This is a genomic window from Polaribacter sp. (assembly GCF_051251875.1).
In the GTDB taxonomy this organism is placed as follows: domain Bacteria; phylum Bacteroidota; class Bacteroidia; order Flavobacteriales; family Flavobacteriaceae; genus Polaribacter.
Map to the genome: position 1 here is coordinate 1 of NZ_JBPOGL010000016.1, position 85,251 is coordinate 85,251.

Genomic DNA, 85,251 nt, shown 5'->3' on the forward strand with positions numbered 1-85,251 from the left:
ACATGTACAAAATGTTCTTTGTTTGATCCTTCTTCAGTGATAAATCCAAATCCTTTAGATTCATTGAAAAATTTTACGGTACCTTTATTCATTATAAAAAATTATTGTGTTGTTAATTTAATTACTAACAACATTTTATTGAGTTGCAAATGTAATGCCATTAATTGATTAATAGCCTAAAATACTTTTTATTTTCAAAATCATTTCAAATAGGGTTCAATTTAGACTTATAGCAACTTCTTTCTTTAAAAGAATCCAAAATATTTAAAAAAAAAGTTTCCTACAAAGCAAGATTTCCCTGTTGGTTATAGTAAAAAAGAGTTCACTAGTTTTCTAAATTTTAACCATAAAAAAAGCCTATCAAATTTGATAGGCTTTTAGATAAAAAATTAACTAGTAATAGATATATATTATAATACTCTTACGTTTACTGCGTTTAATCCTTTTCTTCCATCTTGTAAGTCAAATTCAACTTCATCGTTTTCACGAATTTCGTCAATTAATCCTGACACATGTACAAAATGTTCTTTGTTTGTTCCTTCTTCAGTGATAAATCCAAATCCTTTAGATTCATTGAAAAATTTTACGGTACCTTTATTCATTATAAAAAAATTATGTGTTGCTAATTTAAGTACTAACAACGTTTTATTGAATTACAAAGATAATGCCAATAATATTTAAACACAAAAATAATGTATCTTTTTTTTAAAATATTTTAAAGATTCTTTACAAAGGTTTTCATCAACATAAATTCTTCTATAATATCAATTAAAACCTCTTTTGCTGGTTTTATTTGATGAATTAAACCTGCAATTTGACCTATTTCTAGTTCACCGTTTTCTAAATCTCCTTCAAACATTCCTTTTTTTGCTCTTGCTCTTCCTAATAATTCCTTTAATTGTTCTATTGATGGATTTTGTTGATATAATTCTTGTACTTCATGATAAAATTTATTTTTCACCAAACGCACAGGCGCCAATTCTTTTAATGTTACTTGTGTATCACCATCTTTTACGTCTACAATAATTTGTTTAAATTTTTGATGTGCAGAAGACTCTTCTGTTGCCGCAAACCTACTCCCTATTTGCACAGCATCTGCTCCTAAAACCATTGCCGCCATCATTCCTTTTCCAGAACCAATTCCTCCAGCCGCAATAACAGGAATTTTAACCTGCTCTTTTACCATGGGGATTAAGGTAAAAGTGGTGGTTTCTTCACGCCCATTATGTCCGCCAGCTTCAAAACCTTCGCAAACAATGGCATCTACACCAGCAGCTTCTGCTTTTAAAGCAAATTTTACAGAACTTACCACATGCACAACTTTAATTCCTTTTTCTTTTAAAAAAGCGGTCCAAGTTTTAGGGTTTCCTGCGGAGGTAAAAACAATTTTCACGCCTTCTTCCACAATAATATCCATAATTTTTTCAATATCAGGATACAACATGGGTACGTTTACACCGAAAGGTTTATCGGTTGCTTTTTTACATTTTAGAATGTGTTCTCGTAAAACTTCAGGATACATAGAACCTGCGCCAATTAAACCTAATCCACCTGCATTTGAAACTGCTGAAGCCAACCTCCAACCAGAAACCCAAATCATGCCACCTTGAATAACTGGGTATTGAATATTAAAAAGTTGCGTAATTTTATTTGCCATTATTTTTTTGATTTTCTGTAAACTATTAGAACGGTAAATGATGTAATTGAAGTATTATTTTTATTTCAACAAAAAAACAAAATACTGTTTTTCTTCTACATAAATAAATGAAATTTGTAAGATAATTTTTAAGTGAAACCGCAGATTTTTACTTACAAATATGACAACTGTTTTATGTAAGATTATCTATATGTTTTAAGCACTAAAGTTAGTAAATAATATACAGATAAAAAGGCAGGGATAACTTTAGTTAGTAGACCAAAACAAAGGAATTAATTTTGCACAGTGTTTGTGCCTGATTTTTTATGCAAGTATTTCATGCACTTGTTTTTCTAAATCTATTATTCCTTCGAATTTTTTAAATTTCAAATCTTTTCCGATTGATTTTAATTCTGTTATTAATTCAAGAATAAGCTCCATTGGTTCAGATTCAAAACCAAACATATTTCGATCAAATTCTGTTCCTATTAAAAGTCCATCATTTTCCATTCCAACGCACCAATTTTCAATAAAATCTGATAATAAAATTTCAGATATTTTATAATTATGCCAATCTTTTTCAATACAAGATTTTGCTAAAGATTTTTCAGCCCAAAAGCAAATAATTCCAATTGGTTGTCCATTGTCATTTTCATATTTAACGGAACTTGAGGTTGCAAATCCTTTGTGATTTTTAAGTCCGTAAACAGTTTCAGTGTTGCAAACAGATTTTATGAACCTTTTATGCCTTTTTTCAATTATTAAGGAATCTTGTATCATTTAGCTTTCAGTTTGTGGTAATTAGCCTTATTCCATTTTCCATTCTTTTCAATATTCAGGTTTTTGTTTTCGTTAATTTTTCTGATTATTAGAATTGCTAAATTTAAAGATGAAATTAAAAATGGAATACTTGTCCAAAAAGCAGTTTCATAAACAGAATTATAACTCCAATTTCCAGATGTTAGAAAATAAACTGAAATCAACAAAAGTACAATTCCAACAATTTCACATATAAGTTTATACAATTCTAATTTTATAAATAAACTGGATAGTAACAATATTTTTCCAATTAAGGAAATAAGGCCAATTGACATAATTTTATCATTAAATTTTCCACTTAATGTAAATCCATAATCGTCCATTAAATTTGGAATACTCGAAATATCTATAATCCCCATTATTCCAATTCCATGGCCAACTCCAAGAATTATAAATGAATGCAAAATTATTGTGAGTAATATTGAATTTCGTTTAACTTTTTTCAAGATATTTATTTTTCAACATGCTATTTTTCGCTTGATGCCACCCCAAAAATACACCCTTATTTTTTTATCAACTTTAACGTTTTGTATTGATTATCTTTTGACACTTTTAACATATAAATACCATTTTCTAAAAAAGAAACATTTATTGTTTTAAAAGTTGCATTCGATTGTTTTAAAACCTTTTTTCCTAAAACATCATAAATTTCAAGTGTAAAATCTTGTAAACTACCATTTTTAAACATTATATTAATAAACTGTTCTGTTGGGTTTGGATACACTGAAAGGTTTTTAAACAAGTTATCATTTACAGAACCTGTACTTGCAACATACAAATTAAGTGCAGTTTCAAAATTTGGAATTCCATAACCGTATTGATCCGTAGGACTTGAAAATTGATTTGCAGATTGGTAAATTGAACTTTTTAAATTATCATTTAAATTTTGTGCATCTGTAGATTCTGGTCTTAGTGCAAATCCTTCATTACCATTTAAGCAAGCAATTAAACCTGTCATAATTGGAGAAGAAAATGAAGTTCCACTTCCTGCCGTTGAAACTTCTCCTGATTCATAATCTATAAAGGAAGGTCTTTCTCCTTGTGCTACAATTTCTGGTTTTATTCTTCCATCAGAAGTTGGTCCAAACGAACTAAAACTAGCAATTTCTCCTGAAGCATTTACCGCCCCAATAGTAATTACAGAAGCTGCATCTGCTGGCGCTCCAATGTATTTCCATTCTTTGTCTCCATCATTTCCTGCGGAATTTACCACAAGCATTCCCTTAGAAGTGGCAAGTTCTGCGCCTCTAGAAATAAAGGTAGTTTTACCATCCATATCTTCATAGGTATGATTGTGATTTGCATTATCAAATGTTGTATATCCTAAAGAAGTATTAATAACATCAACTCCTAAACTATCTGCTCTTTCTGCCGCTTCTACCCAAAGAGTTTCTTCTAAAACCGTTTCTGTTTCTGTTATTTCTGAAATAAATAAATAAAAACTGGCATCTGGCGCTGTGCCTACAAATTCATTTTCTAAATAACCAGCAATAAAAGACAACACATGTGTTCCGTGGCTACTTCTTGTATAAATATCTGTATTTCTATCAGCAAAATTATAGCCACCTAAAATTTGATTGTTATCTCTAACTCTTTGAAAAGCAGCAAGTGTATTTACATTCGGAAAACCTGCATCTATAACTGCTATTAATTGTCCGTGTCCTGTTAATCCTTGTTCATGTAAAAAATCTCCTTTTAACATTTTAATTTGATTGTCTGCTTCGCCATAATCAAATGCTGTTTGGGCTTGTAAAAACTTGTTGTAATGATTAGGTGTTAAGGGTTTACCCAATGATTTAGCGCCTGTATTTAAAGATTTATTCGCAAATTCAATAGATGCAATAAAAGAATAGGTTGTTACTAAATTATTGATATCACTTACTTCTCCCTGAACATGAATGGCATTTAACCATTTAGATTTGGCTAAAACCGTTATGTTTTCGGTATTTTTTAATTGAGTGTAATAATTTTCATCAATAGGAACATCTACAGCGTCTAAAGAAACATTTAATTTAGTCCTTCTATCTAACGCACGTTGAGAAAGCATGGTTAAAGGATTGGCCAAAAAGGTATCTTTATTAGGTTTATCTTTTAAATAAACCCAAGCATCTTCTTGAGCTTGAAGCTGTAAAAAAGTGGTCAAAAACAAAAAAAGTAGTAATTTCTTCATATTTCGAAATTACCACTTTTTTATCATTTTATTTATTTTTATTATGAAATTACGCCAGATCCTAACAATTCTTCATCTTGATACCAAGCCACAAACTGACCTTCTTGGATTGCAGATTGTTTCTTTTCAAATTCTACATACAAACCAGTTGCTACTTTATATAAGGTTGCTCTATCTAAAGCTTGTCTATATCTAATTCTTGCATCTACTTGCATAGATTCTCCGGGTTTTAAGGCTAAATCTTCACGAATCCAATGAATTTCTTCATTAGAAACAAACAACACGTTTCTGTATAAACCTGGATGAGTTTTACCTTCACCAGTATAAATTACATTTTCTACAACATCAGTTTCTATAACATACAATGCTTCTTTTGTGCCACCAACATTTAATCCTTTTCGTTGTCCTTTTGTAAAATAATGTGCTCCCTGATGTTTGCCAACTATTTTTCCGTCTTCTTTTTTGTACGTAAACTTTGTTGAATAATATTTTAATTCAGCTTCTTTGTTTTCAAATTCTGGAGCTTGTTGAACATATTGCTCAAAACTTGAAGGTATGGTTACAATGGCACCATTTTTTGGCTGTAATTTTTGTTGTAAAAATTCTGGTAAACGAACCTTACCTATAAAACACAACCCTTGACTATCTTTCTTTTCTGCAGTTATTAAATCTGCTTCTTTGGCAATTTCTCTAACTTCTGGTTTTGTTAATTCGCCAATAGGAAATAATGCTTTTGTTAATTGTTCTTGAGAAAGTTGACATAAAAAATAAGACTGATCTTTATTAATATCCTTACCTGCTAATAATTTATACACAGGCTTACCGTTAATAATTTCTTCATCTTTTCTGCAATAATGACCAGTTGCAACATAATCTGCACCTAATTTTAAGGCAATGTCCATAAAAACATCAAACTTAATTTCTCTATTACAAAGTACATCAGGATTTGGTGTTCTTCCTTTTGCATATTCATCAAACATATAATCTACAATACGTTCTTTGTATTGTTCGCTTAAATCTACCACTTGAAAAGGAATGCCTAATTTTTCTGCAACAATCATTGCATCATTACTGTCTTCTAACCACGGACACTCATTAGAAATGGTCACAGAATCATCATGCCAATTTTTCATAAAAAGCCCAATAACCTCGTATCCTTGCTCTTTTAATAAATGGGCTGTAACACTAGAATCTACACCACCAGAAAGCCCAACAACTACTCTTTTCATTCTTTAATTTTGAGGGTGCAAAGGTAGGAATTACTATGATTGTGACACAGCCTTTCTCATAGAAAAAAGTTGACACAACTATCAATGATATCTATGAACATGTATAAAGAATTTTGATAAAAATATGGAAAGTTTCGAGAATAACTAATAATTTCTATGAATTACCACCAACCACTATTCTCCTTTCTTTTTTGTATAGGTAGCTTTCTTCTGTTTTTCTTTTTCAGACGCTATTTCTCCATCTAAATAATACTCCCACTGCCCTTCTCTTTTACCGTCTCTATAAGTACCAGTTTCTTTTAATGCACCATTCAATTCAAAATATTTAGCAACACCATTTGGTTTGCCGTTTCTATATTCAATTTCTTCTATTAAAACTTTTTTACTTGAATATTTTTTAGAAACTCCGTGTAATAAACCATTTTTATAGGTAGACAATTCCGCAACTGCACCATCAGGATAATAATTGGTTAGCAAACCATCTAATTTACCATTTATATAGTTTTCTTTAGACAAAACTTTACCATGCGGAAAATAATACAACCAACTTCCTGTGCGTTTTTTATGTATTAAAACACCTTTACTTTTCAAAATTCCTTTTACCGTAAAAAATTCAACAAAAACGGAGTCGCTATTGGGAGAAAATCTTTTTAAAATTACAGGATTTTCAGAACTGGTAATATCATAAAATTTAAAAACGCCAACCTCTTTTCCATTTTTAAATTGCCCCACATATCGTATTCTTTTATTGGGGTGGTATTTTTTCCAAACACCTGTTCTTTTTTTATTACTATCAAATTGATTGAATTTCTGAGCATTTACTTCTTCGCTTAGAAAAAAACCAGCCAAAAAAGCAAAAACAAAAAACAGTCTTTTTATATTTATCATTTATAAAGAATTTTAAAGTAAATATACATTAATCGTACCAAAATGAACCATCTTTTTTTAACAGAACAGCTCAATTTAATGGAAAATCCTAAAAGGGAAAACAGACAAAGGGTTGCAAATATTGTGTTAGAAAATCAAATTTTATTTAAAGAATTGGTTCGTATTACTTTTGATGTTGATCATAAGATTTCTATAAAAGCTGCTTGGATTTTAGAATGGATTTGCACACATCATCATTTGCATTATATTTTACCGCATTTAGATGAATTTTCAACAAAAATTTCTACTGTAAAGTTTGATAGTGCCATAAGACCTTGTGCCAAAATTTGTGAACATCTTGCAACTGCGTATGGGGCAAAAAATAAAAATGAAGTGCAACAAAAATTAACTGCAAAACATATTAATGTTATTGTAGAAACAGGTTTTGATTGGTTAATTACGCCACAAAAAATTGCGGTAAGAGCGTATACAATGACCACTTTGTATTTCTTTGGATTAACAATAGATTGGATTCACCCAGAATTAAAACATTTAATTGAAACCAAAATTATTCATGAAAGCAAAGGTTGTAAAGCTCGTGGAAAATTCATTTTAAGTTTGATAGAAAAACATCAAAAATCAGCTTTATAAATCTGCTAAATTCACTATTTTTGCAGTTAACAACAGAACTAAAAAATGGAATTAACTCAATTAAATGCCATCTCTCCTATTGATGGACGTTACAGAAGTAAAATATCAAAATTAGCAGACTATTTTTCAGAAGAAGCTTTAATAAAATATAGAGTTCGTGTAGAAATTGAATATTTTATTGCTTTGTGCGAAATTCCTTTGCCACAATTAGCAGACTTTAACAATGATTTATTTGACGATTTACGTAAAATTTATATTGATTTTACAGCGGAAGATGCTCAAAAAATTAAAGATATTGAAAGCATTACAAATCATGATGTAAAAGCTGTTGAATATTTTATCAAAGAAAAGTTTGACCTTTTAGGCTTACAAAAACATAAAGAGTTTATTCATTTTGGGTTAACCTCTCAAGACATTAACAATACGGCAATTCCGCTTTCTATAAAAGAAGCAATGAATGATGTTTATGTACCACATTATTTTGAATTATTAGAGCGTTTACAAGAATTGGTTATTGAATGGAAAGACATTTCTATGTTGGCAAGAACACACGGTCAGCCGGCATCTCCAACAAGATTAGGAAAAGAAATTGAGGTTTTTGTTGTTCGTTTAAAAGAACAATTTAATTTATTAAATGACATACCAAGTGCTGCAAAATTTGGTGGAGCAACTGGTAATTTTAATGCTCATAAAGTGGCATACCCAACCGTAGATTGGAAAGAATTTGGAACTAAATTTGTACAAGAAAAATTAGGTTTATACCACTCTTTTCCGACAACACAAATAGAACATTACGATCATTTAGCAGCGTTGTTTGATACTTTAAAACGTATAAACACCATTGTTTTAGATTTAGATAGAGATTTCTGGACCTACGTTTCTACAGATTATTTTAAACAAAAAATTAAAGCTGGTGAAGTTGGTTCTTCTGCAATGCCTCACAAAGTAAATCCTATTGATTTTGAAAATTCTGAAGGAAATTTAGGTTTGGCAAATGCTATTTTTGAACATCTTTCAGCGAAATTACCTGTTTCTAGATTACAAAGAGATTTAACAGATAGTACTGTTTTAAGAAATGTTGGTGTGCCTTTTGGACATACAATTATTGCGTTTACTTCTACCTTAAAAGGATTGAATAAATTATTGTTGAACAAACAAAAATTTGAGGATGATTTAGAAAATAATTGGGCTGTTGTTGCAGAAGCTATTCAAACTATTTTAAGACGTGAAGCATACCCTAATCCTTATGAAGCATTAAAAGGACTAACAAGAACAAATGCTAAAATAAATCAGAAATCTATTGCAGATTTTATTGATACTTTAGAGATTTCTACAGAAATTAAAGAAGAATTAAAAGCTATTACACCTGCTAATTATACCGGAATATAAATGGAGAATAAAGAAAAAAGACTAAAGAAAAAAGAGGTTTCCATAAATAAACTAATGAATAATAAGAAAATGATCTTCTTGTTTCTTGGTTCTTTTTTCTTGCTTCTAAATTCATGCAAATCAGAATTTGAAGATAATTCAGACATTTTTAAGACCGGTGTTTTTGAAATTCCTGCTGGTAAAAGTTTCGATAAAGAAATTATTATAAGAAAAGACAGTATTCAAATTAGTAAACACGGAAATCACATAGATACTTTGTCTATAAAATGGAAAAACAATTTCTTTTACACACTAAAATATATCAATCCTAAAACAGATCTTCAAAAAGACCCAATGTATGTTCAAATAAATAAAATACATAAAGATTCTTATGATTTTACTGTAAAAATTGGTTTTTCTAAATTTTCGCAAAAAGGGACCATTTATAAAGTAAAATAATATGGAAATTTTTTTACATGCAGATGCTTGGGTTGCACTAATAACACTTACTTTTTTAGAAATTGTTTTAGGAATAGACAACATTATTTTTATATCAATATCTGCCAATAAATTACCAGAAAATCAAATTAGAAAAGCCACTCTTTTAGGGTTGGCTTTAGCAATGATTACTAGAATTATCTTGCTTTTTAGTGTCTCTTATTTAATTGCTTTTAAAGAACCTTTTATAGAAATAAATGCCGGTTGGATTAAAACCGGAATCACAGGTCAAAGTCTAATTTTGTTTCTAGGAGGTCTTTTTTTACTTTATAAAAGCACCAAAGAAATCCGAGAAAAAGTAGAACATACAAACGAAGAACAAGTAATAAAATCTCCCAAAGTAATATCACTTTCTAACGTTATTATTCAAATTATACTTATTGATATTGTTTTTTCTTTTGATAGTATATTAACAGCCATTGGTATGACCAATGGTATAAATGGCGCTTTACTAATTATGGTTATTGCCGTAATTGTTTCTATCATAATTATGATGATTTTTTCGAATCCCATTAGTAATTTTGTAAACAATAATCCGACAATACAAATGTTGGCATTGTCTTTTTTAATTTTAATAGGTTTTATGCTAATTACAGAAAGTGCTCATTTATCTCATACAGAAATATTTAACCAATCTGTTGGCGCAATACCTAAAGGATATTTGTACTTTGCAATTGCATTTTCTTTAGGTGTAGAAATGCTAAATTTAAGAATAAGAAAAAAATAATTTCGTGCATAAAAAACTATTGAGCATATTTTTTCTTTTCCTATTGATGATACCAACATCAATAGAAATTTTGCATGATTTACAAAATCATGAACACGCTGTTTGTACTTCTATTGGTGAACACCATATACACAATCAGCATGTAGATTGTGCCGAATTTCACAAGCATTTAACCATATTTTCAATGGATTTTACATCTAATTTTGATGTAATTCCGACACATTATTATACTTCAATTTTTACAGACAAACCTCAACGAATTAAAGAGGTTTATCAATCTATAAAATCTCCCAGAGGACCTCCTTTTTTTACTGTTTAAATTTTATTTGTACTAGAGAAATAACAAAATGAGAAATTCTATATTTTAAAATATAAGAATTGCTCTATTTATTTCGCTATGCAATATTTAGAGCTATTTGTTTTTAAGCAAACAGGTCTACACACACCAATTATTACAGTAAAAATAAAACTTCATGAAAACATTAATTACCATGTTACTTTTAGTAACAGCCTTTTCTGTGAACGCTCAAAATAGCCTTTCAGGAAACATTACCGATACACAAAATAATCCGTTAGCAACCGTTCAAATTTATGCGCTAGAATTGCACAAAGGAACCACAACAAAAGAAGACGGAAATTATATAATGAAAAACATTCCGAAAGGAAAAATAAAAATAACTTTTAGCTATTTAGGTTTTAAAACAGTTTCTAAGATTATTGAATTTAACTCAGAAAACATAGTGTTAAATATTCAATTAGAAGAAACCCCCTTTACAATGGATGAAGTAATAATTTCTGCTCCTTTTAATAAATTACAATCAGAAAATGTAATGAAAATAGAAAGGTTAACTGCAAAGTCTATTCAAAAAACTGGGGCAACAACGCTATCAGAAGGAATTACAAATATTGCTGGAGTTTCTCAAATATCTACCGGTGCTTCCATTGGAAAACCTGTAATAAGAGGTTTAAGCGGCAATAGAGTTTTAGTATATACACAAGGTATTCGACTAGAAAACCAACAATTTGGAGGTGAACATGGTTTAGGTATTAATGATGCCGGAATTAGCAGTGTAGAAGTAATTAAAGGCCCCGCTTCTCTACTTTACGGTTCTGATGCTTTGGGTGGCGTATTGTACCTAAATCCAGAAAATTTTGCATCAGAAAATTCTAAAGAACTTAATTTTAGTCATCGTTATTTTGGCAATACATTAGGTACCAATACTTCTCTTGGCGCAAAATTATCTTCAGAAAACTGGAAATTTTTAGCAAGAGGAACCTATGCCAATCATTCAGATTATAAAATACCTACGGATGAAAGAGTAACAAATACTCGTTTTAATGAAAAGGATTTTAAAACCGGAATAGCATATTCTAAAAATAATTTTACTTCAGAATTTCGTTATAATTTTAACAGATCCAATTTAGGTTTACCAGAAGAAGGAATTGCAGAACAATCTACCAGTAAAACTCTTTTAGAACCTTATCAACTAATAGACAATCATATTTTAAGCTCTCACAACCATTTCTTTTTGGGAGATTCTAAATTAGATTTAGATTTGGGTTATACTTTTAATGATAGACAAGAATTTGAAGAACATCATGATGAACATGAAGAGGATGATGCTCATGAAGAGGAAGAAGAAGAACATGACGAAGAAGCTGCTTTAAGAATGAAGTTAAAAACATTTAGTTATAATGCAAAGTATCATTTCCCTAAAATAGGAAATGTAGAAATACTATCTGGCGTGCAAGGCTTACATCAAACAAATACAAATTTTGGTGAAGAAATTTTAATTCCGAATGCTACAATAAACGATTTTGGAGTTTTTACAACAGCAAATTACTCTTGGCATAAAAACACTATTCAAGCAGGAATTCGTTATGATAACAGGAACATAACCACCGAAAAACACGAAGTTGCTCATGAGGATGAAATACATGTTTTTGAAGCTATTGATAAGTCCTTTAACAGTTTTACGACTTCTTTAGGTTTTAAAACAGAATTATCAGACAATTTTACGGTAAGAATAAATGCCGCTTCTGGTTTTAGAGCACCCAACTTAGCAGAATTATCTTCTAACGGTGTACATCATGGAACCAATAGATTTGAACAAGGTAATAGTAATTTGGTGAATGAGAAAAATATTCAATTAGATCTTTCTTTAGAATATAAAACAGAACATTTTGAGTTGTTTGCAAACGGTTTTTACAATCATTTAAATGATTACATTTTTATTGCTCCTACTGGTGAAATTGAAGATGAAACACCTGTTTATAGTTACCTACAAGAAGATGCCAAACTTTATGGTGGAGAAATGGGTTTTCATTTGCACCCACATCCTATAGATTGGTTGCATTTAGAAAGTAGTTTTGAAACCGTTATAGGAGAACAAGATAACGGAGATTATTTACCCTTAATACCAGCAAACTCATGGAAAAATACACTAAGAGGTGAATTTAATATACGCAAATGGTTGCAACAAGGTTATGCATCGGCAACTTTAAAAAGTACATTTTCTCAAAATAACATTGGCTTGTTTGAAACTTATTCACCTAGTTACAATCTAATTAACTTAGGCTTTGGAGGAGACATTACAACTAATGGCATTCAGTTTTCTACAAGCTTATCTATAAATAATCTATTAAACACAAAATATATAGATCATTTATCAAGATTAAAATCTGATCAAATTTTAAATCAAGGTAGAAATATTGTATTAGGAATTAATTTTAATATTTAAAGTCATACTATAAAAAGGGTTACAAATTGTGACCCTTTTTTATTGCACATATTTTGTTTTCTTTATGCCACTTAAAACAATAAAAGCAGCCAAAAAGAAAACAGCTAATGCCAATACACTAGACTGTATAGATATTATGGAGTTTAAAACACCAAAAGTTATCATACCTACTACTAGTGCTATTTTCTCTGTTACATCAAAAAAACTAAAATAAGAAGCATGGTCTTCTGTTTCTGGTAATAATTTAGAGTATGTAGATCTTGCTAAAGATTGCACTGCGCCCATAACCAAACCTATTAAAGAACCCAATATATAAAAATACATTTCTATATTAGGCGTATCTTTTGTTAAGTTAAAACCAATAAAACAAACAACACACCAAATGGCAATTGTAATTTTTAATGTTTTTATATTTCCAATTTTATTAGACAATCTAGAAAATAAAAATGCTCCAAAAATAGCTACAAACTGCACTATTAAAATGGTGGCTATTAAATTTAAAGTTTCTAAACCTAAAATAGTACCAAAAATACCTGCCATTAATATAATAGTCTGTACACCAACACTTAATAAAAAAAAAGAAATCAAGAATAATTTTAATTCTTGAATTTGAAAAAGTTCTTTTGCTACTTTCTTAATTTCCTTTATTCCTTTTATAAAATAATTATCTTTTGGCAAATTAGTTTTCTCAGAATTAGGCAATTTTGCATAGGTAATTTGCGCAAAACCCAACCACCACAAACCTACTAAAACAAATGACAATTGAGAGCCAAATTGCTTATCAAAAAAACCAAAAACTTTAGTTTCTATTAATACTAAGCATAAAAGCAATAACAAAATAGAACCAGAATACCCTAACATAAATCCCCTTGCACTTACATTATCTTGCTGTTCCGGATGCGCTACTTCTGGTAAATAAGAATTATAAAAAACGATACTTCCCCAAAAACCAATACTTGCTAAAATTGTAAAAACAATTCCTACCCAAAGCGTTTCTTTTCCTGTAAAAAAAAACAAACACATTACGGATAAAGAGCCTAAAAGACAAAATCCTTTAAGAAATTTCTTTTTATTACCGGCATAATCTGCAATACCAGAAAGCATAGGAGAAATAAAAGCAACAATTAAAAAAGAAAAAGCCAGCGCATAATTATAAAGTGTAGTTGGTGTCCATAAGGTTCCTAGAAAAGTAATTTTACCATCTGCATTTGCAAAACCTTCAGAAGCAGTTAAACCTGCATAATAAATAGGAAAAACAGCCGTACTTATTACTAATGAATAAACTGAATTTGCCCAATCGTAAAAAGCCCAAGCATTAATTAATTTTTTATCTCCAATTTTTAACATCGCATATTTTTTTTTATAAAAAAAACCGTTCAAATCAAAATTTGAACGGTCACAAGATAGGAAATCTATTTGTTTTCTTATTTCTTATTTCTATGTTTTATCTGGCATTATATTGAGCCGCATATTTTTTTGCTGTAGGTAAATAATTTCTTAAATCTTGAATTCTAGATTCGTTAGAAGGGTGTGTACTTAAAATTTCTGGCTGAGAACTTCCTCCAGAATTAGCACTCATTCTTACCCAAACTTCAGCAGCTTCTGTACCATCATAACCTGCCATAATCATAAAAACCAAACCTAATCTGTCTGCTTCTTGTTCATGTACTCTACTAAATTTTAACATTCCCAAACCAGAACCTACGCCAAAAGCTGTATTCCACATTTGTTGAGATTCTGCACTTTTATTTGCTGTTCCTAAAGCAACAAGCAAACCACCAATTTGTTGACCATAAGAATTTGTCATTCTTTCTTGACCATGTTTTGCAAAAGCATGCGCTACCTCATGCCCCATTACTGCCGCCACACCATTTACATTTGCACAAATAGGCATAATACCTGTATAAAATACCACTTTTCCTCCTGGCATACACCACGCATTTACAGTTTCATCTTCTACTAAATTAAATTCCCATTGATAAGAATCTGCTTCAGAAATCATATTATTAGCTCTCATAAAACGATCTACAGCTGCAGAAATGTTTTTACCAACACTTTTTATTTGGTTGGTCATTGCCACATTACTAGAAACTCTATTTTCTGCTAAAAAACCTTTGTATTGAGCAAAACTAGCTGGCAATACCTCTGCATCACTAACTAAATTTATTCTTTTTCTACCAGTAATTGGTACCGTAGTACATTCACTATATAAAAAAACCACTAAAATTAATATAACTACTTTCTTCATTTTATATCTATTTATTACTATTTTAAGACCCTAAATTTGTTATTTAGTCACAAGTTTGCTTATTATTATTTTTTCTAAAATTACACAAACTATTTGTATCAAAAAAATATTTTTTAGCAATGCAGCTATTTTCCAAAAGCCGCTTTTAACCACCATCATTATCAATCATCAAAGCAGTTTAAATTATAATGATATTTTTAGTATTTTATTTTAATAAATTACCCTTAACATTTTACACGATATTGTACTTTAAAGTTGATAAAAGGGGAAAACTATGAGTAGAATATCTCACTCAAAAAACCAATATAATTATAGAAAATAATCCAGGTTAAATGTAGTATCATTACAAATATTGAGCATCTTTTTCTTGTTGATTTAACAGGAAATGTATCAGTATTAAAAAAACCATCTGGAAAAGCATGAACATTGCAATTCATTTATCTGCCATTGTAAGTTATACATTACATATACGTCAAAAATAATAGAATGCTACACTTTTAATTCTAAAAGAGAATTATATTAATAATAAGATAGTAGTTTTTTAATTACAAAATACATGAAAAAAATAGCAAGCCTCATCATTTTAATTATTTTTATAAGTTGTGCTAGTAAAGCCCAAAATTCTTCAAAAGAAGAAAACAATTATAAAATTGTTAAAACGGCAAGTGAATGGAAAAAAATCTTATCACCTCTGCAATATAATGTATTAAGAGAAGCTGGTACAGAAAGGGCTTTTACCAGTCCGCTAAATAAAAATTACAAAAAAGGAGTCTATGTTTGTGCTGCCTGTAAAACTGAATTGTACCAATCTACCTATAAATACGATTCTGGTTCTGGTTGGCCTTCTTTTGACAGAGCCATTAAAAGCAATGTTGAACTAGATATAGATTATAAAATTGGCTATGCAAGAACAGAATTAAAATGCAATACTTGTGGCGGTCATTTAGGGCATGCTTTTGATGATGGTCCGGAAGAAACAACAGGAGAACGTCATTGTATAAACGGCGCGGCTTTAGAATTTATTCCTACAAAATAAACAAAATACACTTTTTTTGATTCATGTTTCAAATTGAAATACTATTGCTTTCATAGCTTTTAGTTGCAAAAACTATAAGGCAACTTTTTAATAATGTAAAAAATTACCTTTAAAAAAATCTAAGTAACGGTTTTATTGCAAAAACAGGCACACTTTCTTCAAAGTATTTCTAAAAAAACACCTTATCCTTTGTTTTCAAGATTTATCAGAATAACTTTCTCTTTTAAATACATTACACTTCACTTTACCAACTTTTCATAAAAAAGGTGCTTTTCCCCACTGCTAATCAGTGTATTTATGCTGTACTAAAGTTTTATTTTAATACATCTTTGTTGTATCAAACATAGTTAATTTCCTTTTCTAAAAAACCAGTGATATTTAAAAAGGCCATTTATACAGTTTTTATTACCAACTATACATAATATCAATTATTTATTTAAAATATTAATTAATTTCAATGCTTTAACAACTAAAAAAATCAACCTATTATGAAAAAAACAATAACATTTTTAGCAATTATGATGATGTACTTTACTGGGTATGCTAACAATATCCGTGTTTCGAACATTTCTTTAGAAAATTTAAATGAAGCTGGCGGCTGGGTACATGTAGAATTTGATTTAGCCTGGGACAATTCTTGGCGTATAAGTGCTGGTCCTTCCAATTGGGATGCTGCATGGGTTTTTGTAAAATATCGTACGAACGGAGATAATTGGCAACATGCAACAGTGTATCAAACAAATTCGGTTGCTGCAACCGGAAGCACTCTTGAAGTGTCTAGTGATAATAAAGGTGCTTTTATTTACAGAGATGCAGATGGAGATGGAAATGTAAACTTTACCAATGTACAGTTACATTGGGACTATGGTTCTACAAACACCAGTGATGTTTTAGACGTACAAGTATATGCAATTGAAATGGTGCATGTACCCGAAGGTGCTTTTTATCTTGGGGGTACTAGTGGTACTGAAAAAAATAAATTTCATGGTGGTGGCTCCACATCTATATCTTATAACGTTACTAGTGAAAACGCTATTTCTATTGCTAATACAGTAAGTAATTTATATTACACTTCAGATACTGCGTCTGCTGGAGACCATAGTGGTTCTTTAGCAGCTAACTACCCTAAAGGGTTTGGCGCTTTTTATTGTATGAAATATGAAACATCTGAAGCACAATGGTTGGCTTTTTTCAATTCGTTAACAGAGCAGCAAAAAGGGTATCATGATATTACAGATGCAGACCACAAAAATAGCGATACTACTGTATTTAGAAATACCATTGCTTGGACAGGTGGTACTGCGGATGCTACTACAACTTCACCAGATAGAGCTATTGCTTATTTACACGCGAGTGACATAAATGCTTATATGGATTGGGCTGCCATGCGTCCGATGACAGAACTAGAGTATGAAAAAGCTGCTAGAGGTCCAGGAACACCTAAAGCAGGAGAATTTGCTTGGGGAAATGCTAATATCAACAATATCGATTATACCATTTCAAACTCTGGATTTTCTACTGAAACGGTTAGCAACATGGCAATAAGTACCGGAAATGCTCTGTACTTTGATACCAGTAACCTTTTTGGTGGCCCTGGTAGATGTGGCATTTTTGCATCTAGTGCTTCAAATAAAACTAGAGAAGAAACTGGCGGTAGTTATTATGGAATTATGGAATTATCTGGTAATGTATATGAAACGTGTGTAACTGTGGGTACCTCTACAGGTAGGGCTTATTCAGGGCTTCATGGTAATGGCATTATTAGTACAATAACTGGAAATGGAACCACTTCTAGTTGGCCAAATAATACTACTGGAGATGGTTACTGTTACCGTGGGGGTGCTTTTGTAAATGCAGCTGATTTTCTAAGAATATCCGATAGATTTGATGGTGCTACCATATTATCAGATGGAAGTTCTAGAATAGGGTTTAGAGCCGTAAGAACAGCACCTTAAAATGATGAGGATGAAAAAAAAGATATTCATAGGACTGTTTTTGTTGTTTCTCATCCAAATAACACATGCCCAACAATTTAATGGCGGCAATGGAGATGGTCATGATATAGAAGACGTCATAAATACTACTTTAGTAAACACTAATTTAATGGTGTTGTTTAGAGGTGGTAATGGAGACGGACATGATGTTCATAACTACTTTAACACAACACTGTCAAGTTTAAATCTTACAGTATTGTATAAAGGTGGCAATGGAGATGGACATGATATAGAAAACATCTTAAATACAACCCTGTTAAATACTAATATAATGGTATTGTTTAAAGGTGGTAACGGAGATGGACATGATATTGCAAGTCTTACCAACACAAATTTAGGAAATTTAGATTTCTCTGTGTTATTTAAAGGAGGCAATGGAGATGGTCATGACATAGAAAGTATTTTAAATACAACCCTGTTAAATACTAATATTATGGTATTGTATAAAGGTGGTAATGGAGATGGTCATGATATTGCAAGTCTTACCAACACAAACTTGGGGAATTACGATTTCTCTGTGCTGTTTAAAGGCAGCAATGGAGATGGTCATGACATAGAAAGTATTTTAAATACAACTCTTTTAAATACTAATTTAATGGTATTATTTAAAGGTGGTAACGGAGACGGACATGATATTGCAAGTCTTACAAACACAAATTTAGGGAATTACGATTTCTCTGTATTGTTTAAAGGTAGTAATGGAGATGGACATGACTTAGAAAGTATTTTAAATACAACCCTTTTAAATACCAATTTAATGGTATTATTTAAAGGTGGTAATGGAGACGGGCATGACTTAGAAACTCTTTTGAATACAAGATTACAGGATATTCTTGTGGTTTTTAATTGGACCGGATCAACAAGCACAAATTGGGCAACTTCAAGTAATTGGAGTACTTCTGCAGTGCCAATTGCTACAAATGATGTTATTATTCCTAATGTTACTAACCAACCTACTATAGAGTCAGGAACTACCGCTTTTGTTAATAATTTAACAGTAGATGCGGCTTCTTCTCTACAAATACAAGGTGGCGGTGCTTTAACCGTAATGGGAGATTTAACACAAAACGGAGTATTTGGTATAGAATCTGATGCAACATCAAATGGATCTTTTATTTTAGAAGGTTTTCAATTAGGAACAGAAAAAGTCGTTTATGATAGATATGTTTCTACCTCTTCAACTGGTGATGAAGGTTGGTATTTAATTTCCGCTCCTGTTGATGGTAAAAATATAGATGATTTTTATGATGAAGTAGCTACAAATGGTACTAAAAGAGGTATTGGTAGATATAAAAATACAAATCCTTTAAATACAAGATGGTCTTATTATACCACTGACATTTTAAACCCTGGTTCTTTTGTGCCAGGTGAGGGTTATGCTATTAAAAAAACAACAGCTGGTACCTTTAGTTTTGATGGTTATGTAAATCCGTATTCAATTCCATTTTCAGTTTATGATACCGGAGACCAATATAATGCCATTGGTAATCCTTATACTTCCTATTTTAATAGTGGTACTTTTTTAGACAATGTTAGTGTAGGGCTATTAACAGAAAATACCATTTTCTTATGGGATTCATCTGGAAACGGAGGAGCAGGAGAATATATCTCTAAAAACCAAATAACAGATTATCTAGTGGCGCCAGGACAAGGTTTTTTTGTAAAAGTTGCCGCAAGCGGAACAGTTGAACTTGCAAAAAGTTTTCAAACCCATGGTGGTGGAGATACTTTTTTAAGAGATGCAAACAAACCTAAAATTTCCTTATTAATGAAGGATGGAACGCACCAAAAATATACAGAAATCTATTATATTGATGGTAAAACAACAGGTTTTGATAATGGTTTTGATAGTTCTATGTTTGATGGGGTTGAAACAGATTTTGCCGTATTTACTCAATTAGTGACTAATAATCAGGGTAAAAACTTAGCCATACAATCGTTGCCAAAAAACAACTATGAAACCATGGTAATTCCGGTGGGGGTTAAAGCTGTTTCTGGAAAAGAAATTAACTTTTCTACAGACCTTTTAGACTTCCCATCCTACTTAAAAGTATTTTTGGAAGATAGAAACACCAATACGTTTACACGAATTGATGAAGAAAATAGTTTTTACAAAATTACCTTATCAGAAACTTTAAACGGTATAGGAAGGTTTTATCTTCATGTAACAGAAAGTGCATTAAACACGGAAACAAATGAAGATGCTTTGAATATAAGTGTCTATACTCCTGATAATGCTACGTTAAAAATAACTGGTTTGCCTCAAGGAGATACAGGTTTAAAATTATACAATCTTCTTGGTAAGCAACTTATGAATATCTCTTTTAAAACTACAGGTGTAGAAACTATTGCTCTACCCTATTTAGCCAAAGGAGTTTACCTTGTAACGCTTACAACTGATAAAGGAAAAATGACCAAAAAAATATTTTTAGATTAAATAAAATATCACTTTAAAGAATATATAAACCACTATAGACTAAAATACTATAGTGGTTTATGTGTTTCTATACTGAACACAACCATACAATTGCATGTCAATATTTTTATCAACATAAATAAAAAAAGATTTTAGTTTTCATATTTCTCTAAAACACTAAATGTTAGATTTGACGACCAATGATACACTCTTTCTATCCATCTATACAAATCTTAAAGAAAATATTAGAAAAAATATATAAATTGAAGTTTGATAAATTAATTTTAGAAAAAAGTAAACCCATATAAAAATTGAGTACCAAGAAATAAATTACTACTACTTTTATTGATAAAGAATACCATTAAGTTACTACTTTCTGGTATTCTTTTTTTTAAAAAAATGATTAAAATAAGTTTAAAATTAAACATCTAAATAGAAACTTTAGTCTAAATTATTATTTTCAATTAAAAAAAATATTTCACCTAAACCACTTTTTACTAACACATTACAGTCTTCAATTATAAAACTATACACTTTATTATTGAAAAATTATTTTATCTAACATTGTCCTTAAATTTAATGTTAAAAAAATAAAAATTATAAATTTTTATGATAAATTTGTACCTGCATAAAATTTATGTGACTTTAACCTAAATAATGTGTCTAAAATTTATAATAAATAGTTAATATACCCTTATTTTAAATTGAAGTATTCTTTTATCATATTGTTATTTTTAAATTGTTTTATTGCGTTTGCACAGCAAGCTGCGATAAAAAAACCTACGCTGTTAAAATCTACATTAACTTCTGTAGGTTCCGCTACGGTTTATACCAATAACAACAAATACAGTGTACTACAAAGTGTTGGCCAGTCTGGCATTATAGGCAAAAAGGAATTAAAATCTATAACTGTACAACAAGGTTTTTTAACTAATGTTATTTATTTTAAAATTAACAACACCATAGAGGACTCTTTTAAAGAAACCTTAGACTTTGTAATATCTCCAAACCCGTTTATAGATCATATAAAAATTGACTTTTCTAAACGGACAATACATGATGTTTACATTAAAATTTATGATATAAATGGTAAAATTCATTCTTATGAAAAATACCAACCAACGGATAAAATTATAATTCCAATGACCAAATATAGTATTGGAAATTACCTAATACAGATTAGAAGTGGAGAAATTATATCAACAAAAAACATATTGAAAACAGAATAAAGGAATGTTTAACATAAGAGCCACATATAGTTTTTTATTATTTCTGATAATGCTAGTTTCTGCAGTAAACGCACAACAAGTATATGTAGAAACAGGCTTAGGCTCTGCTTTTTTTGAAGACTATGTTAATAACAAAGGAGCAAATACTTTAGACGAAAGTTATACACAACCAAATACTCCTTTTTTTGAAGCAGGTTTTAAATTTGATCTTTATAAAAAAAGAATAAAATTAGATGTTGGCACAGGTTATAACACCTATAAAATAAACACTGCTTTTTCATCAGGAAATATAAAAATTCCTACTTCGTATGACTTGTCATACGTTGCATTAAAATTAGGAATAAACCTGTCTCTTATTAAATGGAAAAAACTACAATTACAAGTACATTCTCATATATCTCATGACTGGTTAACAGCAGGTACTAATAGGTATAATAATGTAGTTTTTGACCTTTACAAAGAAAGAACCTTAGATAGAACTTTGCTACGCTTTCACAGAGGGTTAAGTATAGAATATAGCATTTCTAAAAGAATTTCTACCTATTTAAATTACAATATAGGCAATAGCTTGCAAGAAAAAAATGAAGATAGCCAAGATGGAGAAAGCTATTCTTTTAAAACAAAATCTTTATCCGTTGGATTGCTTTTTAATATTTCAAAAAAATATAAAGCAAAAAAAAGATTCCATAGAAAAAGAAAAATTAAAAAATAATTATGAGGTTTATACATAAAATACTGCTCTTTTTATTTTTATCAACAAGTACAATAGTACTTGGGCAAACGCCTGGATTTAATTATCAAGCGTTAATTTTAAATACGGAAGAAATTCAGATTCCTGGTACAGACATATCTGAAAACAAAGTTCCTTTAGGTTTAGAAGACATTACGTTGCGTTTTACCATAACAAATGAAGCAGGTATAGAATATATAGAAGAGCATACAATTACCACAGATGAAAACGGAATGGTGTCTGTAATTGTAGGAGAAGGAACACCAATTACCTATACTTTTGGTGATATTATTTGGGATGGAAAATTAAAATACTTAAATGTAGAACTCAATATTCTTAGTAATAATGAAGGCTTCGTTTTCTTAGATACTCAAAAAATATTATACATTCCTCATCCAGCAAGTGGTGGAAATGGCAAAGTAAGAATTGTTACATCTTTAGGAAGTTTAACACCGCCTTATGTAATAGGTGATTTAGTTTGGCTCACAGATTACGGACCAAACGGAAACCCAACTTTAATGATTTGGGATGGTACAAATTGGGTACCCGTAAATGATGATTATGACCCAACCAATGAATTAGGCCTTATAGTTGTTGCAGACAATGCTGTTAGAGATTCTCAATTTACAAACCCTAATATAGGAGATCAAGTTTGGAATCAAGCTTGCGGTTGTATAGAAGTATACGATGGTAACAATTGGGTTTCTATTACTAGTGAAGCCTTAAACGGACTTCATAAAGATGGTAATACCATAAAACTAGGAGGTAATTTAATTGAACCAACAGAAATCGTAACAAGTGCTACAAATACTTTGGCTATAAAAAACCTTGAAGAAAGTAATGCTTCTGATGATAAAATAGTAGTGGTAGAAAAAAACACCGGTATTTTAAGAACAAAAACGTTAACCTCTTCTCAACAAAAACAGATTGTTATTATTGCTACGGATGGTCAAATAGAATTCTCAACACCTTTAACAATTACCAATACAGATAGAATAGATGTGTATAGAAATGGTGTTCGTATAGAGTTTACAGCAATTAATAACACAACCATAAGATTAGAACCTGAAGCACAATGCTACCAAGACGATAAAATTAGAATAGTACAATTATATTAAAATTAAAAAACCCTAACCTTAAAACGATATGAAAAAAAATTAAACAATAATGAATTAAAATAGTAAAATTAAAAACAATTAATAAATTTAAAAATGAAAACAATGAAAACAAATTATTTAAAACTAGGCGTATTATGCCTTATGATGATGGTAGGTGCAGCCGTAAATGCGCAGCAAGATACAGGAGATGTTACAAAAAAAGCAGCTACTACTTTAGGAGAGGTGGAGGTTGATGGAACTGCAGGTTCTGTTAGAGTTATTGATAACAAAGGTACAATAAAGTACTTACAAGTAAAAAATGGATTAACTCAAGTAACAAATACTGCTACTACTGGTGCTGGTATTACAACTACCTGGCAATTAGGAGGTACATTAACAGATGATACATATATTGATGCATCAGGTAAATTATTTGCTTTAGACGGTATTGCTTTTACAGCTGTTACTGCTTCAACAAATGCAGTTGATAAGGAAATTGCTAAAGGGAATGCTACACCAGGAACTGGTTGGACATTATTAGTAAGAAATGAAGCAACAGGTGCTACAGAAAAATTATTATTTAGTGATTTAGTAAAAGGAGGTGTACACAATGCAATGGCAACTACAGCTACAGATTATGTTTTTAGTGGCGATTCAACTGTACCTAATGATATTACTAAAATTTGGGTATACAGAAACGGAGCGAAATTATTAAATGGTGTAGATTATACTATTGGGGGTACTGTTGGTGCTGTTGATGTTACTGTAAAAAATGCAAGTGGAGCAGATCCTGAAGACTATGCATTTATAACAGGAGATAGATTAGAAATTCAATGGGTTCAATAATTTACTAAAGTAAATTATAGTTTTCACTATATATTTTATAAAGAGTTGGTTTATAAACAACCAACTCTTTTATCCAAATTAGGAATAAAAACGTCCAACTTTTATTTACAGCAACAATTTAATAGCAAATGTTTTCGAAAGAAATCCTAAAATTTTTATTATTTACTTTTAGTGCAATTTTTGTACAAATATCTTATGCCCAAGAAATTAGAGTCATAGATAATAAAGGAACCCTAAAAACTGCAATTAACAATAGTGTAACGTCTTCGGCTATTGCGCCAACAACACCACTTGAAGGAGATATATGGTACGATACAAGCACCTCACCCACCTTAATTAAAGTTTATAATGATGGTAATTGGGTTAACCTATCTCATACAGGTACAACAGGTTCTGTCTTTTTTGCAGATACAAACGGTAGTCCTACAGAAAATAACTCTCAGTTATTTTACGATAAAGCAAATACAAGACTTTTTGTTGGTCCTAGATCTACAAATGACATTAATAACGAATTAAATGTTGGTGGCTCTACAAGAACAAGTGGCTTAAATAACTCTAACGGTACAGCAGGTACACCTTCTTACAGATTTACTAGTGATAAAAACACAGGTATGTTTAGCCCTACATCTTCGCCTGCATCGGCAGGAGATTTATTAGCATTTACCACCGGTGGCACCGAGGCATTAAGAATAGATGACACTCAACAAGTAAATATTTATAAAAATTTAAGTGTAGTTGGAAGTTATATAGATAGTGGCGGAGATTCCGGAATAGCAGGACAAGTATTATCTTCAACCGCAACAGGAACAAAATGGGATGCTGTGAACACATTACAAGATGCAGATGGAGACACTTCTATAAATGTAGAAAAAAATACGGATGAAGATATAATTCGTTTTAATACAAATGGCACAGAAAGAATACAAATTAATAACAACGGTAATGTAAGCATTGGTAATACTTCACCCAATTCAGAAGCTATTTTAGACTTAACAAATACTCAAAAAATGGCACTGCTTTTATCAACAGAAACAACACCTACAGAAATAGCAACACCTACAGACGGTATGTTACTATACGCTTCTAATAACAAAAACGCCTATTTACGAGGCGATGATGCTTGGAAACCTATTGCATTTAATTCCGTTACAAATGAACTTATTTTTGATGGTGATGACGATGGAATTGCCACAAACGATAATTACAGATATGTATCACTGGTTGTAAATAACAAATGGAAAGTGATTAGATACGACAAAACAGACGTAAATGTAGAAGACATTGCAACCATTGATAATAATCCAGGTCAAACAACACAACCACTTACATTAGCAGACTGTACTGCGCTTATATTTTAAGTATTTAAAATGAGAACTATAATCAAAATATTAATTTCAGTAATAGTAGTTTTTTTTAGTGTATTTACCAATGCACAATTTAATGCAGGTGGTACATTTACAGGAACAGCAACAGACTTATCTAGTATATCTAATGTTACAGCTAACACCACAATTTCTTTAACAGGAGATGCTATTGTAAACTATCATAACCAGGCAAATGGCGCATTAACAATAAATGGAGATTTAACCTTTAATTCAGATTTTGAAAAAATTTTAGGAGGTAACGGAACATCGCTACCATTTGTTACTGTAAACGGAAACCTAACAATTACAGGAAGTGGAGAGGCTATAACCAATACAAAAGAAGGTTCAAATTTTGGCACAGACGTTACACTTGCAGTAGCAAATTCTGCATCTTTTACAGCTAGCAGTTGCATAATACCAACAGCTAGTGGTATTGATTTGAATAATAACGGAACTGGTAGAATAGAACTAAACAAAACTATTTTCAAAAAAATAACTACCGATCCAACACAAATTGTTAGGTTCGATTTTATTGATACTCCTGATACTTATATTGATGTTGTTCTTGATGGTATTGGTGGGTTAATTACAGGACTTGGAAATTTCGTAGGTTTAGAATTTAAAAACGGAGGATCTATTGATAGTAATCACAATTTAGAAAGCGCTGGACAATCCATTTATGGAATAGGAAATAAAAATGCAGATCTTAGCAACTTACAATTTGCTGGTAACATTGGCTCTTATTCTTTAAAGCTACGTAACAATAACACCATGACAATTAATGGTTTTGATTTGCCTTTAGACCAAATAGGAATAACAGGAAGATTGGGTTTAGGTAATCCAAATCAAGGCGCAGTATTTTTTGAGCGTGATGTATCATTTAAAATTAAAGATGCAAATGGTAATGTAGAAAGTGCAATTATTCAGATAACAGATAATCGTGGTACAGGAGATACTTTTACAACTCCAGTTACGTATAATTTTACAACAATTGCAGATGGTACATCAAATACTGAAACGATACTACTCGGTTTATCAAACGGATTAAATGCTAATAATCAAGCACAGTACGAAAATTTTGAAAGTTATGGAGATGACGACGATATGGATGTAAAAATGACAGCAAACATAATTAGTTACAAACATTTAATTTCTTCTACAACTGTTGATATGGTAGGTTTAGACGAACTAATTTTTACACCGGCACCTTTAGGAGAAGATTCCTCTATAACCGAAGTAGATAAAACAATAGTAGATGCATATACTACACAAGAAACTACTGCTAAAGCGTATGACCATTTAAAAGCTATTTTAGTGAACAATTACTCAGGTGAAACAGCAACAACAGTAACAAGAAATAACAATATTTTAAATGCAAGAAACTTAAACGTTGTTATAGATGGTTCTGGCACTGGAGCGCCTACAGTTTCAGCTACAACCATTACACTAAATGCACCCGTTTTTACGGGTAATATTATAACTACAGGAACCGTTTCATCAATTAATGGAGCTACAATTTATGGTGGTTATATAGACAATGTTGGTACACATAAATTTGTAGATCTAAAATGGAATCAAATTAGCACAAATGATGTTTCTATTGTTAATAAAGATGATCAGTCTGTAATTTCTGGGCCAACTACTTCTGCTAACTCTTTTCAAGGTCATTTTCTAGTGCCAGACCCTGCACCAACAAATGGAATAGAAATACAAATTGATGCGCTATCTAACGGTCCTAATCTTTACAAAGCTGCAATAAACGATGAAGATTTAGATTTTGTGAGATTAGATATTGATTTAATAGATTTAGGCACAGAGTTTAATCAATTAGAAATGTTGAATATTTTAGAAAGGTTATTGGCTAAAGTAGAAGGCATAAATAATTCTATGAATAACACAACTACGCCTACTATTACCATAAATGAAACCATAACAAATACCGCAGATGATGGTACATTACAAAACCAGGAAACCATTTTAATGGTTTTAAAAAGGTTATTAAATAAAGTAACTGCTACCAGAGAAGCATTAAAAGATGAATAAAAAAAGTACCAATAAATTTTCTTCCTTTTTAATTAGTTTCTGAATTCGATGTTTTTTTTGTAAATTTCTGCATACATTTTCCTACTTATGAAAAAAGAAGCAATTGCAGAATTATTAGAAGAAAAACACCAACAATTATTTAGCTGGTTAACAAATCAATCTGATGATATTTGGGAACTTGGTCCTGATGGTAAATGGACAACCGGTCAACAAATACAACATTTAGTAAACAGTTTACAAATGCTAAATAATGCCTTAAGTTACCCTCGGTTTTTTTTGAAATATAAATTTGGTACTTGCAATAGAGAAACCAGAAATTATGAAACAATTGTAAAAAAGTATCAAGAAAAACTGATTGAGAACAAAGACAAGGTCAGTGAATTTAATCAAAAATTATATAAACCAACCATCAAAGAAAAAGCACGTTTGTTAACAAAATTGCAAATTCAAAGTAAAAAACTACAATACAAAACTTTAAAAGTTAGCGATATTAACTTAGATACCTTGGTAATTCCTCATCCTTTAATGGGTAAAATGACCATTAGAGAAATAATTATGTGGACTGCACACCACACAGAACATCATACAAAAATCTTAAAAAACAACTATTCCGAAGAAACATTTTGTTAACCTTTTTATAGAAATAAACGTCAATATATACTTCATTCTTAATAGAAAACTGTGAATTTTAATTTGATATTATTACTCTAAATAAACTAAAATTGCTGTTTTTTCATTCTACATTTTCCTTACATTGATATTAAATCAATGAATAAACATCTTTAACTACATATTTTCTAATTCTGAATCAATAAAAAACTATTCTAATTCTTATCTTTGTGTTTCCAAAAAAAAGAACACACAATTATGTTTAGTAATTTAAGCGATAAATTAGACAAAGCCCTACATACTTTAAAAGGTCATGGTAAAATTACAGAAGTTAACGTTGCAGAAACTTTAAAAGAAGTTAGAAGAGCGTTACTAGATGCCGATGTTAACTTTAAAATAGCCAAAGAGTTCACCAAAAAAGTACAAACCAAAGCCATTGGTCAAGACGTATTAACTACGTTAAACCCAGGGCAATTAATGGTAAAGTTAGTTAAAGATGAACTAACTGAATTAATGGGAGGCGAAACTGTAGGTGTAAATTTAGGTGGTTCGCCAACGGTAATTTTAATGTCTGGTTTGCAAGGTTCTGGTAAAACTACTTTTTCAGGAAAACTAGCAAACTTCTTAAAAAATAAAAAATCTAAACAGGTTTTATTAGTTGGTTGTGATGTATATAGACCTGCTGCAATTAATCAATTACAAGTAGTTGGTGAGCAAATTGGTGTTGAAGTTTATGCAGAAGTTGGTAACAATAATCCTGTAGAAATTTCGCAAAATGCCATAAAACATGCAAAAGCAACTGGTAAAAATGTAGTTATCATAGATACCGCTGGTCGTTTGGCTGTAGATGAAGAAATGATGACGGAAATTTCTAACATTCATAAAACTGTAAATCCGCAAGAAACATTGTTTGTGGTAGATTCTATGACGGGGCAAGATGCAGTAAATACCGCAAAAGCTTTTAATGAAATTTTAAATTTTGATGGTGTTGTACTTACTAAATTAGATGGAGATACACGTGGTGGAGCAGCATTATCTATAAAATCTGTAGTTGATAAACCCATAAAATTTATTGGAACTGGAGAAAAAATGGACGCTATAGATATCTTTCACCCAGATAGAATGGCAGACAGAATTTTGGGAATGGGAGATGTTATCTCTTTAGTAGAAAGAGCCCAAGACCAATATGATGAAGAAGAAGCTAGAAAATTACAAAAGAAAATTGCTAAAAATCAGTTTGGTTTTGATGATTTTTTAACTCAAATTCAGCAAATAAAAAAGATGGGAAGCATGAAAGATTTAATGGGCATGATTCCTGGCGCTGGTAAAGCCATGAAAGATGTTGACATTGATGATGATGCTTTTAAAGGCATTGAAGCTATTATACATTCTATGACTCCTTTAGAAAGAACGACACCAACTAGCATAAATGCTAGTAGAAAAAAGAGAATTGCTAAAGGTTCTGGAACTTCTATACAAGAAGTAAATCAACTTATGAAACAATTTAATCAAATGAGTAAAATGATGAAAATGATGCAAGGTGGCGGTGGTAAAAAAATGATGCAAATGATGCAAGGAATGAAGTAATTAGTATTTTTAAATTGATAATAAGAGTTACCAAAAAAAATATTAAATTTCAAATAATAAATAGTATTTCAAAAGCATTTTATATCTCACTTAGAGTTAAAATGCTTTTTTATTTTTCATATTGATAATGATACGTACATTTTTAGAATCTTTTTTAGCTTCTGAAAAAAAGAAAAATCTCTTTTTTGTATTTCTTGGTGTAGTTATTTTACTAGTTTCTAAAAATTATGGCATGTTTGATGATGACATTCTTTTTGGAACTAGAATGGGTAATCAATTGTACGATAATTCCATATTTAATTGGACAATGCCAGATAGTTTTGATCCTGGTCACCCTCCTTTTTTAGGATTTGTTTTGGCTGTTTTTTGGAAACTATTCGGACATTATTTATGGGTTTCTCATTTGGCAATGTTGCCATTTACAATTGGTTTTTTCTACCAATTACACAAATTTATAGGTTATTTTATAAAAGACAAGGTATTACAATTTCTAGCATTTCTATTAATTATTATAGACCCAACACTATCTACTTGTTTCGTTTTAGTGAATATGGAAATTATTTCACTATTTTTCTTTTTTTTAGTTATTAATGCACTATTTTTTAATAAAACTTCACTAAAATTTATTGGCTTATTCTTTTTAAGTATTGTCTCGTATAGAAGTATGATGCTTTTTGCGGGTATTTTTTTGTTTGATATTCTCAATAGATTTTTATTTAAAAAGGAAAAATTGAAAAGCATTATTACATTCAAATTTTTGTTTTTTTATGCTGTTACAAGTTTACCTGCTTTTCTGTTTGTAGGTTGGCGTTTGTTCACAAAAGGATGGCTGCAAACGCACCCAGAATCTCCTTGGACCAGTTTATGGCATTTTGCAGATTTTAATTATTTTATCAGAAATTTAATAGTTTTAGTGTGGAGATACTTAGATTTTGGTAGAATTTTTATCATGCTATTTATTGTTATAAGCTTTTTTGTTTTCGGAAAAAAAATAGTACAATCTAAAAAGAATAAACAACTAATTTTATTATCAATAAGTGCAGTAATTTTTATTATACTAACTATTATAAGTGTTACTAATTCCGTTGGCATTAGATATTTTATAGTTTCGTATATTTGTTTTAATTTATTTGCATTTTTAATTTTAAACGAGTTTTACACATCAAAAAAAGTAATATACACATTGCTTTTTATAGGGTTAGTTTCTGGAAATCTTTGGATATATCCTAAAACTTTATCTCAAGGTTGGCGGGCTACTTTAGGACATGTACCCTATCACTCTTTACGCTTAAAAGCAATTGATTATCTGAATTCTGAAAAAATTAATGTAGAAAATGTAGGTAGTTTTTTTCCAAATTATACTACTTTAGACCTCATTGATTTTAGCGGAGATCAAAGATCTTTTGCAGAATTTAATGGAAAGAACAATTATGTTTTTTACGCCTCTGTGTATAATTTAACAGATGAAGAACTAAATATCTTAGAAAATAAGTATACTATATTAAAACAATTCAATAATTTTAACATTACAATTATTATCTATATCATAAAGAAAACATGATTTTATTAGACGGAAAAAAAACATCTGCAGACATTAAAGAAGAAATAGCTTCGCAAGTTCAAGAATTAAAAGAAAAAGGTATAAAAACACCACATTTGGCCGCTATTATAGTAGGTAATGACGGTGCAAGTATTACCTATGTAAATGCAAAAGTGAAAGCGTGTGAGCGTGTTGGTTTTGAATCTACTTTATTACGACTGCCAGAAACCATAACGGAAAAAGAATTGCTTAATGAGATTGCCATATTAAATATTGATAATGATATAGATGGTTTTATTGTTCAATTACCTTTGCCAAAGCATATTGATGAGCAAAAAGTATTAATGGCTGTAGATCCTGATAAAGATGTAGATGGTTTTCATCCAACCAATGTTGGTAAAATGGCATTAAACTTACCCACTTTTATTTCTGCAACTCCTTTCGGAATTTTAGAATTATTAGAGAGATATAATGTAGAAACTTCTGGGAAACACGTTGTTGTTTTAGGTAGAAGTCATATTGTTGGTAGCCCAATGAGTATTTTATTATCACAAAAAAGAAAGGTGGGAAATGCTACAGTAACTATGTGTCATAGTAGAACTAAAAACCTTAAAGAACTTACTTTACAAGCAGATATTATAGTGGCTGCTATTGGTATTCCTGAATTTTTAAAAGCAGATATGGTAAAAGACAATGTTACCGTTATTGATGTGGGAATTACTAGATTGGCAGACCCTTCTAGAAAAAATGGATTTAGATTGGTGGGTGATGTTGCTTTTAATGAAGTTTCACAAAAAGCAGCTTTTATAACACCAGTTCCTGGTGGCGTTGGTCCTATGACAATTGCCATGTTATTAAAAAACACTTTATTGGCTTGCGAAAGAAAAAAATAACTGAATGAATCGTAAAAAAGGGATTACTTATTTCACCGAATATTTTCAAATATTTATTGGAATTTTACTTACCAGTTTGGGCTTAAAAGCTTTTTTATTGCCAAATGGGTTTTTAGATGGTGGCGTTACAGGAATTGCTCTTTTAGTAAGAACTCAAGTAGACATTAACATGTCTTACTTGTTATTGATTTTTAGCATTCCTTTTTTGATTCTAGGTTATTTTACGGTTTCTAAAACAATTGTAGTAAAATCTATTATAAGTATTCTTGGTGTTGCTTTATTTATTCATTTTGAAAACTTTCAAACCATTACAAATGACAAATTATTAATCTCCATTTTTGGAGGACTTTTGGTTGGATCTGGTATAGGAATTGCAATTAGAAATGGTTCTGTTTTAGATGGTTCAGAAATTTTGGGTATCTATTTAAATGATAAATTTGGACTCAGTATTGGAAAAATTGTAATGATATTTAATATCATTCTATTCAGCATCACAGCATTTGTAGTTTCTGTAGAAGTGGCTTTATATTCTATTCTTACATACATTGTTGCTGCAAAAGTTACGGATACTGTCATTGAAGGTTTTGAAGATTTTATTGGAGTTACCGTTGTTTCTAAAAAATTTAATTTAGTCAAAATTGCCATTCTAGAAGAACTTGGTACAGGTTTAACAGTATATAAAGGTGCTTCTGGTTTTGGTAGTAAAGGAAAATCTGAAGATTTTGATATTATCCATACTATTATTAATAGAATAGATATAAAAAAAATGTACAGAATAATACATGAGATAGATCCAGATGCTTTTATTGTTGAATTTGATGTAAACAGTGTAAAAGGTGGGGTTTTAAGACATTATATTGATAAAAAGAAAAATAAGAAACTCGAAAAATTTAAAGCCGATATTATAAAAAAGAAAGCTAATTCTACTGAATAGACTTTTCTTGAACAACATCACCAAATTCTTTCTTAAATATTCTTACAATCACTAAAAACAGACTTACTAAAAGGGTTCAAAAATAGAACCAATAAATGTAATCAGCGGATAAATATGGTCTATTTTTTTTCGAGACTAATAAACGAATTATATTTTCTGTAATCCTTTTAGAAACCTCAGACACATCAATTCTTAACGTTAAAACGGAACCAGCACTATTTTCTTTAACGCTCATTTAACTTTTAAAAGCCACTACAACTTGTTCTAAGTTTGCTACAACTTCATCTATATTATTACCTAGCATTAGTAAAATTCCCGTAACAGGTTAAACTATATCTAATGTTAATCGAAAAGAATTCCTCTAGTCTCTTACCAAAGGTGGCCTTTCAAGTTATCTTTCCCGCGAACGCGGAAATCTAAAATACCTATTTTTTGTTTTTTGATACGAAAGTCAAAATGAAACTAACAAAATAACCCTAATGACTCAACCTTAAGGATCGTTGGTTTTATAAAAATATATTTTTAGGAGATGTCTATTCTACAAGTCTTTTTCCTTTTTCTGTAAAAAACTAATTATAAAAAAAGAAGGTCAATCAAGAAGAAACACCTTCAAAACAAACCTTCTTTTTGCCAATATAATCGGTATCTATATTGATGAACAGGCATAGTCCTGAATAAAAAAAGAGGAGAAGTCTTAAACGGAAAGGGGTGTTTTCCTGAACTTTTTTATTCGTAATCTAGTTAATTTTGACCAACCAAAACAAACAACATGATTTCTTTAACTAAAAACATACGATCCATATCAGGCTTCCTTAAACAAAATTTTAGGATTACTAATTTACCGTATGTTTTTATTGATTATCATAACCTTGGAATGTCATATATAAGAATGATACTTGGCTTTTCTGCCATTCTAATTTCATTTTACATCAATTATACAATCTCTATAGAGTTTGCGTTACCTGCAGCTTTTATTGCGGGTATTTTATCTGCATTACTCATGTACTTTGATAAAAACATTAGATTCTTTTTACATAATGGAAGCTTAAAAAGCTACTTTTTTGGAAACAAACAGCATTCTGAAAACCAAGAATTGACTTTTTTTAACAAAACAATAATATGTTTTGAGTTTTTACTAAAATATTGCACAATTAACTTTCTGTATTATTTATTTGTTTTAAGTGGTCTTTGGTGCTGTTTTACGCTAAATAATATTGAGTTTTCACAATCATCTACGCTTAATAGTTTTAGTTCCATTTATACTTCGGCATTTTTTGCAGGAATTGTATCCACACTTTTTTCGGGTTCTTTTCTTACCTTAATTACTTTTTTACAAAAAACATTGTTAAAGGGCTGTGTTTGTGCTGCTCAAGTTAAACACATAGACATAGTAACATCGATATGCGTTTTAATTGTGATCACTTTTTCAATTATTCTTAATATGTTAAACGTGTTGGGGTATCCATTTATAAAACATGTCATTAATTTTTTGTGTGTTTTATCACCTTTAATTCTTATTCTTTATTTGCTATTTAGCAAACATATTCATACAACCACTAACAATACTAAATCTTAAAAAAATGATTATCATGGAAACATTAGCTATCTCAAACTACGAATTACAGACAGAAAGAAAGAGTATTTTTTCTATTGTTAAACAAAAATTATCATTTAAAAATTATCAGTCAGAAAAACTGCATGATTTGAATTTTATACTTTCCAAATCAACAGAAACAAACAAAGGTGAATATGATTCCTTATTTTTCGAACAGTTCAGAAATATTAAAACACCTGTTTATCAATGGAATGGAAATGGACAAAATGTACTTTGTGTACAAGGAATGACTAAAACTCCTTCCGTTTGGTTTAAAACCGCAAGAGATCTACAACAAAAAGGAAACAATGTATTTGTTATAGAAGCTCCTCAAGGTATAAAAAATGGTCAAGCTATTTTTAATCCTCAATTATACGCATCTTATATTGCTCATTTTGTAGAAAAAAACAATATTGAACTTATTATTACTGAAAAAGAAGGTAGTTATTGCACTGGTTTAGGATTAACACAAGATAGAAATACTGCGGAATCGGTTAAAAAAATTATTCTAGTATCTCCGGTTAAAAATTATTTAAAGTTGATGAAGAAATACTATTCGCACAATGCTTCTTCTCTTAAAATAAAAAAAATACTACAGAAAAATATGCTTAAGAATATATCAAATTCTTGCTGTAATACGTATACTTTAAATAACTTTAAAGCAACATTAAATACGGTTCAATTTACTGAGTTTAAGTCTAAAAAGAGTTTCAATTTAATGAGCATATAAAGGCTCAAGATAAACTCTGGCGCGAATCTAAAATGTATTTATTTAGGACTAGATTTAGAGAAATACTAATTAACCTTCTTCTCTATGAACTAAATTCATTGCAAAAGCAGGCAAACAAATTGCCATATATTCACAAGGTTCTGTGAAAGGATTTGAATATTGAACTCTGGTGTTTTTTTCTATTTTAATAGATTCTCCGGCTGATAAAACAATCGTTTCTCCATCAATAATAAATTGTTTTTTTCCTTTGATGATATAGGTATACTCATCAAATTCTGGAGTTTGAAAAGGCTCTGACCAACCAGAAGGTGCAACCATGTGTGCAATACTTATTGCTGAGTTTTTATCTGTTGCATTGCCAAAATGTTCTTCAATTAATTTACCATCTGTAGTAGGAACTACAAAAGGATTTTTTTGAATGGTATATTTTTTTTTCATAAAGATTGGTTTTGCGTAAGCGATTGAAGCGGCATCCTTTTTATGTAGATTTTTATCTGCATAAAAAGATACAGCGGAAAGCGCGACCACGCTTTTTTGCGTGGTTACGCCCAAAAAATTATCTTAATTAAACCAAACGATAAAGCTTTTTATCTTGGCCAAATCTGGTATTTGCTCTTTGGTAACTTTTTTTGAACTATATCCTTTTAAACCTAATTCTTCGTTATCTATAGTAATTGTGGTGTTTAAATCGTCTAAAAATAAGGTTGCTGAAGAAAAAGTACGTTCTATTCTGTTGATATTAAAATTGGCATTTATTTCTGAAAAGTTAGAAGTTAGGTTGATGCCCGATTTTGTTTTAAAACGTGGATCGAAAATTTGAATACTTTTTATGGTAGACGTAGAATCTAACTGTTCTTTTGGCATAATGGTTAACAAATGCTTCCCTCCTTTTTCAAAAATTACATATTCATCATCATCTTGAAAATATTTATCTCCTAAGGCGCCTTCGCTTAAATTTTTAACGATAGAATCATTTTTAAAAATTTCACTTAATTCTTTAACTGTAGTTTTTGTGGTTAATTTACCTACCTGTCCTTTTTCTATTTTAAATTTATTATTGTCTCCACAACCTACTAAAAGGCAAGAAAATAGCACAATTGCTACTGTTAAAATGTTGTTTTTGTTCATTGTAAATTGGTTTACGTTTGTATAATTAACGTTCTTTATTTTAATTTGTTATTTTATTACTTTTTTTAAAATACCAAAAAAGGCTCTTATAAAAGTGGCGCTTGTAAGTACTTTTACAATAGGGTTTTGCGCAGTACTTCTTCTAGAAACAGTTCTATTACTTCTTTGTTCTCTTGCTTTTTCTTTTTCTTCTGCTGCTTCTTTTATGGCATTTTCTTCGGCTAAATTAATTTTATCAATCTTCTTATTTAGCAATTCATAAGCGCTTTCTCTATCTAATTCTTGATTGTATTTATGTATTAATCTAGAATTACCTATTACTTGTTTTAACTCTTTATCTGTTAAAATATCCATTCTACTCATGGGTGCTCTTAACATGGTTCTTGCCAAGGGAGTTGGAATTCCTTTTTCATTTAATACGGATACAAAGGCTTCTCCGATACCTAATTGAGTTAGTATTTCTTTGGTATCATAATATTTAGAATCTGGGTAGTTTTCTGCCGCTAACTTAATTGCTTTTCTATCTTTTGCAGTAAAAGCGCGTAAGGCATGTTGCACTTTTAAACCTAATTGTGCTAAAATATCTTCTGGCACATCTTTTGGATTTTGTGTTACAAAATACAAGCCAATTCCTTTAGAACGAATCAATTTTACAATACTTTCTATTTGACTTAATAAGGCTTTTGTAGCTTCTTCAAACACCAAATGTGCTTCATCTATAAAGATAATTAATTCTGGTCTGCCGCTATCTCCTTGTTCTGGAAATGTTTCATACACCTCTGCTAATAATTGCAACATAAAGGTTGAAAACAACTTTGGTTTGTCTTGTATATCCGTTAAACGCAATACGGAAATAATTCCACGTCCGTTTTCATCTACTCTTGTTAAATCTTCTACGTCAAAAGATTTTTCACCAAAAAACAAATCGCCACCTTGTTGTTCTATTTCTACAATTTTACGCAAAATGGCACCTGTAGAAGATGATGAAATTCGCCCATATTCTGCTTGAATTTCTTCTTTACCCTCTTGGGTTACAAATTGTAGTACTTTTTTAAAGTCTTTAATATCTAACAACGGAAATTTATTATCATCACAATATTTAAAAATGATGGCAACAATGCCGCTTTGTGTTTCTGATAAATCTAAAATTCTTGATAATAATACAGGTCCAAATTCTGATATTGTAGCCCGCATTTTTGTACCATCTTGTTCAGAAATTGTTAAAATCTCTATTGGAAACTTTTTAGCTTCAAACGGAAAACCAATTTTTGCATGACGTTCCTCTATTTTAGGATGATCAGCTCCTGGTTGTGCTAAACCAGACAAATCTCCTTTAATGTCCATTAACAACACAGGAATTCCTTTTTCTGATAAATTTTCAGCTAAAATTTGCAGCGTTTTGGTTTTTCCTGTACCTGTTGCACCAGCAATTAAACCGTGCCTGTTTAAGGTTTTAAGTGGAATTTTTACAATGGCATCTGTTATGGTTTCTTCTCCTAACATTGCCGCACCTAATGCTATAAAATCTCCTTTTGTTTGGTACCCTTTGTTGATGTATTCAAAAAATTCTTCTTGCTCGCTCATTTTCCTAAATTTCGATAAAAATAATCAAAGTTTCATGGATTTGAAATTATTTGAAGATTTTGTTTGGCTTTGTTTGAATTTGATTAGAAAATTTTAACTAATCTATATCTATTCTTAAAGAAAATAGGGGTAATAAAATGACGCTAACAAATTTTAACTATGGAAACTCTACTTATAAAAATATTAGATTTTATTTTTTTTGAAGTACAGCTAATTTATGTTCTAATTCTGCTATTAATTGATTTGTAACAGGTGCGTTTACATTCTTTAATTCTTCAATAATTTTTTTTATTTCTTCAGGAGAATCTTCATTAACAGCTTCTGGTACAAAGCTTTCCTCTGGTGCTAAAGAAAAAAACAACTTGTCTGACCAGTTATTTCTTTCTAAATCAATCACCAAATGAAAACGATCTATAGCGCCTGCGTTTTTTACAGAATGCACATAATTTACGTTGGTATACCAACATTCTCCAGGTAACATTTTTAACAGCTTATTGTCTAAAATAAATTGAACGTCTTTATTTGTAATTATAGGAATATGGATTCTAAAATGATCATTCTCATACCCTAATTCAAAATCTCTATGCGGTTTTATTTCTGCCCCAACACCTAATCTTAAAAGGCGCGCACTAACTATTGGGGATTTAAAAGAATCAATAACTTCTTTAAAATAAGGGCATTCTTTTAAAATAGCCGTCTCTTTTAGTAAGGGTTTTCTTGTGGAAAGCGCCAAAATATTTGATGCATCGCCATTATGTGCATACAACGCAATAGCTTTCCAATCTCCATTATAGCCTGTTGTATTAAAATGTGAAATCCAATTTTTATCAAGAATTAAGGATAAATCTTTTACCAATTTCTCTTGGTGAAACTGAAAAGGAAGTTTTAAATATGAAGTTTTCTTTTGCATTAAAAAAATAAGTTATTTTAAAATTCCTTTCAATAAAATTATGTTTAAGGTTGAAAAAAACCTGTGATAAGAGCCTCATTAAAAAAGCAACATTTAGGCTTCTTTTAATTTAGTAATGATGTTGTTTACCTTTTTTGTTTCAAACTTTTGAATACACTTCAGAAAAAATTGAACCATTTTAGTTTTGGGTGTTTTAATATGTTCGCCAATTTTAAGTACAACTTGATCTAATTTATGTATTGCGTTTTCATTTTGGTTATCTCCTAATGACCAAAGTAGGTTTGCAGCATTCCAAGATTGCTTACGAGCCATACGCATGCTAAAGTCTATTATCTTTTCATCATTATTATTGCCTATCAAATCTAGCAAGAACAGCAAAGGTGAAACCCTACTAAGACGATCTTGTAATTCATTGGTAATCTGAAAAAGAATATCATTCACTTTATTAAAATCATTTTCAATATCAATAATTTTACTACCAGACATAGTTGTTGCCGTGGCTACAGCAAGATCTAGGTTTATGTGAGCATTCATTCCCAACATAATATGCTGTATAATGGTTAAAGATTCAGTAACATTCTCAAAGGCCAAAGTCCAAGAAGCACTTAGCTTTTGGTTATTTTTATACGCTTTGTATGCATCTAAATATAAATTAGCAAATTCCACATCTAAGGTTTCTAAACGTTCATTATCCTCAAAATTACCCAACGCTATTTCAGAAGCAATTTCAGCAGTTGTACGTCTATAAATATATGCAAACAAGCCCATTCTGCTATTATTAGCAATACTTTCACTAATAATAATATCTAGCTCTTTTAAAACGTTTTCTATGGTTGTTGCACGTGGCATGGTTTTATTTTTTTACAAAGTTACAGGTAAAATCACGTTAAATTTAAGATCAAAACAGATTCATAAACAGCAACTTACAGTGGTAATGAACGAAGATATCTTTTTTTGAGTTAAGAAACAAACAAATTTTTTACACCATATTTTTAACTTATATAACTACAATACAACCAAATGGGAAGCATAAAAAAGGTTTAAAAAACCAAAAAACTTCTATAAAGTCATAAAAAAAGGTTTTACCTTTTCTAAAGCTAAAACCTCATTCTTTTTTATTCTATTTTAAAAGCCTCTCCTTTTTATTTTTGAAAATACAGCGGAATCAATCCTTTTAATTTTTCTAAGGTTTCATCCACAGATACATCGCTCATACCACCAGAAGCATTTGCATGACCTCCTCCGTTAAAATGCTCTTTTGCCAATACATTTACAGGATTTTCTGCACCTTTAGAACGGAAAGAAATTTTCATAATTCCATCTCTTTCTGTAAATACAATAGCAGCTTTCATGCCTTTTATAGATAAAACTAGGTTTGCTAAACTATCTGTATCTCCTTTTTTATAATGATATTTTGCCAATTCTTCTTTAGACAACGAAATAATGGCAACATTATAATCGTATAAAATTTCTAATTTTTCGCTCATTGCGTATCCTTGTAAACGCAAACGAGTTTCTGTATTCGTATCATTTAATTTTTCGTGAATTAAATGGTGCTCTACTCCTGCCGCTAAAATTTTAGCCAACACCTCATGTGTTCTTGGTTTTACAGAATTGAATCTAAAACTACCTGTATCTGTTAAAATCCCTAAATACAAAGGCGTTCCTATTTTTTCATCTAACAAGTCTATATGACCAGATTGCTCTATGAAATCTACAATTAATTGTGATGTTGATGAAGCTGTTGTTTCTGAAACCGTAATTGTAGAAAATTCTTCAGGATTTAAATGATGATCTATCATTATTTTCTTACAAGTTGTTTCTTCTAATAAAACTTGTATTTCTGGTCCTACTCTATTGGTTGCGTTGTAATCTAAACAGAAAATTAAATCTGCTTTTTGCATTTGTGCAGTAACTTCTGCTGGGTTTTCTTCCATTAAAATAATGGATGAAGTATCTAACCAATCTAAAAAGCCTGGTGCTTTGTCTGGGTGACAAACAACTGCTTTTTTACCTAATTTTTCTATAAAATAAAGCAATCCTAAAGAAGAACCAATGGAATCTCCGTCTGCAGATTTATGTGCTGTAATAACTATGTTTGAAGCAGCTTTAATTTCTGCCTCAATTTGTTTGTAAATATTCATGAATTGTAATTTGTATAATTACTGATATTTGTAATTATTTTAGAGCCCGCGAAGTTAGGTTTATTCTTTAAGTAAGACGGGAAGAAATAAAAGTTTTATTACCAGGTAATTCTATGAAGATTTAATTGAAATCTATTTTTATAAAACTTAGCTACTAAGTTTGTGCAAGGTCTGTGGTAGGTAAAATTACTATAATTTAATTTTTTTTTCACTTTAAAATATTGATATATAAATGTTTTAAAAAAAAATATTCTTTCATTTATTCAATCTTTTTTCATTAATTTGCAATCAAGAAATTGGTTAACCAATTTTATAGTTTAAAAATAACAGTGTATCATTTAGTGCTATTTTTACAAAACATAATGAGAAATAATACCTTAAAAAAACAATATTTTTTACACATATTATTTATAATATGCGTATCCATTTCAAACATTTTTGCTCAAAAACCAGCAGATTTAATGGAAAACTGTAAACAATGGAAAATTACGTATCCTACAGGAAATGAAGAAAAATCTTTATGTGATGAGCCTAATAATGAATACTTTTATCTGAATAATTCTGGTGATGCTATTGTATTTTACGCACCTATTAGAGATGACAATGGAACAACAACTAATTCTAGTTATATAAGATCTGAATTAAGAGAAAGAGTTGCCGATGGTAGTGCTGATATTTATTGGACCACAGAAGGCTCACATTTGTTGTATGTTAAACAAGCTATAACACATTTGCCTATTAATAAATCTCATTTAGTGGCAACTCAAATTCATGGTAACAAAGATAATCATTGCCATTATCTTTTATTAAATAAGATGCAGCAATTCCATTATTATAGGCTGTTTTTAAATTTCCATCTTCAGAATAATAACAATAATGTTTGCCATCAATCACTTTAAAAATTACTTCATGTATGGAACCTAAGGTGTAATCTGTTTTAATAGTGATATCGTCTCTTAATTTTCCACCATTAAAAGATAAAAATAGGTGAGAATCTTCTAACCTTAGCACCATAGAATCATCAATGCCATTATGTGCTGGATTTGAATTATGATGAAACTTACTTTAAAGTTGGAAACTATACACAAAGTAATCCTGATGAAGAAGGAAGTGATACTAATGATCCTGAAAATTATGGAGAAGTTTTAGTCTATGATTTTTCTGTGAAACATGATGAAGTAAGCGTAAGTGGTGTTACTTTATCACCTGCTACATTAGATCTTACTTTAGGTGAATCTTACCAATTATCTGAAAATATAAGTCCATCTAATGCAAGTAATTTTAATGTAACTTTTAGCAGTTCAGATGAATCTATTGCAACAATTAGTGCAACAGGTTTAGTAATAGGAGTTTCTAAAGGAACTGCAATAATAACAGTTACTACTGTTGATGGTTCTTTTACAGATACTAGTATTATACATGTTTATGAAAACGCAAGTGGCACTAATTTAGCTTTCAATAAAACAATAACAGGAACAGGCACGCATGATGCAGATAATGTGGTTGCTAATCTTGTAGATGGTTCTACATCTACTAGATGGTCTGTTTCTGGGTTTCCACAATCTGCGATTATTGATTTAGGGCAAATGTATTCGGTAGGCAGAACAGAATTGATTTGCTATAATGATAGAGCATATCAATTTAAAATTTCTATTTCTGATACAGAAAACGGAACTTATACAGATATTGTAGATAGATCTAATAATACTTCACCAGGAACAGCATTAAACCCAATAACAAATGAATTTCCAGGAATTATTGGGCGTTTTATAAAAATTACAGTTTCTGGAGCAGATAATTACACTGGTTCTTGGATTAGCTTAAATGAGATAAGAGTTTATGAAGCATCAACCTTAAGTATTGATTCTATTCATTCAGAAAAAGAGATAAGTATTTGGCCAAATCCTGCCATAGATTCTATTAACTTCAATAATATTGAAAGTTTTCAAACGGTATCAATTTATGATCTAATTGGTAAATTAATTTACAATACCTCTGTTGATAGTAAATCTTTAGACATATCTAGCTTAAATCCTGGAATGTATATTTTACACTTATCAAATTCAAAAACCATCATTCAAAAAAGGTTTATTAAAAAATAAACTAATTTCTTGTTTTTTGAAGATTTTTCTGCTGTTTATGGTTAATTGTTCGGTTAAGGAACTAATTTAGTAAACTTTCATAATCGATAGAAAATTCCTTCTGAATTTTATACAAATTACTCTAACTTAGTACGAATATTCTTTGTTTTAAAGACTAGTAATGTTACTTATAATAAGTATACTTTTTTGTAAAAATTTCATTATTTACCATAGGTTTACCGTCTTTTGTTACTTCATTTCCGTCTTTATCATAATACCAATTATTGGTTAATTCTAACGTAAATTTATCATCCGATTTTTTAATTCTAAATATATTTTCTTCAGTTCTTAGTCCTTTTTCATTATATGATAGTATTACCTTTTCTGTGCCATTATATCCGATAATAATTTCTTCTTTCATTTTACTGTTTGTATGGTATTTATAATTGTGTTCCCAATTACCATAATCAGATTTAATTATTTTTCTTGATAAATTTCCAGTATCATTATTTTCTAATTTAATCTCTTTTTTCAATTTTTTTTCACCAGAATTATCTGTTTGATAAATAGATTCCATAAATTCCTGATCACTAATTGCTTTAAATTCATGAAATTCAGCTTTTTTTAATTCACCATTTGTATTGAATTGTTTTTCTTCAGTTAATCGATTGTTTGTATCATATAAAAACTCCGTTTTACTATCTCCATATTCTATAGAATGGTTAATAATTTTTATTTTATTACCCTTTTTATCAAAGAACTCTGTCATTCCTATTGAATTATCATTTTTATTGAAATATTCAATTTTTTCTATTTTTTTAGTCTCTTGATTTCCTTCTGCTGTTTGATTTTTACAAGAAATAGCGACTATAAAAAATATTAGTACCAAAAAGCTTGTGGAATTGTTTTTTAAGATTATCATATTATATATTTTTTATGATATTATGAATTTATAGGCTTTCAATTTTACTCTTTATGATAAAGAGAAACTGAAGTTGTGTAATTATATTTATCTTCTGGTTTAGCTTTGTCTGTATTAATATTTTTATCAATTTTAAATCTGATATAAATATCATCATAAGAGGCATAAGTAATTATTCGTGAACCAAATGCTTTGTCTAAAGTATTGTTATCTTCAATAAATATAAAAGGTTTATCAATCTCTTTTTTACAGTTGTCCCATTTAAAATAAATAGCTGCTAATGCAGAATTTGCATCTTTTAGACTGGTACCATTATACATTGCCATTTTAATTGACTTATTTTTAATGCTTATTTCTGTTCTATTAAAAGTTGTAATGTTCGTGTCCCATATTTCTGTTAGGCCTCTTTCTAACAAGTCTTTTTTTAAATATCTAAAATCGGATTTAGAGTTTTCATATAAGAAATCAAAGAGTTCGCATCCATCATATTCTTTGTAATTGGTAATTTTAATTGAACAAGTGTAAATGTCACTAACTACTCCATTAACTATTTCAGAGTCAATTTCCATTGAGGTAATAATTTCAAAATCTTGATTTTCAGAATTAAAAGTTATTGACGTTTCAGTATCACGAGGTTCCATAGTAATTACATAACCATTTTCCTTTACACAATTTATAAACTCTAAATTTTTATCTGTAAGCATTTTATTTGCTAAGTCTAAATCTGATCCCTTATAAACCAGAAAATATATTAAATTGGATTCGATGGTTGTTTTTTTTGAGAATGATGGATTTAGTAGGCTTGACCATTCTTTATCAAAAGAATTTTCGCTGTTTTTCTCATCTCTAATATGGGTGAAATTATATTTTGCATCTTTTAATATTGCATCAATCATTTCGCAATCTGTTCCATTTTTATCGATTTTAAACGGACTAAACGACTTGTAATCTTCTCTTATTAATTGAATATTTATTACTTTTCCTTGATTATAATTATAATGCAAATAATAATTTGGAAACGCTTCTGGGCTAAATTTTATTTCATAAGTATTTTCATATTTTTTACTTTTTTTTACATGACTAAACTTACTTTTTAAAGTAGCTGGTGTATCTGTAAAGCTCAAACCAAATGGCAGTTTATGAGTAAATTTTTTATATTCTTTATCGTTATTATAAAAAGTTATAGTCCTTAGCATTTCATATTCATTATGAGGAAAACTTAATACTAATCCTTTACTATACCAAGCATTAATATCACCAGACATTTGAGAAAACAAAGCGTTCATGTTCTCTTTTGGTGTATCAGGCTTACCAAATTTTTCATGAATTAATTGTATTTCTTTACTATCTTCTGTTTTTCCTAAAGCATTTAACCAAAGAGCATCTTGTGCAAATGATAATGTTGTTTTTAATAGTAAAACAATAATTAATAAATTAATAGATCCCTTTTTCATTTTAAAAAAAATTAGTTGAAATAATTACCTAGAATAGACACCTGTTGCAGAATATACAACTGCTGGTCCACCACTCATTCCCATTGGTGGAACAATTACGGGTGTAGATACTCCATTTATTGTTAATGCTACTGTTTTTGCTTCTGCTTCTAAGGAATCATCATGAAATGGTAAATTAGGCGATTGCCTGTTTACTCTAGTAAGTTCACCAAAATCTGAAAGTTTTAAATGCACATTAAAACCTTTAATTTCAACTGTTACTTCAGCAAAATTTGGCATATCTGTATTTACATTTATTTTACCAATAATAGTTGGTGCTTGCTCAAATGGAGTGCCTGCAAAAACATTTTTAGCAAAATAATTGCCAACTTTTTCACTGGTAGAAATAAATCCCATAACCTTTGGTGATCCATCTTCATTTGGCAACAACAACATACCTGATGGCGCAGAGCCAACTGGTGTATGAACCATTCTTGCTAAATGAACTATTACATTTGGCATTTCCATTTTTTCGTTTGATAAGGCTACTAAATCTACTCCACCTTCCCAACTCATCCAATTTTGTACTTTCATAATATTTAATTTTATAGGTTAGATTAATTATTTAATATTTTATTTATTACTTTTTGTTTGTCACCTTTATCTATGTTGATAAACGAAACTGACACTTCAAATAGTTCTTCAAATTTATTTGTATTTTTATTATGCGAATATGAACCTCCCAAATTGAATTTTATCAATAAATTATCTGTTTTTGTGGTTAAATAGAAAATTCTTTTTTTACTTGTATGGTCTTTATTATTTAAATCTTCTACTTCCTTTATAAACTGAAACTCTTTACCACTATTAAATCTACAGGCATACCAATTATTATATAATTGTACTATTGCTGTATTTGCCTTTTTTAAATCAAGACCTCTGTAAGATTCTAATTGGAATTTCCCATACTTTGTTTCTATAGTATAATCACTAAAAACAGCTGGTATAGCAAAATTTGCATCCCATTCTTGGCCTAAACTATTGTTGTTCCTTTTTTTACTGGTAAGGTTTAAATAATTGTTTTGATAATTATTGTATATTTTATTATAACAGCCACAAAGAGAATTATCTTCTGTTTTTGTTTTTGTTTTTACTTTTTTCAGTGTTCTTTTTTTAAGTAGTTTATTTTTATCTGAGTCACTTAGCTTGGTAAAACTTATTTGAGTAATTTTATTTTCTTTATAAAACACTTTAAATATTAGATTTGGATATTTTTTTTGGCTAACAAAAATTGAATAAGTCTTTCCAACTTGAATACTGTTCTTATATTTTGCTTTTAAATCTCTAGGTGAATCTGTAAATTTAAAACCCATTGGCAAATATGTTTTACATTCTTGATAGTATTCGTTTTTAGGGAAAAAATCGACTGTTTTTAACGTTTTTTTGTTGTTTTTATTAAAACCTAATCTAAGACCTTCACTCCTATAAGGTTTAATAATTAATTTGAAATATCCTTGGGTAAATTTATCAATGTCATTTAGTTCATTTGGTGTTCCTAAATTTTTAGTTAGCAATTTTACTTCTTCACTATCCATAGGTTTACCAATAACAGTTAACCAGTTTAGAATTTTATTGCTATTATTATTAGTTTGTTTATGTTGCTTTGTTAGCTTTTCATTTTGCCCCTTTCTTTCTTTTTTAGAAACAATAACATCCCGTGAAAAAGATTGAAAAGACATTGACACAAATACAATTAGAAATACAATAATATTTTTCATTTTTTGAATGTTTCGTTTTTTAAAATTCTTTTATGACCATGTTTATCCATTTTACAACCACAGTTTTTACAAGTATTTCCTCCCCATAAAATTTCTTGCCAACCTTTTGGCTTTCTTATTTTAGGTTGCTCTAAACCGCATTCGGGACAATTGACTTTGTTTAAATTTGTATCGAAAAATTTTTTAAAATTCACTTTTCTGTTTTTTATCAATTACCAATTCGTAATAAATTACTTACTTTCTTTAAAGTTGACGATTTATATTCTGCTGTTTTAAAATAAACATCATTAAAATAGAATACTTTTTTTTCATTATTTCTTGATTTTAATTCTGCTACAACATTCACTGGTTTTCCAAATAATAAATCTGGTTCCATTAATTCACCATTTTTATAGAGATCTACAGTAAATGAATTATCATAAACTGTATTATTTACACTTGCAATTTCTTTAGCAATTAATTTTGAATTTCTACCATAAACACTATAGGTTACACTGTTAATTAAAGGATCAGACATTACATCTGAAGTAAAAATTGAAAGCTGAAAGTGTTTTCTTCCTTTTGGGCCTTTTTCTCTACTTAATGTAGATTTTAAATAAAACTCAGGAACCTTGTTAATTATAATATTCTTTTTTGGTTTTATAAAAGTTACATTGCTTATAGTAAGCGCTTCATGACAAGTAAGTCTGTGTAAATCATAAGAAATATAGCCGTATCCTTTGTCTGCCCATTCTTCTCCCCAAGAATTTTTAAATATAAATCCCTTGTCATTATAACCCACAATATTTACAGCATGTCCGCCATAATTTGTTTTTACATCTTTAAACTTATTAGGAACTTTCTGAGTTTTTATAGCATTAATTATATCTCCTTTATAAATTACTTTAGCATCATTATAAGACAATTCCTTACCATCAATAATTACATTAATCACGGAGTTTAAACTTATAGGAGAATTAGTATTACAAGCACCTTTTACCCAAGTAGGTACATGAATATTTGAATAGACTACTGCCACAGATTTAACACCACTATCTAATAAGCTTTTAATAGTTTCAGGATTAGAGGCTTGGTTATAGCCAAAGTAGCGAAACTGACTTGTATTGGTAAGACTATATTTTGCATAATATTTTAAAAGATATAATGATACTTTACCCAAATGTGCACCTCTAATAACTTTTGTAAATTCTGTATCATCATCGTTCCATTTATTTTTATTAGGATTATATGGTAATTGTTTTTCATGCATAAAACCATATTGATTTAATGATGGAATATAATTTTTTAAAAAATCGCCTTCACTAAAAGTTTTGTCTGGTTGAGAATGTTTTAAAGCACCATAAATGTATTGCTCACTAATATCTGCAGGAACACCAGGTAATATTTCTAGAATAGAAGCAACACTAAATGCTGTACAAGTTCCTCTATATCCTTGGTTTTTTACGGATGTTTGAAATTGCCTGTAATCTATTCTCTTAGTTGAGTTTTCTACACTTTTTTCAACTGTTGCAAGTGCAGATGTTGTTGCAGGTAATGTTAAAGAATCACTTTTAACTATTTTTTTTTCACTTTTACAAGAAAAAATAGTCAGTAGTGATAATAAAAAAGGTATTAAAAGGCTCTTTTTTTTCATAATTAATTGATTATTAACAGTAATATACAAATTTTATTTAATTTTTAATTTCTTACAATACGTAATTTAGCGTAGTTTTTATATTTTTTGTCTTTCTACTTAATCTTATAAATTTGCAAATTCATTAGAAATAATTGTAAACAAGAAAAGGCATCCAACGGACACCTTTTGCTTATAAAGTAAATAAAAACACAGTTTTTTTTTGTACAAGTCTGTAGCTTAACTAGAACCTATTTGTTTTAAATAATATTTTTTTTTAACACTTTTTCAATGTTTTTTTTTGCATTCGTAATTAGTAAAATGAATATTAATTTTTATGAAACAAACTAAATTATACTTCAAACTGCTTTAGTCAATCCAATTTTTAAAATCCTTTACACGTTCTCTACTCACAATAATTTCTGTTTCCTTATAAGATTCTAAAATCAATTTTAAACGAGAATTAGAATAGGCAATAATGTCTTTTATTGCATTTATATGCACAATAAATGTACGGTTCACTCTAAAAAAATGTTCTGGATTTAATTGTTCTTGCCAAGTTTCTAAAGAATTATCTAGCAAGTAATTTCTGTTTTCTTTTGTATGAATATACGTAGCTTTATTCTCGCTATAAAAACACTCAACCTCATCAATATTTATAATTTTAATGTGCTGACCCACTTTAATTGTCAAACGTTTTTTAAATTTTCTATCTACCGGATTTACCAATAATTTTCTGATATCGTCTAAATTTACTTGCACATCTGATTGCTTTGGCTGATGTTCTTTAAACTTATCTACAGCAACTTTTAACTCGTCTTCATCTAAAGGTTTTAGTAAATAATCAATACTATTTAGTTTGAAAGCTTTTAACGCATATTCATCATACGCAGTTGTAAAAATAATAGCAGATTTTACTTCAATTTCTTCAAAAATTTCAAAAGACAATCCGTCTGAAAGCTGAATATCTAAAAATATTAAATCTGGATGTTCGTTATTTTGTAACCAATTTAAAGACTCTTCTACAGAATGCAACATTTGCTGTACTTCTATATCTAATGTTGCTAACATTCTATGTAATCTTCTTGCTGCTGGTTTTTCATCTTCTATTATTAATACGTTCATTTGTGGTTGGTTGTGGTTGATGGTTGTTGGTTGTGGTTGATGGTTGTTGGTTTGTGGTTTTCAACTTTAAAGCATTCTTCATTTGCTAGTCTTCTTTCTCCATAAATTCTTTAATTTTCTTTTCTTCCCAATCATTGCCAAAACCAAAAGATTTAAATCCGAAAACGCCCAACCAATGAAAAAACATTCCTATTCCCCAAAAAAGCCATGTAGAATAGACGCCAAAATTAGAAAAAGTATCTACAATATTGTACCCCGCTTTTGTTAAGCCAAAGATAATAATTCCACTGATAAAAATATTTATCAACACGTACACTATTAAATGAACATAAAACCCTTTAATAGCTTTTACACGCTTTTTAGCTCTTATGTATTTGTCTTCTTGTATAAAATTTTGTTGCATCCTATTATTTTTTATCGTTCATAAATTCTTTAATTTTCTTTTCTTCCCAATTAGTTCCTAATCCTAATAAATTAAAACCAAAAACAGATAACCAGTGAAAGAAAAGCCCTATTCCCCAACCACATAGAGAAAACCAAAACCAATGAAAATGAGGTTCAAATTTTAAGTTTACAAAAATGATTATAGGAATTACAAAACAGTAAACACATAAATGTGTATAAAATCCTTTAATTTTTTTTACTCTTTTTTGAGCTTTATAGTAACGTTGTTCTTCTGTAAAATTAGACTCCATTTTATATTCTTTTATTTTGTTCGTCCATGTATTTCTGAATCTTTTTTTGCTCCCAGTCTTTATTCATAAACAAGCTTAATCCAAAGGTATTTAAAGCCTGAAAAGCAATTCCTATTCCCCAAAAAAACCAAATTTTATAATTATGATAATTAGAAACAGCTTCTGTAAACGTATCGCCATCATTCATATTTCCTACAATAAAAATGGCTGATAAAAAGACATTTACTACAATATAGATGGCTAAGTGTTTGTAAAATTTACTTATTTTTTCTACCTTTTTCTTTGCTAAAATATATTTTTGTTCTTGTGTAAATTCGTGTTTCATTATCTTCTATTTTTATGTTGATTCTCTTCTTCCATCAGTTCTTTAATTTTTCTTTCTTCCCAATTAGTTCCTAAGAAAATATTGTAATTATTTACTTCTAAAAAATGGAATGTCAATCCCATTCCCCAACCAAAAATTGGAAACCAAAACCAGTGAAATCCTGGAGAAAATCTTAAATTGATAAAAATTAAAAAAGGAATTACAATGCAATAAGCTGCTAAATTCTGATAAAATTCTTTCAATTTTTCTACTCTTTCTACTGCTTTTACATATTTGCTATTTTCTAAATCATCTGTGTACATAATGTTATTCATTTTATATAAGAGAGGTAAACTCACCTTAAAAGTTTTATTATTATTTTCTATTTTCACTCCTTTTTGAGTGATTAAGCCATATCTATCAACAATATTTTGCAATCCTACTTTGGTGCTTTTCCCTATGGCTTCTTTAGGATTTACATTGTTTTCTATAATTAAATAATTGTCTTCTTCATAAATTGATATTGTTAAAGGCTTTGAAGTAGAAACCACATTGTGTTTTACGGCATTCTCTAACAAAAGTTGCAAAGAAAGTGGCACAATTTTTAATTCTTGATCACTTGCCACATCCGGAATATTAAATTTAACAGCATCTTCAAAACGCATTTCTAACAATTGCATATAGGTTTTTGCAAAATTTAATTCTTCAACAATGGGTACTAAATCTTTATTTCTTTGCTCTAAAACATACCTATAAACTTTAGACAATTTTGTGGTAAATTTTTCTGCCTGCGCAGGATTTTCTCCAATTAAACTGGTTAACACATTTAAACTATTAAATAAAAAATGTGGATCTAATTGATTTTTTAATGACTCAAATTTTGCCGTTTCTGTTTTTGCTACAATTTCTTGTTTGGTAGTTTCTTGTGTCATGGCAGATTTCCAATTCACCATAAAACCTTTGGCATGAAAAAAAGCAGCCACTCCAAGAGAAAAAATAATAGCAAATAAATGCACCCAAACTAAATATCCTTGAAAGAAATTTTCAATTTTATAGCCAAAAAGCAGTATATATTGAATGTAATGAATAATTAAAACGGCAATAACGGTATATAAAAATGTAGCTATAATTCCGCCCCAAACTCTTTGGTTGGTTTCTGTAACCCAATCCCATTTTGTGTTTAAGTATTCATTTATAATTCCGTTTCCAAGTCCTAAAATAAAAGAATACATACCCGAAATTAAAAAGGTTAAACCCATCCCTTTTAAATTAAATTGTTGATTAATGATGATAAAAACAATTCCTATAATCACAGTCAGTTTTGTACAAACAATAAAATCGTTTTTTATTTTAGTAAATAAATTTGAGTTTAATGATTTCATTTTCGAGAATTAAATATAGATTATAAACTTACTAAAATTTTATTTCTAAAGACACATGTTTATCCATAACAATAAATTTTGCATCCTCAAATTTTGGTGGGCCAAAAGACATGTTATTATTAGATGCGCCATAATCTTCTAAAGGCATTCCATTAGGTCTAAAATCCATTTTATTATTATCATTTTTATCATGATAACAGATAATAGCATATTCACCGGCTGCTACATTTTCAAAAGAAACACTACTTTTTCCGTCTACAATTTTAGATGTTGCACCCTGTATAGGTTTCATTCTAAATGTAGATTTGTCATACAAAGCAAACCCTACTTTACCCGCATCTGATGTAATATTTACTACAGTTGCTGTGACTGTTTTGTTTTGAGATGTAACGGTATTTGAAATAAATAATACTGTTGCTGTTACAAGTGCTGCTATAAGTTTCATAGTTTTAAAATTTAAAGGTTGTTGGTTAATGATGGTACAAAGATGCAAGAGCATCCTCGATTTTTAAATTAAAGAATACCGAGTTGTATTTTTTTTAGGATGAATTGTAATTTTGAAGGTGTTTGCATCATAAAACCTTCTAATTTTCTAAGAATTCAAAGAAAATGAAGGGTATAAATGTTGATAAATAATAAAATATCATGCTTTTTAATATTGAAATCTTAACGAAAATAAAGAATTTGTTAATTTTTAATAAAAGTTAGTAAAAACTGTTGTTATTGTATCATTAAAAAACAAAAAATACATACTTTTACGGTCATGAATACTTCAAAAAATAAAACATATATGGTAGTACCCAGTTTGCGCTTTCGCAGGTTGATTCGCTAATTCTTTAGTTTAGCCTATTTTATTAATTACTATATTTTATTTTTTACCCATGTATTTCAATTCTAACTTCAACGACAATCAAAACTTTATTACTTTTATCAGTAATAAAAGTTGTGTGCGCCGTCCAAATCTGCGTCGCCCGTAAGGGTGCGTTTATAATTATGGAGTTAGGTGTGTCCAATTCCGCTTTTAGCAAAAAAACTTTTCAACATAAAAATTTAAACAGTAATTCAATGGAGGTTGTAATTGCCAATGAAACGCATAGTGTTTATGCAGAAATTATTTGCAAAACCATTGCAGAATCAGCCCAAATTAGAGGAACAGGTATCGCAAAACGTACACCTGAATATATTGCCACCAAAATGGCAAACGGTAATGCCGTTATTGCTTTGGATGGTGATAAATTTGCCGGATTTTGCTATATAGAAAAATGGGGACATGGAAAATTTGTTGCCAATTCTGGTTTAATTGTTCACCCAGATTATAGAGGTATTGGGTTGGCTAAAAAAATTAAACACAAAGTGTTTAAACATTCAATAACTAAATTTCCTGATGCTAAAGTTTTTAGTATTACTACAGGATTTGCAGTGATGAAAATGAATACAGATTTAGGCTATAAACCTGTGCCTTTTTCTGAACTTACAGACGACCCTACTTTTTGGGATGGCTGCCAAACTTGTAAAAACTATGATGTTTTAACAAGAACAGAAAGAAAAATGTGCTTATGTACAGGTATGTTGTTTGACCCTAACAAGAATAAAACAGCTCCTAAAGAAGTTAAAGAAAATATTTTTAAAAGATTAAAAAACATTAAACAGAACTTGTTTCTAAAAAAAGACAAAAAATGAAAAAATTAGTTATTGCATATAGTGGTGGTTTAGATACTTCTTATTGTGCTGTTAGTTTATCAAAAGAATATGATGTGCATGCCGTAAGTGTTAATACTGGCGGATTTACAACTGAAGAAATTAAACATATTGAGAGTAACGCCTATAAAATGGGAGTTTCTACCTATAAAAATATTGATGCAATTGCTACTTTTTACAACAAAGTAGTAAAGTATTTAATTTTTGGTAACGTTTTAAAAAACGCTACATATCCTTTATCTGTAAGTGCAGAAAGAATTATTCAGGCAATTGAAATTGTTGAATATGCAAAGAGTATTGGTGCAGAATATATTGCACACGGAAGTACAGGTGCAGGAAACGACCAAGTACGTTTTGATATGATTTTTCAAACTTTGGCGCCTAATATTAAAATTATTACACCAATTAGAGACCAAAAATTAACAAGACAAGAAGAAATAGATTATTTAAAATCTGAAGGTATAGATATGCCTTGGGAAAAATCTAAATATTCTGTAAACAAAGGACTTTGGGGAACGAGTGTTGGTGGTGTAGAAACTTTAAAATCTGAATTACCTTTACCTAGTGAAGCCTATCCTTCTCAATTAGAAAAAGAAGGTGAAGAAAAAGTTACCTTGACTTTTAAACATGGTGAATTTGTTGCTTTAAATGGTGAAGAAAATGCACCGGAAATAAATATTGAAAAATTAAATGACATTGCTTCTGCCTTTGCAATTGGTAGAGACATTCATGTTGGAGATACTATTGTTGGTACAAAAGGTAGAGTTGGTTTTGAAGCTGCAGCTGCTTTAATTACCGTAAAAGCACATCATTTGTTAGAAAAACACAACTTAACAAAATGGCAATTACAACACAAAGAATATTTGTCTAGTTTCTACGGAATGCATTTACACGAAGGTCAATATTTAGATCCTGTTATGAGAGATATTGAAGCATTTTTACAAAGTTCTCAAAAAATGGTTTCTGGTAATGTGGTGGTTTCTTTAAAACCATATCATTTTTCTTTAGACGGAATTATTTCTGATCACGATTTAATGTCTAGCGCATTTAGTACCTATGGTGAAGAAAATAAAGCTTGGACTGCTGATGACGCAAAAGGATTTATTAAAATCTTAGGAAATCAGAATAAAATATACAGACAAGTAAATAATAAATAAGTTTAACTGTTAAATTGTTTAATTGTGTAACTGTACAATTAAACAATTTAACGATTACACAATAAAACAATGAGTTTAGAAGTAGGAATTATAGGAGGTGCAGGTTACACAGCAGGTGAGTTAATAAGATTATTGTTAAATCATCCAAAGACAAATATCAATTTTGTATACAGTACTTCTAACGCTGGTAACAAATTATATAAAGTGCATCAAGATTTAATTGGTGATACAGAAATTAGTTTTACTAGTGAAATAAATGCAGCTGTTGATGTTTTATTTTTATGTTTAGGACATGGAAACTCTACTGCTTTTTTACAAAAAAATAGCTTTTCTGAAAACACAAAAATTATTGATTTAAGCAACGATTTTAGGTTACTAGCAGATAAGAATTTTGAAGGAAAAGATTTTGTGTATGGTTTGCCAGAATTAGACAAAGAAATTATTAAAACAGCAAAATATATTGCAAATCCTGGTTGTTTTGCAACGGCTATTCAATTAGCTATTTTGCCTTTGGCAGCAAATGGTTTATTAAAAGATGATGTGCATATTAATGCAGTTACTGGTGCAACTGGCGCAGGAACTTCTTTATCTGCAACCACACATTTTACATGGAGAGATAATAATTTTTCGCATTATAAAGCCTTTAATCATCAGCATTTAGGAGAATACCACCAAACTGTAAATCAGTTACAACCTAGTTTTAATTCTGAAATTAATTTTATGCCAAATAGAGGCGATTTTTCTAGAGGAATTTTTGCAACTACCTACACAAAGTTTGATGGTACTTTAGAGGAAGCGAAAGAAATGTATAAAGCCTATTATAAAGATGCCGCTTTTACTTTTGTTTCTGATGAAAGCATTTTTATGAAACAAGTAGTAAACACTAACAAATGTTTGGTACAATTAGAAAAACACGGTAATAAATTATTAATTACAAGTACTATTGATAATTTATTAAAAGGAGCCTCTGGACAAGCTATTCAGAATCTTAATTTAATGCATGGTTTTGAAGAAACGTTAGGTTTAAACATCAAAGCGAATTATTTTTAATCGCAGGGCGATAGCCAAGAATTTATTTCACCAAGGATTGTGGCGTAATTTAGAATAGTAAGAAATAGGTTGTTAATTAATTACTAGCCCGCGTTAGCGATTGAAACGGCATCCTTTTTTTAGAGGAACGAAAAAAAAAGATATAGTGTAAAGCGCGACCTTTAGGGAACGCCCAAAAAAATATTTATGAAAGTAGCAATAATTGGAGCAGGAAGTTTAGGACAATCTATCGCCAAAGGATTATTAAAAAATAAGGTGGTAAGTTCTTTGTATTTAACAAAAAGAAATACTAATTCCATTAAAGATTTTAATGATTTTAGCGAGGTAATTTTAACTTCCGATAACGAGGAAGCTATTATAAATTCTGATATTTTAATTTTTGCAGTACAACCAAGACATTTAGAGAATATTTTAACAAACGTAAAACCATTGTTAAAAGAAAATCATGTTTTAATTTCTGTAATTACAGGATTTTCTATTGCAAAAATTGAGGCTATTGTTGGGGTTGATAGATATATAATTAGGTCTATGCCAAATACTGCAGCGTCTGTTGGGCAATCTATGACCTGTCTTTCTCCTAACACAAAAGGCAAAGAAAAAGTGGAATTGGCAAAAACTATTTTTAATAGTTTAGGACTTTCTATGGAAATTCCGGAAGAACAATTACAAGCCGCAACGGTTATTTGTGCAAGCGGAATTGCTTTTTGGATGCGTTTAATTAGAGCAACTACGCAAGGTGCTATTCAACTAGGTTTTGAAGCCGACGTAGCTCATGAATTAGCCATGCAAACTTGTTTTGGCGCAGCTACTTTACTAAAAGAATCTGGCAGACATCCAGAAGCAGAAATAGACAGAGTAACAACACCTGGAGGTTGTACCATAGAGGGTTTAAACGAAATGGAACATCAAGGATTAAGCTCTTCTTTAATTCAAGGTATTAACGCGTCCTTTGATAAAATTAACCAAATTAAAAACTAACAACACAAGGGGTTTTAACCCCTTGCAAAAATAAAAAAATCATGCCATTATTTAACGTTTATCCACTGTACAATGTTACACCTGTAAAAGCTAAAGGAGTTTATGTTTATGATGAAAATAAAACTGAATATTTAGATTTATATGGTGGTCATGCTGTGATTTCTATTGGTCACGCTCATCCTAAATATGTAGAAGCTATTACCAAGCAAGTTTCTAAATTAGGTTTTTATTCTAATGCTATTCAGAACCCTTTACAGGTTCAATTGGCAGATAAATTAGAAGCAATTTCTGATTGTAAAGGTTATGAACTATTTTTATGTAATTCTGGTGCCGAAGCAAATGAAAATGCACTAAAATTAGCTTCTTTTAAAACTAATAAATCTAGAGTTATTGCTTTTAAAAATGGTTTCCATGGTAGAACTTCTGCCGCAGTTGCTGCAACTGATAATAAAAACATAATTGCACCAATTAACGCGCAACAAAAAGTTACTATTTTAGATTTAAATGATATTGATAGCGTAAAAACTGAACTTGAAAAAGGAGATGTTTGTGCCGTTATTGTAGAATTTATTCAAGGAGTTGGTGGTTTAGACCAAGCTACAGCAGCCTTTTTTGAACAAGTTGATGTTCTTTGTAAAGCAAACAACACATTTTTTATTGCTGATGAAGTGCAGTCTGGTTATGGTAGATCTGGTAAATTCTTTGCTTTTCAGCATTACAATGTAACTCCGGATGTAATTTCTATTGCAAAAGGAATGGGAAATGGTTTCCCTATTGGCGGAATTTTAATTCACCCAGCTATTGAAGCAAAATTTGGAATGCTAGGAACCACTTTTGGAGGAAATCATTTGGCGTGTGCTGCAGGTTTGTCTGTTTTAAATGTTATTGAAGAAGAAAATTTAATTGACAATGTAAATGAAATGTCTTGCTATTTTATGAAAATTGCAAAGACAATTCCGCAAATAAAAAATATAAAAGGAAGAGGACTAATGCTTGGTTTAGAATTTGATTTTGAAGTGGGAGATTTACGCAAGAAATTAATTTATGACTATCAAATATTTACGGGTGGTGCAATGAATAAAAATTTGTTGCGAATTTTACCTCCTTTAACCTTAAAAAAAGAACATATCAATCAGTTTTTTGAAGCTTTGGTTGATGCTTTAGGAGAATAAAAATTAAACACAAAGAACATATAAAGTTTTCGCAAAGAGCGCAAAGTTTTTTTGAGAACTAATGCTGAAAACTGCAACTGAATACTGTAAACTTAAACTATGAATACGTTATTATCTATAGAAACTAGAAATGCTGTTTTATTAACAATGGCAGAACTTTTAAATGAAGAAAGAGAAGCAATTATAACTATCAACAAAAAAGATTTAGAAGCCTATAAAGGCGATGACATTTCTATGTTTGATCGTTTAAAAGCAGATGATACCAAAGTAAATGAAATGATTGCTGCTGCCAAACATTTGGCTTCTCAAGAAGACCCAGTTGGCGTAGAACGTTTTAGTTTTAAGCATGATAACGGAATGCAAGTGTATAATAAAACGGCTTCTTTTGGTACCATTCTTATTATTTATGAATCGAGACCAGATGTAACTGTAGAAGCTGCAGGAATTGCTTTTAAATCTGGAAATAAAATCCTTTTAAAAGGTGGAAAAGAGTCATTAAATTCCAATTTAAAAATTGTTGAATTGTGGCACAAAGCTTTAAAAAAGCACAATGCTTCTACAGATTGGGTAGAATATTTACAATTTAATAGAACAGAAACACAGGCTTTTTTAGAAAAACCAACTCAAAAAGTAGATTTAATTGTACCAAGAGGTGGCGAGCGTTTAATTGCTTTTGTTAAAAAACATGCCACTTGTCCTGTTATTATTAGTGGTCGTGGTAACAACTTTGTGTATGTAAATAATAACGCAGATTTAGATATTGCTGTTGATGTAATTATCAACGGAAAATCTAAAATATCTGCTTGTAATGCCGTTGATAAAGTATTAATTGATGAAAATCTTCCTGAAAAAGAGGCTTTCATTAATACATTAATTTCTGAATTAAATGCTGCAAAAATTCAAGTTTTAGGTGATGAAACGGTTGCTAAAAATCATAATTTAGAGCAGATATCATCAAACGAAGTTTGGTATGAAGAGTTTTTAGATTATAAAATTGTAATTGGTGAAATAGCTTCAAATTCTGAGGCCATTGCCATGATTAACAAATATGGAGGCGGACACTCAGCAGCAATTATTACTAAAGAAATTGAAGTTGCTAAAGTATTTATGGAAAACGTAGATACTGCGGTTGTGTATCATAATGCTTCTACTCGTTTTACAGATGGCGGTCAATTAGGTTTGGGTGGCGAATTGGCAATTAGTACAGACAAATTGCACCAACGTGGGCCAATTGGTTTACAACATTTGGTAACCAATAAATGGTATGTTCATGGTAGTGGACAAACTAGAGCTTAGTTTTTGGTTGTTAGAATAATTGAAATTTATCAACTTTAAAAATAAAAATTCTTATTTCAAAATTATTAATTCGTAATTAAATTAGATGCAAAAAAAGAAACGCATTTTACTAAAAATAGGTTCTAATACGCTTACCAAAGAAACCGATAATATTTCGAGAGGAAAAATTGAAGATCTTGCAAATCAGATTGCAAAATTACAAGATACTTGCGAGTTTATTATCGTAAGTTCTGGCGCCATTGCTGTTGCCAAACAGTTTGTGAAGCTAGAAAGTAAGCACGAAGAAGTTTTTGTAAAACAAGCTTTGGCTTCCATTGGTCAGCCACATTTAATAAGAATTTATCAAGAAATTTTTAGAGAATATGGTTTATTGAGTTCTCAATGCCTACTCTCCTATTCAGATTTTAAAAGACAACAAAGTAAAACCAATATTGTAAACACAATAAATGTGTTGGTAAACAATAATTACATTCCAATTATTAACGAAAATGATACGGTTGCAACCGATGAAATTCAGTTTGGCGATAATGATAAATTAGCAGCTTTAACAGCAACTTTATTAGGCGTAGATTTGTTAATTATTGCAACCAATACAAACGGAATTTACACCAAAGAATCTTTCAAAAATAATACACCAGAAACTATTTTAGAAGTTACTAATTTTGATGCCTTACTAAAAGAAGTGGTTAGCACAAAATCTACACACGGTAGTGGCGGAATGGCTTCTAAAATTGAAGCTGCGGCTTTAACTAAAAAAGCAAATATAGAAACATGGATTGTAAATGGATTGGAAGATGATTTTATAGTAAATGCTATGAATAATAAAGTACCTTTTACAAAAATTAATTAAAAAAGTGTAACTGTTTAAATGTGTAATTGTTTAATCGTCTTGGTACTTTTAAACGATTAAACCATTAAACGATTAAACCATTAAAGAATGAAAAACTACACATCCATAAACGACATTGACAACATCAATACTTGGATTGAAGAAGCAAAAGCGATCAAAGCAACCCCTTTAAAACATATCGAATTAGGAAAAAACAAAACCGTAGGATTGTTATTTTTTAACTCGAGTCTTCGTACACGTTTAAGTACACAAAAAGCTGCTTTAAATTTAGGGATGAACCCAATTGTAATGAATGTTTCTGGAGATGCTTGGGGAATTGAATTTGGTGATGGCACTGTTATGAACGGCAACACTGCAGAGCATATTAAAGAAGCTGCTGCTGTAGTTTCTCAATATTGCAATGTTATTGCTGTTAGAGCTTTTCCTAGTTTAACAGACAAGCAAAAAGACGAATCTGAAGAAGTGTTAGCGTCGTTTGTAAAATTTGCTTCTGTACCAATTATAAGTATGGAAAGTGCAACAGGGCATCCTTTACAAGGTTTAACAGATGCTATTACAATTTCTGAAAACACTACCAAAAAGAAACCAAAAGTAGTTTTAAGCTGGGCTCCACATATTAAAGCTTTGCCTCATGCTGTTAGTAATAGTTTTGTACAAGCGATGCAAAAAATGGATGTTGAGTTTGTAATTGCAAATCCTGAAGGTTATAATTTAAACCCAGCAATTACAAAAGATACGCCTATATATCACAACCAAGAAGAAGCTTTTAAAGACGCAGATTTTGTGTACACAAAAAACTGGAGTTCTTATGAAAATTATGGTGAAATTCTAAAAACCGATTTAGATTGGATGATTACCAAAGATAAAATTGGTGATGCAAAATTTATGCATTGCTTACCTGTTAGAAGAAATGTTGTGGTAGAAGATGCTATTTTAGATTCTGACAGCTCTTTAGTTATTGAACAAGCAAATAACAGAACGTATGCAGCGCAATTGGTTTTAAAGAAAATTTTAGAAAACAACTAACGTTATTGCGAGGCACGAAGCAATCTGCCTATTAAGAAAGAGATTGCTTCGTACCTCGCAATGACTGATTTACGAAAAATGGAAAAACTATCAATCATAAAAATTGGAGGAAACATAATTGAAGATGAAACCTCGTTAAACGCATTCTTACAATTATTCTCTATTTTAGAAGGAAAAAAAATCCTTGTTCACGGAGGCGGAAAACGTGCTACACATATTGCATCTAAATTAGGCATTGAATCTAAAATGGTTAATGGAAGACGCATTACCGATGCTGAAACTTTAGAAGTAATTACCATGGTATATGGTGGTTTGGTAAACAAAAATGTGGTTGCTAAATTACAATCTTTAAACACCAATGCAATTGGTTTAACAGGTGCAGATATCAACAGCATACAATCAGAAAAAAGACCTGTTAAGGAAGTAGATTTTGGTTTTGTGGGTGATGTAAAAAAAATAAACTCAAATGGAATTGACAAACTAATTCAAGCAGATTTTACTCCTGTATTTTGCGCAATTACACACGATGGAAACGGACAATTACTAAACACAAATGCCGATACCATTACAAGTACAATTGCAGTAGGAATGAGTAAAATATATGAAACATCCATCTATTATTGTTTTGAATTGAAGGGCGTTTTAAAAGATTTTAATGATAAAAATTCTGTGGTAAAAGTGCTCAATTCTAAAACATATCAAGAATTATTAAATGATCATATTATTGTTGATGGCATGATTCCTAAATTAGACAATTGTTTTGATGCTTTAAATAACGGAGTTTCAAAAGTACATATTGGAAATACTGCTATGTTGACAAAAGAAAACGATAATTATACGACAATAACCTTATAAATATGACGTTACAAAATTTAACAGAAAACGCAATTTCTCTTTTAAAAAATCTGATTGAGACACAATCATTTTCTACGGAAGAAGAAAATACAGCAACATTGATTGAAGGTTGGTTTATAAAAAATGAAATTCCTTTTAAAAGAACAAAAAACAATATTTGGGCAACCAACAAATATTTTGATGACAGTAAACCAACCTTATTATTAAACTCTCATCACGATACTGTTCATCCAAACTCTGCATATACCAATGATCCTTTAAAAGCCATTGTAGAAGACGGCAAATTATACGGTTTAGGCTCTAATGATGCCGGTGGGTGTTTGGTTTCTTTAATAGCAACTTTTACCAATTTTTACGCGCAAGAAAACTTAAAATATAATTTGGTTATTGTGGCTTCTGCGGAAGAAGAAAACTCTGGTCCTAACGGATTAAATAGCATGTTAAAGATCATTCCACATATAGATGTGGCTATTGTTGGTGAACCTACTTTAATGAATTTAGCCGTTGCAGAAAAAGGATTGGTTGTTTTTGATGCTGTTGTAGAAGGAACTCCGAGTCATGCAGCACATCCAAATAATAACAATGCTATCTATAATACCATTGAAGTTTTACAGTGGTTTAAAGATTTTAAGTTCGAAAAACCTTCTGTTGCTTTAGGTGATGTAAAAATGACCGTTACTCAAATTTCTGCCGGTTCTCAGCACAATGTTGTGCCCGCGCATGTAGATTTGGTCGTTGATGTTCGTGTAAACGATGCCTATTCTAATAAAGAAATTGCAGCTATTTTGCAAGAAAAATCGCCTTGTACAACAATTACTCCAAGAAGCTTGCGCTTAAACTCTTCTTCTATTTCTACAAATCATGATTTAGTAAAAGCAGGAATTGCAATGGGACGAGAAACATACGGTTCTCCAACATTATCGGACCAATCTGTATTAACCTGTCAGTCATTAAAGTTAGGGCCTGGAGACAGTACCCGTTCTCATTCTGCAAATGAATTTATATATTTGGCTGAAATTGAAGAAGGAATAGAGATTTACGTTGAATTGTTAAAGCGTGTAATTGTTTAATCGTTGAACTGTTTAAAAGACAGAACGCAGGCAATTACACAAAATAACTCAATAATTACACAATTAAACAATTAAACAACATTCATATGAAACTTTGGGATAAAGGATTTTCAATAGATCAACAAATAGAAAGGTTTACAGTAGGTAACGACAGAGAAATTGACATGCATATTGCAAAATATGATGTACAAGCTTCTTTAGCACACGCAATAATGTTAGCATCTATTGGTATTATAACTGCGGATGAATTAAAAGATCTTAAAAGAGGATTAGAAGAATTAGCTTCTGACATAGAAAACGGCACCTTTGTAATAGATTCTTCTTTTGAAGATGTACATTCTAAAATTGAATGGGAATTAACCAATAAGCTAGGCGAAGTTGGTAAGAAAATTCATACTGCTCGTTCTAGAAACGACCAAGTTTTAGTGGCGCTTCAGTTGTATTACAAAGAAAATTTGGCAATTATCAATAACAAAACAAAAACACTTTTTGATACACTTTTAGGTTTAGCAGAAACACACAAAGAAAGTTTATTACCTGGCTATACGCATTTACAAGTTGCCATGCCATCGTCTTTTGGGTTGTGGTTTTCTGCCTATGCAGAATTGTTAATTGATGATGTATATATGTTAAATGCAGTTTCTAGAGTTGTAGATCAAAATCCTTTAGGCTCTGCTGCAGGTTACGGAAGCTCCTTCCCTATTGATAGAGAATTAACCACCAAAGAATTAGAATTTGCAACCATGAAATACAACGTTGTGGCTGCGCAATTAAGTAGAGGAAAAAGTGAACGTTCTATTGCTTCCGCCTTAGGCGGATTGTGTAATACCATGTCTCGTTTTGCTATGGATGTTTGCCTGTATATGAGTCAGAATTTTGGGTTTATCACGTTTCCAGACGAATTAACAACAGGAAGTAGCATTATGCCACACAAGAAAAACCCTGATGTTTTTGAATTGATTCGTGGTAAGTGTAATAAAATTCAGGCTTTGCATACAGAAATGGTGATGATTACCAACAATTTACCAACGGGTTATCATAGAGATTTTCAGTTACTAAAAGAGAATATAATTGCTGCTTTTGAAGATGTAAAAGATATTTTAGACATCTTTAATTATTCTATTCAGCAAGTAATTGTAAAAGATATTGATTTGAATGATGAAAAATATCAATATTTATTTACGGTTGATAGCATTAACAATTTAGTAGTTGAAGGCATGTCTTTTAGAGAAGCCTATCAAAAAATTGGTGGCCAAGTACAAGCAGGAACTTACAAACCAGATTTAGGAAAACAACATACACATGTTGGTAGTATTCATAATTTATCTTTGGATAAAATTGCAGAAAAATATCCGAAGTCTTAATTTTTATCATCAATATATACTATTAAAAATCCTTGTTTACAATTTGTAAACAAGGATTTTTAATTTTTGAATACTTAAAATTTATCGCTTAAAAATAAAAATTAACACCTTTATATAAATGACTAAATGAGGTTAGGTACGGAAACTGAAACAGTATTTTCAGACATTATATTGCTATAACTTTCTTTCATCTCCTCAATTTAATCTTTAAAAAATGGCTATTTATATTTAAGTTTACCTGTCTAACTTTTGTTTTATCTTGTCTAGAAGGCTAATTATCAAAATATTATTCTATATTTAGCAATTAATCAAAAAATAAAATAATTCATGTTTTGGTTTTATCCAGATTTAGAGCGCTTAGAAAATCAAATTCAAGAATTAGAATATGATCCAAAATTAGTTTTTTATGGTAGTTCTACATTTACTTCATGGACTCAATTAACAACTACTTTTAGAGAGCACAATCCTGTAAACTTAGGTTTTGGAGGTTCTACTTTGGCTGCTTGCACATGGTTTTTTGACCGTATTTTCGAAAACATAAAAGAAATAGACGCTATTGTAATTTATGCTGGTGATAACGATTTGGGTGAAGGAAGACATCCGGAAGAAGTACTGCTTTTTTTAGAAAATTTATTATTAAAAATTAAAACAAAATACGGAAACGTACAATGTACTTGTGTTTCTATAAAACCAAGTATTGCTAGAAAGCATTTATTAAAAAGTATTCATTTTACAAATAGTCGTATTAAAAAATTAATGGATACAGATGATAATTTTCATTTTGTAAATATTTATGATGCTTTGTTAGATAAAAATGGAAAACCAAATGGTATTTATTTTGAAGAAGATGGACTTCATTTTAATGCAATCGGGTATAATTTGTTAACACAAGCACTTCAAACACAACCTAAAATTTTTCCTATAAGAATTCTTGAGAGAATACAATAAAAGCTGTACCTTAATAGCAAAAATTGTTTTTTCATGAAAAGAGAATATCATAAATGGTATAGTCCAAATCTTGAAAAAGAAATGGAACTGCTTGTATTTGGTCACACAGGTACAAAAGTTTTGTTTTTTCCTCCAAGAATGGGACGCTTCTTTGATTATGAAAACTGGAACGTAATTGAAGCTCTTAAACAGAAAATAACAAATGGCGAATTACAAATATTTTGTGTTGATAGTGTAGATATAGAATCTTTTTACAATAATTTAAAAGATCCAAATTATCGTATTTATAGACACATTCAATATGAAAAATATGTACTCGAAGAAGTACTTCCACTTGCCAATTTAATAAACCATAACAAAAATGTTGTTTCTGCAGGTTGCAGTTTAGGTGCATATCATGCCGTAAATATTGCCATGAGACATCCAACTATATTTTATAAAGTTGTTGGCATGAGCGGGCGCTACGACTTAACTAAATCTAAAGGTAGCTTTAAAGATTTGTTAAGCGGTTTTCATAATGATTTTGTTTATTTTAATATGCCAAATCAATATTTAAAAAATTTAAAAGACTCCTTTTTAATAGCACAATTGCGTAAAATAAAAATTATATTGGCTATAGGAAAACAAGACCAGTTTTTAGATAGTAATTACAAACTCTCTAATATTTTACACGAAAAAGGAATTCCACATGAACTATTTGAATGGAATGAAGAAGCTCATAAAGCGTGTTTTTGGAGAGACATGGTGCAAATTTATTTTTAAAATAAGACCTATTTAATACTAAAGATTACAAAATAATGACAAGAATAGAACATGTAAATATTACGGTACCTAACATAAACAAAGCAGTAAGTTTTATTAAAATAGTTGCTCCAGACTTTCTGGTTAGAAAAGATGAAATATCTTCAGACGGAATTCGATGGGTACATATTGGTAATGATAATTATTATATAGCTTTACAAGCAACTCATCAAGATTCAAAACCAAAAGATAAAAATCAAACATATATAAATTTTGGTATAAATCATATTGCTTTCATAGTTTCTGATTTAGAAACAATTACACGTAAATTATTAGAAGCTGGTTACAAACAAGGTAAAGAAACTCCCACTGAAAAATACAGAAAAAGAGCTTATTATTATGATGCTGCTGGTTTTGAATGGGAACTAGTTGAGTATTTATCCGAAAAACCTAGTGAAAAATTTTTATATGAATAAAGTCTTCTTAAAAAGAAGAAGATTTAAAAGTATCAAAAACAAATACTTGTTTACCAATTTTAAATAAAAAACTAAAAACATGAATTTAGTAGTTTTAGATGGATATACATTAAACCCTGGAGATCTTAATTGGCAAGGAATAGAACAGTTTGGTTCCTTAAAAATATACGATAGAATTGGTTTAGATGAAGAAACAATTATTAAAGCTATAGGCAAAGCAACAATTGTTTTTACAAATAAAACACCTTTATCTAAAAGTATTCTTCAGAAAGTACCAGATGTTAAATATATTGGCGTTTTAGCCACTGGCTATAATGTAGTTGATGTAAATTTTGCTAAAGAATTGGGCATAACTGTTACAAATATTCCTGCATATAGCACCAAGGCGGTCGCTCAATTTACAATGGGTTTATTGCTAGAAATGTGTCATAATATTGGAAAACATAATGTAGCTGTACATAATGGTGAATGGATACAAAGTGCTGATTTTAATTTTATCAAATCTCCTTTAATTGAGTTGGTAGGAAAAACAATTGGAATTATTGGTTTTGGTAACATAGGACAAGCAACTGCAAAACTAGCAGAAGCTTTTGGATTGCATATTTTGGTGCATAGTAGAACTAAATATCCTGAGCTTGAAACAGATAATTGCCGTTATGTTTCATTAGATGTTTTGTTTGAAAAATCAGATATTATCAGCTTACATTGTCCGCTTACCGAAAGTACAAATGGTATTATCAATAAAAATAATATTGCAAAGATGAAGGATGGTGTTTTAATTATAAACACTTCTAGAGGTGGTTTAGTTGTTGAAGAAGATCTTAGAGATGCGCTTTATTCTGGTAAAATAGCAAGTGCCGCTGTAGACGTAATTTCTAACGAACCAATGTTAGAAAATAATCCATTATTAAATGCTAAAAATTGCATTATTACACCTCATATTGCTTGGGCTCCTATAGAAGCACGTAACCGATTAATGCAAACTGCTGTGCAAAATTTAAAAGCTTTTATAAACGGAAATCCCGTACATGTAGTAAATGCTTAACAGGAGTGTTATTTTTACTTTTTCTTAAATTTTTCAATCAACAATACATTACCAAAAATCATCGTAAAAGCATACCCCACATCTTCAATAGGAATTGTTAACAAACGGATTCCTAAGTTTTCTGCATTGTTATACCAAACTACTGGTTCATCTATTCCTGTTCCTGTTAAAACGCCGTTTACTATAAAAAACGGAATCAAAATAATAAGGAACGAAATATAAAATCGTTGTAAATCTTTAATTCCGAAGAAAAACCCCATCAGCAACACAAAAAGTAGAAAACAATAATTTACAAAAGTGTATGCTTTGTCTGTATTCATGATAATTACCGGAACTAAAATCAGCATAAAAAAGACTGTAATCAACTTTGTTATCTTTTTTGAAATCAGCAAATTAGGTTTAAAATATTCTAGAGAATAATGAATAAATACACTTGCATACGGAATGCAGATAAAGAACATCCACTCATCAATTGGCATTCCAAAAAGCAATAAATTTAAGTGATAATCTGCATTAAAACCCCAAACTCCATTGGCGGTAAAAATAGCATCCCAAATTAAAAAAACAATGGAAACCAGTATTAAAGATAGAAAAACGGCTTTCCAATGTTTAATAAAACGCATTTTTTTCTCAAAGGAATACAAAAGCGGAATACTAATAGAACCCAGATTTAAAAGCAGGTATAAAAACACTATAATTTTGGTTTTTTAAAATATTTAAAAGGAACAAATAACATTCCAAAACACTCTCCTTCTTCTTTCCCTAAATGTTTATGATGAATTTTATGGGCTTTTCTTAATCCTTTTAAATATCGATTATTAGTATGTTTAAACCACTTAAAACGTTGGTGGATTAAAACATCGTGCACTAAGAAATAAGCAATTCCGTAAAATAAAATTCCCAATCCTATAAAAAATAAATACGTGTATTCTGTATAGGTTCCGAAATAAAAAAGCAAAATACTAGGTGTTGCAAAAACCACAAAGAAAGCGTCATTTTTTTCAAAAACACCTTTATATTTTGGTTGATGATGATCTTCATGAAGATACCAACCAAAACCATGCATCACAAATTTGTGCGTACACCAAGTTACGCCCTCCATCAATATAAAAACGCCCAATGTTATCAGTGCAAAAATCATTAAATAATGTTTAATTTATACTTTACATAACTCCTAGCCAATAAATTAATTTTCATCGGATTTGAAATTCTAATTCTGGCATTCATAATTTTTTCTGAAGGCACTCGCTTTAATTTTTTTAACAACCTTCTATAGTATCTATACGCCATATACACACCAAATTTTGCTTCAACAGGCAATTTAAGAATTCCATTTTTATAAGCAAAATCAAAATCTGCTTCTATTTCATCAATTATAAGTTGTTTTGTAGTGGCATTTAACTCTCCCAAATCTACATTCGGAAAATAAGAACGATTCAACACTTCATAATCATCTTTTAAATCACGTAAAAAATTTACCTTTTGAAAAGCAGATCCTAAACTCATGGCAGCATCTTTTAATTCTTCAAACTTTTTATCATCACCATCTACAAAAACTTTTAAGCACATTAAACCAACAACATCCGCAGAACCATAAATATATTCGTCATAAGCTTCTTTTGTTGCGTATTCCGTTTTGTATAAATCGGCTTTCATACTTTTTAAAAAAGCTTGTACCATTTCATCGGGAATTTGATATCTATGTACCGTTTGTTGAAAGGAATTTAAAATAGGGTTTAAACTAATTTTATGTTCTTTTGAAAGATAATAATCTCTTTCAAAATGCTCCATTAAAAGTTCTTTATTATACTCATGAAAGGTATCTACAATTTCATCAGCAAAACGAACAAAACCATAAATATTATAAATATCTGTTCTAATTTTTGGTGATAACATATTTACCGCCAAAGAAAAAGAAGTACTGTATTTTTTAGTAACCAACTTACTACAATCATTAGAAACACTGTCAAATAATTCTTTCATATTATTGTTGATTTTTTAAAATTAATGCTGTTGCTATTTTTCCTGATATTAAAGCTGGCGGAACTCCTGGCCCAGGAACCGTTAATTGACCTGTAAAATACAGATTTTTTACTTTACTACTTTTTATTTTTGGTCTTAAAAATGCCGTTTGCAAAAGTGTATTTGCCATTCCGTATGCATTTCCTTTATAAGAATTGTATTCACTTTTAAAATCATTGACACAAAATGATTTTTTAAACAACACATGTTTTTTTACTTCTTGATTGGTTAATTTCTCAAACCGATCTAAAATTTTATGGAAATATTCTTCCCTTAACTCCTCTGTATCTTTAATTCCGGGCGCTAAAGGAATCAAGAAAAAACCAGCTTCTTTGCCTTTGGGTGCAGATGTTTTATCTGTTATAGATGTAAAATTTGCATAAAACAACGGATCTGTTGGCCATTGTGGCGTATCATAAATCTCTTTTGCATGCGCATCAAAATCTGTATCAAAAAACAAAGTATGATGACTTACATTTTCTATTTTTTTATCAAACCCAACATAAAATAATAAAGATGATGGTGCAAAGGTTTTTTTGTTCCAATATTTTTCTGAATATTGTTTTACGGTATCTTCTAACAACGTTTCTGTATGATGATAATCTGCACCACTTAAAACCAAATTGGTTTTAATTTCTTTTCCATTCACCAATAAACCGGTTACATTTTTAGAAGCATCCGTGATAATTTTTTCAACATTGGCGTTGGTTTTAAATTGCACACCTAAACTTTCTGCTAAAGTTACCATTCCTTCAATTACGGTATACATTCCGCCTCTTGGATGCCAAGTTCCCAAACCAAAATCTGCATAATTCATAAAATTATAAAAAGCAGGAGTATTATTGGGTTTTGCTCCTAAAAACAAAACAGGAAATTCTAATATTTTAATTAATTTAATACTTTTTATGTTCTTTCTAACTTGTGTTCTTATGGTTGAAAAAAACTGAGAAACCCTAGAGATTGTTGTTGTATTTACCAATTCTAAAGGAGAAACTCCTGGTTGATACACCAAGTCTTTGATGGCAGTTTCATAATTAGATTTTGCAGAATCTAAAAAGGTTTTTAAATGTTTTGCACTTCCTTTTTCTTCACTTTCAAAAAGTGCATAAATTTCTTTTAATTTACTAGAAATCTTAAAGGAAGAATTTTCTCCAAAGTATACTTCGTACCCAGGATTTAATTTATCTAAAATATAATAATCAGATGGTTTTTTATCAAAATCGGCAAAAAAACGTTCAAAAACATCAGGCATCCAATACCAAGAAGGCCCCATATCAAAAGTAAAACCATCTTTTTTGTATTGCCTTGCTCTTCCGCCTAACGAATCATTTTTCTCTAAAACAGTAACCTTGTAACCAGCTTTAGCCATGTAACAAGAAGCAGCTAAAGCAGAAAAACCAGCACCAATAATGTGTATACTCTTCTTCATTTTAAAATTTGTTTAACAAATATACTAAAAAATTAAACAAAAATTATCGCTTGAATAAAATTATAATTCTATTAACATATCTAAAACAGAATTATACACGTCAATTTCTGATTCAAAATTAAGATGTTTCACCAATTGTGTTTTTGTTCCGAGCGCAATAAATTGATGATTTGTTCCTTTTAGAATACCATCAACTTCCTGAAAATAATCTACTACTTTCTCGTCATAAGGTTTTACCGTCATAGCGGTTACAAAACATATTTCTTTTTTATTTTTAAAGAAATAATCTAAATTACTTAAGGGTAAACTTTGTCCTAAATAAATGGTTCGGTTTCCTCTTAAAACCAATTCATAATTTAAATATAACAATCCTAATTCATGAATTTCATTTTCTGGCAAATACAATACATAATTTTTTTTTGTATTTGAAATATTGTATTGCAACTTTTCTGTATTGGTAAGAATTTTTTGAGCAATTAAATTAGAAATAAAGTGCTCATGAGCTGGCAACAAGGTTTCAGTTTGCCACAACAAACCAATCTGAGTTAAAAACGGAATAAAAACCTCTTTAAATATTTCTCTAAATGTCTTTTTTTGTAAAAGCTTGTTATAAGTTGTGTTAAACAATAATTTATCAAACTGAAACATGGCAATTTTAAAAGAATTAACCGCATCTTCATGCAAAGAACTTGTAGATGTAAGTTCTCTTGATTTCAAAATAATTTCGTCTTCAGACATCTTCGCAATCTTAGAAATCTTAAAATTATTATTGTTTAACAACACAATGTTCAATAATTTTCGCAAGTTTTCATTAGAATAATAGCGAATATTAGTTTCTGTTCTTTTTGGTACTAATAAATTATATCTCTTCTCCCAAATACGAATTGTATGAGCTTTAATGCCAGAAATATTTTCAAGGTCCTTAATGGTAAAATCTTGTTTAATATTGTTCAATCTATTTTGTTTTGAGTTGAACAAATTTAAAGAAAAAACAAAGAATAAAATATATTTTATCAAAAATGTAACAATTTATACTTTTGTGATACTAATAGATAACTAACCAATTTACAAGTGCAGAAAGATTTAGAGAAGAATTTTTTATTGGACTTTGAACAAAATCAGAACATAGCGCATAAAATTTGTAGGGTTTATACTACAAACCAAAGTGCTCATAATGATTTATTTCAAGAGATAACCATACAACTTTGGAAAAACTATCCGAAGTTTAGAGGCGATTCTAAGTTTAGTACATGGATGTATAGAGTGGCTTTAAACACCGCTATTTCTCTATATAGAAAGTCCACAAGAACTATAAAAACGCAAGATATAAGTGATTTTGCCTATAAAATTAAAGCTACTGATTATGATGATACGGAAGAAATACAGTTAAAGGCATTGTACAAAGCAATTCATGAATTAAATGACATTGATAAAGCGTTAATATTTTTATTCCTAGAAGACAAACCCTACAAAGAAATCTCGGAAACATTAGGTATTTCTAACGTAAATGCAAGAGTGAAAATGAATAGAGCAAAAGAAAAATTAAAAAATATCTTAAACCCATAATAACATGGATTTATTAGAAAAATATAAAAAAACTTGGGAAAATCAACCTGAAGATACTCATAAAGTAACTTCTGTTGAAATTTATAAAATGACTCAGTTAAGGTCTTCATCTATTGTTAAATGGATATTTATAATTGGTATTTTAGAATTTGTTGTCTTAAACTCTATGTACTTTTTCTTAGATATGGAAGATGCGTATGCTGAATATGAAAAAATAGGATTAATTAATTTTGTGTACTACTCGCAAATTTTAGCATATCTAATTTTGTTCTACTTTTTAGTGATGTTTTATAAAAATTATAAAAGTATTTCTACCATTGATTCTACCAAAAAATTGATGAAAAAAATTCTGAAAACTAGAAAAACAGTCAGAAACTATGTGCTTTTTAATCTTGGTTACATTGCACTATTGATGATTATTGTAATGGTAGCAGAAATAAACTTTAAAATTGAAGACTTAAATACAAAACAAATATTCTTAATTATTTTACTTACACTGGTTGTAACTTTGGTTATTTTAGGTGTTTTATGGTTATTTTATCAATTGCTTTACGGAATTTTATTAAAAAAATTGAATAGAAATTACAAAGAATTGGCTAAATTAGACGAGACTAATTAATTTTACAATGAAAAAATATGTCCTTCTTACATTTTTAAGTTTTTCTCTTTCTGTTGTTGCACAACAAAAAAGTGATTTCTGGGAACACGTTCGTATTGGTGGTGGTGTAAGTGCTAGTTTTGGTTCACAAACTACGTTGGGTATTTCACCAAGTGCCATTTATGATTTTAACAACGGTTTTTCTTTAGGAGCAGGTCTGTCTTATCAATACAGTAAATATGATACCTTTACTTCAAATGTATATGGAGCAAGCATTATAGGTTTGTATCAAATACCTGTTGTTAATCTTCAACTTTCAACGGAATTAGAACAACTTTATTTGAATCAAAAAGATGGTGTAAATTCGTACAGCTCCAATTTTCCGGCATTGCATTTAGGGGTAGCGTACAACCAAGGTAGATTTGCTTTTGGTTTTAGATATGATGTTTTATATGATAAAAACAAAAGTATTTACGGCTCTGCTTTTTCACCAATTGTTCGTTTTTATTTTTAGAAATTTTTTAGTTCTTTTAAAAGAACTTCGTGCATTTCATTGGTATAATCTAAATGAGTTACAATTCTAATTTTTCCATCGCCCATTGGCGTTAATAAGATGTTTTTTTCTTCCATTTTTTTTATAAAATTGGCGTCACCTATTTTTTTATCAACATAAAAAATTACAATATTAGTTTCTATAGATTCTACTTTTGTAACATAAGATACTGTTTCTAATACTTGCCCAATTTCTTTGGCTTTTTTATGATCATCGGCTAATCTTGTAACATGATTGTCTAAAGCATAAATTCCGGCTGCTGCTAAAAAACCAACTTGCCTCATGGCGCCACCAAACAACTTTCTAATTCGTAAAGCTTTTGCAATATGTACTTTAGAACCTAATAAAATTGAACCAATGGGCGCACCCAATCCTTTAGACAAACAGATAGAAATAGTATCAAAAAGTTTTCCATATTGTTGTGGAGTTTCATTTTTAGCCACCAAAGCATTAAACAAACGTGCGCCATCTAAATGAAAAGCTAAGTTATTTTCTTTTGATATTTTCTGCAATTTTTCTAATTCAGAAAAATCCCAACAAGCGCCTCCTCCTTTATTCGTGGTATTTTCTATACAAACCAATCTAGAAAATGGAACATGAATATCAGAACGACCGGCAATTGCTTCTTCTAATTGCACTGCTGTGAACATTCCTCTATTTCCATCAATTAATTTGCATGTTACTCCAGAATTAAATGCTGCTCCACCACCTTCATAATTATACACGTGTGCATATTTATCGCAAATTAATTTATCTCCAGGTTGTGTATGCAATTTTATTGCTGTTTGATTTGCCATGGTTCCCGAAGGAAAAAATAAAGCATCTTCCATACCAAATAGTTTTGCTGCTTTTTCTTGCAACTCAATGGTAGTTGGGTCCATTTTAAAAACATCATCACCTACTTTGGCACTCATCATTTCAGCCAACATTTCTTTTGTTGGTTTGGTAACTGTATCGGAAATTAAATCTATGATCATTCTTTAAGTATTTTTTATAAAAGCCAAAGACTAAAATAGTATTATTTTTAAAATATTTATTGCCAAAACTTAATAAGTTAACACTAAATTTGATTTTAGACATATTATAATTTATCCAATGAAAAATCTTACCTATTATTGACTATTTTGTTAGTATCTTAAATAATCAAAAAAATTACTAATTAATAGTAATGCTACGTCAACAACGGAATTTTTGGTACTTCTCTAGTAATTTATCAATTCACTTTTGATGCCAACTATAAATTTCTTATAGAAGTTGAAGGAAGTACTTCAACAGGAGTCCCTATATATACTCAACTGAAATTATTGTTGATTCAGTTTATTTCTAAATATTAAAATAACTATCAACTTATAAAACAAAGAATCTTAAAAATTCCTTTATTTTTGTTCAACTTATGATTACACAAGACCAACTTAAAGATATTGACACTAGAATAGAAAAGCTAAAAAATTATTTAGAAATAGATAAAAAGCTCATAGAAATTGCCAACGAAGAAGAAAAAACGGCAAATCCAGATTTTTGGAACAACCCAAAAGAAGCAGAACTTTTAATGAAAGAATTGCGTTTTAAGAAAAAATGGGTAGAAGATTACAAAAAAGCCATTACATTAAATGAAGATGTAAATGTTTTATATGAGTTTTATAAAGAAGGTGAAGTTGAAGAAACAGAAATTGAAGAACAGTTCGAAAAAGTAAGCACTTTTTTAGAAGACATTGAGTTTAAAAATATGTTGTCTGAAGAAGGAGATTCGCTATCCGCAGTAATACAAATTACAGCCGGCGCAGGCGGAACAGAAAGTTGCGATTGGGCAGAAATGCTTTTTAGAATGTATAGCATGTGGTCAGAAAAACAAGGGTTTAAACTAAAAACACTTAATTATCAAGCTGGAGATTCTGCTGGAATAAAAACAATTACCGTAGAAATTGATGGAGACTACGCATTTGGTTGGTTAAAAGGAGAAAATGGTGTGCATCGTTTGGTGCGTATTTCACCTTTTGATTCTAACGCAAAACGCCATACAAGTTTTGCTTCTGTGTACGTGTATCCTGTTGCCGATGATTCTATTGAAATTGATATAAACCCAGCAGATATAGAAATTGTAACCGCAAGATCTAGTGGTGCTGGCGGACAAAATGTGAATAAAGTAGAAACAAAAGTACAGCTAACACACAAACCATCCGGAATTCAAATTCAGTGTTCAAACTCTCGTTCTCAACATGATAATAGAGCAACAGCCTTACAAATGTTAAAGTCGCAATTGTATGAAATTGAATTGCAAAAACAACAAGCAGCAAGAAATGATATTGAAGCCAATAAAATGAAAAACGAATGGGGAAGCCAGATTAGAAACTATGTTATGCATCCTTATAAATTAGTAAAAGATGTTAGAACAGCCCATGAAACTGGTAATGTAGATGCTGTTATGGACGGAAATATCAACTCGTTTTTAAAAGCATATTTAATGCTAAATGGACAGAAAAGCAGTTAACTGTGTTTAGTGTACAGTGTGCAATTATCAGTTATCAGTGTACAGTTATCAATTATCAGTTATCAATTATCAATTATCAGTTATCAGTTATCAGTTGTTGGTTGTTGGTTGTTGGTTGTTGGTTAATATAAAAATTTAGCATCTTTAAATCCTAAAAAAATTCAAATTTTAAACCTTAAAAAAATGATAAAAATATACCACAACAACAGATGCAGTAAATCTCGCTGCGGATTAGAAATTTTAGAAAACTCAGGAAAAGAATTTCAGATTGTAAAATATTTAGAAGACATTCCTACTGAAAAAGAATTGGCAGAAATCATCAATTTATTAGGCATCTCTCCTATTCAATTGGTTAGAAAAACAGAAAAAATTTGGAAGGAAGAATTTAAAGGAAAAGAACTTTCAGATTCAGAAATTATAAAAGCCATGGTAAACAATCCAAAGTTAATAGAACGTCCAATAGTTATTAATGGTAAAAAAGCAGTAATAGGAAGACCGCCAGAAGCTATTTTAGACATTATTTAATTTTTAAATTAGAACAAATCTAGCGCACTATTTTAATTTAAAAATACTATAATTTTTATTTTTTAACACTTTAAATTTCCTTGTAAAATTTGAGTCAAAATGTGCATATTTCTTAAAGACTTTTAACGTTTCTTTAACCTCTTCTGTTTAAACTTAACATCAACTTTGCTGTCTTATTTGAAGAACTATTCAAAATCAGCCATGAAAAAAACTACGTTATTACTACTCTGCCTTTTAACTTCAACTTTTCTATTAGCCCAAAAACCTATAAAAGAAGGGATTACTATTTCAGGAAAAGTTGTTGATGAAATTTCCAATCAACCTTTAGAATATGCAACTATTGTTCTAAAAAACACAAAGACACAAAAAATTACAGGCGGTATTACAGATGAAAAAGGATTTTTTAACATTGTAACTCCAAAAGGCTTGTATGAAATTAACGTTGAGTTTATTTCTTTTAAAACTATAAAACTTGCCGAACAAGAAATTTTAAGTAATAAAAGTTTAGGTACCATAAAATTAGCCGAAGACTCTAGTAGTTTAGATGAAGTTGTGGTAATTGCAGAAAAATCTACCGTTGAAATTCGTTTAGACAAAAAAATATATAATGTTGGTAAAGACATGACAGTAAAAGGCGGTACAGCTTCAGATGTTTTAGACAACGTGCCCTCTGTAGATGTAGATGCCGAAGGAACTGTAAGTTTACGTGGAAGCGAAAATGTACGTATTTTAATAGACGGAAAACCATCTGCTTTGGTAGGTTTAAGTGGCACAGATGCCTTAAGACAATTACCTTCTGACGCTATAGAAAGAGTTGAAGTAATTACCTCTCCTTCTGCCAGATATGATTCTGAAGGAACCGCAGGAATCTTAAATATTATTTTAAGAAAAGGAAAAGCTACCGGCTTTAACGGCTCTGTAAATGCCACCGTGGGAGACCCAAAAAACTATCAAGGAGCAGTAAATTTAAACTTACGAACAAAAAAAATAAATCTATTTACAAATTTTGGTTATAATGATAGTAGTGGACCCGGAATTTACAATTCTGATATTATCTATTTATCAAACGGAAGTATAGATAGCACAAGAATAGAAAACAGAGATTATCTTAGAAGTAGAAAAGGCTTCAACGGAAATATTGGGTTAGAATATTATATAAATAAAAAAAGCTCAATAACCGGTAGTGTATTCTTAAGAGATTCTAACGGACAAGATGTTGCAACCAACAACATCAGTTCTTTTGATGCTTTAGAAAATAATTTATACAATTTTAACCGTATTCAAGATGAAAGTGAAGATGATACAACCATACAGTACTCTTTAAATTACGTTAATAACATCAATGATAAAGGACACAAATTAACCTTAGACTACCAATATAGTAAAGGTGAAGAAAATGAATCAGCAATTATTACAGACACAAATCCAGAAACCAACACAACAGATGAAGTTTCTATAGACAACTTATTAGCAGCAGATTACGTATTACCAATAGGAGAAAATTCTCAATTCGAAGCCGGATATCGTGGTAGTTTTCAAGACTTAACATCAGATTATCTAGTACTTGCACCAAATTTAGATCCAAGATACAATCCTTCTAATAATTTAGAATTTATACAAAACGTAAATGCTTTTTACACACAATATGGAAGTAAAATTAACAAATTCTCATACTTAATTGGTTTGCGTGCAGAACTTACTAATATTGATATTAAACTGGTAAACACCAATGAAAATTACAGCAAAAATTATACGGATTTTTTTCCTACTGTAAATCTTGGCTATGAAATGACAGAAGACCAAAGCTTTACTTTAGGCTATAGCAGAAGATTAAGAAGACCACGTTCTAGATATTTAAATCCGTTTGAAAGCAGAACAAGTGAAACCATTATCTCAAAAGGAAACGTAGATTTAAACCCAACATACACCAATTCTTTCGATTTAGGATACTTAAACAGATGGGGAAAACTAACCTTAAACTCATCGCTATATTACCAACATTCCATAAACAATATAGAAAGAGTAAACCGTCAAGATGTTAGAATTGTAAATGGCAAAGAAACCAATATTTTAATAAGGCAACCTATAAATTTAGCCTCAGAAGATAGAACTGGTTTTGAATTTACCGCCAATTACAATGCCAGTAGAAAAGTTCGTTTTTCTACCAGTTTTAACTTTTTTCAATTCCAAACAGACGGAGAATATACCTACAGTACAACAGACCCTAATACAAATGTCATTACAAATATTACCCAAAATTTTGATACAAAAAGCACCACGTGGTTTACCCGTTTCGATGCAAAAATTACACTTCCTTGGGACATTCAGTCGCAAACTAGATTATTCTATTATGGTCCAAAAAGTGAGGCACAATCAGATGTAGAAGGCATTTTATCTACAAATTTAGCCTTTAGTAAAGATATTTTAAAAGACAAAGCAACCGTAGTCTTAAACGTAAGCGATCTTTTTAATTCAAGAAAATATCAAATTAAAAGTTATGCCCCAAGTAGAGAAAACCCCACAAATATAACAGACCAAACCTTTCAAAGAAGAGTACGCCAAATCTCCTTAAACTTCACCTACAGATTTAATCAAAATAAAAATCAAGCAGAAAAAAGATCCAAAGAAAACGGCAACGATGATGGTGGCGGAGATGAATTTTAATTTGGGCGTTTAAACGGGCTTTCCGCACTCGCTTTTTTTGAGATGCTGATAAAAATCAGCATCTCAAAAAAGAGCTCAAACAAATGCTTCAATCCCTAACGCGCTCACTCAAACCCACAAAAAAAACTCGTAACGCCATAATGCGTTACGAGTTTTATTCTATATAAGTTAACTAAAGTAAAAAATTAGTAATTACTTTCCTTCAGCAGCTTTTCTTGCTTCTTTCTTTAATTTCATGTTTTCCCAAATAGTTCCACCAATCCAATAAGGAACCACAAATGTTAATAAGAATATTAACAACCAAAAACCAGTTGTAAAAATAAACATGAATAAAACCAATCCTGAAAACTCTGAAAAATCTAACATTTGTATATTATAAAAATTATTACAGCAAAAATAATACTTATTTTGAAAAAAGCCCTATCAAAAAAATATTTTTTTTAGTTATCTAAAAATGACAATTATCAACATTATGTAAACATAGTTTTTTGTAATTTAGCTTCATCAAAAATTTACATCATAATTATGAAATATAGAATTGAAAAAGACACCATGGGGAACGTAAATGTACCCGCCGATAAATATTGGGGTGCACAAACAGAACGTTCAAGAAACAACTTTAAAATTGGTGATGCAGCTTCTATGCCACTAGAAATTATCTATGGTTTTGCATATTTAAAAAAAGCAGCTGCGTTTACAAACACAGAATTGGGCGTTTTGGCAACCGAAAAAAGAGATTTAATTGCCCAAGTTTGTGATGAAATCTTAGCAGGTAAATTAGACAATCAATTTCCTTTAGTAATTTGGCAAACAGGTTCTGGTACACAATCTAACATGAATGTGAATGAAGTAATTGCCAACAGAGCACATGAAATTGCAGGAAAAGTAATTGGTGAAGGAGATAAAACCATTCAACCAAATGATGATGTAAACAAATCACAATCATCAAATGATACTTTTCCAACAGGCATGCACATTGCAGCTTACAAGAAAATTATAGAAACTACCATTCCTGGAATAGAGCAATTAAGAGACACTTTAAAAGCAAAATCAGAAGCTTTTGCAGACGTTGTAAAAATAGGACGTACACATTTAATGGATGCCACTCCCCTAACTTTAGGACAAGAATTTTCTGGGTATGTAGCACAATTAAATTTCGGAATTAAAGCATTAAAAAACACATTAGAGCATTTATCTCAACTTGCCTTAGGAGGAACTGCTGTTGGTACAGGTTTAAATACACCAGCAGGATATGATGTTTTAGTTGCCAAATACATTGCCAAATTTACAGGATTGCCTTTTATTACGGCAGAAAATAAATTTGAAGCCTTAGCCGCTCATGATTCTTTAGTTGAAACTCATGGCGCTTTAAAACAAATAGCAGTTTCTTTAAATAAAATTGCAAATGATATTAGAATGATGGCTTCAGGACCAAGATCTGGAATTGGAGAAATTATTATTCCTGCAAACGAACCAGGTTCTTCAATTATGCCAGGAAAAGTAAATCCAACACAATGTGAAGCTATGACAATGGTTGCAGCACAAGTAATGGGTAATGATGTTGCAGTAACAATGGGCGGTGCTCAAGGGCACTATGAATTAAACGTATTTAAACCAGTAATGGCCGCCAATGTTTTACACTCTGCGCAATTAATTGGAGATGTTTGTAAATCTTTTGACGAAAATTGTGCGGCAGGAATTGAACCAAATCACGATAGAATTACAGAATTAGTAAACAATTCTTTAATGTTGGTAACTGCTTTAAATACCAAAATAGGATATTATAAAGCGGCAGAAATTGCAAATACTGCACACGCAAACGGAACTACTTTAAAAGAAGAAGCCGTACGTTTGGGCTATGTTACTCCAGAACAATATGACGAATGGGTAAAACCAGAAGAAATGATTGGAGCATTGAAATAAAAATCATTATTTTTATAACTTATTAAAAGCTGCATAATTCTTGCAGCTTTTTTTGGCTAAAAGAAATAAATCATAATAACAGAAAATGAAGACGACAAACCACGAAGAATTTATGAGTGAAGCTGTAAAAGCAGCTTTAAAGGGTATGAATAATAATGAAGGTGGGCCTTTTGGTTGTATTGTTGTAAAAGACGGAGAAATAATTGGACGCGGAAATAACAAAGTAACCTCTACAAATGATCCAACTGCACATGCAGAAGTTACCGCAATTAGAGATGCTTGTAAAAATATTGGTTCTTTTCAATTAGATGGTTGTATTATTTATACTTCTTGTGAACCTTGTCCAATGTGTTTAGGTGCTATTTACTGGGCAAGACCAGACAAAGTTTTTTACGGAAGTAATCAACAAGATGCAGCAAACATTGGTTTTGATGACGAATTTATTTATAAAGAAATTCCTTTACCCTATGAGAAAAGAAGTATTCCTTTTGAACAAATAGGAAGAGAAATTGCCTTAGAACCTTTTCAAAAATGGTCTGAGAAATTAGATAAAACTGAATATTAAATTGATAATAAAAAATAACCGAAGTTTTAGCTTCGGTTATTTTTATTATAAATATCTTTCTTTAACAATATTTAAATGATGTTTTTGATGACCAGAAAACAAATAACCTAAAGCCCTAACAGACATTTTATTACCAGAAGCAACTCCAACTCTTAACAAAGCCTCTTTAGAAAAGCTCTTATAAAGAAAAATCGTCCCTTTTCTTACTATTTGCATCTCATCTAATACATCGTTAAAAACTCTAGAATTTGTCTTTGAGTTTTCTACAAAAATATCCTGATCAAACCCCGGCAAAGCAGTTGTATCATTTCTTGCAAAACACAATGCTCTATAACAAAACACACGTTCTGTATCTATCACATGCTGTATTAATTCTTTCAGAGACCATTTTCCGTCGGCATAAGAGAAGTTTTGTTTATCAACAGACAAACCTCTTAATACAACATCAAACTCTTTTTGAGATTCTTCTAAATTTTCTATAATTGATTTTCCTTCATTAGTAACAAGTTTAAGGTATTGTTTAAAGTAAGGAGCATATTCCGTTTCTAAAATCATTACAATAGATTTATGTATGTTTGTTGTTGCTAATTTAATCATTTTTTAATGACACTTTTATTTATCAACATAAAAGACATTTTACCAGTTAAAGACAAATTTACACGTATAAATTATGGTTTTCCTGAGGAAGAAATTCAAAATAACCCTGGCAGAATTTTAAATTTAGCCATAAAAAACAACCTACTTTCTGTAGATTATTTAGAAAAACAAAAAGATAATGGGTTGGCAATTTTAAAAAAATCGGACAAAATGCCAGTATTGTTTTACTCCGATTCATTTTTATTGAATACAAACAATACGCTTGCTAAAAAAATAATCGATGTAAATTTACCAATTGCACAGGCAACAGATTACATTCTGGATGCTACATTTTCCGAAAACAAAAATTTTGTATTTTCAACAGCCAGCATCAAAATAAAAACAACAGCGGAAGAAGCAACAAACACATCAACAACAAATGACGCTTTTTCTACGGATTTAAAAAAATGAAGTTGACAGCATCGCAAAAGGAAAATTAATCAACTTTTTTATCACAAAAGAAATCAATTTTTATAGATTTACATCTTATAGTTTTGGCTCAAATTTAAAGAGCTCAGCACCCCTTAAAAATACTAAAATTTAATGTTTTTCAAAACAATTTCATATCTCAAATTTATCTTTAATTCTACAAATCAACATGGTGTTCACTCTCCATTTGTATATAGTTTTGTTACCAAGGGATTGTATTCCAAAAATAAAAACAACAAGAATGTTTTTAAAAATCTTGAACTTAATTTTATTAGTAAAAAAGAACAAAAAGTACTTTTAAAGATTGTAAACTATTTTCATTTACATAAAATAACACACAACACCAATAGCTCAAGTTTTAATTTAAATAAAATACACAATAATCTGATTATAAGTGAAATAAAACACAAATACGTAGATGATTTTAAGTACTTAGATTTTAATGATATTTTGATAATTCACGGAATTTATCAGAACAAAAAATCTAACTTTAAGTGGTTAGAAATGATCAAAAAAAAGGAAGCAACTGTTACCATTGACTTGTTTTATTTTGGTCTTATTTTCTTTAGAACAGAACAAGCAAAAGAACATTTTATAATAAGGTCATAAAATCTAATTGTTAAATTTTGTTAATGATGAAGGTTGCAATTTTTAATCGTTGTAACTTTGATAATTAAATTTTAAACATAGAACTCTTTCGAATGAAAATATATACAAAAACTGGTGATGCTGGTACAACAGCATTGTTTGGCGGCAAAAGAGTAAAAAAACACAATATCCGTATAGAAAGCTACGGAACGGTAGATGAATTAAACGCATATATTGGCTTAATTAAAGACCAAGAAATAAGTATTTCTATCAAAGAAACGTTGCTAAAAATTCAAAATGAATTGTTCACTTTAGGCGCAATGTTAGCAACTCCACCAGAAAAGGAAACTTTAAAAAATGGAAAAGAGCGCTTAAACATTCCTAAAATTAATGTGGATTCTATTCTTTTTTTAGAAGAAAAAATAGACGAAATGGATGCAGAACTTCCTCAAATGACTCATTTTATTTTACCCGGAGGACATCAAACCGTGTCATTTTGTCACATTGCTAGATGCGTCTGTAGAAGAGCTGAAAGGCTTTCTGTAGAGTTAAGTGAAGTCGAAAATGTACATCATGACATTTTAAAATATTTAAACCGACTTTCTGACTTTCTTTTCGTGTTGGCACGGAAGTTGTCTAAAGACTTAGAAACAAAGGAAATCCAATGGATTCCCGAAAAAAATTAAAACGTTCTTTTTTTATTGATAAAATTTCTTAAAAAAGACTTGCATAATTGGGTAAAAAAATTATTTTTGCACAAAATTAAATATTAAGAAATGTATTGGACATTAGAATTAGCATCTTATTTAGCAGATGCGCCTTGGCCAGCAACCAAAGACGAATTA

86 protein-coding genes and 1 pseudogene are annotated in these 85,251 nt (G+C 30.0%); 51 read left to right on the forward strand and 36 right to left on the reverse strand.

Annotated features, from left to right (window positions below):
• From ACSHW5_RS08655 to ACSHW5_RS08690, 8 genes are all read right to left on the reverse strand, one after another.
• On the reverse strand, window positions 1-92 hold a 92-nt coding region (locus ACSHW5_RS08655; RefSeq protein WP_435675807.1), incomplete at its 3' end, for a cold-shock protein.
• Window positions 93-410: 318 nt separating this feature from the next.
• On the reverse strand, window positions 411-602 hold the full coding sequence (locus ACSHW5_RS08660; RefSeq protein WP_065318359.1) for a cold-shock protein: 192 nt from the start codon (window positions 600-602) through the stop codon (window positions 411-413).
• Window positions 603-715: 113 nt separating this feature from the next.
• Window positions 716-1,657 (reverse strand): NAD(P)H-dependent flavin oxidoreductase, encoded by a 942-nt coding sequence (locus ACSHW5_RS08665; RefSeq protein WP_435675723.1) that lies wholly within the window; start codon window positions 1,655-1,657, stop codon window positions 716-718.
• Window positions 1,658-1,960: 303 nt separating this feature from the next.
• Complete coding sequence (locus ACSHW5_RS08670) at window positions 1,961-2,416, reverse strand: DUF2750 domain-containing protein (RefSeq protein WP_435675724.1); 456 nt, start codon at window positions 2,414-2,416, stop codon at window positions 1,961-1,963.
• The gene (locus tag ACSHW5_RS08675; RefSeq protein ID WP_435675725.1) at window positions 2,413-2,901 is read right to left on the reverse strand and encodes a hypothetical protein; all 489 of its coding nucleotides are present in this window, start codon (window positions 2,899-2,901) and stop codon (window positions 2,413-2,415) included. Before ACSHW5_RS08675 ends, ACSHW5_RS08670 begins: the two co-directional genes overlap by 4 nt.
• Before the next feature lie 56 nt (window positions 2,902-2,957).
• Entirely contained in the window at window positions 2,958-4,625 is a 1,668-nt protein-coding gene (locus ACSHW5_RS08680; RefSeq protein ID WP_435675726.1) for a S8 family serine peptidase, read from the reverse strand.
• Between the two features lie 41 nt (window positions 4,626-4,666).
• Entirely contained in the window at window positions 4,667-5,854 is a 1,188-nt protein-coding gene (gene mnmA / locus ACSHW5_RS08685) for a tRNA 2-thiouridine(34) synthase MnmA (protein WP_435675727.1), read from the reverse strand.
• A gap of 174 nt (window positions 5,855-6,028) precedes the next feature.
• Window positions 6,029-6,742, reverse strand: a complete 714-nt coding sequence (locus ACSHW5_RS08690; protein ID WP_435675728.1) for a toxin-antitoxin system YwqK family antitoxin — start codon at window positions 6,740-6,742, stop codon at window positions 6,029-6,031.
• 78 nt (window positions 6,743-6,820) lie between these two features.
• On the opposite strand from ACSHW5_RS08690, the gene ACSHW5_RS08695 reads away from it, so the two are divergent.
• From ACSHW5_RS08695 to ACSHW5_RS08720, 6 genes are all read left to right on the forward strand, one after another.
• On the forward strand, window positions 6,821-7,372 hold the full coding sequence (locus ACSHW5_RS08695) for an adenylosuccinate lyase (protein WP_435675729.1): 552 nt from the start codon (window positions 6,821-6,823) through the stop codon (window positions 7,370-7,372).
• Between the two features lie 45 nt (window positions 7,373-7,417).
• Window positions 7,418-8,761, forward strand: coding sequence for an adenylosuccinate lyase (purB, locus tag ACSHW5_RS08700; RefSeq protein WP_435675730.1), 1,344 nt, complete (start codon window positions 7,418-7,420; stop codon window positions 8,759-8,761).
• Window positions 8,762-9,199, forward strand: coding sequence for a hypothetical protein (locus tag ACSHW5_RS08705; RefSeq protein WP_435675731.1), 438 nt, complete (start codon window positions 8,762-8,764; stop codon window positions 9,197-9,199).
• Between the two features lies 1 nt (window position 9,200).
• Window positions 9,201-9,965, forward strand: coding sequence for a TerC family protein (locus tag ACSHW5_RS08710; protein WP_435675732.1), 765 nt, complete (start codon window positions 9,201-9,203; stop codon window positions 9,963-9,965).
• A 46-nt stretch (window positions 9,966-10,011) separates the two neighbouring features.
• Window positions 10,012-10,284 (forward strand): hypothetical protein, encoded by a 273-nt coding sequence (locus ACSHW5_RS08715; RefSeq protein WP_435675733.1) that lies wholly within the window; start codon window positions 10,012-10,014, stop codon window positions 10,282-10,284.
• 154 nt (window positions 10,285-10,438) lie between these two features.
• On the forward strand, window positions 10,439-12,706 hold the full coding sequence (locus ACSHW5_RS08720; protein ID WP_435675734.1) for a TonB-dependent receptor: 2,268 nt from the start codon (window positions 10,439-10,441) through the stop codon (window positions 12,704-12,706).
• A gap of 39 nt (window positions 12,707-12,745) precedes the next feature.
• On the opposite strand, the gene ACSHW5_RS08725 is transcribed toward ACSHW5_RS08720, so the two are convergent.
• Both ACSHW5_RS08725 and ACSHW5_RS08730 read right to left on the reverse strand, forming a co-directional pair.
• On the reverse strand, window positions 12,746-14,053 hold the full coding sequence (locus ACSHW5_RS08725) for an MFS transporter (RefSeq protein ID WP_435675735.1): 1,308 nt from the start codon (window positions 14,051-14,053) through the stop codon (window positions 12,746-12,748).
• Between the two features lie 97 nt (window positions 14,054-14,150).
• The gene (locus tag ACSHW5_RS08730) at window positions 14,151-14,954 is read right to left on the reverse strand and encodes a M48 family metallopeptidase (protein ID WP_435675736.1); all 804 of its coding nucleotides are present in this window, start codon (window positions 14,952-14,954) and stop codon (window positions 14,151-14,153) included.
• 556 nt (window positions 14,955-15,510) lie between these two features.
• On the opposite strand from ACSHW5_RS08730, the gene msrB reads away from it, so the two are divergent.
• The 16 genes from msrB to ACSHW5_RS08810 all read left to right on the forward strand — a co-directional run bounded on the left by msrB (window position 15,511) and on the right by ACSHW5_RS08810 (window position 35,596).
• Complete coding sequence (msrB, locus tag ACSHW5_RS08735; RefSeq protein ID WP_435675737.1) at window positions 15,511-15,990, forward strand: peptide-methionine (R)-S-oxide reductase MsrB; 480 nt, start codon at window positions 15,511-15,513, stop codon at window positions 15,988-15,990.
• A 488-nt stretch (window positions 15,991-16,478) separates the two neighbouring features.
• Window positions 16,479-17,945, forward strand: a complete 1,467-nt coding sequence (locus tag ACSHW5_RS08740) for an SUMF1/EgtB/PvdO family nonheme iron enzyme (RefSeq protein ID WP_435675738.1) — start codon at window positions 16,479-16,481, stop codon at window positions 17,943-17,945.
• Between the two features lie 10 nt (window positions 17,946-17,955).
• Entirely contained in the window at window positions 17,956-20,421 is a 2,466-nt protein-coding gene (locus tag ACSHW5_RS08745; protein ID WP_435675739.1) for a T9SS type A sorting domain-containing protein, read from the forward strand.
• A 683-nt stretch (window positions 20,422-21,104) separates the two neighbouring features.
• The gene (locus ACSHW5_RS08750; RefSeq protein WP_435675740.1) at window positions 21,105-21,629 is read left to right on the forward strand and encodes a T9SS type A sorting domain-containing protein; all 525 of its coding nucleotides are present in this window, start codon (window positions 21,105-21,107) and stop codon (window positions 21,627-21,629) included.
• Window positions 21,630-21,633: 4 nt separating this feature from the next.
• The gene (locus ACSHW5_RS08755; RefSeq protein ID WP_435675741.1) at window positions 21,634-22,341 is read left to right on the forward strand and encodes a hypothetical protein; all 708 of its coding nucleotides are present in this window, start codon (window positions 21,634-21,636) and stop codon (window positions 22,339-22,341) included.
• Between the two features lie 2 nt (window positions 22,342-22,343).
• Window positions 22,344-23,477: a hypothetical protein gene (locus ACSHW5_RS08760; protein ID WP_435675742.1), complete on the forward strand. Its 1,134-nt coding sequence runs from the start codon at window positions 22,344-22,346 to the stop codon at window positions 23,475-23,477.
• A gap of 102 nt (window positions 23,478-23,579) precedes the next feature.
• Window positions 23,580-24,302, forward strand: coding sequence for a hypothetical protein (locus ACSHW5_RS08765; RefSeq protein ID WP_435675743.1), 723 nt, complete (start codon window positions 23,580-23,582; stop codon window positions 24,300-24,302).
• A gap of 128 nt (window positions 24,303-24,430) precedes the next feature.
• Entirely contained in the window at window positions 24,431-25,660 is a 1,230-nt protein-coding gene (locus tag ACSHW5_RS08770; RefSeq protein WP_435675744.1) for a hypothetical protein, read from the forward strand.
• A 9-nt stretch (window positions 25,661-25,669) separates the two neighbouring features.
• On the forward strand, window positions 25,670-27,709 hold the full coding sequence (locus tag ACSHW5_RS08775) for a hypothetical protein (protein WP_435675745.1): 2,040 nt from the start codon (window positions 25,670-25,672) through the stop codon (window positions 27,707-27,709).
• Window positions 27,710-27,796: 87 nt separating this feature from the next.
• Window positions 27,797-28,339, forward strand: a complete 543-nt coding sequence (locus tag ACSHW5_RS08780; RefSeq protein WP_435675746.1) for a DinB family protein — start codon at window positions 27,797-27,799, stop codon at window positions 28,337-28,339.
• Window positions 28,340-28,576: 237 nt separating this feature from the next.
• Window positions 28,577-29,905 (forward strand): signal recognition particle protein, encoded by a 1,329-nt coding sequence (gene ffh, locus ACSHW5_RS08785; protein ID WP_435675747.1) that lies wholly within the window; start codon window positions 28,577-28,579, stop codon window positions 29,903-29,905.
• 127 nt (window positions 29,906-30,032) lie between these two features.
• Window positions 30,033-31,466, forward strand: a complete 1,434-nt coding sequence (locus ACSHW5_RS08790) for a hypothetical protein (protein ID WP_435675748.1) — start codon at window positions 30,033-30,035, stop codon at window positions 31,464-31,466.
• Window positions 31,463-32,338 carry a bifunctional methylenetetrahydrofolate dehydrogenase/methenyltetrahydrofolate cyclohydrolase FolD gene (gene folD / locus ACSHW5_RS08795; RefSeq protein ID WP_435675749.1) on the forward strand — a complete coding sequence of 292 codons (876 nt, stop codon included), beginning with the start codon at window positions 31,463-31,465 and terminating at the stop codon, window positions 32,336-32,338. The genes ACSHW5_RS08790 and folD overlap by 4 nt, the downstream gene beginning before the upstream one ends.
• Window positions 32,339-32,342: 4 nt before the next feature.
• The gene (locus tag ACSHW5_RS08800; protein WP_435675750.1) at window positions 32,343-33,272 is read left to right on the forward strand and encodes a YitT family protein; all 930 of its coding nucleotides are present in this window, start codon (window positions 32,343-32,345) and stop codon (window positions 33,270-33,272) included.
• An 874-nt stretch (window positions 33,273-34,146) separates the two neighbouring features.
• Entirely contained in the window at window positions 34,147-34,848 is a 702-nt protein-coding gene (locus ACSHW5_RS08805; protein ID WP_435675751.1) for a hypothetical protein, read from the forward strand.
• A 13-nt stretch (window positions 34,849-34,861) separates the two neighbouring features.
• Window positions 34,862-35,596 carry a hypothetical protein gene (locus ACSHW5_RS08810; RefSeq protein ID WP_435675752.1) on the forward strand — a complete coding sequence of 245 codons (735 nt, stop codon included), beginning with the start codon at window positions 34,862-34,864 and terminating at the stop codon, window positions 35,594-35,596.
• 69 nt (window positions 35,597-35,665) lie between these two features.
• Here ACSHW5_RS08810 and ACSHW5_RS08815 read toward each other — a convergent pair whose 3' ends face one another.
• The 6 genes from ACSHW5_RS08815 to ACSHW5_RS08840 form a co-directional block, all read right to left on the reverse strand.
• Entirely contained in the window at window positions 35,666-36,034 is a 369-nt protein-coding gene (locus tag ACSHW5_RS08815) for a cupin domain-containing protein (protein ID WP_435675753.1), read from the reverse strand.
• Between the two features lie 123 nt (window positions 36,035-36,157).
• A complete protein-coding gene (locus tag ACSHW5_RS08820) occupies window positions 36,158-36,724 on the reverse strand; it encodes a hypothetical protein (RefSeq protein ID WP_435675754.1) in 567 nt (188 codons plus the stop codon).
• A gap of 48 nt (window positions 36,725-36,772) precedes the next feature.
• A complete protein-coding gene (locus ACSHW5_RS08825; RefSeq protein ID WP_435675755.1) occupies window positions 36,773-38,308 on the reverse strand; it encodes a helicase HerA-like domain-containing protein in 1,536 nt (511 codons plus the stop codon).
• 190 nt (window positions 38,309-38,498) lie between these two features.
• Window positions 38,499-39,218, reverse strand: a complete 720-nt coding sequence (locus ACSHW5_RS08830; protein ID WP_435675756.1) for an aspartyl/asparaginyl beta-hydroxylase domain-containing protein — start codon at window positions 39,216-39,218, stop codon at window positions 38,499-38,501.
• 93 nt (window positions 39,219-39,311) lie between these two features.
• Entirely contained in the window at window positions 39,312-40,067 is a 756-nt protein-coding gene (locus ACSHW5_RS08835) for a DUF5995 family protein (RefSeq protein ID WP_435675757.1), read from the reverse strand.
• Window positions 40,068-40,360: 293 nt separating this feature from the next.
• Window positions 40,361-41,362 (reverse strand): DHH family phosphoesterase, encoded by a 1,002-nt coding sequence (locus ACSHW5_RS08840; RefSeq protein WP_435675758.1) that lies wholly within the window; start codon window positions 41,360-41,362, stop codon window positions 40,361-40,363.
• Window positions 41,363-41,823: 461 nt separating this feature from the next.
• On the opposite strand from ACSHW5_RS08840, the gene ACSHW5_RS08845 reads away from it, so the two are divergent.
• Both ACSHW5_RS08845 and ACSHW5_RS08850 read left to right on the forward strand, forming a co-directional pair.
• On the forward strand, window positions 41,824-42,261 hold the full coding sequence (locus tag ACSHW5_RS08845; RefSeq protein ID WP_435675759.1) for a polysaccharide lyase family 7 protein: 438 nt from the start codon (window positions 41,824-41,826) through the stop codon (window positions 42,259-42,261).
• Between the two features lie 135 nt (window positions 42,262-42,396).
• Window positions 42,397-43,464 (forward strand): Ig-like domain-containing protein, encoded by a 1,068-nt coding sequence (locus ACSHW5_RS08850; protein WP_435675760.1) that lies wholly within the window; start codon window positions 42,397-42,399, stop codon window positions 43,462-43,464.
• A 163-nt stretch (window positions 43,465-43,627) separates the two neighbouring features.
• On the opposite strand, the gene ACSHW5_RS08855 is transcribed toward ACSHW5_RS08850, so the two are convergent.
• The 12 genes from ACSHW5_RS08855 to ACSHW5_RS08910 form a co-directional block, all read right to left on the reverse strand.
• Entirely contained in the window at window positions 43,628-44,365 is a 738-nt protein-coding gene (locus tag ACSHW5_RS08855; RefSeq protein ID WP_435675761.1) for a hypothetical protein, read from the reverse strand.
• Window positions 44,366-44,409: 44 nt separating this feature from the next.
• Window positions 44,410-45,819: a hypothetical protein gene (locus ACSHW5_RS08860; protein ID WP_435675762.1), complete on the reverse strand. Its 1,410-nt coding sequence runs from the start codon at window positions 45,817-45,819 to the stop codon at window positions 44,410-44,412.
• A 24-nt stretch (window positions 45,820-45,843) separates the two neighbouring features.
• Window positions 45,844-46,392: a hypothetical protein gene (locus ACSHW5_RS08865; protein WP_435675763.1), complete on the reverse strand. Its 549-nt coding sequence runs from the start codon at window positions 46,390-46,392 to the stop codon at window positions 45,844-45,846.
• 23 nt (window positions 46,393-46,415) lie between these two features.
• Window positions 46,416-47,576, reverse strand: coding sequence for a hypothetical protein (locus ACSHW5_RS08870; protein WP_435675764.1), 1,161 nt, complete (start codon window positions 47,574-47,576; stop codon window positions 46,416-46,418).
• Window positions 47,573-47,770 (reverse strand): hypothetical protein, encoded by a 198-nt coding sequence (locus ACSHW5_RS08875; protein WP_435675765.1) that lies wholly within the window; start codon window positions 47,768-47,770, stop codon window positions 47,573-47,575. The genes ACSHW5_RS08870 and ACSHW5_RS08875 overlap by 4 nt, the downstream gene beginning before the upstream one ends.
• Window positions 47,771-47,784: 14 nt before the next feature.
• On the reverse strand, window positions 47,785-49,209 hold the full coding sequence (locus ACSHW5_RS08880; RefSeq protein ID WP_435675766.1) for a C1 family peptidase: 1,425 nt from the start codon (window positions 49,207-49,209) through the stop codon (window positions 47,785-47,787).
• A 348-nt stretch (window positions 49,210-49,557) separates the two neighbouring features.
• Window positions 49,558-50,313 carry a LytR/AlgR family response regulator transcription factor gene (locus ACSHW5_RS08885; RefSeq protein ID WP_435675767.1) on the reverse strand — a complete coding sequence of 252 codons (756 nt, stop codon included), beginning with the start codon at window positions 50,311-50,313 and terminating at the stop codon, window positions 49,558-49,560.
• An 85-nt stretch (window positions 50,314-50,398) separates the two neighbouring features.
• Window positions 50,399-50,716 carry a 2TM domain-containing protein gene (locus ACSHW5_RS08890; protein ID WP_435675768.1) on the reverse strand — a complete coding sequence of 106 codons (318 nt, stop codon included), beginning with the start codon at window positions 50,714-50,716 and terminating at the stop codon, window positions 50,399-50,401.
• 4 nt (window positions 50,717-50,720) lie between these two features.
• The gene (locus ACSHW5_RS08895; protein ID WP_435675769.1) at window positions 50,721-51,008 is read right to left on the reverse strand and encodes a 2TM domain-containing protein; all 288 of its coding nucleotides are present in this window, start codon (window positions 51,006-51,008) and stop codon (window positions 50,721-50,723) included.
• 1 nt (window position 51,009) lies between these two features.
• Window positions 51,010-51,333: a 2TM domain-containing protein gene (locus tag ACSHW5_RS08900; protein ID WP_435675770.1), complete on the reverse strand. Its 324-nt coding sequence runs from the start codon at window positions 51,331-51,333 to the stop codon at window positions 51,010-51,012.
• Window positions 51,333-52,694: a 2TM domain-containing protein gene (locus ACSHW5_RS08905; protein ID WP_435675771.1), complete on the reverse strand. Its 1,362-nt coding sequence runs from the start codon at window positions 52,692-52,694 to the stop codon at window positions 51,333-51,335. Before ACSHW5_RS08905 ends, ACSHW5_RS08900 begins: the two co-directional genes overlap by 1 nt.
• 31 nt (window positions 52,695-52,725) lie before the next feature.
• On the reverse strand, window positions 52,726-53,139 hold the full coding sequence (locus ACSHW5_RS08910) for a DUF2141 domain-containing protein (RefSeq protein WP_435675772.1): 414 nt from the start codon (window positions 53,137-53,139) through the stop codon (window positions 52,726-52,728).
• A 620-nt stretch (window positions 53,140-53,759) separates the two neighbouring features.
• On the opposite strand from ACSHW5_RS08910, the gene ACSHW5_RS08915 reads away from it, so the two are divergent.
• The 15 genes from ACSHW5_RS08915 (at window position 53,760) to ACSHW5_RS08985 (ending at window position 68,420) form a co-directional block, all read left to right on the forward strand.
• Window positions 53,760-54,374: a GNAT family N-acetyltransferase gene (locus tag ACSHW5_RS08915; RefSeq protein WP_435675773.1), complete on the forward strand. Its 615-nt coding sequence runs from the start codon at window positions 53,760-53,762 to the stop codon at window positions 54,372-54,374.
• Window positions 54,371-55,549, forward strand: a complete 1,179-nt coding sequence (locus ACSHW5_RS08920) for an argininosuccinate synthase (RefSeq protein WP_435675774.1) — start codon at window positions 54,371-54,373, stop codon at window positions 55,547-55,549. The genes ACSHW5_RS08915 and ACSHW5_RS08920 overlap by 4 nt, the downstream gene beginning before the upstream one ends.
• Window positions 55,550-55,618: 69 nt before the next feature.
• Complete coding sequence (gene argC / locus ACSHW5_RS08925; RefSeq protein WP_435675775.1) at window positions 55,619-56,599, forward strand: N-acetyl-gamma-glutamyl-phosphate reductase; 981 nt, start codon at window positions 55,619-55,621, stop codon at window positions 56,597-56,599.
• 186 nt (window positions 56,600-56,785) lie between these two features.
• On the forward strand, window positions 56,786-57,577 hold the full coding sequence (gene proC / locus ACSHW5_RS08930) for a pyrroline-5-carboxylate reductase (RefSeq protein WP_435675776.1): 792 nt from the start codon (window positions 56,786-56,788) through the stop codon (window positions 57,575-57,577).
• 41 nt (window positions 57,578-57,618) lie between these two features.
• Window positions 57,619-58,749, forward strand: a complete 1,131-nt coding sequence (locus tag ACSHW5_RS08935; protein WP_435675777.1) for an aspartate aminotransferase family protein — start codon at window positions 57,619-57,621, stop codon at window positions 58,747-58,749.
• A 99-nt stretch (window positions 58,750-58,848) separates the two neighbouring features.
• On the forward strand, window positions 58,849-60,045 hold the full coding sequence (locus tag ACSHW5_RS08940; protein WP_435675778.1) for a glutamate-5-semialdehyde dehydrogenase: 1,197 nt from the start codon (window positions 58,849-58,851) through the stop codon (window positions 60,043-60,045).
• Window positions 60,046-60,130: 85 nt separating this feature from the next.
• A complete protein-coding gene (proB, locus tag ACSHW5_RS08945; RefSeq protein WP_435675779.1) occupies window positions 60,131-60,895 on the forward strand; it encodes a glutamate 5-kinase in 765 nt (254 codons plus the stop codon).
• A gap of 87 nt (window positions 60,896-60,982) precedes the next feature.
• Complete coding sequence (locus tag ACSHW5_RS08950) at window positions 60,983-61,921, forward strand: acetylornithine carbamoyltransferase (protein ID WP_435675780.1); 939 nt, start codon at window positions 60,983-60,985, stop codon at window positions 61,919-61,921.
• A gap of 78 nt (window positions 61,922-61,999) precedes the next feature.
• Window positions 62,000-62,776: an acetylglutamate kinase gene (gene argB / locus ACSHW5_RS08955; protein ID WP_435675781.1), complete on the forward strand. Its 777-nt coding sequence runs from the start codon at window positions 62,000-62,002 to the stop codon at window positions 62,774-62,776.
• 2 nt (window positions 62,777-62,778) lie between these two features.
• The gene (locus tag ACSHW5_RS08960; protein ID WP_435675782.1) at window positions 62,779-63,846 is read left to right on the forward strand and encodes a M20 family metallo-hydrolase; all 1,068 of its coding nucleotides are present in this window, start codon (window positions 62,779-62,781) and stop codon (window positions 63,844-63,846) included.
• 86 nt (window positions 63,847-63,932) lie between these two features.
• Window positions 63,933-65,210: an argininosuccinate lyase gene (argH, locus tag ACSHW5_RS08965; protein ID WP_435675783.1), complete on the forward strand. Its 1,278-nt coding sequence runs from the start codon at window positions 63,933-63,935 to the stop codon at window positions 65,208-65,210.
• A gap of 327 nt (window positions 65,211-65,537) precedes the next feature.
• Entirely contained in the window at window positions 65,538-66,158 is a 621-nt protein-coding gene (locus tag ACSHW5_RS08970; protein ID WP_435675784.1) for a GDSL-type esterase/lipase family protein, read from the forward strand.
• 33 nt (window positions 66,159-66,191) lie between these two features.
• Window positions 66,192-66,920 carry an esterase family protein gene (locus tag ACSHW5_RS08975; protein ID WP_435675785.1) on the forward strand — a complete coding sequence of 243 codons (729 nt, stop codon included), beginning with the start codon at window positions 66,192-66,194 and terminating at the stop codon, window positions 66,918-66,920.
• A gap of 35 nt (window positions 66,921-66,955) precedes the next feature.
• Window positions 66,956-67,375 carry a VOC family protein gene (locus ACSHW5_RS08980; RefSeq protein ID WP_435675786.1) on the forward strand — a complete coding sequence of 140 codons (420 nt, stop codon included), beginning with the start codon at window positions 66,956-66,958 and terminating at the stop codon, window positions 67,373-67,375.
• 79 nt (window positions 67,376-67,454) lie between these two features.
• Entirely contained in the window at window positions 67,455-68,420 is a 966-nt protein-coding gene (locus ACSHW5_RS08985; protein WP_435675787.1) for a D-2-hydroxyacid dehydrogenase, read from the forward strand.
• A gap of 14 nt (window positions 68,421-68,434) precedes the next feature.
• Here the strand turns inward: ACSHW5_RS08985 and ACSHW5_RS08990 are convergent, their stop codons facing one another.
• From ACSHW5_RS08990 to ACSHW5_RS09010, 5 genes are read right to left on the reverse strand one after another with little or no spacing between them, the layout of a single operon-like run.
• On the reverse strand, window positions 68,435-69,112 hold the full coding sequence (locus tag ACSHW5_RS08990; RefSeq protein WP_435675788.1) for a lycopene cyclase domain-containing protein: 678 nt from the start codon (window positions 69,110-69,112) through the stop codon (window positions 68,435-68,437).
• Window positions 69,112-69,561 (reverse strand): hypothetical protein, encoded by a 450-nt coding sequence (locus tag ACSHW5_RS08995; protein ID WP_435675789.1) that lies wholly within the window; start codon window positions 69,559-69,561, stop codon window positions 69,112-69,114. Before ACSHW5_RS08995 ends, ACSHW5_RS08990 begins: the two co-directional genes overlap by 1 nt.
• A complete protein-coding gene (locus ACSHW5_RS09000; RefSeq protein ID WP_435675790.1) occupies window positions 69,561-70,403 on the reverse strand; it encodes a phytoene/squalene synthase family protein in 843 nt (280 codons plus the stop codon). Before ACSHW5_RS09000 ends, ACSHW5_RS08995 begins: the two co-directional genes overlap by 1 nt.
• A 1-nt stretch (window position 70,404) precedes the next feature.
• Window positions 70,405-71,871, reverse strand: coding sequence for a phytoene desaturase family protein (locus ACSHW5_RS09005; RefSeq protein ID WP_435675791.1), 1,467 nt, complete (start codon window positions 71,869-71,871; stop codon window positions 70,405-70,407).
• 60 nt (window positions 71,872-71,931) lie between these two features.
• A complete protein-coding gene (locus ACSHW5_RS09010) occupies window positions 71,932-72,825 on the reverse strand; it encodes a MerR family transcriptional regulator (protein WP_435675792.1) in 894 nt (297 codons plus the stop codon).
• A gap of 117 nt (window positions 72,826-72,942) precedes the next feature.
• On the opposite strand from ACSHW5_RS09010, the gene ACSHW5_RS09015 reads away from it, so the two are divergent.
• The 3 genes from ACSHW5_RS09015 to ACSHW5_RS09025 are packed head-to-tail and all read left to right on the forward strand — an operon-like array spanning window position 72,943 to window position 74,549.
• Complete coding sequence (locus ACSHW5_RS09015) at window positions 72,943-73,437, forward strand: RNA polymerase sigma factor (protein ID WP_435675793.1); 495 nt, start codon at window positions 72,943-72,945, stop codon at window positions 73,435-73,437.
• 4 nt (window positions 73,438-73,441) lie between these two features.
• On the forward strand, window positions 73,442-74,056 hold the full coding sequence (locus tag ACSHW5_RS09020; protein WP_435675794.1) for a hypothetical protein: 615 nt from the start codon (window positions 73,442-73,444) through the stop codon (window positions 74,054-74,056).
• A gap of 7 nt (window positions 74,057-74,063) precedes the next feature.
• Window positions 74,064-74,549: an alpha-ketoglutarate decarboxylase gene (locus ACSHW5_RS09025; protein ID WP_435675795.1), complete on the forward strand. Its 486-nt coding sequence runs from the start codon at window positions 74,064-74,066 to the stop codon at window positions 74,547-74,549.
• Here ACSHW5_RS09025 and ACSHW5_RS09030 read toward each other — a convergent pair.
• Window positions 74,546-75,565, reverse strand: coding sequence for a threonine aldolase family protein (locus ACSHW5_RS09030; protein WP_435675796.1), 1,020 nt, complete (start codon window positions 75,563-75,565; stop codon window positions 74,546-74,548). The two genes, ACSHW5_RS09025 and ACSHW5_RS09030, sit on opposite strands and share 4 nt — an antisense overlap.
• A gap of 416 nt (window positions 75,566-75,981) precedes the next feature.
• Between ACSHW5_RS09030 and prfB the strand changes: the two genes are divergently transcribed.
• From prfB to ACSHW5_RS09045, 3 genes are all read left to right on the forward strand, one after another.
• Window positions 75,982-77,076, forward strand: coding sequence for a peptide chain release factor 2 (gene prfB, locus ACSHW5_RS09035; RefSeq protein ID WP_435675797.1), 1,095 nt, complete (start codon window positions 75,982-75,984; stop codon window positions 77,074-77,076).
• Between the two features lie 183 nt (window positions 77,077-77,259).
• Window positions 77,260-77,601, forward strand: coding sequence for an arsenate reductase (glutaredoxin) (arsC, locus tag ACSHW5_RS09040; RefSeq protein WP_435675798.1), 342 nt, complete (start codon window positions 77,260-77,262; stop codon window positions 77,599-77,601).
• A 201-nt stretch (window positions 77,602-77,802) separates the two neighbouring features.
• Window positions 77,803-80,265 carry a TonB-dependent receptor domain-containing protein gene (locus ACSHW5_RS09045; RefSeq protein WP_435675799.1) on the forward strand — a complete coding sequence of 821 codons (2,463 nt, stop codon included), beginning with the start codon at window positions 77,803-77,805 and terminating at the stop codon, window positions 80,263-80,265.
• A 192-nt stretch (window positions 80,266-80,457) separates the two neighbouring features.
• On the opposite strand, the gene ACSHW5_RS09050 is transcribed toward ACSHW5_RS09045, so the two are convergent.
• Window positions 80,458-80,631 carry a hypothetical protein gene (locus tag ACSHW5_RS09050; protein ID WP_435675800.1) on the reverse strand — a complete coding sequence of 58 codons (174 nt, stop codon included), beginning with the start codon at window positions 80,629-80,631 and terminating at the stop codon, window positions 80,458-80,460.
• A 159-nt stretch (window positions 80,632-80,790) separates the two neighbouring features.
• On the opposite strand from ACSHW5_RS09050, the gene fumC reads away from it, so the two are divergent.
• Both fumC and ACSHW5_RS09060 read left to right on the forward strand, forming a co-directional pair.
• Window positions 80,791-82,188: a class II fumarate hydratase gene (gene fumC / locus ACSHW5_RS09055; protein WP_435675801.1), complete on the forward strand. Its 1,398-nt coding sequence runs from the start codon at window positions 80,791-80,793 to the stop codon at window positions 82,186-82,188.
• A gap of 85 nt (window positions 82,189-82,273) precedes the next feature.
• On the forward strand, window positions 82,274-82,753 hold the full coding sequence (locus tag ACSHW5_RS09060) for a nucleoside deaminase (RefSeq protein WP_435675802.1): 480 nt from the start codon (window positions 82,274-82,276) through the stop codon (window positions 82,751-82,753).
• A 45-nt stretch (window positions 82,754-82,798) separates the two neighbouring features.
• On the opposite strand, the gene ACSHW5_RS09065 is transcribed toward ACSHW5_RS09060, so the two are convergent.
• The gene (locus tag ACSHW5_RS09065; RefSeq protein WP_435675803.1) at window positions 82,799-83,350 is read right to left on the reverse strand and encodes a DinB family protein; all 552 of its coding nucleotides are present in this window, start codon (window positions 83,348-83,350) and stop codon (window positions 82,799-82,801) included.
• A 6-nt stretch (window positions 83,351-83,356) separates the two neighbouring features.
• On the opposite strand from ACSHW5_RS09065, the gene ACSHW5_RS09070 reads away from it, so the two are divergent.
• The 4 genes and pseudogenes from ACSHW5_RS09070 to ACSHW5_RS09085 form a co-directional block, all read left to right on the forward strand.
• Window positions 83,357-83,800 (forward strand): hypothetical protein, encoded by a 444-nt coding sequence (locus ACSHW5_RS09070; protein ID WP_435675804.1) that lies wholly within the window; start codon window positions 83,357-83,359, stop codon window positions 83,798-83,800.
• A gap of 132 nt (window positions 83,801-83,932) precedes the next feature.
• Window positions 83,933-84,427: a hypothetical protein gene (locus ACSHW5_RS09075; RefSeq protein ID WP_435675805.1), complete on the forward strand. Its 495-nt coding sequence runs from the start codon at window positions 83,933-83,935 to the stop codon at window positions 84,425-84,427.
• A 92-nt stretch (window positions 84,428-84,519) separates the two neighbouring features.
• Complete coding sequence (locus tag ACSHW5_RS09080) at window positions 84,520-85,092, forward strand: cob(I)yrinic acid a,c-diamide adenosyltransferase (protein ID WP_435675806.1); 573 nt, start codon at window positions 84,520-84,522, stop codon at window positions 85,090-85,092.
• A gap of 90 nt (window positions 85,093-85,182) precedes the next feature.
• A pseudogene (locus tag ACSHW5_RS09085) lies at window positions 85,183-85,251 on the forward strand (DUF2795 domain-containing protein); the annotation flags it as partial.

Coding starts and splice junctions, on each gene's coding strand:
- ACSHW5_RS08660 (WP_065318359.1), bottom strand. CDS start 602: ATGAATAAAGGTACCGTAAAATTTTTCAATGAATCTAAAGGATTTGGA.
- ACSHW5_RS08665 (WP_435675723.1), bottom strand. CDS start 1,657: ATGGCAAATAAAATTACGCAACTTTTTAATATTCAATACCCAGTTATT.
- ACSHW5_RS08670 (WP_435675724.1), bottom strand. CDS start 2,416: ATGATACAAGATTCCTTAATAATTGAAAAAAGGCATAAAAGGTTCATA.
- ACSHW5_RS08680 (WP_435675726.1), bottom strand. CDS start 4,625: ATGAAGAAATTACTACTTTTTTTGTTTTTGACCACTTTTTTACAGCTT.
- mnmA (WP_435675727.1), bottom strand. CDS start 5,854: ATGAAAAGAGTAGTTGTTGGGCTTTCTGGTGGTGTAGATTCTAGTGTT.
- ACSHW5_RS08690 (WP_435675728.1), bottom strand. CDS start 6,742: ATGATAAATATAAAAAGACTGTTTTTTGTTTTTGCTTTTTTGGCTGGT.
- ACSHW5_RS08695 (WP_435675729.1), top strand. CDS start 6,821: ATGGAAAATCCTAAAAGGGAAAACAGACAAAGGGTTGCAAATATTGTG.
- purB (WP_435675730.1), top strand. CDS start 7,418: ATGGAATTAACTCAATTAAATGCCATCTCTCCTATTGATGGACGTTAC.
- ACSHW5_RS08705 (WP_435675731.1), top strand. CDS start 8,762: ATGGAGAATAAAGAAAAAAGACTAAAGAAAAAAGAGGTTTCCATAAAT.
- ACSHW5_RS08710 (WP_435675732.1), top strand. CDS start 9,201: ATGGAAATTTTTTTACATGCAGATGCTTGGGTTGCACTAATAACACTT.
- ACSHW5_RS08715 (WP_435675733.1), top strand. CDS start 10,012: ATGATACCAACATCAATAGAAATTTTGCATGATTTACAAAATCATGAA.
- ACSHW5_RS08720 (WP_435675734.1), top strand. CDS start 10,439: ATGAAAACATTAATTACCATGTTACTTTTAGTAACAGCCTTTTCTGTG.
- ACSHW5_RS08725 (WP_435675735.1), bottom strand. CDS start 14,053: ATGTTAAAAATTGGAGATAAAAAATTAATTAATGCTTGGGCTTTTTAC.
- ACSHW5_RS08730 (WP_435675736.1), bottom strand. CDS start 14,954: ATGAAGAAAGTAGTTATATTAATTTTAGTGGTTTTTTTATATAGTGAA.
- msrB (WP_435675737.1), top strand. CDS start 15,511: ATGAAAAAAATAGCAAGCCTCATCATTTTAATTATTTTTATAAGTTGT.
- ACSHW5_RS08740 (WP_435675738.1), top strand. CDS start 16,479: ATGAAAAAAACAATAACATTTTTAGCAATTATGATGATGTACTTTACT.
- ACSHW5_RS08745 (WP_435675739.1), top strand. CDS start 17,956: ATGAAAAAAAAGATATTCATAGGACTGTTTTTGTTGTTTCTCATCCAA.
- ACSHW5_RS08755 (WP_435675741.1), top strand. CDS start 21,634: ATGTTTAACATAAGAGCCACATATAGTTTTTTATTATTTCTGATAATG.
- ACSHW5_RS08760 (WP_435675742.1), top strand. CDS start 22,344: ATGAGGTTTATACATAAAATACTGCTCTTTTTATTTTTATCAACAAGT.
- ACSHW5_RS08765 (WP_435675743.1), top strand. CDS start 23,580: ATGAAAACAAATTATTTAAAACTAGGCGTATTATGCCTTATGATGATG.
- ACSHW5_RS08770 (WP_435675744.1), top strand. CDS start 24,431: ATGTTTTCGAAAGAAATCCTAAAATTTTTATTATTTACTTTTAGTGCA.
- ACSHW5_RS08775 (WP_435675745.1), top strand. CDS start 25,670: ATGAGAACTATAATCAAAATATTAATTTCAGTAATAGTAGTTTTTTTT.
- ACSHW5_RS08780 (WP_435675746.1), top strand. CDS start 27,797: ATGAAAAAAGAAGCAATTGCAGAATTATTAGAAGAAAAACACCAACAA.
- ffh (WP_435675747.1), top strand. CDS start 28,577: ATGTTTAGTAATTTAAGCGATAAATTAGACAAAGCCCTACATACTTTA.
- ACSHW5_RS08790 (WP_435675748.1), top strand. CDS start 30,033: ATGATACGTACATTTTTAGAATCTTTTTTAGCTTCTGAAAAAAAGAAA.
- folD (WP_435675749.1), top strand. CDS start 31,463: ATGATTTTATTAGACGGAAAAAAAACATCTGCAGACATTAAAGAAGAA.
- ACSHW5_RS08800 (WP_435675750.1), top strand. CDS start 32,343: ATGAATCGTAAAAAAGGGATTACTTATTTCACCGAATATTTTCAAATA.
- ACSHW5_RS08805 (WP_435675751.1), top strand. CDS start 34,147: ATGTCATATATAAGAATGATACTTGGCTTTTCTGCCATTCTAATTTCA.
- ACSHW5_RS08810 (WP_435675752.1), top strand. CDS start 34,862: ATGGAAACATTAGCTATCTCAAACTACGAATTACAGACAGAAAGAAAG.
- ACSHW5_RS08815 (WP_435675753.1), bottom strand. CDS start 36,034: ATGAAAAAAAAATATACCATTCAAAAAAATCCTTTTGTAGTTCCTACT.
- ACSHW5_RS08820 (WP_435675754.1), bottom strand. CDS start 36,724: ATGAACAAAAACAACATTTTAACAGTAGCAATTGTGCTATTTTCTTGC.
- ACSHW5_RS08825 (WP_435675755.1), bottom strand. CDS start 38,308: ATGAGCGAGCAAGAAGAATTTTTTGAATACATCAACAAAGGGTACCAA.
- ACSHW5_RS08830 (WP_435675756.1), bottom strand. CDS start 39,218: ATGCAAAAGAAAACTTCATATTTAAAACTTCCTTTTCAGTTTCACCAA.
- ACSHW5_RS08835 (WP_435675757.1), bottom strand. CDS start 40,067: ATGCCACGTGCAACAACCATAGAAAACGTTTTAAAAGAGCTAGATATT.
- ACSHW5_RS08840 (WP_435675758.1), bottom strand. CDS start 41,362: ATGAATATTTACAAACAAATTGAGGCAGAAATTAAAGCTGCTTCAAAC.
- ACSHW5_RS08845 (WP_435675759.1), top strand. CDS start 41,824: ATGGAAAACTGTAAACAATGGAAAATTACGTATCCTACAGGAAATGAA.
- ACSHW5_RS08855 (WP_435675761.1), bottom strand. CDS start 44,365: ATGATAATCTTAAAAAACAATTCCACAAGCTTTTTGGTACTAATATTT.
- ACSHW5_RS08860 (WP_435675762.1), bottom strand. CDS start 45,819: ATGAAAAAGGGATCTATTAATTTATTAATTATTGTTTTACTATTAAAA.
- ACSHW5_RS08865 (WP_435675763.1), bottom strand. CDS start 46,392: ATGAAAGTACAAAATTGGATGAGTTGGGAAGGTGGAGTAGATTTAGTA.
- ACSHW5_RS08870 (WP_435675764.1), bottom strand. CDS start 47,576: ATGAAAAATATTATTGTATTTCTAATTGTATTTGTGTCAATGTCTTTT.
- ACSHW5_RS08880 (WP_435675766.1), bottom strand. CDS start 49,209: ATGAAAAAAAAGAGCCTTTTAATACCTTTTTTATTATCACTACTGACT.
- ACSHW5_RS08885 (WP_435675767.1), bottom strand. CDS start 50,313: ATGAACGTATTAATAATAGAAGATGAAAAACCAGCAGCAAGAAGATTA.
- ACSHW5_RS08890 (WP_435675768.1), bottom strand. CDS start 50,716: ATGCAACAAAATTTTATACAAGAAGACAAATACATAAGAGCTAAAAAG.
- ACSHW5_RS08895 (WP_435675769.1), bottom strand. CDS start 51,008: ATGGAGTCTAATTTTACAGAAGAACAACGTTACTATAAAGCTCAAAAA.
- ACSHW5_RS08900 (WP_435675770.1), bottom strand. CDS start 51,333: ATGAAACACGAATTTACACAAGAACAAAAATATATTTTAGCAAAGAAA.
- ACSHW5_RS08905 (WP_435675771.1), bottom strand. CDS start 52,694: ATGAAATCATTAAACTCAAATTTATTTACTAAAATAAAAAACGATTTT.
- ACSHW5_RS08910 (WP_435675772.1), bottom strand. CDS start 53,139: ATGAAACTTATAGCAGCACTTGTAACAGCAACAGTATTATTTATTTCA.
- ACSHW5_RS08915 (WP_435675773.1), top strand. CDS start 53,760: ATGGAGGTTGTAATTGCCAATGAAACGCATAGTGTTTATGCAGAAATT.
- ACSHW5_RS08920 (WP_435675774.1), top strand. CDS start 54,371: ATGAAAAAATTAGTTATTGCATATAGTGGTGGTTTAGATACTTCTTAT.
- argC (WP_435675775.1), top strand. CDS start 55,619: ATGAGTTTAGAAGTAGGAATTATAGGAGGTGCAGGTTACACAGCAGGT.
- proC (WP_435675776.1), top strand. CDS start 56,786: ATGAAAGTAGCAATAATTGGAGCAGGAAGTTTAGGACAATCTATCGCC.
- ACSHW5_RS08935 (WP_435675777.1), top strand. CDS start 57,619: ATGCCATTATTTAACGTTTATCCACTGTACAATGTTACACCTGTAAAA.
- ACSHW5_RS08940 (WP_435675778.1), top strand. CDS start 58,849: ATGAATACGTTATTATCTATAGAAACTAGAAATGCTGTTTTATTAACA.
- proB (WP_435675779.1), top strand. CDS start 60,131: ATGCAAAAAAAGAAACGCATTTTACTAAAAATAGGTTCTAATACGCTT.
- ACSHW5_RS08950 (WP_435675780.1), top strand. CDS start 60,983: ATGAAAAACTACACATCCATAAACGACATTGACAACATCAATACTTGG.
- argB (WP_435675781.1), top strand. CDS start 62,000: ATGGAAAAACTATCAATCATAAAAATTGGAGGAAACATAATTGAAGAT.
- ACSHW5_RS08960 (WP_435675782.1), top strand. CDS start 62,779: ATGACGTTACAAAATTTAACAGAAAACGCAATTTCTCTTTTAAAAAAT.
- argH (WP_435675783.1), top strand. CDS start 63,933: ATGAAACTTTGGGATAAAGGATTTTCAATAGATCAACAAATAGAAAGG.
- ACSHW5_RS08970 (WP_435675784.1), top strand. CDS start 65,538: ATGTTTTGGTTTTATCCAGATTTAGAGCGCTTAGAAAATCAAATTCAA.
- ACSHW5_RS08975 (WP_435675785.1), top strand. CDS start 66,192: ATGAAAAGAGAATATCATAAATGGTATAGTCCAAATCTTGAAAAAGAA.
- ACSHW5_RS08980 (WP_435675786.1), top strand. CDS start 66,956: ATGACAAGAATAGAACATGTAAATATTACGGTACCTAACATAAACAAA.
- ACSHW5_RS08985 (WP_435675787.1), top strand. CDS start 67,455: ATGAATTTAGTAGTTTTAGATGGATATACATTAAACCCTGGAGATCTT.
- ACSHW5_RS08995 (WP_435675789.1), bottom strand. CDS start 69,561: ATGATTTTTGCACTGATAACATTGGGCGTTTTTATATTGATGGAGGGC.
- ACSHW5_RS09000 (WP_435675790.1), bottom strand. CDS start 70,403: ATGAAAGAATTATTTGACAGTGTTTCTAATGATTGTAGTAAGTTGGTT.
- ACSHW5_RS09005 (WP_435675791.1), bottom strand. CDS start 71,871: ATGAAGAAGAGTATACACATTATTGGTGCTGGTTTTTCTGCTTTAGCT.
- ACSHW5_RS09020 (WP_435675794.1), top strand. CDS start 73,442: ATGGATTTATTAGAAAAATATAAAAAAACTTGGGAAAATCAACCTGAA.
- ACSHW5_RS09025 (WP_435675795.1), top strand. CDS start 74,064: ATGAAAAAATATGTCCTTCTTACATTTTTAAGTTTTTCTCTTTCTGTT.
- ACSHW5_RS09030 (WP_435675796.1), bottom strand. CDS start 75,565: ATGATCATAGATTTAATTTCCGATACAGTTACCAAACCAACAAAAGAA.
- prfB (WP_435675797.1), top strand. CDS start 75,982: ATGATTACACAAGACCAACTTAAAGATATTGACACTAGAATAGAAAAG.
- arsC (WP_435675798.1), top strand. CDS start 77,260: ATGATAAAAATATACCACAACAACAGATGCAGTAAATCTCGCTGCGGA.
- ACSHW5_RS09045 (WP_435675799.1), top strand. CDS start 77,803: ATGAAAAAAACTACGTTATTACTACTCTGCCTTTTAACTTCAACTTTT.
- ACSHW5_RS09050 (WP_435675800.1), bottom strand. CDS start 80,631: ATGTTAGATTTTTCAGAGTTTTCAGGATTGGTTTTATTCATGTTTATT.
- fumC (WP_435675801.1), top strand. CDS start 80,791: ATGAAATATAGAATTGAAAAAGACACCATGGGGAACGTAAATGTACCC.
- ACSHW5_RS09060 (WP_435675802.1), top strand. CDS start 82,274: ATGAAGACGACAAACCACGAAGAATTTATGAGTGAAGCTGTAAAAGCA.
- ACSHW5_RS09065 (WP_435675803.1), bottom strand. CDS start 83,350: ATGATTAAATTAGCAACAACAAACATACATAAATCTATTGTAATGATT.
- ACSHW5_RS09070 (WP_435675804.1), top strand. CDS start 83,357: ATGACACTTTTATTTATCAACATAAAAGACATTTTACCAGTTAAAGAC.
- ACSHW5_RS09075 (WP_435675805.1), top strand. CDS start 83,933: ATGTTTTTCAAAACAATTTCATATCTCAAATTTATCTTTAATTCTACA.
- ACSHW5_RS09080 (WP_435675806.1), top strand. CDS start 84,520: ATGAAAATATATACAAAAACTGGTGATGCTGGTACAACAGCATTGTTT.